The organism is Thermomonospora cellulosilytica, assembly GCF_014138835.1.
Classification (GTDB): domain Bacteria; phylum Actinomycetota; class Actinomycetes; order Streptosporangiales; family Streptosporangiaceae; genus Thermomonospora; species Thermomonospora amylolytica.
The window spans coordinates 6,676,641-6,788,665 of sequence record NZ_JACJII010000001.1 but is presented as its reverse complement, the minus strand read 5'-3'; the positions used below and the strand labels follow the sequence as shown (position 1 = coordinate 6,788,665).

Sequence of the window (112,025 nt, the reverse complement as noted above, 5' to 3'; positions counted from 1 at the left end):
CACCATCAGGGTCAGCCCGACGCCCGGCAGCATCATCCCGCGCCGCCAGATGTTGACCAGGAACAGCACGGCGCAGATCACCGCGATGACCGCCAGGATCGTCTTGGCCGGCAGCACCGCGTTGACGTCGGTGTAGCCGGCGCCGCTGACCACCCCGCGTTCGGAGTTGGCCAGCCCGTACCGGTCGAACCAGTACGCCACCGCCTTGAGCAGCAGGAACAGCCCGACCAGCACCGACAGGTGGACCTTGGCGGGCGGGCTGGCCTTGTCGCCCGGGCCCTGCAGCCGCAGCCCCCCGTACAGGTAGTGCACGACCAGCGCCACCAGCAGCGACAGGATGATCGTGGCGAACAGGAAGCCCAGCACCAGCCGCACGAACGGGTAGGTGAAGACGTAGAACGAGATGTCCTTGTCGAACTGCGGGTCGGTCTGGCCGAACTTCGTGCGGTTCAGGAACGCCAGCCACACCGGCCACTGCCCGGACATCGACGAGCCGGTCATCAGCGCCAGCACCGTCACGACGGCGATGCCGATCAGCCGCCGGTGCGGGTGCACCGCGGTCCGGTAGCGGTCCAGGCCCTGCTGCTCGACCGACGGCAGCCGGTACGGCGGGCGCAGCCGGTAGGCGATCACCATGTTGGCGCCCACGACCAGCGCCATCAGCAGGCCCGAGCCCACGAACAGCCCGATCCGCGCCCACAGTTGCGTGGTGAAGACCGAGGAGAAGCCGACCGACCGGTACCACAGCACGTCGGTCCATATCGCGGTGAACAACAGGTAGGCCACGACCAGCGCGGCCAGCGCCACCAGCACGGGCAGCAGCAGCCGGGTCCGGCCGGTGCCCAGCCGCCGGCTGAATCCGGGAGTCCGGAAGGTCACGGGTCCCTCCGCTTCGTCGCTCGGCCCGGCGGCACGGCGCGCGACGCGCCCGCCTGACCACCGGTGTTTCTATGCAACTTATCGAGGAGCCCATGGGTTCCCGTTCCCGAACGCGGTCGAAAACGGGAAGGATGGGCGACGTGACACGCTTGGAAGAAGTCGTCCTCGATCTGGAGCGGCACGCCGTGCAGGCCGGGTGGGACGCCCCGCCCCGACTGTACGCGCTGGTGGAGAGTGCCGAGTTGCGCCGCCGCGAACCGGCCCTGGCCGAGCGGCTCGGGCTGGCCGGGGACCGGGACACCATCGCGGCGCTGGAGCAGGGCGAGCTGCCCGACGCGGGGTCCATCGAGGAGACCCTGGCCCGGATCGCCTGGCCGGAGTCGGTGGCCGGCTGCGCCCTGGTGATCGAACGGGTGGTGCTGCCGCCCGGCGCCGAGGAGGAGATGCCCGAGGACGAGGCCGCCGCGCTGGAGTGGGCCGCCTCCCATCCGCAGCGCGAGGACGTGCGCATGGTGGTGGGGGTGCTGCGGGACGGCGAGCGGCACTCGGCGCTGCGGCTGCGCCGCCACGACGCCGACGACGAGGTGCTGTCCGGCCCGGACCTGGTGCCCGCCCTCGCCGACGCGCTGGCCGCCACCCTCGAACCCGACCTCCCGGACGTACCCGACACCGGGCCGCGCGGGTAGCCTTCCCGGCGTGGACGTCATCCGGCTGGTCGGGATCCGGGAAACCCCCCTGTCCGTGGACGAGGTGTTCGGCGCCGTCGGCGATGCGGGCGCCGGGGGCACCGCCCTGTTCGTCGGCACGGTCCGCGACCACGATCACCAGCGCCCCGTCACCCGCCTGTCCTACAGCGCCCACCCCACCGCCGAGCGCGAGCTGCGCACGGTGATGGAGAAGGTCGCCACCGAGTTCCCGGTCCGCGCCATGGCCGCCGTGCACCGCGTCGGCGACCTGGAGATCGGCGACCTGGCGGTGGTGGTGGCGGTGTCCTGCCCGCACCGCGCCGAGGCGTTCGCCGCCTGCCGCCGCCTGATCGACGACCTCAAGTCCCAGGTCCCCATCTGGAAGCACCAGCTCTTCGCCGACGGCACCGACGAGTGGGTCGGGGCGTGTTGATGGCCGCGGCAGAGCCGCGGCGGCTCGCGGACGTGTTCATGGCCGCGGCGGAGCCGCGGCGGCGAGCGGGCCTGGGGACGCGTGGTCGTTCGTCGTCGCGGGTCAAGATCGCTCGTTCCTCGCGATCTTGAACCGCTCCTCCTCACGACCACGCGGGCCCGCTCGCGGTGGCCTTCAGGACCTTCGGGTGCAGGGGCTTCGGGGAGTGGGGTGGGTCGGGGTCTTTGGGGTGTTGGGGGCTTGTGCGGTTCTTGGGGCAAGCGGGGTCAGACGGGCATGCCGGGTGCCGGGTCCCGGATAGCCTGAGCGTTATGTCTCGCCGTGCAGCGACGTTGGTCGTCGCGAGCTTCCTGATCTTCGTGCTGGGCGTCGCCGGGGTGCTGATGCCGGTGCCGTACGTGGCGCTGATGCCGGGGCCGACGTACAACACGCTGGACAGGAGCCGGGACGGCAAGCCGCTGGTCAGCATCGAGGGGCGGCGGGTGTACGAGGACGGGGGGCACCTGAACTTCACGACGGTGGCCTACCGGGGCGGTCCGGGGAACCGGATCGACCTGCTGACGGCGCTGCGCGGCTGGCTGGACGGGGACACCGCGATCGTTCCGGAGGAGACCGTCTTCCCCGAGGACGAGACGGTGGAGGAGGTCGAGCAGGAGAACACCCGGCAGATGGCCGACTCCCAGGAGAAGGCCGTGGTGGCCGCGCTCCGGGAACTGAACATCGCGGTCGGGGTGCGGGTGCTGGTCGACTCGGTGCAGAAGGGGATGCCCGCGGAGGGGCTGCTGCGACCCGACGACGAGATCGTCGCGGTGGACGGGGCCCGGGTGTCGGGGGTGACCGCCGTCACCGAGAAGATGAGCGCCCGCAGGCCGGGGGACCGGGTGACGCTGCGGGTGCTGCGCGGCGGCAGGGAGCAGGACGTCACGCTGACCACCGTCGCCTCCCCGGACGGGAGCCGGCCGCTGGTCGGCGTCGTGCTGGGGGAGACCTACCGGTTCCCGTTCAAGGTGACGATCACGGTGGGCGACGTCGGCGGGCCGAGCGCGGGGCTGATGTTCTCCCTGGCCATCGTGGACAAGCTCACCCCGGGGCCGCTGACCGGCGGGAAGTTCGTGGCCGGCACCGGCACCATCGACACCGACGGCACGGTCGGCCCGATCGGCGGCATCCAGCAGAAGATGATCGCCGCCCGGGAGGCCGGCGCCACCGTCTTCCTCACCCCGGCCGACAACTGCATCGACGCGGTGGCCGCCGCCCCGGACGGCCTGCGGCTGGTCCGCATTGAGAACCTGGACGGCGCCATCTCCGCGTTGAACGCCCTGAGCACCGGCAAGGGCGAGGCGCCCTCCTGCACCACGGGCTGAGCCGGCGAAACGATTTGGCGGCGGACCCCTGGTGCCTCTACAGTGAACGTGCACCCGACGCGGGGTGGAGCAGTTCGGTAGCTCGCTGGGCTCATAACCCAGAGGTCGCAGGTTCAAATCCTGCCCCCGCTACCAGTCCAAGGGCCGGTTCCCCAGGAACCGGCCCTTGTCGCTGTCCGGCGCGAGGAGGGCGTGATGGCCGCTGTGCCCAGGTCGGTGACGTGGGGCCTGCTGGCCGCGTGGGCGGTGCACGACCTTGAGGAGCTGCTCACCATGCCCGCCGCCTCCCGCCGCGCCGCGGCCGGTCTCCGCGCCCGCCATCCCCGGATCCCCGAACGGGTCCTGCGCGCCGTCGAGATCTCTCCCGCCCACGCCGCCGTCGCCATCGGCATGATGGGCGGTGTGATGGCCGCGGCGTCGTTCGCGGGCGCTCGCAGCGGTGGCCGTTCGGCGTTCTACCAGACGGCGCTGGCCGGGTTCGGCTGGCACACCGTCACGCACCTGGCGCAGTCCGCCGTGCTCCGCACCTACACCCCGGGCGCCGTGACGGCCCCGCTGGTCGCCGCCCCGTTCGCGATCTGGGCGCAGCGGAGGCTGAAGGCGGCGGGCGTGCCGCTCCGCACGAACGACTCCCCCGGCCCGGCCCTGTGGCTGTTCCCCGCGACGGCCGCCGCCTGCCACCTGACCGGGCATCTCGTCACCCGCCGTCTCCGCGCCTCCCGGCAGACCGCCGGACGGTCGTGACCGTGCCCGCGCAGGGGCGCGGACACGGCGGCGTGACGCGTCAGGGGCCGTTCAATCGGTTTGCGCAAGGGATGGCGGCCCCATAGAGTTGGGGACATCGCCGCGGGGTGGAGCAGTTCGGTAGCTCGCTGGGCTCATAACCCAGAGGTCGCAGGTTCAAATCCTGCCCCCGCTACGGAGCTGGACCCGGCTGGTCGCAGGCTTTGCCTGCTTCCCGCCGGGTCCTTCGCTATTCCGCCCGGGGGGCGACCCCCGGAACCCCCGATGTGGGGGCTCCGCCCCCACACCCCCGGGGAGACTGCAGGGTCCTTGGTATCGAGAAGGCCGGGGGGTTATCGAAAAGGCCGGGGGCTTTGGAGGGGGCGATCGGCTGGGGCCTCGCTCGGGGGTTGAGAGACCATAGGGGCGATGGGGCGGGGGCTCTTGGGGGTGGCCGGGGGTTTCCGGGGGTTTCCGGGGGTGTGGATAGCCTCGGGGCATGCGTGTTTGGGTTGCCGGGTTGCTGGACGTCGTCGGGGTGGTCGTGTTCGTGGCGATCGGGCGGGCCAGTCATGACGAGTCCGGGACCCTGGCCGGGATCGCCTCGACGGCGTGGCCGTTCCTGGTGGGGCTGGCGGCCGGGTGGGCGGTCGTGCGGGCGTGGCGGAGGCCGCAGGCGCTGTTCCCGGCCGGTGCCGGGGTCTGGGCGGTGACCGTGGCGGGCGGGATGGCGCTGCGGGCGGTGTCCGGGCAGGGGACGGCGCTCGCCTTCGTGATCGTGGCGACCCTGTTCCTGGCGCTGGTGCTGCTCGGATGGCGGCTGGTGGCGCGGCTGGTCGTACGGCCTGCGGCGGCCTGACCGGCCGCCGGGGCGCATTGGTGGATCTTGGTGGATCGGCACGGGACGGGCGGGTGCTCGCTGTGGGTTCGTCCGGTTGACGGGCGGCGTCGGCGCTGGTGAAGTTACCCCGGAGTCACCCGGGTGCGGGGTTTCGGGAAGGGGCGGGATGAGCTCAGCGCTGCGCGAATGGCTGGACAAGCCGCAGGCCGACCGTGGTGTCCATCTGGCCGCCGAGGACGGCGGCTGGGAGTACCGCGACTACCCGGCGCTGGCGTCCGCCGCCAAGCGGACCGCGGCGGCGCTGATCGAGGCGGGGGTGCGGCCCGGCGACGTGGTGTGCGTGGTGCTGCCCACCGACTTCACCTGCATGGAGACGTTCTTCGGGGTGTGGGCGGCGGGTGCGACGGTGTGCCTGATCACGCCGCCGCTGTTCCAGGACGGCGACGACTACGTGGCGCACGTGGCGGCCATCCTGCGGCAGGCGCGGCCGGCGCTGACGATCGCGTCCGCGGACCTGGCCGGGCTGATCGGCCGGGCGCTGGAGGCGGCCGGGATCGGCGGGGAGCCCTGGGAGCCCCGGCAGGCCGACCACGAGGCCGACCTGCGGCCCACCGGGGAGCTGGCGCTGCTGCAGTTCACCTCCGGGTCCAGCGGCGAGCCGCGCGGGGTGATGGTCACCTGGGACAACCTGGAGGCCAACCGCGAGCTGATCGTCCGCACCGCCGACTTCCAGGACGGGGACGAGATCGCCTCCTGGCTGCCGCTCTACCACGACATGGGGCTGATCGGCTGTTTCATCACCCCGATCACCCGGCAGGGGCCGCTGCGGCTGATGCGGCCCGACCAGTTCATCCGCGACCCGGCCCGCTGGGTGCGGTGCTTCGCGACCGCCGCGCACACCGCCGCGCCGCCGTTCGCGTACGCCTACGCCGCGCGCCGGATCAAGCCGGAGCAGCTCGAGGGGGTGGACCTGTCGGGCTGGCGGACCGCGATCATCGGGGCCGAGCCGATCGACCCGCACGCGCTGGAGGCCTTCGCCCAGCTGGTCGGGCCGTTCGGGTTCTCCCGGCACTCGTTCAAGCCGGCGTACGGGATGGCCGAGGCGACCCTGCTGGTCACCGCGGACAACGTCGCCCGCGACCCGCTGGCGGTGCGCCCGGACCCGCAGACGCTGGCGTTCGGCGAGCCGGTGACCGTCCTGGAGCGGCGTCCGCTGGGCCCGGAGTCGCTGGGCGCCAAGTCCGGCTGGGTGGTCGGCACCGGGACTCCGGAGCAGGACGTGCCGGTCGTCATCGTCGACGACGAGGGCCGGGAGCTGCCGCCCGGGCATCTGGGCGAGATCGTGGTCGGCGGGGCGTCGGCCTGCCCGGGCTACTACGCCGGGGCGGAGGGCAAGTCGACCAGGTTCGCCGGCGGCCGGGTCTACACCGGTGACGCCGGGTTCTTCCACGACGGGCAGCTGTTCGTGCTGGGCCGGATGGGCGACAGCATCAAGGTCCGCGGGCGCAGCGTGTACGTGGAGGACCTGGAGGCCCGGGTCGCCGAGATCACCAGGCTGGGCAAGGGCCGGATCGTGATGGCCGGGGTGCCGGGGGCGGGCACCACCGGGGTCGCGCTGTTCGCCGAGACCGGCGCGGCCGAGTGGGAGCCGGAGGTGCGCGAGTTCCTGCGGCGGCGGCTGGGCGGCGACGTGCGGGTGACCATCGTGATCGGGTCGGGGCTGATCCAGCGGACCTCCAGCGGCAAGCCGCGCCGCCGGTACATGTGGGAGCGCCTGCAGGCCGGCCGGGTGGAGGGCGCCCGGGTGCTGGAGTGAACCCCGGGGACAGGGTGGTAAGTAATTCCTTGCCTACCTATGGACTCCGGTCCGCCCGCGCGATAGAACGAAGCTACAGAAATCGCACTTCTGTTCCTCGCGGGAGGACCGCATGCCCAGCATTCTCGCCCCCCCACCCGAGGGCAGCGACCTCAAGCCGGTCCTCGGCGACCCGGGCGTCCCGCTGATCGGCCACACCCTGCAGACCATGCGCGACCCGTTCGGGATCGCGCGCAACCGGTACCTGCGGTTCGGGCCGGTCTCCTGGGGCTGGCTGCTGGGCCGCCGCACGGTCACCGTGCAGGGCCCCGAGGCCGCCGAGACCGTCCTGGTCAACAAGGACAAGGCGTTCGCCAACGGCCCCGCGTGGACGTACTACATCGGCCCGTTCTTCACCCGCGGCATCATGCTGCTGGACTTCGAGGAGCACCTGCACCACCGGCGCATCATGCAGCAGGCGTTCACCCGGCCCAAGCTGCGGGCCTACATGGAGGCGATGGGCCCGGGCATCGAACGCGGCGTCGGCTCCTGGACCCCCGGCGACGGCTGGAGGTTCTACGACCACATCAAGCAGCTCACCCTGGACCTGGCCACCGACGTGTTCATGGGCGTGGAGCTGGACCGGTCCGAGGCCGACCGGATCAACGGGGCGTTCATCGACGCCGTCCGGGCGGGCACGGCGTACGTCCGCTTCCCGGTGCCCGGCCTGCGCTGGCACAAGGGCCTGCGGGCCCGCAGGGTGCTGGAGGAGTTCTTCCGCGGGCACCTGCCCGCCAAGCGGAGCCGGGGCGGTGACGACCTGTTCGCCGCGCTGTGCCAGGCCGAGACCGACGACGGGCACCGCTTCACCGACGACGACGTGGTCAACCACATGATCTTCGCGTTGATGGCGGCGCACGACACCTCCACCATCACGATGACCACGATGGCCTACTACCTGGCCAGGCACCCCGAATGGCAGGACCGGGTGCGCGAGGAGTCCCGCGCCCTCGGCAGGCGCGTGCCGGAGTTCGCCGACCTGGACGCGCTGGCCTCCCTGGACCTGGTGATGAAGGAGGCCATGCGGCTGGTGTCGCCGGTCCCGGCGCTGCCCCGCCGCGCCGTCAAGGACACCTCCGTCCTCGGCCACCACATCCCCGCGGGCTCGACCGTGGTGGTCCCGACGCTGACCAACCACCGGATGCCGGAGGTCTGGAAGGACCCCGAGCGCTTCGACCCGGAACGGTTCGCCGAGCACCGCCGCGAGGACAAGGTCCACAAGTACGCCTGGGCCCCGTTCGGCGGCGGCGCGCACAAGTGCATCGGCATGCACTTCGCCGGGATGCAGATCAAGGCGGTCTTCCACCAGATCCTGCTGACCCACCGGTGGAGCGTCCCCGACGGCTACGAGTGGCCGCTGGACACCACCTCCCTGCCCTCGCCCGCAGACGGGCTGCCCGTACGACTGGAAAGGCTGTCATGACCGCACCGGCACGCCGCGGCGTCTCCTGGGTGGCCCGGCGGCACCTCGACGCGAACGGAGAGCGCCCATGAGCAGGGTCATCGCCATCACCGGGGCGGCGCGCGGGATCGGCTTCGCCACCGCCGGGGCGCTCGCGGCCAGGGGCGCCAAGGTCGCGATCGGCGACGTTGACGAGACCGCCGCCAAGGAGGCCGGGGAGCGGCTCGGCGTCCTCGCCCTGCGGGTGGACGTCACCGACCGGGCCTCGTTCGAGGCGTTCCTGGAGGACGTGGAGGACGGGCTCGGTGCCCTCGACGTGCTGGTCAACAACGCCGGCATCATGCCGATCGGCCCGGTGACCGGGGAGTCCGAGGCCGACGCCCGCCGCTGCCTGGACGTCAACGTGCACGGCGTGATGACCGGCACCAGGCTGGCGCTGGAGCGGATGCTGCCGCGCGGCCGGGGCCAGATCGTCAACATCGCCTCGCTGGCCGGGGTGCTGCCCACGCCGGGCCTGGCGCTCTACAACGCCAGCAAGGCCGCGGTCGTGGCGTTCACCGAGGCGACCCGGCTGGAGGTGCGGGACCGGGGCGTGCACGTGGGGGCGATCCTGCCGTCGTTCACCAACACCGAGCTGATCGCCGGGACCCGCAGCCCCCGGGGGATGCGCAACTGCGAGCCGGAGGACGTGGCCGCCGCGGTGGTGCAGATGATCGCCAGGCCGCGGCCGCAGATCGTCGTGCCGCGGATGCTCACCGGCCAGATCCGGATGATGGGCCTGATCCCCGACGGTGTGAAGCGGTTCATGGCCCGCCGGTACGGGCTGGACACCATCTTCCTCGACTTCGACCGCGAGGCCCGCAAGGGCTACGACGCGCGCATCCGCGGCTGATGGAGAGGCTGCTGAGCCGGCCGGACGCCGGGCGGGAGCCGCCCGACGCGCTGCAGGCGCGGATCCTGGACGCCGCGCTGGCGGAGTTCGAGGAGCACGGGCTGCGCCGGGTGAGCATGGAGGACGTCGCCCGGCGGGCCCGGGTCGCGCGCACCACCATCTACCGGCGGTTCGGCACCAAGGAGCAGCTCGTGCAGGCGGTGATCCTGCGCGAGTGCCGGCGGTTCCTGTCCGGGATCGCCGCCGCCACCGAGGGGCTGTCCGCCGAGGAGGCGCTGGTGGAGGGGTTCGTGGCCGGGCTGCGCGAGGCCCGGTCCAACCCGCTGCTGGCCCGGGTCGCCGTCAGCGAGCCGGAGGCGTTCCTGCCCCAGCTCAGCATGAACGGCGGCGCGGTGATGCTGGCCGCCCGCGACATCCTGGTCGAACGGCTGGGCCGCGACCGGCCGGGCGCGGACCTGGACGGGGTGTGCGAGGTGCTGCTGCGGGTGGCGCTGTCGCTGCTGCTGGTCCCCGGCGGCGGGCTGGCGGTGCACGACGACGACAGCGCCCGCGCGTTCGCCCGCCGCCACCTGCTGCGGCTGCTGCCCCCTCCGGGCTGACCGTCAGTCCGCCAGGACCTGGGCGGCGACGTGCTCGGCGATCGCCAGGGACGAGGTCGCGGCGGGGGAGGGGGCGTTGCGGACGGTGACGACCGGGCCGAGCCGCCCGATCCGGAAGTCGTCCACCAGCGACCCGTCCGGGTCCACCGCCTGCGCCCGTACTCCCGCCGGTGCGGGCACCAGGTCGGCGACCCGCAGTTCCGGGACGAACGACCGGGCCTCGGCGGCGAACGCCCGCTTGACCGCCGACCCGTACATCTCCCTCAGCCCGGTGCGCCAGTGCCGCCGCGCCAGCCGCCGGAACCCCGGCCAGCGCAGCGTCTCCCACACGTCGGCCGGGTGCAGGTCGCGCCGCCGGTAGCCCTCCCGGGCCAGCGCCAGCACGGCGTTCGGCCCCACGTCCACGCCGCCGTCCACCCGCCGGGTGAAGTGCACGCCCAGGAACGGGTACCGCGGGTCGGGCACCGGATAGATCAGTCCCCGCACCAGGTCCGTGCGGTGCGGCGCCAGCCGGTAGTACTCCCCGCGGAACGGCACGATCGCCGGGGCCGGGTCGTCGCCCGCCAGCCGCGCCACCCGGTCGGACTGCAGCCCCGCGCACACCACCAGCCGGTCGAACGCCAGCTCCTCGTTCACCACGACCCGGCCGCCGGACCTGCGGATCCGCGTCACCTCGAACCCGAGCCGCACCGTCCCGCCCGCCTCGGTCACGTCCTCGGCGAACGCCCGCGCCACGGCGGGGAAGTCCACGATCGCGGTGTGCGGGGAGTGCAGCGCCGCCACCCCGGCCGCGTGCGGCTCGACCTCGCGGAGCCCGGCGGCGTCCAGCCAGCGCAGCCCCGGCACCCCGTTGGCGGTGGCGCGCCGCCGGATCTCCCGCAGCCGGGACACCTCCCCGGCGTGCCGCGCCACGACCACCTTGCCGCACTCGACGTAGGGCAGCCCGCGTTCGGCGCAGTACTCCTTGAGCAGCCCGATCCCGCGGCGGCACAGGGTGGCCTTGAGCGAGCCGGGCGCGTAGTACAGCCCCGCGTGGGCGACGCCGCTGTTGTGCCCGGTCTGGTGCGCGGCGAGCCGGTCCTCCTTCTCCAGCACGGTCACCCGCGTGCCGGAGGCCGCCAGCCGCCGCGCCGTCGCCAGCCCGATGATCCCGCCGCCCACCACGCCGATCGAAGTCACGGCAGGACGTTAGCGCGGGTCAGCTCCCCAGCCGCTTGCGGGCCTGGCCGCGCAGCCGGCGGCGCTGGGAGGGGTCCAGCATCAGGTACGCCGCCACGGGCAGCGCGATGATCCCCAGCACGATGAGCGTCGCGAGCAGCGGGCCCAGAATCTTCAGCGCGAGGAACGTCACGGCGATCCCGCCGATGACGTACACGGCCTTGCCTGCCATCTGACACCTCCGAAACCCGGTACTCGGGCAACGGCCGTGCCCCGCCCGTGGTTCCGCGCACGGCCGCAGAACCACGATATGTCGCGTTCGGCCGGCGGGCTAGCCGCCGAGCGTCCGCAGCACCTCGTCGTGCAGCAGGCCGTTGGTGCACACCACGCTGCCGCCGTCCGGTCCCGGCGCGCCCGCCAGGTTGGTGAACGTCCCGCCCGCCTCCTCGACGATGACCTGCAGCGCCGCCAGGTCCCACAGCGACACCTCCGGCTCGGCGGAGATGTCCACCGCGCCCTCGGCCACCATCATGTGCGACCAGAAGTCCCCGAACGCCCGGGTCCGCCACACCGTCCGGGTCAGGTCCAGGAAGTTGTCCAGCCGCCCCCGCTCCTCCCAGCCGCTGAGGCTGGAGAACGACAGCGAGGCGTCCGACAGCTTGGCCACCGACGACACCTGCAGCCGGGCGGCCTGCGACAGACTCCGGCCGGTCCACGCGCCGCCGCCGCGCGCCGCCCACCAGCGCCGGTTCAGCGCGGGCGCCGACACCAGCCCGACCACCACCTCGTCGTGCTCCATCAGCGCGATCAGCGTCGCCCACACCGGGACGCCGCGCACGAAGTTCTTGGTGCCGTCGATGGGGTCGATCACCCAGCGGCGCGCGCCGTGCCCGGTGCTGCCGTACTCCTCGCCCACCACCGCGTCGCGCGGACGGGCCCGCTTGAGGGTGCCGCGCACCTGTTCCTCGACGGACCGGTCGGCGTCGCTGACCGGCGTCAGGTCCGGTTTGGTGTCGATGCGCAGATCGAGCGCACGGAACCGCTTGGTCGTGATGTCGTCCGCCGCGTCCGCCAGCACGTGCGCCAGACGCAGGTCGTCGGTGTAGCCCGCCATGCCTGGCAACGCTACCGCGATCACGGCTCGCACCGGGATGCTCACGCCCGCGTGACGGCGTCCCGGTTCCGCCGGGGGTGGGTTGTCTTTTCCAACCCACAGGGGCATAGTGGGTTGGAGAATCCAACTCACTGGGAGGCTCCCATGCGGGACGCGGTGATCGTCGAGGCCGTGCGCACCCCGATCGGCAGGGGCAGGCCGGGCGGGCTGCTGCACGCCGAGCACCCCGCCGACCTGCTGGCGCGCACCCTGGCCGAACTCGTCCGGCGGGCCGGCATCGACCCCGCCCAGGTCGACGACGTCGTCGGCGGGACCGTCACCCAGGTCGGCGACCAGGCGGTCAACATCACCCGCAGCGCCGTGCTGGCGGCCGGGTTCCCCGAGAGCGTGCCCGCCACCACCGTCGACCGGCAGTGCGGCTCCTCCCAGCAGGCCGCGCACTTCGCCGCCCAGGGCGTGCTCAGCGGCGCCTACGACATCGCCATCGCCTGCGGCGTGGAGTCGATGTCCCGGGTGCCGATGGGCTCGGCCGTCCTGCCCGGCTCCGACCCGTTCGGCCCCGCGCTGACCGCCCGCTACCCCGACGGCCTGGTCGGGCAGGGCGTCAGCGCCGAGCTGATCGCCGCCCGCTGGAAGATCTCCCGTGAGGAGATGGACGAGTTCGCGCTGACCTCCCACCGCCGCGCCGCCGACGCATGGGAACGCGGCGAGTTCGACCGCGAGGTCGCCTGGACGGGGCAGCGCGACGAGTCGATCCGCCCCGGCACCTCCCTGGAGGCGCTGGCCGGCCTGAAGCCCGCCTACTACGACCCGGCGATCGCCGAACGCTTCCCCGAGATCGGGTGGAACATCACCGCCGGCAACGCCTCGCCCATCAACGACGGCGCCGCCGCCCTGCTCATCATGGGCTCCGACGTGGCCGCCCGGCTGGGGCTGCGCCCCCGCGCCCGGTTCCACTCGTTCGCCGTCGCCGGGGACGACCCGCTCCTCATGCTCACCGCGATCGTCCCGGCCACCCAGAAGATCCTGGCCCGCGCCGGGCTGGAGCCGTCCGACATCGACCTGTACGAGGTCAACGAGGCGTTCGCCCCCGTCGTGCTGGCCTGGCGGCACGAGATCGGCGTCGACCTGGACCGCGTCAACGTCCGCGGCGGCGCCATCGCCCTCGGCCACCCGCTCGGCGCCAGCGGCGCCCGCATCATGACCACGCTGCTGCACGCCATGGAGGACCGGGGCGCCCGGCTCGGCCTGCAGACCATGTGCGAGGCAGGCGGCCAGGCCAACGCGACCATCCTGGAGCTGCTGTGAACGCCCCCGGGCTGCCTAGGCTGTAGGCATGCCCAAGGATGCCCGGCCACGCCCCTGCTCCATCGCCGACGCCCTCGAGGTGGTCGGGGAACGCTGGACGCTGCTGGTCATCCGGGAACTGTTCCACGGCGTGCGCCGCTTCGACCGGATCGCCCGCAACACCGGGGCCTCCCGCGACATCCTCACCGCCCGGCTGCGCAAGCTGGAGGCCGCCGGCATCATCACCCGCCGTCCGTACTCCGAGCACCCGCCGCGGCACGAGTACCACCTGACCGCGGCGGGCCGGGAACTGGGCGACGTGCTGCTCATGCTGGGCAGGTGGGGGGACCGCCACCTCAACCCCGACGACCCCCCGGTGCGCTGGCACCACTCCTGCGGGGAACTGCTGGACCCCGTCGTGGTCTGCGCCTGCTGCGGCGGGCCCGCCCGCGAGGGCGCGCACACCCCGGTCGGCCGCGGCGTGCTGTGAACGGCCCCGGCACCCGCCGGGAGGTGGCAGCATGAGGCGCATGCCGCACGACCTTCCCGCATGGGTGGCGGAGCTGACCGACCCCCGCCGCGCCCGGACCCTGGACGAGCTGGCCGACCGGCTGGTGCCGCTGGCCGAGCACGCCATCGACGTGTCCCGGCGGCTGCAGGGCCTGCTCGGCGAGCTGAACGGCCCGTTCGGCCGGGAGGCCCTCTACGAGCTGGTGGAACGGCTCAAGGCCCGGGTCGACGAGGCGTACGGGGAGATCTCCGCCGAGATCGCCGCCTCCGGCCGGGAACGGGCCGAGCGCATCGACGCCGCCTGCACCCGGCACGTCGCCGGGCCGCCCGGCCCCGACCCCGCCCCGCCGGAGGCCGAGGTGCTGGCCGCCCGGCTGCGCGAGCGGGTGGCCGAGGAGGTCGGCCCGCTGATCGACCGGCAGCGGCAGGCCGCCGCCGAGCAGGTCGGCGCCCGCGCCCGCCAGGCCCTCGACCAGGCCGTCCAGATCATGCTGGGCCGGGTCGAGGAACTGGCCCGCTGCACCACCGACCTGGTGCACGAGGTGCTGCCGCTGGCCCGCGAGGGACTGGAGCTGGCCGGGCGGATCACCGAGCTGTCCGGCCGGGCCCGCCGGGCGGGTCTCGGTCCCATCACGCCCGACCTCGGCGCGGAGGCCGCCCGGACGGTCGCCGCGTTCGAGGAGGCGGTCGGGCGGCTGGAGCTGGAGTGGTCGGGGCTGGGCGCGCGCACCGCCACCGTCAAGGCCGCTCTGCGCGGTGCCGAGGAGGCCGCGTTCAGCCAGGTCAGCGCCGCGATGACCCGGTGCGTCGAGGAGCTGGCCCCGGCCCACGCGCAGGCGCTGAACGAGGCCGAGGCGCGCGCCATGACCCTGCTGCGGGAGCTGTCGGCCCGTCCCTAGGTAACGGCCGGGCGACAGGATGTGGGCGCACTTGCCATAACGGGGCTGACCTGGTCTTCTCGGAAGCATCCATCCGCTTCGACGAGGAGGCGACGATGATGGAGGAAGCGCAGTACTTCGCGCCCGTCAACCAGGACGAGCACGGTGAGGTCACCGTCGAACTGGCCAAAAGCCACCCTGGTTTCGCGGACCCCATCTATCGCAAGAGGCGCAACGACATCGCGCGCCTGGCCCTGAACCACCGGCGCGGCGACCCCGTCCCGGTGGCCGAGTACACCCCCGAGGAGCACGAGGTCTGGCGTCTGGTCAGCCGGGAGCTGGCGGCCAAGCACCGCCGGTACGCGATCCGGGAGTTCCTGGACGCCAAGGAACGGCTGGCGCTGCCGGAGGACCGGATCCCGCAGCTCCAGGAGGTCTCCGACCGGCTGGAGTCGCTGACCGGGTTCCGCTACCTGCCGGCCGCCGGGCTGGTGCCGCTGCGGGAGTTCTACGGGTCGCTGGCCGACTCCTACTTCCACTCCACGCAGTACATCCGCCACCACACCGTCCCGTTCTACACACCCGAGCCGGACGTGATCCACGAAGTCCTCGGGCACGGCAACACGCTGGCCTCGGACCGGTTCGCCGAGCTGTACCGGGTGGCGGGACGCGCGGCCCGCCGGGTGGAGAGCCAGGAGGCGCTGGAGTTCGTGTCCAAGGTCTTCTGGTTCACCCTGGAGTTCGGGGTGATGACCGAGGGCGACGAGCTGAAGGCCTACGGCGCGGGGATCCTGTCCTCCTACGGGGAGATCGAGGAGTTCCGCAAGATGGACATCCGGCCGCTGGACCTGGCCGCGATGGGCACCACCCAGTACGACATCACCAAGTACCAGGTGGTGCTGTTCAGGGCCGAGTCCATGGACCACCTGGAGGACGTGGCCGGCACGTTCTGGGACACCTGCGACGACGAGTCCATCGCCCGGATCACCCGATCGACTGTGGGAACCTGAACAGCCCCTCCGGGTCGTAGGCCCGCTTGACCCGGGCCAGGCGCTCGTAGTTGCCGCCGTAGTACGCGCGCCGCCAGCCCCGCAGCTCGGGGTCGACGTAGTTGACGTACGCGGCGCCGCCCGCGTACGGCTCCATCGCGGCGTGCAGGTCGCGCAGCCATCGCCGGTCACCGGTGTCGGCGATGTACTGCACGGTGAACAGCGCCCGGCGGTGCGGGAAGGCGGTGTCGCCCGGACGGACCCGCCCGACCGCGCCGCCGAGCGCGTCCAGCAGCACGCTGCGGCCCGCCACGTCGTTGCCCTCGGTGAACGCGCCGACCAGCGCGTCGATCGCCGGGCCGGGCAGCGGGCGGGCCGCCACGTGCGACTTGGCCGTGTACTCGGTGCGCGGATACCGGCCGTCCGGGCGGGTCCCCGGCAGGGTGCCCGCCCGGTGGCAGGCGTCGCCCGAGCACCCGCCCATCTGGCGCATGGCGTCCAGGTAGGGCTTGCGGTCGGCGCCGCGCGAGGACGGGTCGGCGCGCACCGCGGCGGCCAGCCGGTCGAGCTGCGGGCCGGGATCGCCGAACGACACCCCGATCACGTCGAGGGCCGGGGTTCCGGTGGACGGCTCGGTGTTGAGCTGCAGCCCCGACCACAGCTCGTCGGGCGCGGCCGGCGCCCACGACTGCCAGGCGGCGATCACCCGGCCGGCGTTCCGCCACGGCCACCGCAGCGCGAACGTGGACACCTCGTCGGCCGGATACGCGCGGAACGTGAACGAGGTCGCGACGCCGAAGTTGCCCCCTCCGCCGCCCCGGCACGCCCAGAACAGGTCCGGCTCGCGCCGCGCGTCGCAGTCCAGGATCCGGCCGTCGGCGGTCACCACCTGGACGGCCTCCATCACGTCGCAGGTCAGCCCGTACCGGCGGGCCGTCACGCCCAGCCCGCCGCCCAGGGCCAGCCCGGCGATCCCCACCGTGGGGCACGTCCCCGCCGGCACCGCCACCCCCTCCTTGGCGAGCCCTTCGTACAGGCCGATCAGCCTGGTCCCGGCACCGACCATGGCGCGCCCGCCCTCGACCCGTACGTTGTCCATCGCCGACACGTCGATGACCAGCCCGCTCCCGGTGGACCAGCCCGCGTAGCCATGCCCGCCGCAGCGCACCGCGACCGGCAGCCGCCGCCTGCGGGCGAACGCGAGGCACTCGCGCACGTCCTCCGGCCCCGCGCAGTAGGCGATGCCCGCCGGGCGGATCCGGTCGAAACGCGGGATGTAGAGCCTGCGGGCCTCGTCGTAGGCGTCGTCGCCGGGCCTGATCAGCCGCCCGGCCAGCCCTTCTTCGAGCGCCCGCCAGTCCGCGGGGCCGGTCACCGCGGGGGAGGCGGCCCGGGTCCGGGTCGGGGCGGTCCTGGGGGGTGCGCCGCCGTCGCAGCCCGCGGCCAGCGCCGCGAGCCCGGCGGCGGCGAGGAAGCCACGCCGTTCCATACGGGTTCTGATCCCCGCTCAGGCGGCCTTGAACGACCGCAGGAACATCTCGAAGTGGGGAACGCTCTCCGCCCACACCGACTGGAACGCGATCATCGTGATCATGTAGAACTCGCCGTTGAACCGGAACACCCGGACCCGGGCATGGCCCGCGGTGCCGTTCTCGGTGAAGGTGAACTCCACTTCGGCGGCCTGTTCACCCAGGTAGTCGATGCCCTCCCGGAACGAGATCTGCCGGTAGTCCTGGTACTCGGTCTTGAGGCCTTCGGTGGCCGTGCCCAGATTCTGCGCGGCGGTGCCGAGCCCGCTGCCCAGCGGAATCACCGAGATGCCCCGCCTGCGGCCCTCGGTCCTGTCGAGGAACGACCAGTCGCGCCCGTCCTGCTCCCGCTGCCAGCCCCGTGGCACCAGGGCGGTGAACGCCCCGCCGTCATGGCTCACGTAACCGTCCGGCGGCACGGTGCCCGACCGGTCACCGGACGTGGCGCCGTGCGTCGGTGTGCCGGGCGGGGACGAGGGAGGGCCGTCGCGGTCGACGAGGACCACGGCGGTGATCGCGCCCGCCAGGAGCACGACGGCGACGATCACGGCGGCCACCAGGATCGCGTGGTTGGGCGTGGACGGCGTGCCCTGCGGCGGCACGGTGGGGCCGGAACCGGGACCGGGAGCGAGGGTGGGACCGAGCGGGCCGACACTGGCGTTCCTGCCGCCCGCGCCGGGCGGCATTCCCGCCAGGACCGGCGCCACCGGCTCCCCGCCGGCGACCGCGCCGAGCAGCCGTTCCGCATCCTCGGCCGTCATGCGGTGCGCCGGATCCTTGCGCAGCAGCCCGTCCAGCACCGGGAGCAGCGGCCCGGCGTTCACCGGCGGATCGTACGGCGCGTCGGAGCCGATCGCGGCGATCATCGACCACATGTCGGGGCGCCGGAACGGCGGGCGGCCCTCCACCGCCGCGTACAGCGTGGCCCCCAGCGACCACAGGTCCGCCGGCGGCCCCACCTCCAGGCCCCGCGCCTGCTCCGGCGACAGGTAGGAGGGCGAGCCGACCAGCCCGCCGGTCCGGGTCAGCGTCTCCTCACCGGCCAGCACCGCGATCCCGAAGTCGGTGAGCACCGCCCGGTCCCCGTCCAGCAGCACGTTCGCGGGCTTGACGTCGCGGTGCACCACCCCGGCCGCGTGCGCCGCGCGCAGCGCGACCGCCAGGTCCCGCCCGATCGCCGCGGCCTGGTGCGGCGGCAGCGGACCCCGCTCGCGCAGCACCTGTTCCAGGGAACGGCCGCGCACCAGCCGCATCACGATCCAGGGCCGCTCGTCCTCCTCCACGACGTTGTGCACGGTGACGATCCCCGGATGGTCCAGCCGCGCCGCGGCCCTGGCCTCCCGGTCCACCCGCGCGTACAGCAGGGCGCGCCGCCCGTCGTCCAGCCCCGGCGGCAGCACGACCTCCTTGACCGCCACCTCACGGCCCAGCCGCAGGTCCCGGGCCCGCCAGACCGCGCCCATCCCGCCCTGTCCGATCCGCTCGATCAGCTCGTACTGACCCGCGATCACCCGGCCCATGAACGGGACCTTACCGAGCGGGCGCCCCTCAGGCCCGGTCGGCGTGCTCGCTCAGCGGCCCGCCGGCCGCCGCCAGGCTGCCCAGCAGCCGCAGCGCCGCCTCGGCCTCCGAACCCGCGGGGGCGGTGTAGGTCACCAGGACCTGGTCGGGCTCCCCGATGGGACGCAGCGACTCGTAGTCCAGCGCCAGCTCCCCGGCCTGCGGATGCCGGATCGCCTTGCGGCCGTGCGTCTTCTCCTTGACGTTGTGGTCGGCCCACCAGCGGCGGAAGTCCTCGCTCTTCACCGACAGCTCGCCGACCAGCGCGGCCAGCTCCCGGTCGTCGGGGTGGGCGCCGGCCTGCAGCCGCAGGAACGCCACCGTCTCCCGCGCCTTGACCGTCCAGTCCACGAAGAGCCGCTGCACCTCGCCGTTCAGGAAGATCAGCCGGGCCCAGTTCCGCTCGGCCGGCGGCAGCGCGGCGAAGTCGACGAACACCGTGGCGGCCAGCCGGTTCCACGCCAGCACGTCGCCGCGCCGCCCCAGCACGTACGCCGGAACGCCCTCGGCCATGTCCAGCAGCCGCTGCAATCCGGGACGCACCCGCTCGGCCCGCGCCGCCGGGCGCCGCGCGCGCCGCACCGGCCGGGCCAGGTTGCGCAGGTGCGTGTACTCGGTCTCGTCCAGCCGCAGCGCCTGCGCGACCGCGGCCAGCACCTCCTCGGAGACGTTCTGCGTACGGCCCTGCTCCAGCCGCACGTAGTAGTCCACGCTCACCCCGGCGAGCTGGGCCAGCTCCTCCCGGCGCAGCCCCGGCACCCGGCGGCGCGCACCGCCGAACGGCCGCAGCCCCACGTCCTCGGGTCGCAGCCGGGCCCGGCGGGTGCGCAGGAACTCCGCCAGCTCCGCGCGTTTGTCCATGCCGTCCAGTATCGGCGCCCGCGACCCGATGAGGGTGGTCCTGGCAGACCCAGGAAACCCGTGCCCCGGTGGACCAGTGCGCTGGGTGACCGCCTCCGCCCCGCCGAGCATGGGGGACGTCGAGCCAACGACCAGCGAGGAGAAACACGGCATGACCTCCACCACCGTGGAAACCACCGCCGCCGCGCGGCCGCTCACCGGCCGGACCGCCGTCGTCACCGGCGCCTCCAGCGGCATCGGCGCCGCCGCCGCCCGCGTGCTGGCCGACCGGGGCGCCCGGGTGGCGCTGCTGGCCCGCCGGGCCGACCGGCTGGAGGGGCTGGCCGCCGACCTGGGCGACGCGGCGCTGCCCGTCGTCTTCGACGCCACCGACCCGGCCTCCCTCGACCGCGCCCGCGCCCGCATCGCCGGCGAGTTCGGCCGGGTGGACCTGGTGCTCAACAACGCGGGCGTGATGCTGGCGGCCCCGTTCGCCGACGGCCGGACCGGCGAGTGGCAGCGGATGATCGACACCAACGTGACCGGCGCGATCCGGGTGGCGCACGCCTTCGTGGACGACCTGGTGGCGGCCGCCGCCGAGGGCCGGCCCGCCGACCTGATCGACATCTCGTCGGTCGCCGCCGTCATGGCGTTCCCCGGCTACGCCGTCTACTGCGCCACCAAGGCCGCCGTCACCCACCTGTCCCGCAACCTGCGGACCGAGCTGGGGCCCCGGCGGGTCCGGGTCACCAACATCCAGCCCGGCCTGGTCGCCACCGAACTGCAGGGGCACGTCGACCACCCCGAGGCGGTCGCCATGCTCGAGGACTGGCGCACGGCGCTCACCTGGCTGACCGACCAGGACGTCGCCGAACTCGTCGCCTACGTCGCCGCGCAGCCCTGGCACGTCAACCTGCCCGAGATCACCATCATGCCCACCGAGCAGGTCTGACCCGGGCCGGTCATCGGGGGTCTGGGGGGCGTCCCCCGGACGGACGTGTCAGTCGGTGTCGGTGTCCGCGCGGTTGGCCAGCAGCCGGCGCATGGAGTCCAGGCGGTGCGGGTCGGCGTGCCCCTCGGCCGCCCAGGCGTCCAGGGCGCAGTCGGGCTGCAGGTGGTCGCAGCCGCGCGGGCACCGGGTCGCGCCCTCGGCCAGGTCGGGGAACGCGGCGACGACGTCCTCGGGCTTGACGTGGGCCAGGCCGAAGCTGCGCACGCCCGGGGTGTCGATGATCCAGCCGCCCTCCGGCAGCTCGAACGCGATCGCCGACGACGAGGTGTGCCGGCCCCGGCCGGTCACCGCGTTGACGTGGCTGACCGCCCGCCGGGCCTCCGGCACCAGCGCGTTGACCAGGGTGGACTTGCCGACGCCGGAGTGCCCGACCAGCACGCTGGTGCGGCCGGTCAGGTGCTCGCGCAGCTCGTCCAGCTCGGTGGCGTGGTGCGTCACCACGTACGGCACGCCCAGCGGCGCGTAGATCGCCAGCAGCTCGTCGGGGGACGCCAGGTCCGACTTGGTCAGGCACAGCAGCGGGTCCAGCCCGGCGTCGTGCGCCGCCACCAGGCAGCGGTCGATCATCCGGGGCCGCGGCGGCGGGTCGGCCAGCGCCGTCACGATCACCAGCCGGTCGGCGTTGGCGACGATGATCCGCTCGAACGGCTCGGTGTCGTCGGCGGTGCGCCGCAGCGCCGAGGAGCGCGGGTGCACCCGCACGATCCGGGCCAGCGCGTCAGGGTCGCCGGACACGTCGCCGACCAGCGCCACCCGGTCGCCCACCACGACGCCCTTGCGGCCCAGCTCGCGGGCCCGCATCGCGGTGACCATCCGGTCGCCGAGCAGGCACCGGTAGCGGCCCCGGTCGACCGCCGTGACGAAGCCGGTCACCGCGTCCTCGTGCGCGGGCCGGCGGCGGGTGCGCGGGCGCGAGCCGCGCCGGCCCGGCCGCACCCGGACGTCGTCCTCGTCGAAGTCCCTCAGTCGTCGTGCCAGCGTCAAACCCCCAGCATGCGGGTCCAGCGTTCGGTGAAGTCGGGGAGCGTCTTGCCCACCGTGCCCACGTTCTGTATCTCCACACCCTCGACCGCCAGGCCCAGCACCGCGGCGGCCATCACCATCCGGTGGTCGTCGTAGGTGCGCCACAGCCCGCCGTGCAGCGGGCGGGGCCGGATCTCCAGCCCGTCCGGCAGCTCCCGGGCGTCCCCGCCCAGCGCGTTGATCTCCCGCGCCAGGGCGGCCAGCCGGTCGGTCTCGTGCCCGCGCAGGTGCGCGATCCCGGTCAGCCGGGACGGGCCCGCCGCCAGCGCCGCCAGCGCCGCGATCACCGGGGTCAGCTCGCCCACGTCGCGCAGGTCGGCGTCCAGGCCCCGCAGCGTGCCGGTGCCCCGTACGGTCAGCCCGTCCGGGCCGAGCGACACCTCGCCGCCCATCGCGGCCAGCAGCCCGCGCAGCGCGTCGCCCGGCTGGGTGGTCTCGGCGGGCCAGCCCGGAACGGTCACCCGCCCGCCGGTCACCAGCGCCGCCCCCAGGAACTGGGCCGCGTTCGACAGGTCGGGCTCGATCACCTGCTCGCCGCCGCGCAGCGCGCCGGGCGCCACCCGCCACACGTCCTCGCCGGTCTCCACGGTCGCGCCCGCGTCCCGCAGCATCCGCACCGTCATCTCCAGGTGCGGGGCGGACGGAACGGGCGGGCCCTCGTGCCGGACCTCCACGCCCTTGGCGTACCGGGGGGCGGCCAGCAGCAGCCCGGAGACCAGCTGCGACGAACCGGAGGCGTCGATGGTGACCGCGCCGCCCGCCAGCCCGCCCCGGCCGCGCACGGTGAACGGCAGCGCGCCGCGCCCGCCGTCGTCGATCTCCGCGCCGAGGGCCCGCAGCGCCTCGATGATCGGCCGCATCGGCCGTTCCCGGGCCCGCGGGTCGCCGTCGATCGTCACCTCGCCGTCGGCCAGCGCCGCCACCGGCGGCAGGAACCGCATCACCGTCCCGGCCAGGCCCACGTCGACCTGGACCGGCCCGTCCAGCGGCCCGCGCCCACCGGGCTCGACCAGCCAGTCGTCGCCGTCGTCGGCGATCGGCACGCCCAGCGCGCGCAGCGCCCGCGCCATCAGCAGGGTGTCGCGGCTGCGCAGCGGGCGGACGACGCGCACCGGCCCGTCGGCCAGCGCCGCCAGGATCAGCGCCCGGTTGGTCATCGACTTGGAGCCGGGCAGCTCCACGGTGGCGTCGACCGGCCCGGCGGCCACCGGCGCGACCCAGTTGGAGGAGGACATACCGCAAGGTTAGCGAGCCCGTGGCGCACGGCCCTTTCCTCGCGGTCCCGGACGCCGCTCACTCAGGGCCGCGCGGCCCGCTCGCGGTGCTCTGCGGCCGGTCCTGGCCGCTCGGGCGCTGATCCGCGCCGGGATCGTCGCGCAGGGCGCGCAGGGCGTCCGCCGCGCCGGTGAGCCTGCGCAGCTCGGCCGCGCAGGCGGGGCAGCCGGCCAGGTGCTCCTCGAAGGCGCGGCGGTCGGCGTCCTCCAGCAGGCCCAGGGCATAGGCGCCGACATCGGTGTGCTCGACCGGATCCGGCATGCCGACACCCCCTTTCCCGCCGGTGGCCGCCACCCTATGACGGGCGGCCGGTTCCGGTCACCGCTTGATCTTGACCGGGATCCTGGCCGGGATCTTGGCCGGGGCCTTGGCCGAGCGGAGCGCCTCGCGGCGCGCCCGGCGCACTTGGCGGGCCGCCTCCCGGCGGGCCTGGCGCATCTCGGCCTGCGCCTGCCGGCGCATCGCGCGGGTCTCCACGGCGGCCCGGGTGCGGGCGTCGTGCGCCTGCCGCCGCAGCGCCGCCAGGTTCCGGTACCGGCGCGGCTCGGTGGCGAGCATCAGCAGCGCCGCCGCCAGCCCGCCCTTGAGCAGCAGCAGCGAACGCTCCGTCTCGCGGCGTTCGGGATCGTCCTCGGCCCAGTACTGGTGCTCGGCCACCAGGGTGGGCAGCAGCGAGGCCGCCAGCAGCAGCGCCGACAGCCGGGGGAACCTGCCGAGCGCCAGCAGCGTCCCGGCGCCCACCCCGATCGCTCCCTGCACCCGTACCAGCATCTCGGGGTCCTTGCCGGCGAGCCAGTCCACCCGGTCGGCGATCGGCTTGATGGAGGGGGCCAGCTCCTCGGCGCGCGACCGGGGATCACGCAGCCTCTCCATCCCGGACACGATGAAGGAAGTGGCCACCAACGGTCGGGCCACGGCTCTGATGGGTTGCATGCCCGCTCTATGCCCGCGCCGCGCGCGTTTATTTGTCGAACGCCCCGCGGGCGGGCGGTTTGTCACCGGGAAGGGGCACGATGGGCACATGTGCGGCAGATACGCGTCGGCACGGGCGCGACAGGAATTGATCGAAGAGTTCCAGGTGCAGCTGGACGCCACCGAGGACGCCATCCGGCCCGACTACAACGTCGCGCCGACCAAGAAGGTGCCCGCGGTGCTCACCCGGCCGCCCGGGGACGACGAGGAGGAGGCCGTCCGGCAGCTGCGGGCGCTGCGGTGGGGGCTGGTGCCCTCGTGGGCCAAGGACATCAAGATCGGCAATCGGCTGATCAACGCGCGGGCCGAGACGGTGCACGAGAAGCCGTCGTTCCGCCGGGCGTTCGCCAAACGGCGCTGCCTGCTGCCGGCCGACGGCTTCTTCGAGTGGTACACCGCCCAGGCCGAGGAGGGGCGCAAGCCGAGCAAGCAGCCGTTCTTCATCCGCCCGCGGGACGGCGCGGTGATGGCGATGGCCGGGCTGTACGAGCTGTGGCGTTCCCCCGAGGACGAGTGGCTGTGGACCTGCACCGTGATCACCACCCAGGCCACCGACGACGTGGGCCGGATCCACGACCGGATGCCGATGGTGGTGCGGCCCGAGCACTGGGACGACTGGCTGGACCCGGGGCTGACCGCCGTCGAGGAGGTCCGTGAACTGCTGGTGCCCGCGATGAACGGGACGATGGAGGCCTATCCGGTCTCCAAGGCCGTCAACAACGTGAAAAACAACGGGCCGGAACTTATACGTCCGGCAACGGACGGGCATATACCGGGAGACCACTCCGAATCGAGCTCCCTGTTCTGACGGCCCGTTCCGGCGGGCCGCCGGGCGGGGCGCGCACGAGGCCGGGCACGGGGGACCGGGATTGGAGCGCCGACCACCGTGGACCCCGCCGCCGCCCGTGCCCGCCTGGAGGCCATGCTGGCCGATCTGGACCGGTCCATCGCCCTGCTGACCGGCGAGTCCGGGTACGAGGTGCATCCGGCCGACGCCGGGTCCGACCTGTCGGACGCCCAGCGCGTGGCGGCCTCGCTGGAGGCCATGCGACGGCAGCGCAACGCGGTGCTGGCAGCGCTGCAGCGGATCGCCGCCGGCACCTACGGGCGCTGCGTCAGCTGCCGCCGCCCGGTGGCCGAGGGCCGGCTGGAGGCCCGCCCCGACGCGGCCCGCTGCGTCACCTGCCAGGCCGCCTACGACCGCGCCCGCCGCTAGGTCGTGTCCGGCAGATCTCGGGGCGCTCTTCGCGGGCGCGGCCCGGGCCCGCCCGGGCCGGGCTCAGCGGCGTTCGGAGCGGATCGCGCTGGCCACCAGGTGGATGCCCACCGACTCGTCGGTGACCAGGGCGGTCAGCTCGGTGCGCACCAGACGGCCGAGCGCGTGCTCGTCGGCGGTCAGCACGTGCTCCACCGTGGACGGCGACAGCACCGTGCGCGGCCGGATCCACTCCACCTCGAGCCCGGCCTCGGTGAGCAGCTCGCGCAGCTGGTCGGACCAGAAGCAGCGGGTGATCGTGCCGTCCGGCCAGGGCACCAGCACCACCTCGGCGCGCGGCACGTCCGACAGGTGCGCCCAGTAGTTCTGCTCGGCCAGGATCGCCATCCCCAGCATCAGCGAGTCCACGCTGAGCAGCATCCGGCCGCCCGGCCGCAGCACCCGGGCCAGCTCCCCGACGGTGGTCTCGGCGGCCAGGTGCCGCGACAGCATCCGGTCCTCGGCGATCACCGCGTCCATGCAGGCGTCGGCCAGGAACCCCAGCGACGAGGGGTCGCCGATCACCCGGTGCACCGTGCCGGCCCGACCGGCGCGCTCCCGGCCGGTGCGGTACGGCCGGCCCGGCGGCCGCGGCGCCGCCGCCCGCCGTGCGCCGCCGCCCGGTCCGGGGGCGGCGGCCAGCACCTCGACCACGGTGTGCCCGGCCGCCGCGGCCCGGGCGGCGGTCATCGTCCGCCCGCCGGACACGTCCAGCACCCGGGCCCGCCGCTTGGGCAGCCACCGCTGCAGCTGGGCCGCCGCCACGGCGTGGTAGAAGTTCCAGTACAGCCCCAGGTCGTCGCCCGTGCCCGGATCGTTGCGCAGGCTGCTGATCGGGCGTTCGGGGGGCGTGGCCGGCAGCGGCAGCAAGGTTGCTCCTGTTCTCGCCATGTACGTGACTTGTTCCCCCCTCGATGCTCGGCCTCACCCCCGGTCGAGATTGTGATGAAACGGCTCGTCGGGCAAAGTCCGGACGTTGTCCCGGCTCCGCCGGCCGGCCGGGAATCCCACGGCGGGACTACGCGTTGCACACGCCTGTAACAGTCGCGACCGCACGCCGCCGGGAGGATGATCCCGGCCGGTTCACCGGGGAAGATTGGACACCGATGGCGTCGACGCCCGCAGCAGTTGCCGACCCTCTGGGGGTCGCTGTCGTGCCACGGCAGCGCCGCCCTATATCTTCTGAGACGTACGGTGGCGAACGTGTCGCCGGCATCGAGGGGGTGGGTCAGGTCCCGGGCACCACGGAGACCGTGGAGCAGCGCCAGGAGCGTTTCCAGCGCGACGTGCTCCCGTTCTTGGACCAGCTGTACTCGGCGGCGTTGCGGATGACCCGCAACCCGGCCGACGCGGAGGATCTCGTCCAGGAGACCTTCGCCAAGGCCTTCGCGTCCTTCCATCAGTTCAAAGAGGGCACCAACCTCAAGGCCTGGCTGTACCGCATCCTGACGAACACCTTCATCAACAACTACCGCAAGCGGCAGCGGCAGCCGCAGCAGTCGGCGACCGAGGAGATCGAGGACTGGCAGCTGGCCAGGGCCGAGTCGCACACCTCCACCGGGCTGAAGTCGGCCGAGGCCGAGGCCCTGGAGCACCTGCCGGACTCCGACGTCAAGACGGCGCTGCAGGAGCTGCCCGAGGAGTTCCGCATCGCGGTCTACCTGGCCGACGTGGAGGGGTTCGCCTACAAGGAGATCGCGGACATCATGGGCACCCCGATCGGCACCGTCATGTCCCGGCTGCACCGCGGCCGGCGGCAGCTCCGATCGATGCTGGAGGACTACGCCCGCGAACGCGGCCTGACCCGTACGGGGGAGGGGTCGTGAGCAGGGCACGGGCGCGCCGGGGCGCGCACGGTACGGCGGGCCTTCGGCATGACGAGGTGAATGAGCGATGAGCTGCGGAAAACCCCACGAGACGCCCTGCACCGAGGTGCTCGCCCACGTCTACTCCTATCTGGACGGCGAGCTCGACGACCACGGCTGCGCGCAGATCCGCAAGCACCTCGACGAGTGCGGCCCCTGCCTGCGCGAGTACGGCCTGGAGGAGGCGGTCAAGAAGCTGGTGAGCAAGTCCTGCGGGTGCGAGCCGGTGCCCGGGGACCTGCGCGCCAAGGTGCTGGGCCGCATCGAGCAGCTGTGCGCGGAGGTCGGCGGCCCGCAGGCGCCCGCCGAGGCGGTGGACACGATGGTGGACACCGAACGCGCCTGAGGCACGCCCAGGCCTCACGAAGGGGCAGGCCGGGCGGCCCCGCCCGGCAGGGCTCCGCTGCGGCCGCCTGACCGGTTTCGTCTGGGGGCCGACCCCCAGGCCCCCGAAAAGCCCTGGTCAGGCGATCCTCGCTCCGCAGAGCTCCGCTGCGGTCGCCTGACCAGGGCGCGCTATCGTGCTCGGGTGCTCGTTCTCGTCACCGGCGCGGCCGGCTTCATCGGATCCCACCTGGTCGATCGGCTGCTGGCCGACGGCCACGAGGTGATCGGCGTCGACGATCTGTCCTCGGGCCGCAACGTGCCGGCCGGCGCCGACTTCCACCGGCTGGACGTGTGCGACCCGGGGCTGGTCGAGCTGGCCGCCCGGCGCCGCCCCGAGGTGGTCTGCCATCTGGCCGCCCAGGTCAGCGTGCGCTCCAGCGTGGCCGACCCGCGGCACGACGCGCGGGTCAACGTGCTGGGCACGGTGAACGTGCTGGAGGCGGCCCGCGTCGCCGGGTCCCGCAAGGTGGTCTTCGCCTCCAGTTGCGCCGTCTACGGGGTGCCGGACAAGCTGCCGGTCCCGCCCGACGCCGAGTTGCGGCCCGCCTCGCCGTACGCCTCCTCCAAGGTGGCCGGCGAGATCTACCTGCAGACCTACAGGGCGCTGCACGGACTGGACTTCACCACCCTGGTGCTGGCCAACGTCTACGGCCCCCGCCAGGTCCCCGAGGGGGAGGCCGGGGTGGTCTCGATCTTCACCGACGGCCTGCTGCACGGCACCCCCACCAAGGTGTACGGCGACGGCGGCAACACCCGCGACTATGTCTACGTCCTCGACGTGGTGGAGGCGTTCGCGCTGGCCTGCGGGGAACGCGGCGGCGGGTGCCGGCTGAACGTGGGCACCGGCGTGCAGACCACCGACCGGGAGCTGCACACCCTGGTCGCCGAGGCGGCGGGCGCCCCCGACCGGCCGGGCGCCGCCCCGGCCCGGCTCGGCGACCTGCGGGCCATGGCGGTCGATCCCGTTCCCACCGCGGAGGTCCTGGACTGGCGGCCGCGCACCGCGCTGCGCGAGGGGCTGGCCGCGACGGTGGAGTGGGCGCGCGGGCGGTGACCGCGGGGTCCGGGTCGCCTGTGGTGACGAATGGCTCACGCCTTGCTCACGATTTGGCGGTTGCCCCTGTGACGCGGGTCGCAGCCGTCTAGGCTTGGCCGCGTTGGCGGCGGGCGCCTCCCGGCCTGCAGGGGTGGCGGGGGAGCCGGACACGCCGGAACGCGACAGGACTCGGGCGACCGCAGCGGAGCTCTGCGGAGCGAGGCCCGCCCGAGCCCGCCCTTCGGGGGTCCGGGGGTCGCCCCCCAGACGAACGGCGTCCGGCACGGGCCACCGGCCCAGACGAGGGCGGCCCGCTCGATCGTCGACTCCCGAGGGGGCGGCAATGCGGGGACTACCTCCCGCAGCCTGGGCGTATGTGAGCGTGGTGGTCGCGCTGGCCGCGGCGGCCATCGGCACCGCGCCGCTGGCGGACCTGGACCTGCGGGCGCTGGCCGTGCTGGCGGCGCTGTTCCTGATCTGCGACTCGGCGCCGGCCAAGCTGAACGTCGAGCGCGCCCGCGTGTCGCTCGGCTACGCCGCCGGCCTGGCCTCGGTGGTCTGGCTGGGGGCGGGCGGCGCCGCGCTGGTCGGGGCCACCGCGATCGTCACCGGGCAGCGGTTCTTCGCGCCGGTCAAACGGCTGTTCAACGGCGCCCAGTTCGCGCTGAGCGGGTACGCGGCCGGGATGGTGTTCGCGGCGCTCGGCGGCGACCGGTACCCGCCCGGCCACGAGCAGTGGGTGGAGCAGGTGATCGGGCCGTTCCTGGGCGCGCTGGTCACCTTCGTCACCGTGAACCTGCTGCTGATGGCCGGGATCCTGCTGATCAGCCGGCAGGCCACCGGCCAGGAGCTGCTGCACGAGAGCGGCGAGCTGGCGGTGGGCTGCCTGGGCTACGGCATGTTCGGGCTGCTGATCGCCGGGCTGTGGGGCGCGGTCGGGCCGTTCTCGGCGGTGCTGGTGCTGCTGCCGCTGTTCATCGCGCGCTGGGCGCTGGCCCAGACGCACGCCCAGCAGCAGGCGCACGCCGCGACGCTGGCCGCGCTGTGCCAGGCGGTGGAGACCAAGGACTACTACACCCGCGGGCACAGCGAACGGGTCTCCCGCGGGTCGGTGATGATCGCCCAGGAGATCGGCATGCGGCCGGACCGGGTGGAGGCCATCCGCTACGCCGGGATGCTGCACGACGTCGGCAAGCTCGGGGTGCCCACCAAGGTGCTGCAGAAGGACGGGCCACTGACCGAGGAGGAGTTCGCCGCGATCCAGCTGCACCCGATGCGCGGGCTGGAGATCGTCCGGGAGATCGGGTTCCTGGACGAGGCGCTGGCCGGGATCATGCACCACCACGAGCGGATGAACGGCCGCGGCTACCCGATGGGGCTGGCCGGGGACGAGATCCCCGAGTTCGCCCGGGTGATCTCGGTGGCCGACGCGTTCGACTCGATGACCTCCAACCGCTCCTACCGGGCCGCCCGCTCCAAGGAGGAGGCGATCGAGGAGCTGCGCCGGGGCGCCGGGGACCACTTCGACCCGGTGATGGTGGAGGCGTTCCTGCGCGCGCTGGAACGGCACGGCTGGGAGCCGCCGGAGCCGGTGGTGCCGCCGGAGGACGACGTCGTGGAGACCACCCAGCAGGACCACGACGACCCCAGCATGCCGATCAAGATCGCGAAGTCATGAGCGCCGCCGCAACGGCCGGCCCCCGCCGGCGGTCCGCCCGGCCGCGGCCCGACACCGGCCGGGTCGTCGTGGTCGCCGTCGCCGGGCTGCTGGTGGCCGGGTCGGTGGCGGCCGTGGCCGCGCGCGGGCTGGTGCAGCCCGAGGTCGCGGTGATCTTCGGCCTGCTGGTGGCGCTCGGCGAGCTGTTCCGCATGGTGATGCCCGGCAACCGGGAGGTGGCGCCGGTCGCCAGCGCCGGCGGGCTCGGCTACGCGCTGCTCACCACCGTCGGTCCCGGCGTGCCCGCCGACCACTCGGCGCTGCAGGTCGTCGCGGTGGCCGCGGGCGCGATGTGCGTCGGCTCGCTGCCGCACATCGCGGTGGGCCGGATGCCCCGCCCGGACGCGATGGCCCGCCGGCTGCTGACCATCGCGATGGTGGCGCTGTGTTTCCGGCCGCTGGCGTCGCTGGACCTGGGCTGGGCCCCCACGCTGTGCCTGATGGTCGCCATCGTGGGGGGATCCTGCTTCATCGAGGTCTGCATCGCCGCGCTGATCCGCGCCGAGTCGGTGCGCGCCCGGTTCGGGATCGCGGTGCGCGACGAGATCCGCGCCAAGATGGCGCTGTGCATGGCCACCGCGGCGACCGGCATGCTGATCGCGGTGGCCACCGCGGTGATGGGCCGCGCCGCGCTGCTGGTGTTCACCGCCCCGATCCTGGTCACCCAGTTCGCGTTCCGCCGGTACGCCGGGATCCGCGCCACCTACCTGCAGACCGTCCGCGCCCTGTCCCGGGTCACCGAGGTCGGCGGGTACGTGGAGACCGGCCACTCCCGCCGGGTGTCCCGGCTGGCCGTGGCGATGGGCCGGGAGCTGGGGATGTCGGAGGAGGAGCTACTGGAGCTGGAGTACGCGGCGCTGATGCACGACATCGGGCAGCTGTCGCTGGGCGACCCGATCCCCGGCGGCGCGACCGTGCTGGCCTCCCCGAACGAGCAGCGCCGCATCGCCGAGCTGGGCGCCGCCGTCATCAAGGAGACCGGCGTGCTGGACCGGGTCGCCTACATCGTCCGCCGCCAGGCCGACCCGTACCGCGCCGCCGTCCCCTCCGGCCCGCCGGACGCCGACGCCGGGCCGGCCCCCGCCGCGCCGCTCCCGCCGCCGCCCCTGGCCAGCCGCATCATCAAGGTCGCCAACGCCTACGACGACCTGGTCGGGGAGTCCACCGACCGGGACCGCAGCGCCGCGGTGCTGGAACGGCTCCGGCTGGACTCCGCGGTCGAGTACGACCCGACCGTGGTGGAGGCGCTGGCCCGGGTGGTCGAGCGCCGCCCCCGCTGACCGGCGCGGCCGGAAGCGCGATACCGTCCAAAGCCGCGCGGTCCAGATTTGTCGCCGTCGCGACCGCCCCTCGCGCCGCCGCGGGACTATCGTCACCGGGGTCGGATGCGAGAGGGGGAGCGGTGTTCGAGTCCGTTCTGGTGGCCAACCGCGGCGAGATCGCCAGCCGGGTCATCCACACGGTGCGCGCGATGGGGCTCAAGGCGATCGCCGTGTACTCCGAGGCCGACGCCGACCTGCCGTTCGTGGCCGAGGCCGACGAGGCGGTGCTCATCGGCCCGCCACCGCCCGCCAAGAGCTACCTGGACATCGACCGGGTGCTGGAGGCCGCCCGCCGCACCAACGCGCAGGCGGTGCACCCCGGCTACGGGTTCCTGTCGGAGAACGCCGAGTTCGCCGAGCGGGTGACCGCGCAGGGACTGGTGTGGATCGGCCCGCCGCCGCTGGCCATCGCCCGGATGGGCGACAAGATCAACGCGCGCAACCTGATGATCGAGGCGGGCGTGCCGGTGTCCCCGGGGGTGTGGGAGCCGGTGCCGGACGCCGCCACCGCGGTCGCCGAGGCCGAGCGGATCGGCTACCCGGTGATGGTCAAGGCCGCCGGCGGGGGCGGCGGCATCGGGATGGGCGCCGCCCGCGACGAGGCCGAGCTGGTGAAGGTGTACCAGACCGCCCGCACCCGCGCCGAGCGGTTCTTCAGCAACCCCGACATCCTGCTGGAGCGGTACATCGAGCGGGCCCGGCACGTCGAGGTGCAGATCCTCGGGCTGGCCGACGGCACCGTGCTGGCCCTGGGCGAGCGGGACTGCTCGGTGCAGCGCCGGCACCAGAAGATCGTCGAGGAGACCCCCTCGCCGGGGGTGTCGCCGGAGCTGCGGGCCCGGATGCTGGCCGCCGCGGTCCGCGCCGGGGAGGCGGTCGGCTACCGCGGCGCCGGGACGGTGGAGTTCCTGGTCGACCCGGCCGCGCAGGAGTTCGTGTTCCTGGAGATGAACACCCGGCTGCAGGTCGAGCACCCGATCACCGAGCTGGTCACCGGGATCGACCTGGTGGAGCAGCAACTGCTGATCGCGGCCGGCGAGCCGCCCTCGTTCACCTCCACCGAGCCGCACGGGCACGCCATCGAGTTCCGGGTGTACGCCGAGGACCCGCAGCGCTTCCTGCCCAGCCCGGGGGAGATCAAGATCTGGGAGGAGCCGGTCGGCGAGGGCGTGCGGATCGACGCCGGCTACGCCGAGGGCAACACCGTGACCCCGTTCTACGACCCGCTGCTGGCCAAGCTGTGCGTGCACGGCACCGACCGGCCGGCCGCGCTGCGCCGCGCCGGGCAGGCGGTGGCGGCGTTCCAGATCGAGGGGCTGAAGACCAACCTGCCGTTCTTCACCGAACTGCTCGGCGACGCGGAGTTCGTCGCCGGGACCTACGACACCGGGCTGGTGGACCGGATGCGCCGCCGCTAGGCGGGGCGCCGGCCGCCGGATCCGGGACACGACCGTGACGAGGAAAGGAGCCCGGGGTGGCGGAAGTGCGCGCGGAGATGGTCGCTAACGTGTGGAAGGTGGTCGTCGCCGAGGGCGACCAGGTCGTCGACGGCGACGAACTGGTCATCCTGGAGTCGATGAAGATGGAGATCCCCGTGGTGGCCGACGCCGACGGGACGATCACCGCGCTCAAGGTGGCCGAGGGCGACGTCGTCCAGGAAGGCGACCTGATCGCCGTCATCGAGTAGCAGTGAAGGGGCCGGGCCGTGGAGACCTACTGTGACCGGTGCGGGAAGCCGTCGGCGGACGGCGGGCACGAGCAGTGCCGCCAGGCGCGCGCGCTGGAGCCGCCGCGTTACTGCGGGCGGTGCGCGCGCCGCATGGTCGTGCAGGTGACGCCGACGGGCTGGACCGCCCGCTGCGTCGAGCACGGGATCCTCACCTCGGCCTGACCCGTTCTTCCGGGGGGCGACCCCCAGACCCCCCGAAGATCGGGTCAGACGATCCCCGCTTCGCTGCGGTCGTCCGACCCGGCGTCACGGTCCGGTGACGTCCGCGCAGCCGTCCTCTCCCGGCAGCAGCGGACGCCAGCGGACCGTATAGGCACGCCCCCCGTCGCCCCATGCGGTACGCCCGTCGGTGTCCTCGGCGATCCGCAGGGCGCGTGCCGCGTCTCGTCCCTGGAGGACCAGGCACGGCCGCTCCTGCGTGCCGGGCGGCGTGAACGGCCACCGCCTGACGTTCCCGGGGTCGTCGGCCTGCGGGTGGAACAGCGCCGCCAGCCGTTCGACGCGGTAGGGGCCCGGCGGCGCGGCCAGGTCCTGCCGGGGCCAGCGTTCCGGCGCCAGCCGCCGTTCGGCGAACCGGACGGCCGGATCGTCGTCGCCGGGATGCTCGATCGTCGTCACCGCCGACCCGAACCTGACGGTCAGCGTGAACGCGTCGGCCACGTTCTCGCGGCGCACCCTGCGGGGCTCGGCGAGCCCGGCGGCGAAGGCGTCGTCGATCAGCCGCCGCAACGCCCGCGGGGTGAGCCGGTACTCCTGGAGCCGCGGCAGCGGCTCGTGGCGCGCCCCGTCCTCGCGGACGGCGATCACCCGGCCGTCCCCGTACACCGACAGGTCCGGCACCGAGCCGTGCAGGCCGATCCCCCCGATGCCGCCCGACAGGTGCCGCCGCAGCACCAGCGCGTCGGGCGCGGGCGAGGCGGGGACCGGGTCCGGCGCGTCCGGCGACCCCGCGCAGCCCGCCATCGCGCAGACGGCCAGCACCGCCGCCACTGCGCCGCTGGTCCTGCCCGGTGCCGCGCGCATGCGCGTTGGACGTTCCGCCCTCCGGCCGGGTTCCGTAGTCCGCAACGGTACAAATCTCCCCGCCGAACGCTGTGGGATTCAGTCGAAGTCCTGATCGCGGCACCGCGCTAACCTGCCGGTCGTGAGCGTTCTCATGGTGACCGGGACGTGTACCGGCGTCGGCAAGACCATCGTCACCGCCGCGCTGGCCACCGTGGCCCGGGCGCGCGGTTCCTCGGTGGCGGTGGTCAAGCCCGGCCAGACCGGCGTGGCCCCGGGCGAGCCCGGCGACCTGGACGAGGTGGCGCGCCTGGCCGGGGTGGACGACCTGCACGAGTTCGCCCGTTTCCCCGACCCGCTGTCGCCCGCCGCGGCCGCCCGCCGGGCCGGGCTGCCGCCGCTGCGGCTGGCCGACGTCGCCGGGCAGATCAGCAAGCTGGCCGACAGCCGTTCGCTGGTGCTGGTGGAGGGCGCCGGGGGGCTGCTGGTCCGCTACGACGCCGAGGGCACCACCCTCGCCGACCTGGCCCGCTGGCTGAACGCCGCGGTCGTCGTGGTGGCCCGGCCCGACCTGGGGACCCTCAACCACACGGCGCTGACCCTGGAGGCCATGGCGCACCGCGGGGTGCAGCTGGCCGGGGTGGTGATCGGGTCGTGGCCCGCCGAGCCGGACCTGGCCATGCGCAGCAACATCACCGATCTGGAGACCATCGCCGCCCGCCCGCTGGCGGGGGTGCTGCCGGCCGGGGCCGGTGCGCTGGACCCGGCGGAGTTCCTGCTGACGGCGCGCGCGGGCCTGGCCCCGGCGCTGGGCGGCACGTTCGACGCTGCTACGTTCCGAAACACCTACGCCCTCGACTGAAGGAGACGCTTGTGACCGACATCATCGAGGTGGCCCGCCGCCAGGTGCTGGAGGAGGGCAAGGGACTGACCGCCGAGCAGGCCCACGAGTGCCTGACCCTCCCCGACGAGCGGCTCGAGGACCTGCTGGCGCTGGCCCACGAGGTACGGATGCGCTGGTGCGGCCCGGAGGTCGAGGTCGAGGGCATCGTGTCGCTGAAGACCGGCGGCTGCCCCGAGGACTGTCACTTCTGCTCCCAGTCCGGCAAGTTCGAGTCCCCGGTGCGCTCGGTGTGGCTGAACATCCCCGAGCTGGTGGAGGCCGCCAAGGAGACCGCCAAGACCGGCGCCACCGAGTTCTGCATCGTGGCCGCCGTGCGCGGCCCGGACCGGCGGCTGATGGAGCAGGTCCGCGAGGGGATCAAGGCCATCAACGAGGCCGTCGAGATCAACATCGCCTGCTCGCTGGGCATGCTCACCCAGGAGCAGGTCGACGAGCTGGTGGCGATGGGCGTGCACCGCTACAACCACAACCTGGAGACCGCCCGCTCGCACTTCCCCAACGTGGTCACCACCCACTCCTGGGAGGAGCGCTGGGAGACCTGCCTCATGGTCAAGGAGGCGGGCATGGAGCTGTGCTGCGGCGGCATCATCGGCATGGGCGAGACCGTCGAGCAGCGCGCCGAGTTCGCCGGCCAGCTCGCCGAGCTGGAGCCCGACGAGGTCCCGCTCAACTTCCTGACCCCCCGTCCCGGCACCCCGTTCGAGCGGTACGGCCTGGTCGAGGGCACCGAGGCGCTCAAGACCATCGGGACGTTCCGGCTCGCCCTGCCGCGCACCATCCTGCGCTACGCCGGCGGCCGCGAGCTCACCCTCGGCGACCTGGGCACCCGCTCGGGCATGCTGGGCGGCATCAACGCCATCATCGTCGGCAACTACCTCACCACCCTGGGCCGCCCCGCCGAGCAGGACCTCGACCTGCTCACCGAGCTCCAGATGCCCATCAAGGCCCTCTCGCGCACCCTTTAGCCGCGGCTCCGCCGCGGCGGCTCGCGCGCCTGAGGACGCGTGGCCGTTCGTCGTCGCGGACAAGATCGCTCGTTCCTCGCGATCTTGTCCGCTCCTCCTCACGGTCACGCGGGCGCGCCCGCTGTGGTCTTCAGGACCTTCGGGTGCGAGGGCGCGGGAACGAGGTGCTGGAGGCTCCTGTCAGCGGGGTGTGGGGGCTCCCGTCCATGTCGTCAGCGGCGGCGCAGGCGGGTGATGAACTTGTAGCGGTCACCGCGGTAGAGGGACTGGGCCCACTCGACGGGCTGGCCCTCGGTGTCGAAGGCGTGCCGGGACAGCAGCAGCATGGGCAGGCCGACGTCGACGCCGAGGAGCTGGGCGTCGTGGGGGGTGGCCAGGACGGTCTCGATGACCTCCTCGGCCTCGGCCAGGTGGACGTCGTAGGCGGTGCTCAGCGTCTCGTACAGGGAACGGTGCCGGGGCAGCTCGCGGCGCAGGCCGGGGAAGCGGCGGGCGGGCAGGTGCGAGGTGTCGATCGACATGGGCTCGCCGTCGGCCAGCCGGAGCCGGTGGATGCGCAGCACCCGGCCGCCGGGGCGGATGCCCAGCAGCCGGGCCAGCCGCTCGTCGGCGCTGGCGTAGCCGATGTCGAGGATCTTGGTCTCCGGGTGCAGCCCGTGGTGCCGCATCTCCTCGGTGTAGCTGGTGAGCTGGAGCTCCTGGGCGACCTTGGGCTTGGCCACGAACGTGCCCTTGCCCTGGATCCGCTGCAGCCGGCCCTCCACCACCAGCTCCGCCAGCGCCTGCCGCACGGTGGTGCGGGAGGTCTCGTACTTCTCGGCCAGCGTGCGCTCCGGCGGCAGCGGGCTCCCCGGCGGCAGCGACTGGATCAGCTCGACCAGCAGTTCCTTGAGCTTGTAGTACTTGGGGATGCGGGGCCCCGGGTACCCGAGATCGCCCAGCGGGGCCCGTTCCGTGCCCATGCGTGCCCTCCGCTCACCTCCGGTGCGCCCGGCGGCACCGGCCTCGTTCACCGCGAGTTCACTGTCCGCCCCCCGGTGCGCGCCGACGCGCCGCACGCCCTTCTCGGTCCGGCCGGCGCCGCGCGCCTGCGGCTCATGCCTGCCCACCCGTTCGCTCAGTGTCATGGGGTGGCTCCGCTCGCAGGGGCGGCACACTCGGGCCGCACGCCGTCACTGTCTTCTCGGGTTCACCGTGGGTTGGCCCCGATGTTACGCATGAAGATTACGGCCCTGTTTCGGCCCGTACCTTCTGCAGCGCCCCTTCGAGGACTGTGAGTTCCGCCTCTGTGAGGGAGGCCCGGGCTGTGAGCCGCAGACAGGCGCGGCCCGGCGGCACCGACGGCGGGCGGAAGCAGCCGACCCGTGCGCCGTGCTCGAAGCAGATGTCGGCGGCCCGTACCGCGGCGTGCGGATCGCCCAGCACCACCGGCACCACCGCGGCGTCGGGGCTGCCGGGAGTGGTCGCAAGGCCCAGCCCGGCGGCCATGTCGCGGATCCGGCGGGCCTGCCGGCGGGCGCGGGCGGGCAGTTCCGGTTCGGCGGCCAGCACGTCGAGCGCGGCCAGCGCGGCCCCCGCCGCCGCGGGCGCCAGCCCGGTGTCGAAGATGAACGACCGGCCCACGTCGACCAGCGTCTCGATCACCTCGGGGGCGCCGAGCACCGCGCCGCCCTGGGAGGCCAGCGACTTGGACAGGGTGAGGGTGAGCACCACGTCGGGCTCCCCGGCCAGCCCGGCGGCGTGCGCCGCGCCCTGGCCGTACTCGCCGACCACACCGAGCGCGTGCGCCTCGTCGACCACCAGCAGCGCCCCGTGCCGGCGGGCGGCCGCGTGCAGCTCGCGCAGCGGGGCCAGGTCGCCGTCCACGGAGAACACCGCGTCGGTCACCACCAGCGCGTGCTCCTCCTCGCGGCGGGCCAGCGCCTCCTCCACCGCCGCCACGTCCCGGTGCGGCGAGATCACCACCCTGGCGCGCGACAGCCGGCAGGCGTCCACGATCGAGGCGTGGTTGACCTGGTCGGACACCACCAGCGTGCCGGGCCCGGCCAGGGCCGTCACCGCTCCCAGGTTGGCCAGGAACCCCGAGGAGAACACCAGCCCGGCGGGCGTCCCGGTGAACGCGGCCAGCCGCCGGTCCAGCTCCTCGTGCAGTTCGGTGGTGCCGGTGACCAGCCGGGAGCCGGTCGAGCCGGTGCCCCACTCGCGGGCCGCCCGTACCGCCCCCTCCACCAGCCGGGGGTCCCGGGACAGCCCGAGATAGTCGTTGGACGCCAGGTCGATGAGACCGTCGAAGTCCGGCCCGCGCGGGCGCAGCCGGCGACGCAGCCCGGCCTCCTCGCGCCGCAGGGTCGCCCGGCGCAGCCGCGCCAGTGGATCGCTCACCTGTCCTCCTCTCGCCCGGAGGCCGCATTCTGCCAGTACCGGTGGCCTGGGATGATGGTCGGGTGCCGACGTTGAGCGATCTAGTGCGGACCCGGACAGATCTGCAGCCCGCCGATTTGGAGTGGCTGCACGCGCTGGTCTCGGACTGGCAGTTGCTGGCCGACCTGTCGTTCGCCGACCTGGTGCTGTGGGTACCCGAACGCGGCGCGGTGCCCGGCGGGGACGTCCCCGGCTGGATCTGCCTGGCCCAGATGCGCCCCACCACCGGCCCCACCGCGTACCCGGAGGACCTGGTCGGCAAGGTCGTGCGCAGCGGCCGGCGCGGGCTGATCGACGTGGCCTGGCGGGAGCAGCGCATCGTCCGGGAGGGCGACCCGGAGTGGGGGAGCGGCATCCCGGTCCGCGAGGAGTCCATCCCGGTCCGCCGCGCCGGCAAGATCCTCGGCGTCATCCAGCGCAGCACCAACCTCAGCTCGGCCCGCACCCCGAGCCGGCTGGAGCTGACCTACCTGCAGAGCGCCAGCGACCTGGCCCAGATGATCTCCGAGGGCCGGTTCCCGATCGTCGACACCGAGCCCAACCTGGTCCGTTCCCCGCGGGTCGGGGACGGGCTGCTGCGGCTGGACAAGGCCGGCCGGGTCACCTACGCCAGCCCGAACGCCCAGTCCGCCTACCGCCGTCTGGGCATGGCCACCGACCTGGTCGGCGAGCACCTCGGCGAGGTCACCCGGCGGCTGGTGGACACCGGCGAGCCGACGGAGGAGTCGCTGGTCCGGGTGCTGGGCGGGGCCGCCGCCCGGGAGGCCGAGGTCGAGGCGCAGGGCTCCGTCGTACAGCTGCGCACCATCCCGCTGGTGGTCTCCGGCGCCCGGATCGGCGCGATCGTGCTGGTCCGCGACGTCACCGAGCTGCGCTGGCGGGACCGCGAGCTGATGACCAAGGACGCCACCATCCGGGAGATCCACCACCGGGTCAAGAACAACCTGCAGACCGTCGCCGCCCTGCTCCGCCTGCAGGCCCGCCGGCTGCGGGTCCCCGAGGGCCGCGCCGCCCTCGACGAGGCGGTCCGCCGGGTCGGCTCCATCGCGATCGTCCACGAGACCCTCTCGCACACCCCCGACGAGCTGATCGACTTCGACGACATCGCCGACCGGGTGATGACCATGGCCGGCGAGGTCTCCGCCCCCGAGACCCAGGTCGTCCCCAAGCGCACCGGCGCCTTCGGCGTGCTCCCCGCCCAGATCGCCACCCCCCTGGCGATGGTCCTCACCGAACTGCTGCAGAACGCCCTCCAGCACGGCCTGGGCGACCGCTACGGCGAGCTGGAGGTCCGCGCCGAGCGCACCCCCGGCGACCCCCCGCACCTGCGGGTCGTCGTCTCCGACAACGGCGTGGGCCTGCCCCCGGACTTCGACGTCGAGGGCACCACCAGCCTCGGCCTCCAGATCGTCCGCACCCTCATCGTCGGCGAACTCGGCGGCCACCTGGCCTTCGCCGCCCGCCCCGGCGGCGGCACCGAGGTCACCATCGACATCCCCCTGACCCACACCCCCGCCCGCCCCCGCTGACCCCGGACCACGCATCCACCGGAACGGCGCCTCCCCGCGCACTGGACGTGCGCCCGCCGGGACGGGGATGTCGCCGAACGCACGTCTCCACCGGAACGCGTGTCCGCCTGACGTTCCCGCCGCCGGGCATGCGTCTCCGCCGGAACGTGAGGCCCCGAAAACGCGACTTCCGCCGGAAAAGACAAAGTCCCTTCCCCGGAAAGGAAGACCTGGGTGTCATGTCACCCGGAGGGCCTTGCACAGGAAAGGGACTCGAGACCGCCGCGAGCGGGCCCGCGCGGTCCGGACTGAGCAGCCGTTCAAGATCGCGAGAAACGAGCGATCTTGAACGGCGACGAAGGAAGACCGCGCGTCGAAAGGCCCGCGAGCCGCCGCGCCGGAGGCGCGGCCACAAGCACGCGGGCGATCAGGACGTGCGGGCCGCCGCGCCGGAGGCGCGACCGAGAACCCGCGCCCGGCGCCGCTTGAGGGCGCGGCGCTCGTCCTCGCTCATGCCGCCCCACACGCCGGCGTCCTGGCCCGATTCCAGCGCCCAGCGCAGGCAGGCCTCGGTGACCTCACAGCGGCGACATACCTGCTTGGCCTCTTCGATCTGCAGCAGGGCCGGCCCGGTGTTCCCGATCGGGAAGAACAGCTCGGGGTCCACGTCACGGCAGGCGGCGAGGTGGCGCCAGTCCATGCGGTCCACTCCTTCGTAAGTGTGGAGGCGACTCCACTTGTGAACTGATTCACATGTCGCGACGGCCCGGGTCCGCATTCGTGGTCCCGGGGAGGTGTGTACAGCGCGCCGGCTCATCGATGGGGCCGCCTGAGCTGGCCTGATGTCGGGTGCGCACTTTGAGCGTGTCAGGGGGCCGCAGACCGCGCAAGACCTTTGAGAAACGTTTCTCAAAGTATGGGCTGTCGTATGTGTCACATCCGCGGGTCGGGGGTGTGACTTTCCTGTTAACGGCCGTTCGAGGGAAGCCGTCAGATGACGATGCGTATCGCCCTGGGCACGGAACGGAACTGGACCTCGGTGCGTTCCCCGAGGTAGTCGCCGTCCAGATGGAACGCGATCGGCCGGTCGGCGCGCAGCGTGAGCCGGCTCGCATCGTGCACGTTCACCACGTCCCGGCCGCGCACCGGCCGGTCGCCGGGCAGCAGCATCCCGGCCAGGGCGGCGAGCACCGGACGGACCGCCATGGAGCGCATGGCGAACACGTCCAGTCCCCTCGAGAAGTGCGCACGCGGAAAGGGATCCACCGGATGGCGGCCGAGATAAGTCCACGGCGCGGTATTGGCCACGAAGGAAAGGAACAGGCCCGTCACCGGCGGATGCCCGGGCCGTTCCAGGGTGAGCGCCGGGTGCACCCGGTCGGTGCGGGTGAAGAACTCCCGCAGCGCCACCCGGACGTAAAGGGTGGGGTCGGGACGGCGCCCGGTGTCGCGCCGCCGCTCCACCACCCGGATCACCTCCGCGTCGAGCCCCAGGCCCGCGCAGAACGTGAAGTAGCGGTCGTCGGCCATGCCCAGCCCGATCCAGCGGTGCCGGCCCGCCCGCAGCGCGTCCAGCACCAGCCGGGTGGCCCCGATCGGCTCGGCGGGCAGGCCCAGCGCCCGCGCGAACACGTTGGTGCTGCCGATCGGCAGCACCGCCAGCGCCGGTACGTCGGCGGACGGCCCGGCCGCCAGCAGCCCGTTGACGGTCTCGTTCACGGTGCCGTCGCCGCCGAGGGCGAGCACCACGTCGTACTTGCCCGCGGCCGCCTCGCGGGCCAGCTCCACCGCGTGCCCGCGGTGGGCGGTCTCGGCGAACTCCAGGTCCAGATCGCCGGAGAAGGCGCGGAAGAGCAGGTCGCGGACCCGCCGGGAGGTCGACGTCGCCTTGGGGTTGGCGATGAGCATGGCGCGCACGGCGCAAGGCTATCCGCCGCGGGAGCGGCGTCCCGACACGGCGACCGGGGAGAACCCCGCGGCCGGACGGCGGTAGGGTTACCGCTTGTGTCCGAACGTCGCCCCCTGACCGTGACCGCCGCCGCCGCGCTGGAGGCCGCCGAGGGCGTCGCCGCGCTCGGCTTCGGCGCGTTCGTGGCCTGGGAGACCGTGGTGGGCGAGCCGCTGGACCCGGTGACCGCCTGGGCGGTGACCGGGATGGCCCTGCTCGGCGGCTTCTGCATGCTGGCGGTCGCCCGCGGGCTGCTGACCGCCGAACGCTGGAGCCGGGCGCCCACGGTGCTGACCCAGCTGTTCGTGCTGCCGGTGGCGTGGTCGCTGCTGCAGAGCGACCAGTACGCCTACGGCGTTCCGCTGATGATCGTGGCCGTGCTGACGCTGGTGCTGGCCCTCAGCGGTCCCACCACCCGCTTCCTGCTGGCGGCCGAAGCGGGCGATGACGACGAGGACGAGGGCCCGGACGCGCAGACCGGGACCGGCGCCACCGGCAAGGGCGGCCCCGGGTCCCGGTCCTAGGTTCTGGGGCGACGCGTCCGCGCCGTCGTCACCCGTCGGTCACTCGTCGGCGGTCAGGCCCTCGCGCAGCTGCGCCAGCGTACGGGCCAGCAGCCGCGACACGTGCATCTGGGAGATGCCCAGCTCCGCGGCGATCTGCGACTGCGTCATGTTGCCGAAGAACCGCAGCAGCAGGATCCGCTTCTCGCGGGCGGGCAGCTTCTCCAGCAGCGGCTTGAGCGACTCGCGGTACTCCACGCCCTCCAGGGAGTCGTCCACCATGCCGAGCGAGTCGGCCACGGCGGGCGCGTCCTCGTCCCCGGAGTCGGGGGCGTCCAGCGAGACGGTGGAGTAGGCGTTGGCGGACTCCAGGCCCTCCAGCACCTCCTCCTCGCTCATCTGCAGGTGCTCGGCCAGCTCGCTGACCGTGGGGGCGCGGCCCTCGCGCTGCGCCAGGTCGCTGATCGCCTTGGTCAGCGACAGCTTCAGCTCCTGCAGCCGGCGGGGCACCCGCACCGCCCAGCCCTTGTCGCGGAAGTGCCGCTTGATCTCGCCCACGATGGTGGGCGTGGCGTAGGTGGAGAACTCCACCCCGCGGTCCAGGTCGAACCGGTCGATCGACTTGATCAGCCCGATGGTCGCCACCTGGATCAGGTCGTCCAGCCACTCGCCCCGGTTGCGGAACCGGCGGGCCAGGTACTCCACCAGCGGCAGGTGCAGCTCCACCAGCTGGTCGCGGACCCGCTGGCGCTCCGGGTCGCCCTCGGGCAGCTCGTGCAGCCGCTCGAACAGCGCCCGGGCGCGGGCGCGGTCCGGTACGCCGGCGTCCGGCCGCTCGTCGGCCTGGCCGGGTGCGCCGCTCTCCGGCAGCGTCGTCTTCTCGGTCATGGCGCCACCTCGCCCGGCGGCGGTCCTGCCGGTCGCCTCGTCCGCCGCATCGCCCTGGTCACTTCGCCCCCGTCGCCCCGCGACGCTTCTGCAGCATCACGATCACCCGGTCGTCGGCGCCCACCGTGGAGTCCACGTCGCCGGCCAGCGCGGACAGCACCGTCCAGGCGAACGTCTCACGGCTGGGCACCAACCCGTCCACGGTCAGCACCGACACCGCGATCCGCATCGCCTCCCCGGTCAGCTCGAACTGGCACTCCAGATCGGTGCCGGGGACGGCCTGCGGGAGCAGCATCGCGCAGGCCTCGTCCACCGCGATCCGCAGGTCCTCGATCTCGTCCAGCGTGAAGTCGAGCCGGGCCGCGAGCCCGGCGGTGGCCGTGCGCAGCACCGACAGGTAGGCGCTGTCGGCGGGCAGCTTCACCGTGACCACGTCCCGGACGGCCGGGTGGACGTCGGCCGGCATCTCGGCTGGCATGGCAGTGGTTTCCTCGGTCACATTTCTCCCTCGGCTGGGGCGCGCCTCCTTCGAAACTACCGCCTGTCACGGGTGCGGTGATGCTCCGGCGCGCACCGGTTTCCGCCCTGCCCGGGTCTTGACACGCCGTTTCGCATTCCGAACCTCCGCGGGCAGCGGGATACATCACATCGGCCCTGCGCCGGGCCGTCCGCGACCCGATGGACGGGACCGGCGGGTGCGGGCACAGGTCGGATCCGTCCCGGAAGCATGCGGACCCAGTGTAGTCGATCGTTCACTCGAGGCCCGGAACGGCGGTTTCCGTGGGGAGTCGCCGCCCCGGCGGCGGCCCTCAGCGACGGCCCAGCTCGGCCAGCGCCTCGCCGGTGAGCCGGTAGACCGTCCACTCGTCCTGCGGCGTGGCGCCCAGCGCCTTGTAGAAGCCGATGGCGGGCTCGTTCCAGTCCAGCACGGACCACTCGACCCGCTGGTAGCCGCGGTCGACGGCGATCCGCGCCAGCTCGGTCAGCAGCGCCCGGCCGTGCCCGCCGCCGCGCGCCTCGGGCCGGACGTACAGGTCCTCCAGGTAGATCCCGTGGGTGCCCGTCCAGGTCGAGAACGTCAGGAACCACAGCGCGAACCCGACCACCCTGCCGTCCTGCTCGGCCACGTGGGCGAACGCCTTCGGCTCGGGTCCGAACAGGGCCCGCCGCAGGTCCTCCTCGGTGGCCCGCACCTCGTGCAGGGACTTCTCGTAGTCCGCCAGCTCGCGGATCAGCTCCAGGATCGTGGGCACGTCGTCGATGACAGCGGGTCGAATCACGGGCAGAGGCTACCGGCCCGTTCTCATCCTCAGGACCCCCGCACCAACGTTCTGAAGACCACCGCGAACGGGCCCGCGTGGTCGTGAGGGAGGAGCGGGGCAAGATCGCTCGTTCCTCGCGATCTTGCCCCGCGACGACCGAACGGCCGCGCGTTCACAGGCCCGTTCGCCGTCGCGCCGGAGGCGCGACCATGGGCACGCTCAGCTCTGCTTGGTCTCCCAGAAGATCTTGTCGATCTCGGCGATCTTGGCCAGCAGGTCGTCGGCGACCTTCGGGTCCATGGTGCCCTTGGCCCCGGCGGCGCCGGCGAGCTTGGTGGCCTCGTTGAACAGCTGGTGCAGCTGCGGGTACTTCTCGAAGTGCGGCGGCTTGAAGTAGTCGGTCCACAGCACCCACAGGTGCTCCTTGACCAGCTGGGCGCGCTGCTCCTTGATGAGGACCGCCCGAGTGCGGAACGTGGGGTCCTCGTTGGCGTGGTACTTCTCGATGATGGCCTTGACCGACTCGGCCTCGATGCGCGCCTGCGCCGGGTCGTAGACGCCGCACGGCAGGTCGCAGTGCGCGGAGACCGTGGTCTTCGGACGCAGTAGCTTTGCCAGCACCTGTTCGTCCCTTCCTCTAGCGGATCATGCTCAGGCCACCGACATTACTCTGGTGCCGCGCGCCGTGCGCGCGCAGGGCGGTGACCCGCGGCGGTACGGGGCTCCCCGTCGTGCGTTCCTATCCGGAGAGGGGCGAGGTATTCCGTGTGGCGGGCCGTGGCGGTGACCGGGGAGTCGATGCTGCCGGTGCTGCGGCCGGGGGACTTCCTGCTGGTGCGGCGCGGCGGCCGGGCGGTGCGGGCCGGTGACGTGGTGGTCGCCCGGCATCCCCGCGACGGCGGGCCGCTGATCGTCAAGCGGGCGGTGCGCCGCGACGCGGACGGCTGGTGGCTGGAGAGCGACAACCAGCGCGCCCCGGGCCGGCAGGACAGCTGGGACTTCGGCGCGGTGCCGGACGCGCTGGTGCTGGGCCGGGTGGTGGCCCGGTACTGGCCGCCCTCGCGGATCGCGCTGTCGCCGGCGGCGTTCTCGCCGGGACGAGACCGGGACCCGGACCGCTAGGGGATCCCGTTGGAACGGCCCGCGCACTGCGGCGAGCAGTGCCGGCGGGAGCGGTCCACGGTGGTGTCGAAGAAGACGTTCCCGCAGCCCTCGGCCGCGCAGACGCCCAGCCGGTCGACGCCCCGGTCGCTGATCAGCACCGCCAGCCCCATCGCCGCGCCGGCCGCGTACCGGTCGGGCACCGAGCCGCTCTCGGTCAGGTGCAGGTGCCAGCACTGGCCGTCGTGGCCGGACAGCTGGGGCTGCACCGGATGCTGGATGAGCAGCGTGTTCAGCCGGTCCACGGCGTCGGCGTGGTCGCCGCGGGCGGCGGCGGTGAACACCGCGCGCAGCGAGTCCCGCAGCTCGCGCATCGCGTCCAGGTCGCGGCGGGTCACCCGGCCGCCCAGATGCGGCCGGATCCGCAGCAGCCGCTGCAGGGAGTCCAGGTCGCGCAGCGAGTCCTCGGCCGGGTCGGAGGAGTTGACCAGCTCGATCGCCAGCTCCGCGTAAGAGGCGAGGTCCACCGGCGCTCCCTACGGCCGACGGGCGGCGTGACGGTCCGTATCTGCCTCGAGTATGACACGCCCCGGACCTGCCGTTGACCGGGGCATATCAAATATGTGCACCTCAGGACGGGGATCCGCCCGCCCGGAACCGCCGTGCGCCGCGTTCCCGGCACGGCCCGGTCGCGGGCCGTGCCGGAGCCGGGTCAGATCCGGTTGACGCCCTCGCGGCGCGCCTGCTCGGCGACCGCGGCGATGACCGCCGGGGCCACCCGCTCGTCGAACGGGCTGGGGATCACGTAGTCCGGGCTCAGGTCGTCGCCCACCACGTCGGCCAGCGCCTGTGCGGCGGCCAGCTTCATGCCCTCGGTGATCGTGTGCGCCCGCACGTCCAGCGCGCCCCGGAAGATGCCGGGGAAGGCCAGCACGTTGTTGATCTGGTTGGGGAAGTCGCTGCGCCCGGTGGCGACCACCCTGGCGTGCCGCCGCGCCACGTCCGGATGCACCTCGGGCGTGGGGTTGGACAGCGCGAACACGATCGCGTCGTCGGCCATGGTGGCGATGCACTCCTCGCGGACGGTGCTGCCGGACAGGCCGATGAACACGTCGGCCCCGTTCAGCGCCTCCTCGGTGGAGCCCTTCAGACCCAGCTTGTTGGTGTCCCGGGCGAGCGCGGCCTTGACCGGGTTCAGCCCGTCACGGCCCTGGTAGATCATGCCCTTGCTGTCGGACACCGCGATGTCGCCGATCCCGGCGTTCAGCAGGATCCGGGTGACCGCGACGCCGGACGCGCCGGCCCCGGCCACGACCGCGCGCAGCGCGGACAGCGGCTTGCCGATCAGCCGGGCGGCGCCCTGCAGCGCGGCCAGCGCCACGATGGCGGTGCCGTGCTGGTCGTCGTGGAACACCGGGATGTCCAGCGCCTCGCGCAGCCGGTCCTCGATCTCGAAGCACCGCGGCGCGCTGATGTCCTCCAGGTTGATGCCGCCGAAGCTGGGTGCGAGCCGGATCACGGTCTCGATGATCTCTTCGGTGTCGGTGGTGTTCAGCGCGATCGGCACGGAGTCCACGTCGGCGAACTGCTTGAACAGCAGCGCCTTGCCCTCCATGACCGGCATGGACGCGGCCGGGCCGATGTCGCCCAGGCCGAGCACCGCGGTCCCGTCGGTGACGACGGCGACCACCTTGGACGTCCAGGTGTAGTCGTGGGCCAGTTCCGGATTGTCGGCGATGGCGGTGCAGACGCGCGCCACGCCGGGCGTGTAGGCGAGGGAGAGATCGTCCTTGTCGCGCACCGGGACGGTGGAACGGACCTCCAGCTTGCCCCCGCGGTGCAGAGTGAACGCCGGATCGTCGGAATAGTCGGTGGTGGATTCAGGCTCGGTAGCCACAGCGACCCCTGTCTTGATGAACGGCTTCGGGCAGATGCCACCGCTGCCGGGCGGTCTAGGTGGCCGTCTCCTGGGTGGTCATCTCTCGACGTACGGGGGTCACCCGTTGTCTGATTGTGCCACACCCCCCGGAAGCGGCCGGCGGCCGGGAGGGGTGGCCTCCGCCACGTCCCGCGGTGCCTCCGGGAGGTCACGGAGGGTGCCCGGTTTTTAGCCCTTCATCCCGTTCCTGGCGTACCCTGCGGAGTACTTGGAACGGTCCTGACCGGCCCGTGCACAGCGACCCACCCGGGTGACCTGTTGTGCGATCGTGTCGTGGCCTTAATCCAGACAGTGTCCGCTCTGAGTGAAGATGTCCTGCAAACCTTCCGATCGGCGAAGGTGCTACGAACGAGTCGAAGGGGGACCTGTGATCACCGGTTCTCTGCGCCGCCGCGCCGTCGCGGCGGCCGCTGTCATGTTGTCGGGCGCCCTCGCCCTGTCGGCCTGCGGGGACGACTCCGAGGACACCGGGGCGACCTCCCAGACCTCCGCCGACGCCTCGCTGGCGGCGATGGTCCCCGACGCGATCAAGAGCGACGGTGTGATCAAGGTGGGCACGGACGCGTCGTACCCGCCCAACGAGACGGTGGACCCGGCCACCCAGAAGATCGTCGGCTGGGACGTCGAGCTGTTCACCGCGGTGGCCGCCAAGCTGGGGCTGAAGGCCGAGTTCGAGAACGCCGGATTCGACACCATCGTCCCGGGCGTGCAGTCCGGCAAGTACGAGGTCGGCGTGTCCTCGCTGACCGACAACAAGGAACGCGAGCAGGTCGTCGACTTCGTCACCTACTACTCCGCCGGCACCGCCTGGGCCGTTCCCAAGGGCAACCCCAAGAAGGTCGACCCCAACAACGCCTGCGGTCTGAGCATCGGCGTGCAGCAGGGCACCGTGCAGGTCGAGGACCTGACCGCCAAGAGCAAGGCGTGCACCGACGCCGGCAAACCCGCCATCAAGCAGGTGGTCCGCAAGCAGCAGACCGAGGTCAACAACGACCTGGTGGCCGGGAAGATCGACGCCATGGCCGCCGACTCGCCGATCGTGGGCGGCGTGGTGAAGCAGACCGGCAAGCTGGAGATCATCGGCCAGGTGTACGACACCGCCCCGTACGGCTACGCCGTCAGCAAGAACTCCGGCAAGTTCAAGGACGCCCTGCAGGCGGCCCTCAAGGCGCTGATCGCCGACGGCACCTACAAGCAGATCCTGACCAAGGCCGGCGTGGAGTCCGGAGCGATCACGGAGCCGGTGATCAACGGGGCGCAGAGCTGACCCGATGACCGTTGACCAAGACGTGCAGAAGGGACGGCCCGAGGCGATCCGGGCCGTCCCGGTCCGGCATCCCGGACGCTGGGCCGGCGCCGCCGTGGTGCTCGTCCTGGCGGCGATGTTCGTCCACTTCCTGCTCTACAACCCGGCGTTCAACTGGAGCGAGCAGTGGAAGTACATCTTCTCCGACGCGGTCCTGCGGGCGGTCCGTAACACCATCTGGCTGACCGTCGTGGCGATGGTGGGCGGCGTCGCGCTCGGCGTCGTGCTGGCGCTGATGCGGATGTCGCCCAACCCCCTGATGCGGGGGGCGGCCTTCCTGTACCTGTGGTTCTTCCGCGGCACCCCGCTGTACACCCAGCTGCTGATCTGGGGCGCCATCGGCGCGCTGATCCCCACGGTGGGCATCGGCATCCCGTTCGGCCCGGAGTTCCAGACCTGGCAGACCCAGAAGCTGATCAACGTGGCGCTGGCCGCCGCGCTGGGCCTGCTGCTCAACGAGGCCGCCTACATGGCCGAGATCGTCCGGGCCGGCATCCTGTCGGTGGACCCGGGCCAGCAGGAGGCCGCCAGCGCGCTGGGCATGTCGCGGATGCAGACCATGCGCCGCATCGTGCTGCCGCAGGCGATGCGGGTGATCGTGCCGCCGACCGGCAACGAGACCATCTCGATGCTGAAGAACACCTCGCTGGTGGCGGCGGTGCCGTACGCGGAGCTGACCTGGACGGCGCAGACCATCTACGCCAACACCTACCAGATCATCCCGATGCTGATCATGGCGTGCCTGTGGTACCTGTTCCTGTCCTCGCTGCTGATGATCGGCCAGTACTACCTGGAACGGCACTTCAGCCGGGGCGTCGGGACCAACGGCGGCGGGAACCGGGGACGGGGACGGCTGCGGGCGCTGCGCGGGGGAGGACGCCGGTGAAGACGGACGAGACGGCCCGGCGCCCGATGGTCAGGGCCGAGCAGGTGCACAAGAGCTTCGGCCACGTCGAGGTGCTCAAGGGCATCGACCTGGAGGTGCAGCCGGGCGAGGTCATGTGCGTGATCGGGCCGTCCGGCTCGGGCAAGTCCACGTTCCTGCGCTGCATCAACCACCTGGAGAAGATCGACGCCGGGCGGCTGTGGGTGGACGGCCACCTGGTCGGCTACCGGGAGAAGGGCGGCAAGCTCCACGAGCTGCGCGACCGCGAGGTGGCCGAGCAGCGCCGCGACATCGGCATGGTGTTCCAGCGGTTCAACCTGTTCCCGCACATGACGGCGCTGGAGAACGTCATGGAGGCGCCGGTGCGGGTCAAGAAGGAGCCCAAGGCCGAGGTCCGCCAGCGCGCCGTGGCGCTGCTGGAACGGGTCGGCCTGGGGGACAAGATCGCCAGCTATCCCGCCCAGCTGTCCGGCGGGCAGCAGCAGCGGGTGGCGATCGCCCGGGCGCTGGCCATGCAGCCCAAGCTGATGCTGTTCGACGAGCCCACCTCGGCGCTGGACCCCGAGCTGGTGGGGGACGTGCTGGACGTGATGAAGCAGCTCGCCGAGGACGGCATGACCATGGTGGTGGTCACCCACGAGATGGGCTTCGCCCGCGAGGTCGGCGACTCGCTGGTCTTCATGGACGGCGGCGTGGTCGTGGAGTCGGGGGCGCCGCGCGAGGTGCTCACCAACCCGCAGCACCCGCGCACCCAGGACTTCCTGTCCAAGGTCCTGTAAGGAGCGTGGCCCGCGACGGCCCGCACCCCGAGCCGGGGGTGCGGGCCGCCGGCGTCTAAGGTGGGCGCATGTTCGCTGTGAGCGCTGTGCGATTCGATGCCGACGACCCCCTGAACGGGCTGGAGCTGGGCGAGCGGCCCGAGCCCGAGGTGCCGGAGGGGTGGACGACCGTCACGGTGAAGGCGGCCTCGCTCAACCACCACGACCTGTGGTCGCTGCGGGGGGTGGGGCTGCGCACCGAGCAGCTGCCGATGATCCTCGGATGCGACGCGGCCGGGGTGGACGAGGACGGCAACGAGGTCATCGTGCACGCGGTGATCGGCGATCCGGACCGGGGCGGGGGCGACGAGACCCTGGACCCCAAGCGGTCGCTGCTGTCGGAACGGCACCCGGGGACGTTCGCCGAGAAGGTCGCGGTGCCGCGGCGCAACCTGGTGCCCAAGCCGAAGGAGCTGTCGTTCGAGGAGGCGGCCTGCCTGCCGACCGCGTGGCTGACGGCGTACCGGATGCTGTTCGACAAGTCGGGGCTGCAGCCCGGCTCGACGATCCTGGTGCAGGGCGCCGGGGGCGGGGTGGCGACCGCGCTGATCGCGCTGGGGGCGGCGGCCGGCTACCGGGTCTGGGCGACCAGCCGCAGCGAGGCCAAGCGCAAGCGGGCGCTGGAACTGGGCGCCGACGCGGTGTTCGAGAGCGGGGCCCGGCTGCCCGAACGGGTCGACGGGGTGATGGAGACGGTCGGGCAGGCCACCTGGGCGCACTCGGTGAAGTCGCTGCGCCCCGGCGGGCGCATCGTGACCTGCGGCGCCACCACCGGGCAGCAGCCGGGCGCGGAGCTGAACCGGGTGTTCTTCACCCAGCTGTCGGTGGTCGGCTCCACCATGGGCACCCGTGACCAGCTCGTGCGGCTGGCGCGCTTCCTGGCGGTCACCGGCACCCGCCCGCCGATCGACCGGGTGCTGCCGCTGTCCGAGGCGCGCCAGGGGCTGGCCGCGATGGCGGCCGGCGACCTGTTCGGCAAGATCGTGCTGACCGTCTGACCCGTTCCGTGGAGGACCCCGGACCGGGCGGGTTCAGTCCTCGCGGCGGTCGAGGATCTCGGTGCGGATCCGGGCGGCGGTCTCGTCCAGCACGGACTGGATCGCCGCCAGGCCCTCCTCGGTCAGCCCGGTGGCCCCGGCGTTCGCGCGGACGTCCTCGACGAACTTGCGCAGGGCGCGTTCCAGCTTGACGCGGGCGATGTCGTCGGCGGTGCCGGTGGCGGTGCGCCAGGCGTCCTCCCAGTTCTGCCGCCACTCCCGCGCCCAGGCGTCGCGCTGCTCGCGCCAGTACTCCCTCTGCCGCCGCCACTCCTCCCTCTGCCGCTCCTTGGTCTCCCGCCACGCCTCCTTGGAGGTGGCGCGGTCCCGGCGGCGCATCTCCCGGGCCGCCTGGGTCAGCTCCTCGCGCAGCGAACGGACGGTGTCGCGGACGTCCTCCTGCACCTGGCGGGCGAACTGCTGGGCCGAGGCGGAGATCTCCTCCTCCAGGTCGGCCAGCTCGTCCATCCGGCGCTCCAGCTCGGCCCGGCCCTTGTCGGTGAGGGAGTAGACCTTCTTGCCCTTGACCACCTCGTGGGTGACCAGCCCGTCGGCCTCCAGCCGGGCCAGCCGCGGGTAGATGGTGCCGGGGGAGGGCGAGTAGACGCCCAGGAAGCGGTCCTGCAGCAGCCGGATCACCTCGTAGCCGTGCCGGGGGCTCTCCTCCAGCAGCTTGAGCAGGTACAGCCGAAGGCGGCCATGGCCGAACACGGGGCTCACGCATCCTCCACGGGGGCGTCGGTCAGGTCCTGGTCCTCATCGGGGTCGGGCCTGCTGAGCAGGGTGACGCTGCCGGACACGGTGTTGACGGTCAGATGGCCGTCCCCGGTTCCCAGCGTGCCGGTGACGTTGCGGGCCACCGCCCGGTCGTGGCGCCGCAGCCCCGGGAACGAGGTGTCGATCCGGCCGGCCGCCGAGCTGAGGTGCACCTCGGCGGAGGTGGACTCCGGCAGCCGCAGCGCCACCTCCCCGGACACCGTGCTCACCGTCAGCGTACGGTCCGCCACCAGCGCCACGTCGGCGGCGATCCGGCCGCTGACGGTGCGGGCGCCGAGCCTGCGGATCGATCCGCCGGCCAGCGTCAGGTCCCCGGCCACCGAGGTGAACGACACCGCGCCGTCCAGCCCCTGCGCCTCGATCCGCCCGGAGACGGTGCCCGCGTCGACGTGCCCGCCGACGCCGTCCAGGACGACGTCGCCGGTGGCGCTGCGCACGGAGGTGCGGGCCGACAGCCCGGTCACCACCGCGTCCGCGGAGATCAGGTTGAGCTGCACCGGGCAGTCCGGCGGGACGGTCACCGTGACGGCGGCGCGGGCCTGCTGGTTGCGCAGCCAGCCCAGCACGCCCTCCAGCATCCGCTCGTGGCCGATGGTGAGCATCCCGGCCTCGTGGTCGATCTGCAGCGGCGGCCCGGCGACGTCCTCCACCACGACCGTCGGCCGGTCCGCGGTGGCCAGCACGTTGACCGAGCCGCCGACCAGGGTGGCCTTCAGCGCCACCACGCCGTCCAGTTCCAGCGTCGCGGACTCCTCGATCGTCCAGCGCGACATGGCCACCGCCTTCCGGGAAGTGCGCCTGCGATATTCACGATATGTCGCGTCTGGCCCGAGTCAAGGACCGGTCAGTCCTCCGCGTCGTCCTCGAGCCGGGCCAGCCAGGTGGCCAGCCGCTCGATCGGCGTCTCGAACTCCGGGTTCAGGTCGATGAACTCGCGCAGCCGCTCGGCCACCCAGTCCAGCGTGACCTCCTCGGTCCCGCGGCGCTCGGCGAGCTCCTCGATCCCCCGGTCGGTGAAGTACACCGTTCCTCCTCACAGATGTCGCTACGGTCCCGGAACAGGCCGAGGGCCCCGGGGGTGCCGGGGCCCTCGGTACGAGCACGTGACCCGTCGCCCGGGGGCGGCCCCGGACGGGAACGGGATCAGCCGGGGAAGACCTGCTGCAGCAGGGCCTCCTGCTCCACGGCGTGCATCTTGGCCGAGCCCACCGCGGGGGAGGAGCTGGCCGGACGGGAGATCCGGCGCAGCGTCCGGCCGTCCAGGTGCGGCGGCAGCGCCAGCGCCAGGTACGGCCAGGCGCCCTGGTTGGCCGGCTCGTCCTGCACCAGCACCAGCTCGGCGTCGGCCGGGTACTTGGCCAGCTCCGCCTTCAGCTCCTCGACCGGCAGCGGGTACAGCCGCTCCAGCCGGACCACCGCGGTGTCGGTCGCGCCCTTCTTGTCGCGCGCCGCCATCACGTCGTAGTAGATCTTCCCGGTGGTGATCAGCACCCGCCGCACGCCCGCCGGGTCGACGTTCCCCTGCTCGGGGATCACCGGCAGGAACGCGCCCTCGGTGATCTCCGCGATCCGGGAGGCCGCGCCCTTGTGCCGCAGCAGCGACTTGGGCGTGAACACCACCAGCGGCTTGCGCCGGCCCGACTTGACCTGCCAGCGCAGCAGGTGGAAGTAGTTGGCGGTGGTGGTCGGGTACACCACCGTCATGTTGTCCTGGGCGCACAGCTGCAGGAACCGCTCGATCCGGGCCGAGGAGTGGTCCGGGCCCTGACCCTCGTAGCCGTGCGGCAGCAGCAGCACCAGCGACGAGCGCTGGCCCCACTTCTGCTCACCGGACACCACGAACTCGTCGATGATCGACTGGGCGCCGTTGACGAAGTCGCCGAACTGGGCCTCCCAGCACACCAGCGCGTCCGGCCGGGTCAGCGAGTAGCCGTACTCGAAGCCCATCGCGGCGAACTCGCTGAGCAGCGAGTCGTGCACGTAGAACTTCGACACGCCCTGCCCGAACTGCTTGAGCGGGGTGTACTCCTCGCCGGTCCTGCGGTCCACCAGCACCGCGTGCCGCTGGCCGAAGGTGCCGCGCCGGGAGTCCTGGCCGACCAGCCGGACCGGGTGCCCGTCGATCAGCAGCGACCCGAACGCCAGCAGCTCGCCGGTCGCCCAGTCCACCGCGTCGTCCTCCACCGCCTGCGCCCGGCGCTGCAGGATCGGCTGCAGCCGCGGGTGCACGGTGAAGCCGTCGGGCAGGTTGACCTGGGTCTCCAGCAGCCGCTTGACGGTCTCCAGCGGAATCGCGGTGCCCGCCGAGCGGTGGTCGATCGGGATCGGCGCCTCCTCGCCCGGCTTGACCACCGAGCCCGGCTCCGGCGGCCTGGTCAGCGCCTCCCGGGTCTCGGTGAAGGCCCGCTCGAGCTGCTCCTGGTAGTCCCGCAGCGCCGACTCGGCCTCCTCCACCGTGATGTCGCCCCGGCCGATCAGCGCCTCGGTGTACAGCTTGCGCACCGAGCGCTTGGCGTCGATCAGGTCGTACATCAGCGGCTGGGTGAACGAGGGGTTGTCGGACTCGTTGTGGCCCCGCCGCCGGTAGCAGATCATGTCGATGACGACGTCCTTCTTGAACGCCTGGCGGTACTCGAACGCCAGCCGCGCCACCCGGGCGCACGCCTCGGGGTCGTCGCCGTTCACGTGGAAGATCGGGGCCTGGATCATCCGGGCCACGTCGGTGGCGTACACGCTGGAGCGCGAGTACTCCGGCGCGGTGGTGAAGCCGACCTGGTTGTTGACCACGATGTGCACGGTGCCGCCGGTGCGGTAGCCGCGCAGCTGCGACAGGTTCAGGGTCTCGGCGACCACGCCCTGCCCGGCGAACGCGGCGTCGCCGTGGATCAGCACCGGCAGCACGGTGAAGCCGGCCTCGCCGACGTCCAGGATGTCCTGCTTGGCGCGGACCACGCCCTCCAGCACCGGGTTGACCGCCTCCAGGTGGGAGGGGTTGGCCACCAGCGAGGTGCGGATCTTGGAGCCGTCGGCGGCCACGAAGTCGCCCTCGGCGCCGAGGTGGTACTTGACGTCACCGGAGCCCTGCGCGCTGCGCGGGTCCAGGTTGCCCTCGAACTCGCCGAAGATCTGCGCGTAGGACTTGCCGACGATGTTGGCCAGCACGTTGAGCCGGCCGCGGTGCGCCATGCCGATGACGACCTCGTCCAGGTGGGAGCGGGCCGCCGCGCTGATCACCGAGTCCAGCAGCGGGATCAGCGACTCGCCGCCCTCCAGCGAGAACCGCTTCTGCCCGACGAACTTGGTCTGCAGGAAGGTCTCGAACGCCTCGGCGCTGTTGAGCCGCCGCAGGATGTGCAGCTGCTCCTCGCGGGTCGGCTTGTCGTGCGGGACCTCCACCCGCTCCTGGATCCAGGCGCGCTCCTCGGGGTCCTGGATGTGCATGTACTCGATGCCGACCGTGCGGCAGTACGAGTTGCGCAGCACGCCCAGGATCTCGCGCAGCTTCATGGTCGGCTTGCCGCCGAAGCCGCCGGTGGCGAACTCGCGCTCCAGGTCCCACAGGGTCAGGCCGTGCTGCAGGATGTCCAGGTCGGGGTGGCGGCGCTGCTTGTACTCCAGCGGGTCGGTGTCGGCCATCAGGTGGCCGCGCACCCGGTAGGCGTGGATCAGCTCGTGCACCCGGGCGACCTTGGCGACGTCGTCCTCGTGGGTGGCCGAGATGTCCTGCACCCAGCGCACCGGCTCGTACGGGATGCGCAGCGCCTCGAAGATCTCGTCGTAGAAGCCGTTCTCGCCCAGCAGCAGCTGGTGGATCCGGCGCAGGAAGTCGCCGGACTGCGCGCCCTGGATGATCCGGTGGTCGTAGGTGGAGGTCAGCGTCATGATCTTGCTGATCCCCATCCGGGCCAGCGTCTCCTCCGACGCCCCGGCGAACTCGGCCGGGTACTCCATCGCGCCGACGCCGATGATGGTGCCCTGGCCGGGCATCAGCCGCGGCACCGAGTGCACGGTGCCGATGGTGCCCGGGTTGGTCAGGCTGATCGTGGTGCCCTGGAAGTCCTCCAGGGTGAGCTTGCCGCCCCGGGCCTTGCGGACGATCTCCTCGTAGGCGGCCCAGAACTGGCGGAAGTCCAGCGTCTCGGCGGCCTTGATGGACGGCACCACCAGCTGGCGCTGGCCGTCCTCCTTCTTGATGTCGATGGCCAGGCCCAGATTGACGTGCTCCGGCTTGACCAGCACGGGCTTGCCGTCGGCCTCGGCGTAGGAGTAGTTCATCTCCGGCATCGCCTGCAGCGCGCGCACGATGGCGAAGCCGATCAGGTGCGTGAACGAGACCTTGCCGCCGCGGCCGCGCTTGAGGTGGTTGTTGATGACGATGCGGTTGTCGATGAGCAGCTTGGCGGGCACCGCGCGCACGCTGGTGGCGGTCGGCACCTGCAGGCTGGACTCCATGTTGGCGACCGTGCGGGCGGCCACGCCCTTCAGCCGTACCTCCTCGGCCCCCGCGGGCGGCGGCGCGCTCGGCCTGGGCTTCTCCACCTTGGGCTTTTCCGCGGCCGGCGCCGGGGCGGGCGGGGCCGGGGCCTTGGCCGCGGGGGCGGCCTGGCCGTCGCCGGCCTCGGGCCGCGCCGGGGCCGGGGCGGCCGGGGCGGCGGCCGAGCCGTTGGCGGCCGGTGCGGACTGGCCCTGCGGCGTGGCCGGCCGGGAGCCCGGCTGGTAATCGGCGAAGAAGTTCCACCAGGCCTGGTCCACCGAGTTCGGGTCCTCGAGGTACTTTTGGTACAGCTCGTCGACCAGCCACTCGTTGGCGCCGAAGTCTGTGGTCCTTGGGTCGGCACTGGTACGCGCTGACTCTGTCGACACGGCGGGGATCGCCCCTCTTCCGCAGCTCGCAGGTGTTGTCTGAATCGAGTCAAGGCTACTCGCCTCGAGCCCGCGCGGCGGTAGCCGGGACGGCATACCGGCCGGTAGAGCCCGATTATCGGCGATGTCGCCCGCCGGGAGCGGGATGTTCCGGCAAGATCACAACATCGGCGGGGCTGCGGGCATTCCCGCCGCCCCGCCGTACCGGGGGCTCAGTGGGTGTGCTGCGGGACCGTGGGACCCTCGCTGGCCTGCACCAGCACGAAGCCCTGGCCCTGGAACGCCAGCTGCAGCGCCTCGCCGCTGCCCCGGCCGATCAGCGCGCCCGCCTTGAAGGTCTTGTTGACCCCGACGTGCAGCCCGCCGCTCCAGCAGACCGCCGACTGACCGTCGACGAACGTCGGGGCGCGGCCCGGGTCCAGCAGCACCGGGGTGCCGTGCGCGGTGATCGCCACCCAGCCGGTGCCGGTCAGCGTGGTGTTGAACAGCCCGCCGGCCATGACGCCCGCGCCCTGCACCCGCTGGATGTCGGAGTGCAGGTGCGGGTCCCAGGCCAGGATGTTGGCCCCGTTCACGGTCAGCGTCTCGTTCTCCAGGTAGAACAGGTGGATGTCGTCGGCGTTGTGGGCCAGGAACAGCAGGCCCTGCCCGCGCACCCGCATGGTCGGCACGCCCTCGCCGGTGATGGCCTTCTTCAGGAAGCGCCCGACGCCGCCGGACCCCTCGTAGTCGAAGTCCATCTGGCCCTGGAACGCCACCATCGAGCCCTGCCGGGCCAGCACGTCACCGTTCAGGTGGACGCGCAGCATCTTGGAGTTCTGCAGGGCGAAGTGCCCCGGGAGCTGGGCCTGCTCCATGTTCCCGAAGAAAGGCGAACGCACGTGTTACTCCTGCCTCGCTCCGCTCGGCGGCTCGCGCGCCTGGGGACGCGCGGCCGTTCGTCGTCGCGTTTCAAGATCGCTCGTTCCTCGCGATCTTGAAACGCTCCTCCTCACGACCGCGCGGGCGCGCTCGCGGTGGCCTTCGGTGCCGAGGAAGCTCGAAAGTCTTGATTACTGATCACTGGACGAAGCGTCAGCATAACGACGTTCGGGATCTACGGCGGGAAGTTGGGGCAGGTCAGTCGAGGCGGTCGCGGGTGTGGGGTTCGGTCCAGTCGAGGATCGGGCCCTTGGGGACGATCCTGGTCGGATTGATGTGGGGGTGGGTCATGTAGTAGTGGCGCTTGATGTGGTCGAAGTCCGTGGTCTCGTGGAAGGCGGGGAGGGAGTAGAGGTCACGGGTGTAGGCCCACAGGTTGGGGTAGTCGACCAGGCGGCGCAGGTTGCACTTGAAGTGGCCGTGGTAGACGGAGTCGAAGCGGACCAGGGTGGGGTAGAGCCGGACGTCGGCCTCGGTGAGCCGCCCGCCCATCAGGTAGCGGCGGGTCGACAGGCGTTCCTCCAGCATGTCGAGGGTGGCGAACAGCGCGTCCACCGCCTCCTCGTAGGCGTCCTGGGCCTGGGCGAAGCCGGCCTTGTAGACGCCGTTGTTGACGGTGTCGTAGATCAGGGCGTTCAGCTCGTCGATCTCCGGCCGCAGCTCCACCGGGTACAGGTCGGGGGCGCCCTCGCGGTGGTGGGCGGTGAACTCGGTCTCCAGCATCGTGGTGATGTGGGGGAAGTCGTTGGTCACCAGGCGCCCGGTGACGGTGTCCCAGATGCACGGCACCGTGTAGCGGCCCTCGAACGACGGGTCGGTGGCCAGGTACAGCTCCGACAGGAACTCGGCGCCGGTGACCGGGTCGCCGCCGGGCACGCGCCAGCCCCTCTCGTCGCGGATCGGGTCGACCACGGTGACGCCGATGACGTCCTGCAGCCCCAGCAGGTGCCGCACGATCAGCGTGCGGTGCGCCCAGGGGCAGGCGTAGGAGACGTACAACCGGTAACGGCCGGGCTCGGCGGGGAACCCGCCGGCGCCGTCGGCGGTGATCCGGTCGGTGAAGCGGTTGGCCTGGCGGACGAAGCGCCCGCCGACCGGGGTGGTGATGTCCACGATGATCGTTCCCCCGGGGAGTGTCAGGTCCTGCGGTGCCGTGTGGAGGCGCGGCCGGTGATCACCGGCAGGTCCAGGTAGGTGCGGACGCCGGGCTCGGCCTCGCAGACCGCGGGCACCGCGTTCACGGCGTGCGCGGCGGCGGCCGAGATGCCGCTGGACACCCAGTCCTCGTCGGTGGTCAGCGTGATCGAGGGCTTGCCCTGCACGCGGACCGCGTAACCCGGGTCGCCCCAGACGCCCATCCGGGAGGCGTCGGCCTTGTAGATGGCCTCGGCCATGACGAACGGGTTGCCGTCCACCAGCCCGCTGAACGTCCAGCGGGTCGCCGCGACGGTGCCCTTGGGGATGCGGCCGGCCAGGATCTCCAGGTCCTCGGGCGCCAGCCGGTACGACACGTCGCAGTCCACCTCGTCCAGCTCCACCCCCAGCGCGGTGGACACCATGTGCAGGCTCTCGGTGAACCCCGCCCGCATCACCCGGCGGGCGATCTTCAGGCTGCGGGCGTAGGCCTCCTCGGTCATCCCGAAGCCGACCTGCTGGTGCACCATCCGCCAGGACGGGTGCGCGGAGAAGTCCGAGCACTCCCGGGCGTACACGTGCGCGATCTGCCGGGACAGGCCGGACAGCAGCATCGGCATCAGGTCGGCCATGAAGCCGGGGTTGACGCCGCTGCCGTGCACCGAGGAGCCGCCGGCCTTGCACGCCCGTTCCAGCTCGGCCACCAGGTCGGGGCCGTACGCCTGCGGGTAGACCAGCCCGGTCAGGCAGATCACGTTCTTGCCCGAGGCCAGCAGCGCGCAGACGGTCTCCAGGTCGTAGGGGAGGTTCCCGCGGAACAGGCGCTTCTCGGGGGCGTACAGCACGCAGTCGGCGTCCAGCGCGAGGATCTCGGCGGTGTCGTCGGTGGCGCGCACCCCGATGGGCGGCTTGCCGGCGATGGCGGCCGCGTCGGCGCCGACCTTGGCCGGGTCGTAGACCCGTGCGCCGACCAGCTCCATGTCCGGGCGCTCCAGGACGGCTCTGATCGCGCTGCGTCCGAGCGCACCCGTCGCCCACTGCACGACGCGGTACGGCCGCATACGACCTCCGTGGGGTGTCCGGAGAGAGGGGAAAACCGGGAGCTAAGGAGACTACCTGCCGCAGAACGGAGAATCCGCGGTATTGACGCAACCCTGTCGTTTCGTGGAACCGGGCATGCACGGCGCTGGGCGGGGGGTGAATCCGAGCGGGATTCGGTCGGATGGTACCACTGAGTAATCCGAGGGTGATTACCTGAGGGGCGGGGGGTCCTCTCCCCGGACCAGTCGCTGCGACATGAGGAGATCGGATGTCGGAACTGCGCTTCGACGGACGGGTGGCGGTCGTCACCGGTGCGGGGCACGGCCTCGGCCGGCGGCACGCGCTGGAACTGGCCGCGCGCGGGGCCAAGGTCGTGGTGAACGACCTGGGCGGTGACCGCTCCGGCGCCGGGGCGTCGGCCGGCCCGGCCCAGCAGGTCGTCGACGAGATCGTCAAGAACGGCGGGGAGGCGGTGGCCAACCCCGACAACGTGGCCACCCCGGAGGGCGCGCAGGCGATCGTGCGGACCGCGCTGGACTCCTTCGGCAAGATCGACATCGTCGTCAACAACGCCGGCATCCTGCGCGACAAGTCGTTCAAGAACATGACCGTGGAGGAGTGGGACGCGGTCATCGCGGTGCACCTGCGCGGCTCGTTCCTGGTCACCAGCGCGGCGTGGCCGCACCTGCGCGAGCAGGGGTACGGCCGGATCGTCAACACCTCCTCCCCGGCCGGGCTGTTCGGCAACTTCGGCCAGGCCAACTACTCCACCGCCAAGATGGGCCTGGTCGGGTTCACCAGGACGCTCGCCCAGGAGGGCGCCAAGTACGGCATCAAGGCCAACGCCATCGCCCCGGTGGCCTGGACCCGGATGACCGAGGACCTGCTGCCCGCCGACTTCGCCGAGGTGCTCGGCGTGGACAGGGTGACCCCGCTGGTCGCCTACCTGGTGCACGAGAGCAACGAGGCCAGCGGCGAGGTCTACACCGTCGGCGGCGGCCGGATCGCGAAGGTCTTCGTGGCCGAGGGGCCGGGCTGGATGGACAAGGACGGCTTCACCGTCGAGGACGTGGCCGCCAACTGGGAGCAGATCAACGCGCAGGAGCCGTACATCGTCCCGCGCAACGTGGGCGACCAGATGGCCCCGCTGATCGCGGGCCTGCAGTAGGCCGGGCGCCATGACGGGCGACGTGACGGACGGCGCGACGGGTGACGAGGACGGGCCGCTGCTGCTGGACCGGCGGGACGGGGTCCTGGTCGTCACCCTGAACCGGCCGGACCGGCTGAACGCGGTCACCGCCGAGGTCAGCGAGCTGATGCTGGACGTCCTGAACGGGCTGATGCGCGACCCGGAGATCCAGGTGGTGGTGCTCACCGGGGCCGGGCGCGGGTTCTGCTCGGGGATGGACATCCAGGGCGACGACGCCATCGCGCCCGGCGCGGACGTCGAGGGCCGGGCGCAGCGGATCTACCGGGGCATCGCGATGGGCGGCGAGGTCACCGCCCGGCTGCGGGAGATCCCGCAGCCGGTGATCGGCGCGCTGCACGGGGCGGTCGCCGGGATGGGCGCCGCCTGGGCGCTGGCCTGCGACCTGCGGGTGGCCGACCCCACCACCAAGTTCGTGCTGCCGTTCACCAACCTGGGCCTGTCCGGCGGGGACTGCGGGCTGTCGTGGCTGCTGCCCCGCCTGGTGGGCGCGGCGAAGGCGGCCGACATCCTGTACCGGGCCAAGCGGCTGTCCGCCGAGGAGGCCCGCGAGCTGGGGCTGATCACCGAGCCGGCCGAGGCGGGCGGGCACCTGGCCGCCGCCCTCGACCTGGCCGGTGAGCTGCTGCAGCGTTCGGCGTACGGGCTGCGGCGCACCAAGGAACTGCTCAACGCGTCCCTGGACGCCCCCGGGCTGCGGCAGCAGCTCGTCGCCGAGACCGGGATCCAGACGCTGGCGTTCTTCACCGAGGACCTGGTCGAGGGGATGACCGCGACCATGGAGAAGCGTCCGCCGCGTTTCCGGAACCGCTGACCTGTTTCTTCCGGGGTCGTCCCAGACCCCCTGACAAGACCGCCGGACGCGCACCCGTGGCGCGTCCGGCGGTCGTTCTCGTGAGGAGAATCCCTGGTGGAACGGGAGATCGCGCTGGAGGGCTGCGTCAACTTCCGGGACGTCGGCGGCTACCGGGCCGACGGCGGGCACGTGCGGTGGCGGCGGCTGTTCCGCAGCGACGCGCTGCACGAGCTGACCCCCGCCGACGACGTGCTCGACCGCCTGCGCGCCGCCCTCGTGACCTCCTGAACGAGCCCTCCCCGTCCCCGCCCGGGGAGGCGTCCGCGCGACTTTGTTCTCTCAGTGGAGAAAGTCTGGGCGATCTGAGGGAAAGGTCTTCTCAAGCCGGGCAAAAGTAGGTACGTTCACGCCATCGGCCCCCAGCGGCCGAGTCTCAGGAGGGAACGGCGTGATGCGGATGACGGCGCGGCCCGAGAACCGGCACCAGGCACGGCTGCTGCGCCTGCTCCGCGACGAGGGCCCCCGGTCCCGCGCCGAACTCGGGGACGTCGTCCGGCTCTCCCGCTCCAAGCTGGCCACCGAGCTCGACCGGCTGGTCGAGCTGCGGCTGGTGGAGCCCGCCGGGCTGGCCGCCTCCCGGGGCGGGCGGCGCTCCTCGGTGGTGCGGCTGTCGCCGCGGCTGCGGTTCGTGGCGTTCGACATCGGCGCCACCTCGATCGACGTCGCGGTCACCAACGGCGAACTGGAGATCCTCGGGCACGTCTCGGAGCCCTGCGACGTGCGGCTCGGCGCCACCGCCGTGCTGGACCGGGCGCTGGACCTGCTCGGCAAGCTGCGCGACGAGGGGCTGCTGCCGGAGGTGCACGGGGCGGGGATCGGGGTGCCCGGCCCGGTCAGCTTCCGCGAGGGCGTCCCGGTGGTGCCGCCGATCATGCCGGGCTGGGACCGGTTCCCCGTCCGCGACGTCATCGCCCAGGAACTGGGCTGCCCGGTGCTGGTGGACAACGACGTCAACATCATGGCGCTGGGCGAGCTGCACGGCGGTGTGGCCCGTTCGGTGGGCGACTTCCTGCTGGTCAAGATCGGCACCGGCATCGGCTGCGGCATCGTCGTGGACGGCGCCATCTACCGCGGGGTCTCGGGCGGCGCCGGCGACATCGGGCACATCCGGGTCGACGACGACGGCCCGCTGTGCGCCTGCGGCAACACCGGCTGCCTGGAGGCGTACTTCGGCGGCGCGGCGCTGGCCCGGGACGCGCTGGCGGCGGCGCGCGCCGGGCGGTCGGCGTTCCTGGCCCAGCGGCTGGCCGAGACCGGGACCGTCACCGCCGCCGACGTGGCCGACGCGGCCGCGGCCGGCGACCCGGTGGCGGTCGGGATGATCCGCACCGGCGGCCGCCGGGTCGGCCAGGTGCTGGCCGGGCTGGTCAGCTTCTTCAACCCGGGGCTGATCATCATCGCCGGCGGGGTGGCCCGGCTGGGCCACGCGCTGCTGGCGGAGGTGCGCAGCGTCGTCTACCGCCGGTCGCCGCCGCTGGCGACCGGCAACCTGCCCATCGTGCTGTCGGAACTCGGGGAGACCGCCGGGGTCATCGGGGCGACCCGGCTCATCAGCGACCACGTCTTCTCACCCGCCTAGGACCCGTCACCTCTGGGGCGACCCCGGTCGTCCGAGATCCGCTCCTCCGCCCGGCCCGTCCGGGCGGCACCCCAGGAGGCCCCATGAGTCCACCCGGTTCGTCCCCGCTGCTGCGCATGCGCGGGATCGTCAAGCAGTTCCCGGGCGTGCGCGCCCTGGACGGCGTCGACCTGGAGGTGCGCCGCGGCGAGGTGCACTGCCTGCTCGGCCAGAACGGCGCCGGCAAGTCCACCCTGATCAAGGTGCTGTCCGGCGCGCACCAGCCGGACGCCGGCGAGGTCCTCATCGACGGCGAGCCCGTCCGGCTGGCCACGCCCACCGCGGCGATGAAGGCCGGGATCGCCACCATCTACCAGGAACTGGACCTGGTGGACGGGCTGTCGGTCGCCGAGAACCTGTTCCTGGGGCACGAGCGGTCCCGCTACGGCTTCGTCCGGCGCGGCGAGGCCAACAAGGCCGCCCGCGAACTGCTGGCCCGGCTCGGCCATCCGGAGATCCCGCCGACCCGCGAGGTCGGGCGGCTGTCCCCGGCGGCGCAGCAGGTGGTCAGCATGGCCCGCGCGCTCACCCACGACGCCCGGGTGCTGGTGATGGACGAGCCGTCCGCCGCGCTCGCCCACGACGAGGTGGACAACCTGTTCCGGATCATCCGGGAGATGACCGCCACGGGGGTCGCGGTCATCTACATCTCGCACCGGCTGGAGGAGATCCGCCAGATCGGCGACCGGGTCACCGTCCTGAAGGACGGCCGCACGGTGGCGGTCGGGCTGCCCGCCGACACCACCCCGACCGAGCAGATCATCTCCCTGATGACCGGCCGGAACGTCGAGTACGTCTTCCCGCCCCGGCCCGCGGGGCCCGCGACCGGCCCCGAGGTGCTGCGGGTGGAGAACCTGACCCTGCCGGGCCGGTTCGCCGACGTGTCGTTCGGCGTCCGGGCCGGGGAGATCGTCGGGCTGGCCGGGCTGGTCGGGGCGGGCCGCTCGGAGATCCTGGAGACGATCTACGGAAAGCGCCGTCCCGCGTCCGGGCGGGTGCTGCTGGACGGGCGCCCGATCCGGCCCGGCAGCACCGAGGCCGCGGTACGGCGCGGGATGGGCCTGGCCCCCGAGGAGCGCAAGAGCCAGGCGCTGCTGCTGGACCAGTCCGTCACCGCCAACATCACCATGGCCGCCCTGACCCGGTACGCCTCGGCGGGCTGGCTGGACCGCCGCCGCGAGCGGGCCGACGCCCGGGCGCAGATCGACGCCCTCGACATCCGCCCCGCCGACCCCGAGCGCCCGGTCCGCACCCTGTCCGGCGGCAACCAGCAGAAGGTGGTGCTGGCCCGCTGGCTGGTGCAGGGCCGCCGGCTGCTGCTGCTGGACGAGCCCACCCGCGGCGTGGACGTGGGGGCGCGCGCCGAACTGTACGCGCTGATCCGGCGGCTGGCCGACGACGGCATCGCGGTGCTGCTGGTGTCCAGCGAGGTCCCCGAGGTGCTCGGGCTGGCCGACCGGGTGCTGGTGATCCGCGAGGGCCGGCTGGTCCACCAGGCCCCGGCCGCCGAACTCGACGAGCACCGCGTGCTGAACCTGATCATGGAAGGGAGCGCCGCGTGAAGGACGTGAGCGAGCGGCCGGTCAAGGACGGCGGGTCCCCGGCCCCGGCCGGGACGTCCCGGCTGCCCCGGCTGCCGGGCGCGCTGTCCGGCGACGGCGCGGCCGGGCGGCACGCCGGGCTGGTGGCGGCCCTGCTGCTGCTGGTGCTGGTGGGGCTGATCACCAAGCCGGACAACTTCGCCACCTCGAGCAACATCGTGTCGATCCTGTCGCTGGCCGCCACCATCGGCGTGATCACGGTCGGCATGACGTTCGTGATCATCGGCGGCGGGATCGACCTGTCGGTGGGCGCGGTGATGGCGCTGGCCTCGGTGTGGGCGACCACGGTGGCCACCCAGTCGTACGGGCCGGTGATGATGGCGGTCTGCGCCATCCTGGTCGGCACCGGCGCGGGCCTGGTCAACGGGCTGCTGATCGCCTACGGCCGGATGGTGCCGTTCATCGCCACCCTGGCCATGCTGGTCGCCGCGCGCGGGCTGGCGCAGCGCATCTCCGACCGCCGCACCCAGCTCGTCCGCCCGGAGAACGACGCCATCGAGGCGCTGTCCACCACCCGGGTGCTGGGGCTGCCGCTGCTGGTCTACCTGTTCGCGGCGGTGGTGGTGATCGGCTGGCTGGTGCTCAACCGCACCACGTTCGGCCGGCGCACGTTCGCGGTCGGCGGCAACCCCGAGGCCGCCCGGCTGGCCGGGATCGACGTGCGGCGGCACACCCTGCTGCTGTACGCGCTGTCCGGGCTGTGCTGCGGGATCGCCGCGATCATCATCATGGCCCGCACCACCACCGGCTCCTCCACCCACGGCGACCTGTACGAACTCGACGCCATCGCGGCGGTGATCATCGGCGGCACGCTGCTGGCCGGCGGGCGCGGCACGCTGGCCGGCTCCATCCTGGGCCTGCTGATCTTCACCGTGATCACCAACCTGTTCATCCTCAACGGCCTGGACACCAGCGACCAGCTCATCGCCAAGGGAGTGATCATCGTCATCGCCGTGCTGCTGCAGCGGCGCGGCCTGCGCGCCTCCACCGCCACCTAGCACCCCAAGTCCACCCCCCGGGGCGGCGCACCCGCGCCGTTCCCTCTGCTCAGTACGCCCTGGAACACCCCCGAAGCAGGGAGAACGACATGACCGACACCAGCAGGCGAGGATTCCTGTTCGCCGGATCGATCGCCGGGGCGGGCCTGCTCGCCGCCGCATGCACCAGCAACACCGAGGAGGGCGGCGGCACCGGCGGGCAGAACGTCTCCACCGGCGGCGACAACGACAAGCCCGGCAAGCAGGTCACCATCGGCTTCTCCGCCCCGGCCGCCGACCACGGCTGGATCGCCGCCATCGCCAAGAACGCCGAGGCCCAGGCCAAGCAGTACTCCGACGTGAAGCTGCAGGCCGTGCAGCCCACCAACGACATCAACCAGCAGATCTCCGCGGTCGAGTCGCTGATCGCGGCGAAGGTGAACGCGCTGGTCATCCTGCCCAACGACGGCGAGCAGCTGAACCAGGTGGCGCGCAAGGCGATGGACGCCGGGATCCCGGTGGTCAACCTGGACCGGGTCTTCCCCGACAAGCTGTCGTACCGGACCTGGATCGGCGGCGACAACTACGGCATGGGCGTGGCGGCCGGGCACTACATCGGCGGCAGGCTCAAGGAGAAGGGCGTCAGCAACCCGGTGATCGTGGAGATCCAGGGCATCGCGACGCTGCCGCTGACCCAGGAGCGCAGCAAGGGCTTCGCCGACGCCCTGCGCACCTACGGCTTCCGGGTCACCGCCCAGCAGGACGCCAAGTTCACCGTGGAGAGCGGCAACCAGGTCGCGGGCAACCTGCTGCAGGCGCACAAGAAGATCGACGCGATCTGGAACCACGACGACGACCAGGGCGTCGGCGTGCTGGCCGCCATCAAGCAGGCCGGCCGCAACGAGTTCTTCATGGTCGGCGGGGCGGGCTCGGCCAACGCCATGCGGGAGATCAAGGCGGGCGGCGTGCTGGAGGCCACCGTCACCTACAGCCCCACCATGGCGTCCTCCGCCATCAAGATCGCCCGGTTGATAGCCCAGGGGAAGGGCATGGCCGACCTCGTGGAGAAGCAGGTGCCGCAGTCCATCACGCTGGCGTCGGAGACCATCACCCGGCAGAACGTCGACCAGTACCTGCCGCTGGGGTTCGAGTCTTGAGCGGCGGGGAAAGGCCCGCGCTCGGCGTCGGCATGGTCGGGCACGCGTTCATGGGCCGCGTGCACTCCCAGGCGTGGCGCAGCGTGCACGCCTTCTTCGACGTGCCGTACGTCCCGGTCATGGTCGCGGTGGCGGGCCGGTCCAGGGACCGGGTCCGCGCCGCCGCCGACCGGCTCGGCTGGGCGTCGGCGGAGACCGACTGGAAGGCGCTGCTGCGGCGCGACGACATCGACCTGATCGACATCTGCACCCCCGGCGACACGCACGCCGAGATCGCCATCGCCGCCCTCGACGCCGGCAAGCACGTCCTGTGCGAGAAGCCGCTGGCCAACACGGTCGCCGAGGCCGAGGCGATGACGGCGGCGGCCGAGCGGGCGGCCGAACGCGGGGTGCGCGCCATGGTCGCGTTCAACTACCGGCGGGTCCCGGCGATCGCGCTGGCCCGCAGGCTGGTCGCCGACGGCCGGCTGGGCGCGATCCGGCACGTCCGCGCCCAGTACCTGCAGGACTGGCTGACCGACCCCGAGCAGCCCCTCACCTGGCGGCTGCAGCGGGACAAGGCCGGCTCCGGGGCGCTCGGCGACATCGGCGCGCACATCATCGACGCCGCCCAGTTCATCACCGGCGAACGGATCACCGGGGTGACCGCGCTGACGGAGACGTTCGTGCGCGAACGCCCCGTCGGCGCGGGCGGCGGCGAGCGCGGGCCGGTGACGGTGGACGACGCGGCGCTGTTCCTGGCCCGCACCACGGGCGGGGCGGTCGCCGCGTTCGAGGCCACCCGGTTCGCCACGGGCCGCAAGAACGCGCTGCGCATCGAGATCAACGGCTCGAAGGGCAGCCTGGCGTTCGACTTCGAGGCCATGAACGAGCTGTGGTTCCACGACGCCGCGCTCGGCGACGCCGAGGGCGGCTTCCGCCGGATCCTGGTCACCGAGGCCGACCACCCGTACGCGGGCGCCTGGTGGCCGCCCGGTCACCTGCTCGGGTACGAGCACACGTTCACCCACGAGATCGCCGACCTGCTGTCGGCCATCGCCGCGGGGACCGACCCGTCCCCGTCGTTCGCCGACGGCCTCCAGGTCCAGCGGGTCCTGGCGGCCGTCGAGGCCAGCGCCGCCGCGGGCGGCGGCTGGACTCCCGTCCCGTGACCAGACGAAGAGGACGCCGGTGAACGGACCCGCGATCGACCGTCGTCCGCTGCCCGTCGCCGCCGCGGCGGGCGGCGGACGGGTCGTTCGCCGGCCCGGGCACCGTGCGCATCCCCCGCCGCCGACCGAACCATCCCACCCACCACGAGGAGCGTCATGGCGCGACCGATCACCTTGTTCACCGGCCAGTGGGCGGACCTGCCGTTCGAGGAGGTCTGCCGGCTGGCGTCCGAGTGGGGCTACGACGGCCTGGAGATCGCCTGCTGGGGCGACCACTTCGAGGTCGACAAGGCGCTGGCGGACGAGTCCTACGTCGCCCGCAAGCGCGCCACCCTGGACAAGTACAACCTCAAGGTCTGGACCATCTCCAACCACCTCGTCGGCCAGGCGGTCTGCGACCACCCCATCGACGAACGGCACCGGGCCATCCTCCCGGACCGGGTCTGGGGCGACGGCGAGCCGGAGGGGGTGCGGCGGCGGGCCGCCGAGGAGATGAAGGACACCGCCCGCGCCGCCGCCAGGCTGGGCGTGGACACCGTCGTCGGCTTCACCGGCTCGTCGATCTGGCACACCGTGGCGATGTTCCCGCCGACCCCGCCCGCCATGATCGACCGCGGGTACGCCGACTTCGCCGAACGGTGGAACCCGATCCTGGACGTCTTCGACGAGGTCGGGGTCCGCTTCGCGCTGGAGGTGCACCCCAGCGAGATCGCCTACGACTACCACACGACGGTGCGGACCCTGGAGGCCATCGGGCACCGTCCCGCCTTCGGTCTCAACTGGGACCCCAGCCACATGGTCTGGCAGCAGATCGACCCGGTCGGCTTCCTGCTGGACTTCGCCGACCGGATCTACCACGTGGACTGCAAGGACACCAAGGTCCGCTGCGGCGACGGCCGCCGCGGCCGGCTGTCGTCCCACCTGCCCTGGGCCGACCTGCGCCGCGGCTGGGACTTCGTCTCCACCGGCCACGGCGACGTCCCCTGGGAGGACTGCTTCCGGGCCCTGAACGCCATCGGCTACGGCGGCCCCATCTCCATCGAGTGGGAGGACGCCGGGATGGACCGGCTCATCGGAGCCCCCGAGGCGCTCCAGTTCGTCCGCCGCCTGGCCGCCATCGAACCCCCCGACGCCGCGTTCGACGCCGCGTTCAACTCCTGAACCCCCGAGGACCGCCGGCCGGAGCCGCCCCTGTGCGGCTCCGGCTCGCGGCGCGCCCGCTCAGCGGGCCTGCTGCTCCGCGAAGGACTTCTCCAGGGCCTCCACGTAGCGCAGGGCGATGAGCTGGGCCAGGACCGGGTGGTCGGCCAGGGGGGCGGCGATGCCGGCGCCGGTCTCGGCGGCGAGCTTGGACAACGCGGCCAGGTGGGCGGGGTCGGCCTCGGGGCCGATCACGCAGGGGGCGTAGGCGACGTGGGTGGCGCCGGCGGCGCGCAGGCGGGCGGCGGCCTCGGCGGGGCCCACCGAGCCGGGGGCGTCGTCGAGGGCGGCGGCGGTGGCCGGGACGGCCAGCCGGGAGGCCAGCAGGACGGCGCTGACCTCGGCGTCCTGGACGGCGGCCGGGCCGCCGGGGACGGCGATCACCACGCCGCCGGCCATCGTGACCATGGTCATCATCCGGATCCGGTCGGCGCGCGCCAGCCCGGCCTCGGCGAGCCGCTCGTGCAGCGCCTGGGCGATCAGCGGGTGCGGTCCCAGCGGCTCGGCGACCAGCGCGGGCACCCCGGAGGCGGCCACCGTCTCGTGCAGCGCGCGCTGGATCCGCGGGTCGGGACCGGGCAGCAGCGGCACCACCACGGCCGGGGGCATGTCCGGGGCCCGCTCGGCGGTCGCGGCGACCGCCAGGGCGTCGCGCAGCGCGTACTGCGGGCCCTCCAGGTACCCGAGCACCACCGGGCGCTCGGTGTGGGCGTGCTCGGTCAGCAGGGCGAGCGCGCCCGCCACCCCGGCCGACCCGGTGGCGTCCGGGGCGTACGCGCCCGGCACCGCCAGGATGAGCGGGGGAGCGTCCGGGGGCAGTGCGAAGGACTCGGCACCGCGATGCCGTCCACCGCGGCGCGTCCGGCGCCGCCGGGCCGGGAGGCCCTCGGGGCCTGTGTTGTCGAGAGGCGCTTCGCTGTCAGGGGTCACGGCCGGAATCGTAACGGTGCGAGGATGCCTCATTCCCTGCTTGTGGGTGATATGTGGCGAATAATCCGATTTTGTGACCCTTGTTACGGTCATGTGACGTGCGGCCGGGAGCGCCGACTGTAACGCCCTGACAACATTGCCCACCTGGTCACCGAGGATGATCCGTGACATCGGGCGCGGACGTAGTAAGCTCCCGGAACCCCCGTACCGACACCAATCGGGAGGGTCCCCGTCATGATGGGTCACGAGGCGTGATGGCCTCCGACACCACGCCGGCCAGAACCCAGTCGATCCGTACCAAGATCGTCGTGCTCCTGGTCGTCCCGCTGGCCGCCCTGGCGAGCCTGTGGGCGGGCGTGACCGTGGCCGCGTACGGCCAGGCGCGGGAGCTGTACGACGCCCGCGAGTTCAGCACCAAGGCGGCGGTTCCCGCGATGGCGCTGCTGAGCGCGCTGCAGCACGAGCGCCGCATGTCGATCGCCCTGCTCGGCGACCGGACGTTGGACCGCTCCGGGCTGGACGCGCAGCGGGTCAAGACCGACGCGGCCCGGCGGGCGTTCCGGGCCGCCGGCGCCGACGGGGGACTGCGCGACGGCATGGACCCCGACGCGCTGCGCCGGCTGGACGCGATGATCGGCCGGATGGCCGAGGTGGACGCGCTGCGCCGGCTGGTCGACCAGCGCGGGGTGTCCCGGGCACAGGTGCTGGAGGACTACTCGGCGCTGATCGACGGCGTCACCGACATCTTCAAGGGGCTGAGCGTCTCCGACGGGCACATCGGCGAGGACCTGCAGAACGTGCTGCGGCTCGGCCGGATCCGCGAGCTGTATACCCGCCAGGACGCGCTGATCACCGGGGTGCTGTCGGCGGGCCGGTGGTCCGCCGAGGAGCTGGACGCCTTCGAGCGGCTGAACGGCGCCAAGGAGTTCATGATCGCCGACGTCCTGCCCAGCCTGGACGAGGAGGCCCGCGGCCACTACGAGGAGTTCCTGGCCGGGCCGGACTACGCCCGGGTGCAGCGGCTGGAGCAGCAGCTGCTGACCGCCGACGAGGCCGACCGCCGCCCGCCGATCGACCTGGGCACCTGGCACACCGCCTCGGAGATCGTGATCACCAGGTTGGCGGACCTGGAGGCGCACGTGGTGGAGCACACCAACGACCGGGCCGAGGCGATCGAGCTGCGCATCTACGGGCAGCTGGCCGCCGCGGCCGGGCTGGGCCTGATCGCCATGATCGCCGCCACCGCGCTGGCCTGGCGGATCGGCCGCCGGGTGATCGGCGAGAGCCGCCGGGTCTCCCGTTCGGTGGCCGCCTTCACCGACGAGTACCTGCCCGCGCTGACCGGGCGGGTGCAGCGCGGCGAGCCGATCGACCCCGACGTCCGGCTGCCCCGCCAGAACCTGCAGGTCACCGAGATCGCCCGGATCAACGAGGCGTTCCTGGCCGCCGCCCGGGCGGTGGTGGAGGCCGTCGCCCGGGAGAGCCGGACCCGGCAGGCCGTCAACGAGGTGTTCGTGACGCTGGCCCGCCGCAACCAGGCGCTGGTGCACCGCCAGCTCAGCCTGCTGGACACGATGGAACGGCGCACCGAGGACCCCGACGAGCTGGCGGACCTGTTCCGGCTGGACCACCTGGCCACCCGCATGCGGCGGCACGCCGAGGGCCTGGTCATCCTGGCCGGCAAGACCGCCGGGCGGACTTGGCGGTCCCCGGTGCCGCTGGTGGACGTGGTGCGCGGCGCGGTCGCCGAGGTCGAGGACTACCCCCGGGTCAGCGTGCTGTCCATGCCGGCCGCCGCGCTGGCCGGCAACGCGGTCGCCGACACCATCCACCTGCTGGCCGAGCTGATCGAGAACGCCACCCTGTTCTCCCCGCCCGGCTCCCCGGTGCGGATCACCGGCCAGCTGGTGCCGAACGGGTTCGTGGTGGAGATCGAGGACCGCGGCCTCGGGCTCAAGGCCGAGACGCTGGAGGAGCTGAACCGCCGGCTGGCCGACCCGCCCGAGTTCGACCTGTCGGACCTGGGCCGGCTCGGCCTGTTCGTGGTGGCCCGGCTGGCCGAGCGGCACGACATCAAGGTGTCGCTGCGGCCCTCGCCGTACGGCGGCACCACCGCCATCGTGCTGGTGCCCGCCGACCTGATCGTGGAGTCGCCGTCCGGCGGCCTGCCGCCCGCCGAGCTGCGCGCCCAGCTGCCCGGCCCCACCCCGGCCCGGGTGCCGGCCGCCGCCGAGGGACCGTCGGCGGCCACCGGCCCGCAGCGGGCGGTGCAGACGGTGACGCCGGTGCGCGCCGTCGCCGACCCGGAGGAGCCGTCGCGCCCGCGCGCGGACGACGACCGGCGGGCCGACCTGCCGGACGAGCTGCCGCGACGGCGGCGCTCCGGCCGGGGCCGCACGGCGCCCGAGCGGAGCGAGGACGCCGCTGCGCCCTCCTCGGGGGGTGTGGGGGGTCGTCTCCCCACGGGCGGCAGGGCGCCCGAGCGGAGCGAGGACGCCGCTGCGCCCTCCTCGGGGGGTGTGGGGGGTCGTCTCCCCACGGGCGGCAGGGCGCCCGAGCGGAGCGAGGACGCCGCTGCGAACGGTGCGGACGGTTCTGCGGAGGCGGCGGACCGGGCCGGGGCCGCCGAGCCGACGCGGGCCGGTGCGCATCGCGCGCCGGTGGAGATGACGCCCGACGGGTTGCCCCGTCGGCGCCGACAGGAGAACCTGGCGCCCAGACTGCGCGACGAGACCGGGCCTCAGCCGGTGGTCTCGGGGGGCGCGCGGCGGGCGGTCGGTCCCGACGAGGACGGGCTCGCGGCCGTACGCGCCAGGATGGCCGCCATGCAGCGGGGCTGGCAGCGTGGACGGGCCGAAGCCGAAGAGGGCCAGGGGACACAGGAGGATGGTCAATGACGGACGTCGCGAACTCCGGCGGTGAGCTGAACTGGCTGCTGGACAATCTCGTCGACAGCGTGGCCCAGGTGCGCAACGCGGTGGTGCTGTCCAACGACGGGCTGCGGATCGCCTCCTCACGCGGACTGGACCGGGAGGACGCCGAGCGGCTGGCCGCGGTGGCCGCCAGCTTCCAGAGCCTGTCCCGGGGCGCCGGCCAGGAGTTCGGCGGCGGCGCCCCCCGGCAGACCATCGTGGAGATGGAGTCGGCGTTCCTGTTCGTGACCGCGGCGGGGCAGGGCGCCGCACTGGCCGTGCTGGCCGAGGCGGACGCCGACGTCGGCGTCATCGCCTACGAGATGGCCATGCTGGTGACCCGGGTGGGCAGGCACCTGTCGGCCAACCCGCGGGCGGCACTGGCGGAGCACCATGCCTGACGACGCCGAGCCGCCGCACCGCCACGCCGCCGGGCGCGACACCGAATGGCTCGACCACGAGTCGGGCCCGGTGGTGCGCCCGTACGCGCTGACCGGCGGCCGCACCAGGCCCGCGGGCAGCGACTTCGACCTGATCGCCATCGTCGAGACCGTCGACGAGCCCGGCCCCGCCGGGGACGGGCACGGCGAGCGCCTGCCGCGTTCGCCCGAACACCTCACCATCTGTGAACTGTGCCGTACGCCGCTGTCGGTGGCGGAGGTGGCCTCCGAGCTGGACCTCGCCCTCGGCGTGGTCCGGGTGCTGCTCGGCGACCTGCTCGATCACGGCCTGATCCGGGTACGCCGCCCGGCTCCGGTCGCACAGTTCCCCAACGAGCGCGTACTCAAGGAAGTGATCGATGGACTCCATGCGCTCTGACCCCGCGGGCCCCGTGCCGGGCACGGCGGGCGATCCGCGCGAGTCGTCCCTGGCGGTCAAGATCCTGGTCGCCGGGGGGTTCGGTGTCGGCAAGACCACCCTGGTGGGCGCGGTCAGCGAGATCCGGCCGCTGCGCACCGAGGCGATGCTCACCGAGAAGAGCATCGGGGTCGACGACACGGCCATGGTGTCGGGCAAGACCACGACCACGGTCGCCATGGACTTCGGCCGCATCACCCTGCCCACCGGCCTGGTGCTGTACCTGTTCGGCACCCCGGGCCAGGACCGGTTCTGGTTCATGTGGGACGAGCTGGCGCAGGGCGCGCTGGGCGCGGTGGTGCTGGTCGACACCCGCCGGCTGGCCGACTGCTTCGCCTCGGTGGACTACTTCGAACGCCGCGGCCTGCCGTTCATCGTGGCGGTCAACCACTTCGAGGGCGCCAAGCTGTACGCCCCCGAGCAGATCCGCGCCGCCCTCGACCTGGACGACGACGTGCCGGTGATCACCACCGACGTGCGCACCCGGGAGTCGGCCAAGCAGGTCCTGATCACCCTGGTCGAGCACGTGCTGATGGCGACCGCCCGCCGGGGCTGACCGCGATCCGGGCGGGCCGCCGCGCGGGCGGCCCGCCCGATGCGCCGGACGGGGATCCCCGGGCTCAGGCGCGGAAGTCGGCGAAGTCGAAGCCCGGGGAGACGACGCAGCTGACCAGGGTGCCGCGGGGGCCGTCCGGGCGGGCGGCCTGCCAGGTGCCGGCCGGGACCAGGGCCTGCGGGCGCTGGCCGCCGGTCACGTCCGGGCCCAGCAGGACCGGCTCGGCGGGGCCGGGACGCTCGCCGGTGCCGCCCAGATCCAGCACCAGCGGGTCGCCGTGGTGGTGGAACCACACCTCGTCCGAGCGGACCACGTGCCACATGGACTCCTCGCCGGGCGGCAGGAAGAAGTAGATCCCGGTGGCGGAGGCCCGCTCGCCCGGGTAGCCCGGCGGGCGGAACGTCACCGCGGTCCGCCAGGTCTCCCGGAACCAGCCGCCCTCCGGATGCGGCAGCAGGTCCAGCGCCTCGGCGACCGGCGGGCGTTCCAGCAGCGCGACGTACCGGCCGTCGGGGGCGCGGCGGGCGTACCGGACGGCGGCGACGTGCCGCAGGTCGACCGCCCGGGGCGGGTGCGGCCCGGCCGGCGCGGGATCCAGGGTCAGGGCGACGACCTGGGCGTCGCCGAGGACGTCGCGGGCCTGCTCCAGCACCGCCAGCGCGTCGTCGTCGGAGCCGCCGGGCACCCAGACCAGCTCGTCGCCGGGGGCCAGTACCTCTTCACCGCGCGCGGCCCAGGCGCGCAGCGTCGTCAGCGCGATCACGGGGCCGAGCGTAGTGAACCGTGCGCGGCCGGTGGAGCCGGGGCACCGGGTGCCAAATCAAGATCGTTCATTTTCCGGACCTGCGGGCGGCGGGGGGCGGGGCTGCGCCACGATGGTGTGCGCGCGGAGGTCCGGGCGACCGTGAACGCCGGCCGTCCGTCCCGGTGACCGGCGCACGTTCTCCGTAGGAGGGGGAGCAAGGTGACGGCTACTTCGGAGGACAGCCCGACCGAGCCGTTCCCGCGGGTGGAGGCCGCCGAGCCCGCGGGGTCCGCCGAGCCTGCGGGGTCCGCGGAGCCGCGGCGGAACGCGGGCCGACGGGCCCGTCCGGGCGGGGCGCAGGAGGAGACCGGCCCCGCGCGCGGCGCTCCCGGCGCCTCGCCCTGGCAGCGTTCGCACGCCGTGTGGCACCGGGCGGGGGTGGACTGGGTGCACACCGTCGCGACCGCCCCGCCGCCCGAGCCCGCCGTCCACCCGCAGGTCCCGCAGAGCACGGAGAGCACGGGGAGCACGGAGGTCCTTCCGCGCGAGCAGGCCGTTCCCGGATCCGCACCGGCGGTTCCGGCGGCGCCCCGGCCTCCCGTCGTCAGGTCGCCCAGGATCGGGGCGCTGCCGCCGCCCCGGCGTGGCCGCACCTGGCCCCGTCTCGTGCTGCCGGCCGCGGCGGTGGCCGTCGTGGTGGCGGGCGGGACGGTGGGCTTCGCGGTGCTCGGCGGAGAGGACGAGCCCGCGCCGCGCCCGCCGCAGCGGGCCGAGGCCGTCCTGGCGGACCGGTGGTTCGCCGTGGACCCGGCCGCGGCCGACGGGCTGGACCAGCGCCTCACCGCGGTGGCCGGGGAGGGCGGGACGGTGATCGCGGTCGGCGGCGAGACCGGAGGCCCGGACCGGGGCCGGTTCCTGGTGTCCGCCGACGCCGGGCGCACCTGGCGGACCGCGCGGGTCCGGGACGCCGGCGGGGCCGAGCCGCCGCCGGGGGAGATCCCGCACCGGCTGGCCGGAGGCGCGGGCCGGTGGGCGGCCGTCGGAGGGCCGGTCGCCCCGCAGCCGGAGGGCGCCGCCCAGACCGTCGTGTGGACCAGCCCGGACGGCCTGACCTGGACCCGGCGCGGCGGCCTGTTCGCCCCCGGGGACCAGGTGCTGGGGCTGGCCCGTACCGCCACCGGGTTCGTGGCCGTGGGCACCACCGGCACCGGCGAGGGGACCCGGGGCGTGCTGTGGACCAGCGCGGACGGGGCCTCCTGGCAGCGGGTCGACCGGCCCGCCCTGGGCGAGGAGGTCCGCCGCCTCGACGGCGTCACCGCGTTCGGCGCGATCACGGCGGTGCACGGCACGGTCCGCGTCAAGGTCACCGGGACCGAACGCCGGGGCGGCCGGGAGCGGCGCACGACCCGGACCGTCGAGGAGACCGGCCACTGGGTCTCCGGCGACGGCGGCCGTACCTGGAGCCCGGTGCGCCCGCCGCAGGCCCAGGGGTCCTCCGGCGGTCTGACCGGCCTGGCCGGCGGTCCTCGCGGGCTGTTCGCCGCCCGTGAGGCCAAGCGCACCACCGGGCCGCGGAACCGCCGCACCACCGAGCGGTACGCGGTGGTCTGGCACTCGCCGGACGGGCGGCGCTGGACCCCGGTCGGGCAGGTGCGCACCGGCGGCTACGGGCGGTTGGAGCGGCTGGCCGGATCGCCCGGGGGACTGGCCGCGCTCGTCGATGTCGGGCGCGGCCGGAAGGCCGTGCTGACCAGCCCGGACGGCCGGGCCTGGCGGCGTGCCGTCGAGGTGGACGGGACCGAGGTCGCCGGGCTGGCGGCGCTCGGCGGCGGCGCGGTCCTGGCGGGGCGGCGCGGCCCCGACCCGTACCTGGCGACGTCCGGCGGGGAGATCCGCCTGGCGGCGGTGCCCGGGGCGATCCGTCCGGAACGGGCGGTCCACGCGCTGGCCGCCGGTCCCCGGCTGCTGGCGGTCGGCAGCACCAACGGCCAGGCCGCCGCATGGTCGTCCCCGGACGGCCGGAGCTGGACCCGGGTCTCGGGGCTGGAGGCCGACCCGCGGGCACGACGTTGGCTGACGGACGCGGTGCACGGGCCCGCAGGATGGCTGGCGGTGGGCCGCAGCGGCGACGGCCAGCTGGTCTTCACCTCCGGCGACGGCATGGCGTGGACGAAGGGCGCGGCGCTGCCGGGCAAGGGCTCCCCCCTGGCGGCCGCGCACGGGCCGGGCGGTTATGTGGCGGTGGGCCGCGATGACCGGTGGGCCGCCGCCTGGCACTCCACCGACCTGAAGACCTGGACGCGCGGCACCGACACCGGTGAGGGCCGCATGCACGACGTGACGGCCGTGCCCGGCGGGTACGTCGCGGTGGGGGCGCGTTCCGTTCCCGACAGGCCCGCCGCCTGGACCTCGGCGGACGGCAGGAAGTGGAGCCATCTGGAGGTGCCGTTGCCGCCCGGCCTCACCTCGGGATCGCTCGGCCGGGTCGCCGCCCGGGCGGGCCTGGTGGTGGCGACCGGGACGGGCTCGGTGAACGGCGGGGTGCCGCAGCCCTTCGTGGCGGTGTCCGCGGACGGCGGCCGGACCTGGCAGGCCGGGTGGCTGCCCGACGTGGGGGCGGGCGCGTCGCTGACCGCCGTGACCGCGACCTCGCGGGGGCTCGTCGTCGCCGGGAGCGCCGGGAGGCCGGGAGCGCGCGACGTGCTGGTGTGGGCGACCTCGGACGGCCGTTCCTGGCGGCGGGTCCCGGCGGGCGGCACCGGCCTGAGCGGGGCGGGCGACCAGTGGCTGACCGCGCTGGCCCCGGCCTCCGGCGAGCTGCTGGCCGTGGGCGTGACCGGTGACCACCGGGGGGAGACCCCCACGTTCTGGCGGAGGCCGCTGCCGTGATCGAGACCCTGGAGTCGTTCCCGCGCGTCCGGCTGGGGCATCTGCCGACCCCGCTGGAACGCTGCGACCGCCTGTCCGAGGCGCTCGGCGGGCCGCGCATCTGGATCAAGCGCGACGACTGCACCGGCCTGGCCGCCGGCGGCAACAAGACCCGCAAGCTGGAGTACCTGCTCGGCCGTGCGGTCGCCGAGGGGCACCGGACGGTCGTGACCTACGGGGCGGTGCAGTCCAACCACGCCCGGCAGACCGCCGCGGCCTGCGCCCGGCTGGGGCTGCGCTGCGAGCTGCTGCTGACCCGTTCGGTGCCGCGTTCCGACGAGCTGTACGAGACCTCCGGGAACGTGCTGCTGGACGGGCTGCTGGGCGCCCGGGTGCGGATCGTGGACGACGCCGACGAGATCGCCGGGGCGCTGGCGGAGATCGGCCCCGCCTACGAGATCCCGCCCGGCGGCTCCAACGAGATCGGCACGCTCGGCTACGTGAACGCCGCCGTCGAGCTCGCCGCCCAGGCCGAACGCGTTCCCGTGCGCTTCGATCGGATCGTGGTGGCGGCCAGCACCGCCGGGACGACCGCCGGGCTGTGCGTCGGAGCGGCACTGGCCGGCCTGGACGCCCGGGTGGAGGCGATCGCCGTGTACGAGCCGGCCGACCGCACCCGGGCGCGGGTCGACGAACTGGTCGCCGCCACCTCGCGGCTGCTGGGCGTGGACCCGCCCGAGGGCGGCCGCGAGGTGCACGGCGACTGGCTGGGACCTGGCTACGGGATCGCGACCGACGAGATGGCCGAGGCCGTACGGCTGCTGGCGCGGACCGAGGGAATCCTGCTGGACCCGGTCTACACGGGCAAGGCCGCCGCGGGCCTGCTCGGCCTCGTCCGTTCCGGCCGTCTGCCCGTGGACGGGGACGTGCTGTTCTGGCACACCGGCGGCATGCCGGGGCTGTTCGTCCACCCGGACGCGTTCACCGGGTGACCGGACCGGTCTACAGCGACCGGAGGATGCCCCGGGCGACGGTGAACGCGGTGCGGATGATCGCCAGGATTCCGCCGGTGGAGGTGCAGCCGCAGTTGTCGGGGCAGTCGGGGGTGCCGATCATGCTGGGACTCCTTCCGGTACCGATTCCGGTACGCACCGTATGCCCGGCCTGTCCGCCCCGGCCATTCCCCCGCCGGGTACACGGCGCTGTCCGCGGGGTGAGCCGGACGAGGAGAGGCCCCGCCCTGGCGGGGAGGGGCGGGGCCTCTGGTGGGGATCCGGGGTCGCCCCCGGAAGCACAGGCTCAGACCGTCGGGCGGGGAGTGGACGGTCTGAGCCGGTCTCGGGTTCCCCAGGGGGTGCGGGTCAGTCGCCGTCGATGTGGAGGTCCACACCGAGCAGGACCAGGAACCACAGCAGGATCGCCAGCAGGGCGCTGCCCACGCGGCGCAGCAGTTCCAGGTCGATGTAGCCGCGGTCCCAGGCGACGAACACGCCGATGATCAGATAGATGAGCCCGAACAGGCTGATGCCCGGCCGATACCGGTACGCCATGGGGCCCTCCTCCCGGTCGTCTTGACGACCGGCGGATGCCCGGAGACGACGGGGGAAAACGACGCCCCGATTCAGGGTCCCCCAGAAATCCGGTTGCCGGAGGACCGGAATGGGTCAATCCGGGTGCGCCCGGATCCGAGCCGTCGGCGGTGGCGCGGATGCGCGGGACGTTCGGATCGGCCCGCGTGCGCCCGGATCCAGGGGCCCGGCTCGGACCGTCGCGGCCCGGAGGACCGGTCAGTCCGGGCGCAGCCGGACCAGGGCGGGATCGTGGTCGCCGACCCGCCCGGCGTACTCGGCGTTCATGTGGACGATCTCGACCTCGTGCGGGCGGCGGGCCAGCGCCGGGCTGACCAGGATGTGGTCGGTGGCCTGGGCGTTCCCGTTCGTGATCGTCGTGTAACGGCGGTCCTCGGGCAACTCGGCCACCAGGTTGCGCAGACCGGCGTCCTTGGTCAGGGTGCGCAGCGCGGGGGAGCGGTCGCCGGAGTTCAGGTCCCCGGCCACGATCACCCGGGCGTCCGGCTGCACCGCCCGCAGCGACTTGACGAAACCGGCCACGACGCGGGCCTGCGCGGCGTGGGCGGGCTCGCTGGGCCGCAGCGGCGGGCGGCGGCGCACATAACCGGCGTCGTCGGCGCCGCGCGCCGTCCAGTGGTTGCCGACGACCAGCAGCCGCCGTCCCCGCCAGACGAACTCGCCCGCCAGCGGCTTGCGCACCGCCCGCCAGGCCGGGTTCAGCGGGTCCACCCGGCCGGGACTGGACGACAGCCCCGCCTCCCCGGCGCCGACCCGTACCGGCGCGGTGGGCGTCGTGGCGGTGCCGCCGGGCCGGTCCACGAACGCCAGCCCCCGGTCGGTGCGGAACAGGAACCCGATCCGGCCGTTCCCCCCGGCCTCGCCGCCGTCCGCCCCGTCCTGCGGGTCGATGGACCGCCAGTCGTACGCGGGGCCGCCCGCCGCCGAGATCGCCGCCACCAACTGGGCGACGGTCTGGTCGGCGGCCACCGTCCCGTCGGCGTCCGGGCCGCTGTTGTCCTGCAGCCCGGTCACCACGAGCAGGTCGGGCGCGGCCAGCCCGGTCACGATCTGGTGGGCGATGGCGGTGAACCGTTCCTCGGGGTCGCCGGGGTCCAGGTCGCGCAGCGCGTACGTGGCCACGGCGACCTCACCGGGCTGTTGCGGGCGGGCCCGGCCGGGAGCCCGGGACTCGTCGCCGACCCGCGGCACCGAGGTCGCCAGCAGCTTGTAGTCGCCGAAGCTGTAGTCCAGCACCCCCAGCGTGCGGCCCGGCAGCCGGTCGCCGGCGTCCATGGCGGGCAGCGGCAGCAGGGTGTCGTCGAGGACGACGCGTTCGGGGTTGGCGTCGTCGGGCCGCGCCAGGATGCCGCCGCGGTAGGTGCGCGGCCCCGCCCCCTCGCCGCCGGCGGGCAGCACGGGGATCTCGCCGTAGTCGGAACGGGGCCCGGTGGCGACCGCGTCGTCCACGGCCACCAGCATGCCCTCCAGCGACTCGTAGAAGTCCAGCCCGTCCCGGCCGGGCTCGTACCTGCCGGAGGTCTCCACGTCGCCGCGCACGTCGTCGTCGATCACCTCGCCGGGCGCGCGGCGTCCCCTGGGCCCGAGCACGGTGGGGGCGGGCAGCGGCGCCCCGCGCCGGACCAGCGTCGTCGCGGTGGCCTCGATCTCGGTGCGCGACAGGTTGGGCGAGTCCGGCCCGCCGGGACGGAACTCGCCCACCACCCCGTCCACCCGCACCTCGTCGCCCGCCGCGACGACGGGCCGGGTGCGGGTGAACACGTAGACGCCCTCGGAGGTGGCGGGGTCGCGGTCCGGCCGGGTGCCCTGCATCCAGAAGCCGTTCTCGGTGGTCGCGGTCACCACGCCGGGCACCCCGGTCACCCGCTCGCCCAGCAGCGGCGAGACGTGCGCCGCCCCCTGGATGTCGTGCACCTGCCGGACGGGCGCGGGCGCGGCGGCCGCCGCGGGAGCGGTCACCGCGCCCGCGGCGCACACCGCCGCCACGGCGAACGGCACGCCGGTGAGAACACGCAGGAACGTCACCGATGACCCCAAGACCCAGTCGTCGAATTCCGACTCTCCACGGAGAATGGTGACATGAGGTGATGGGGGGCCGGTAGTGATCTCCCGGTCGGGCGCCCCGTCCTTCGGGGGCCGGGCGAACGGGCTCAGTCGAAGAGGACGACCTGGCGGATCGCCTCGCCGCGCTCCAGCGTGGCGATGGCGTCGTTCAGCTCCTCGAACCTGATCCGCCGGGTGATCAGCCGCTCGATGTCCAGCCGCCCGGCCCGCCACAGGTTCACGAAGCGCGGGACGTCCCGGACCAGGTCGCACTCCCCGTACAGCGAGCCCTTGACCGTCTTGCCGTCGAACACCAGCTGGAACGGGTTGAGCGTGACCTTCTCCGAGCCGGGGGCCACGCCCACCACGATCACCTCGCCGCCGCGCCCGGCCAGGCCGTAGGCGGTCTCGATCGCCGCCGCCCGGCCCACCACCTCGAAGACGTGGTCGAAGCCGCGGGGGGCCAGCTCGGCCTTCACGTCCGCCAGGTCGTCCAGGGTGGCGGTGTGGGTGGCGCCGAAGTCCAGGGCGGTCGGGTGCTTGGCGGTGTTGGGGTCGACGGCCAGGATGGTCGAGGCCCCGGCGATCCGGGCCCCCTGGATCACCGACAGCCCGACGCCCCCGGCGCCCACCACCGCGACCGTGGCGCCGGGCCGCAGCGCGGCGGTGTTGAAGACCGCGCCGAGCCCGGTGGGCAGCCCGCAGCCGAGCAGCGCCGCGTACTCGAACGGCACGTCGTCGGCGATCTTGATGACGCCCAGCCGGGGCACGGTGATCTCCTCGGCGAAGGTGCCGCACCCGGCCATCGCGTAGACGCCGGGGTCGGCGTCGCCCTGCCGGAACTTCGCGTCGCGGAACGCCCGCCCGACGAACACCGTGCACAGGTACGGCCGGCCGCTGTCGCAGTAGCCGCACACCCCGCAGTTGGGCGTCCAGTTGATCACGACGTGGTCGCCCGGCCTGATCCCGGTCACCCGGTCGCCCACCGCGACGACCTCGCCCGCCCCTTCGTGGCCCAGCACGGCCGGCAGCGTGGCCGGCAGCACCCCGGTCATCACCGACAGGTCCGAGTGGCACACGCCGGTGGCGCGGATCCGCACTCGCACGTCGTCCGGTCCGGGGTCGATCGGCGTGATGTCGTCCCGCAGGTCGAGGGTCTTGTCGCCGACCGCGTGCAGTACCGCAGCACGAGCCATGGGGTCCTCCGCTCAAGGGGGGCGTCGAGGTGCCCGGGAAGGGGAAGTGGGTACGGAAGGTTACTCGTCCAGCGTGAGCGCGGCCTTGGGGCAGGACCGCACCGCGTGCCGCACCCGGTCCACCTGGTCGGCGGAGGGAACCGGTTGCAGGATGTGCAGCCGGTCGTCGTCGTCCAGGTCGAACACCTCGGGGGCCAGCCCGACGCAGACGCCGTTGGCCTCGCAGACCAGGGGGTCGACTTTCACTCGCATGGTGCTGCTCCTCGATCTGGTTCCCGGCGGGCCGCCGACGGATCCGGGGAACGTGCTCGGCGTCACGATACAGAACGACGTTCGGTCACCCCGGGCCGGTACCCGTTCTCGTCCGACGAGTCAAAATAGAACACGTTCTACTAAACGGCGCAAGAAGACCGCCCGCCACGAGTGTGATCAATCTGACATCCGCCCCCCGGGCGGAGTCCGCCGCGGACGGCGAACGTCTCACCGAGGACGAACCCTGCCGAGTCCCGCCGAGTCCCGCCGGGCCCGGCCGGACCCGCCCGGACCCGGCCACCACGCAGCGGGCTACAGTGCCCGCCGGAGGAGAAGATGACTGAGACGGCAACGGACGGCGTCACCGCCTCCGGGACCACCGGACACCCGCCCATGCCGGCGGACCTGCTGCGCGCCGCCCAGTCGGCCAAGGGCTTCATGCCCCCCGACGAGGGCCGCGCGCTCTACGAGACCGCCCTGGACTACGGCGCCAAGGGCCCGATGCTGGAGATCGGCTCCTACTGCGGCAAGTCGGCGATCTACTTCGGCGCCGCCGCCCGCCGGGTCGGCACCGTGCTGGTGACCGTCGACCACCACCACGGCTCCGAGGAGAACCAGGCCGGCTGGGAGTACCACGATCCCACCCTGGTCGACCCGCGCACCGGCCGGATGGACACCCTCCCCACCTTCCGCCGCACCATCGGCGCCGCCGGCCTGGAGGACGAGGTCATCGCCGTCGTCGGCACCTCCGCCGCCGTCGCGAAGCTCTGGCGCACCCCGCTGTCCCTGCTGTTCATCGACGGCGGTCACGCCGAGGACCTCGCCCAGGCCGACTACGAGAACTGGTCCCCCTGGGTCATGGTCGGCGGAGCCCTGTGCATCCACGACGTCTTCCCCGACCCCAAGGACGGCGGCCAGGCCCCCTACCACGTCTACCAGCGCGCCCTGGCCTCCGGCGCCTTCACCGAACGCCGGGTCCAGGGCTCCCTGAGAGTCCTGGAACGCATCAACGACAAGAACCCCGTCGCCTGAATGAAACCCCGAACGGGCCGGACGCTGAGGCATCCGGCCCGTTCCACGTTCCGCGACCCCGCCGAGAACCTCGCACCCGGCCCCTCCACTTTCGGCGACCTTGCACCGAAGCCGCCAAGGGCCTCGCGCCCGAAGGTCCTGAAGGCCGCCGCGAGCGGGCCCGCGTGGTCGTGAGGAGGAGCGGTTCAAGATCGCGAGGAACGAGCGATCTTGAACCGCGACGACGAACGACCACGCGTCCCCAGGCCCGCTCGCCGCCGCGGCTCCGCCGCGGCAATCAGATACGCGTGCGGATGGGGTTGGCTGTACGGGTCGGGGTGGCCGGGACGCAGCCGCAGGCGGCCGGGTCGGAGGGCTCCGACGGCCCGAGGGGGCGGCCGGCGATCTCCTTGAAGAGGCGGGAGCCGGGGGTCCGGCCGCAGAGGGCGTCGGCGGCCAGGATGACGGCGGCGGCGGTGTAGGTGGAGCGGTCCCCGGGGAAGTGCCGCCGGTTCTCGAACTGCCAGCCGGTCCAGTACGAGCCGTCCTCGTGCCGCAGGTGCTGGATCGTGGCGAACAGCTCCAGGGCGCGGTCGCGGTCCCCGGCGGCGTCCAGGGCCAGCACCAGCTCGCAGCTCTCGGCGGCGGTCACCCACGGCTGGTCGCTGACGCAGCGGCAGCCCAGGCCCTCCACCACGAAGACGTCCCAGCCCTCGGCCAGCCGGCGGGCGGCGTCCGCGCCGCGCACCGGGCCGGCCAGCACCGGGTAGTACCAGTCCATCGACCAGCGGCTCTTGTCGGCGAACGCCTCCGGATGCCGGGCCACCACATGGCCGAGCTGGTCGGCGGCCAGCTCCCAGTCCGGCTGCGGGTCGCCCAGCCGTTCGCCCAGCGCCACCGCGCAGCGCAGCGACTGGTAGATCGACGAGCAGCCGGTCAGCAGGGCGTGGTCGGCGGCGGCGCCGTCCGGATGGCGGATCCACAGGATCTCGCCGCGGGTGGTCTGCAGGCCCAGGGTGAACTCGATCGCCCGGCGGACGGTCGGCCACATCCGCCGGGCGAAGTCCTCGTCCCCGGTCATCAGCAGCTCGTGCCACACCCCGACCGCCACGTAGGCGGCGTGGTTGGACTCGCCGCCCGGCTCGGTGACCTCGCCCAGCACCCACTTGGCGGGCCAGGACCCGTCCGGCCGCTGCACCGAGGCCAGCCACTCGTACGCCCTGCGCGCGGGCCCGTTCAGCCCGGCGGTGGTGAGCGCCATGGCGGCCTCGACGTGGTTCCAGGCGTCCACGTGGCCGGGGACCCCGTTCGTGGGGGCGAACCAGGGGATGGCGCCGGACGGCTCCTGCTGGGCGACGATGCTGCGGGCGGTGGCCACCATGTCCTCGGCGGTCACCACCCCGGGCACTGAGGGGGGTTCGTGGACCGGGGCCTCAGACCGCATCCGCCGTCTCCCTGCCGGCGACGTCCTCGGGACGGCCGGGCGTGGAGGGCTTGGTGAAGTAGACCACCACGCTCTTGCCCAGCACCGGGTTGAGCACCGCCTCGGCCAGCCGGGTCGGCAGCGGGCGCTTCATGATGTCCCACACCAGCAGCTGGTGGTAGGCCTTGGCCAGCGGGTTGCCGTCGTTGTTCACCCCGACCGCGCACTTGATCCACCAGTACGGGGTGTGCAGCCCGTGCGCGTGGTGGTGGCCGTCGACCCGGAAGCCCAGCGACTTGAGCTTGGCCTCCAGCTCGGCCCGGGTGTAGATCCGCACGTGCCCGCCGGGGGCGGTGTGGTACTCCTCCGACAGCGCCCAGCAGATCCGCTCCGGCAGCCAGCTCGGCACCGTCACGGCCAGCCGCCCCCCGGGCTTGAGCACCCGCAGCAGCTCCCGCATCGCGCTCATGTCGTCGGGGATGTGCTCCAGCACCTCGGAGGCGATGATCTTGTCGAAGCTGTCGTCGGGGAACGGCAGGTCCCGGGCGTCGCCCTGGACGGTGCGGGCGGTGGCCCCCTCGGGGACCTCGCCCTCCAGCCGCATCGCGCCGAACATCTTCTCCACGCCGTCCAGCTCGCCCTGGTCGATGTCGAACGCGACGACGTGCGCTCCCCGCCGGTACAGCTCGAAGGCGTGCCGTCCGGCGCCGCAGCCCATGTCCAGCACGTGCTCCCCGGGGATGACGGGGAACCGCTGGAAATCCACGGTCAGCAGGGTGGTGCTCCTTCCTAGCGGGACGCTCGCGCGGCCCTGTGGCGAACGGCCTTGGGCGAGCGGAGGTCCGCGCCTGCCCGGGCCGCCCCTGCGGCCAACCGCAGGTAGTTCTGGCGGGCGATGGCCGCCCGGTAGTGCTCGACGGTCGCCCGCGCCACCGCGGGCCAGGCGTACCGCTCGGCGACGCGGGCCAGTCCCGCCTCGCTGAGCCGGGCCCGCTCCGCGGGGGAGTCGTGCAGCCGGCGCAGCGTGGCGGCCAGTTCCTCGGCGTCGCCCGGTTCGACCAGCACCGCCGCGTCCCCGACCACCTCCGGCAGCGCGCCGGCGCGGCTGGCGACCAGCGGGGTGCCGGAGGCCATGTGCTCCACGGCGGGCAGCGAGAAGCCCTCGTAGCGGGACGGGACCACGGCGATCTCGGCGGAGGCCAGCAGCCCGCCCAGCTCCTCGTCGGAGACCCCGGACACGAACCGCACCCGCTCGCCCAGCGCCAGCTCGCGCACCAGCCGCTCGGTGGGGCCGTTCTTCTGCGGCTTGCTGACCACGACCAGGTGCACGTCGCGTTCGGTGGCCAGCTTGGCGACCGCGCGCAGCAGCACGTCCACGCCCTTGAGCGGGGAGTCGGCGCTGGCCATCGCCACGATCCGGCCGGGTTCGCGGTCGCCGCGCGGATGGAAGATCCGGGTGTCGACGCCCAGCGGCAGGATCTCGATGTCGCGCGGGTCGACCTTGAAGTCCTTGACGATGTCGATCTTGGAGGACTCCGACACCGTGAGGATGGTGCCGACCCGCCGGGCCACCTGCGCCTGCATCGTCACGAACCCGTACCAGCGGCGCTTGCCCAGCCGCTGCCGCAGGCCCTTGGCGGCCTCCAGCTCGATCCGCCGGTCCACGCTGATCGGGTGGTGGATGCTGGTCACCAGCGGCAGCCCCAGCCGGGGGATGCCGAGGTTGCCCAGCCCGAGCACCTGGTTGTCGTGCGCCACGTCGAAGTCGTGCCGGCGGCGGCGCAGCTCGCGCAGCACCCGCAGGCTGAACGTCAGCGGCTCGGGGAACCCGCCCGTCTTCATGTGGGCGAACTCCAGCACGTCGATCCAGTCCCGGTACTCGCCCAGCGCCGGGGTGCGGAACGGGTCCGGCTCCCGGTACAGGTCCAGGCTCGGGATCTTGGTCAGCGTGATGTCGTCGCGGTCCAGCTCCGGATAGGGCTGGCCGGACCAGATCTCCACCCGGTGGCCGAGGGCGGCCAGTTCCCGGCTCAGGTGCCGCAGGTACACGCCCTGGCCGCCGCAGTGCGGCTTGCTCCGGTACGAGAGCAGGGCCACGCGCAAAGGCTCGTCCACATCCCCGCTCACGCACCACCCCTGTTCTGTCCTGGCCCGCTGCGGGCCGCAAGGCGCCGGATCAGGACCGCGGGGCGACCCGGACCGGCATCTCCTTGACACCGTTGATGAAGTACGACCTTAGTCGGCGAACGTTACCGGTGAGTTCCATGTTAGGCATGGTGTCCAAAAGTGTCTGCAACAGGGCGCGCAGCTCAAGCCGGGCGAGATGGACGCCCAGGCAGTAGTGCGGCCCGCCGCCCCCGAACCCCACGTGCGGGTTGGGGTCCCGGCCCACGTCGAACGCGAACGGGTCGGTGAAGACCCGCTCGTCCCGGTTGGCCGAGGCGTAGAAGACGACGACCTTGTCGCCCTCCCTGATCCGCCGCCCGCCCAGCTCGGTGTCCCGTACGGCGGTCCGGCGGAACAGGTTCACCGGTGTCACCCAGCGTACGATCTCGTCGGCGGCGGTCCGGACCAGCGCGGGGTCGGCCTTGAGCCGTTCCCACTGCCCGGGATGCTCCAGCAGGGCCAGCATCCCGCCGGAGGCGGCGTTGCGGGTGGTCTCGTTGCCGGCCACCGACAGCAGCAGCACGAACAGCTCGAACTCGTCGCCGTCCAGCACCTGTCCGTCCGGGCCGGGCCGCAGCAGCCTGGTGACGATGTCGTCGCGCGGCTCGGCCCGCCGCCGCGCGGCCAGTTCGTTGGCGTACGCGTACAGCGCCATCGCCGCCTCGTTGCCCGCCTCCACGGCGCGCCGCGGATCGGAGCCCGCGCCCTCGCGGAAGTCGGGGTCGTCGGCCCCGATCAGCGTGTTGGACCAGTGGAAGATCTTGTCCCGGTCCTCGACCGGCGCCCCCAGCAGCTCGCAGATCACCTGGAGCGGCAGCGGGGCGGCCAGGTCGCGGACGAAGTCGGCCTCCGGTCCCCGTTCCAGCACCCCCGCCGCCAGTTCCCGGCAGATCTCGAGGACGTGCCCGGTCAGCGCCTCGATGGCGCGCGGGGTGAAGCCCCGGTTGACGATGCCCCGCCGCCGGGTGTGCTCGGGCGGGTCCTGGTTGAGCATCATCAGCCGGTTCTGCGCCACCCGTTCCTCGTCCATCTCGTCGAACAGCGCCAGCCGCCGGTACGAGGAGAACAGCTCCGGATGCCGGGAGACGTGCACCACGTCGGCGTGCCGGGTGACCGCCCAGAAGGCCGGCCACCCCCGCTCGGGATCGCCGTCGTGCCGGAACACCGGTTCGTGCTCCCGCAGCCAGGCCAGCTGCTCGTGGGGAACGCCGTCGCGCTCGTAGACGGCCGGGTCCACCAGGTTGATCTCGGGGGCGCCGAGCAGGGGTGCCATGCCGAACCTCCTCGTTCGGGGATGGGGCGGTCAGCTCACATCGAGCCGTCCCGGCGGGGTGAGGGGGTGAACTCCACCCGCAGCTCCTTGATGCCGTTGACGAAGTTGGAACGCAGCCTGCGGGGCTCGCCGGCGGGGCGGATGTCGGGCATCCGGTCCAGGACGGCCTCGAACAGCACCCGCAGCTCCAGCCGGGCCAGGTGGGTGCCCAGGCAGTAGTGCGGGCCGCCGCCGCCGAACCCGACGTGCGGGTTGGGGTCGCGGCCGATGTCGAAGGTGAACGGGTCGGTGAAGACCCGCTCGTCCCGGTTGGCCGACGGGTAGAACATCACGACCTTGTCGCCGGCCCTGATCCGCTTGCCGCCCAGCTCGGTGTCCTGCAGGGCGGTGCGGCGGAACAGGTTGAGCGGGCTGGTCCACCGGACGATCTCGTCGGGGGCGGTGCGCAGCAGGCTCCGGTCGTTCTTCAGCCGCTCCCACTGGTCGGGGTGCTCGAAGAACGCCTGGATGCCGTTGACCGAGCCGGTCCGGGTGGTCTCGTGCCCGGCGATCACCAGCATCAGCACGAACAGCTGGAACTCCTCGTCGGACAGCACGTTGCCGTCCTCGTCGGGCTGCAGCAGCCTGGTGGCGATGTCGTCGCGCGGCTCGGCCCGGCGCTCGGCGGCCAGCCGGGAGGCGTAGGCCATCAGCTCGGCCGACAGCTTGGCGGCCTCCTCCTGGGCCCCGGCCAGCTCCGGGTCGTTGAAGCCGATGATCTTGTTGGACCAGTCGCAGATCATCTCCCGGTCCGACTGCGGGGCGCCGAGCAGTTCGCAGATCACGTACGCCGGCAGCGGGGCGGCGATGTCCTCGGCGAAGTCGGCCCGGCCGTGCGGGGAGACGTTGTCGATCAGTTCGTGGCAGATGTCCCGGACATGCTCCTCGAGCTGCCTGATCATCCGCGGGGTGAAGCCCCGGTTGACCTTGAGCCGGTTGCGGGTGTGGTCCGGCGGGTCCTGGAACAGCATCATCATCCCGAACAGGGCCACGTCGTCGTCGGACCACTCCTCGAACAGCGAGCCCCGCACGTGGCTGGAGAACAGCTCGGGGTGCCGGGAGACGTGCACCACGTCGGCGTGCCGGGTGACCGCCCAGAAACCGGGGACGTTCTCGTTCGGGTCGGGGTGCCAGTGCACCGGGTCGTTGTCGCGCAGCCAGGCGAACTGGTCGTGCGGCACGCCGCCTCGCTCGTAGACGCTCGGGTCGATGATGTCGATCTCAGGGCGCATCAGCGGTCCTTTTCGTCCGGTGCGATCGGGGGGTGGGAGGGGGCGCGCATGGCCCGTCGGTCCTGCTACTGAGCGCTTGCTTGGTCGGGCATTACTGGAACCGGTTCTAGCATGAGACTCCAGTCTCAACAAGGGTCCATCCCATTGATCGACAAATCTCGGAGACCCGGTGTGATCAGCGCCGATGCGGGGTAAAGAGAACGGCCCGCACCCCCTGGTCAGGGGTACGGGCCGTACGTGGCGCGGGTGGGGCGGGCGACCGCGACGGAACGGCAGTCGCCGGGTCCTCTTCGGGATCCCGGGGATCGGCCTCGGTCGAAAGGGGACGTCAGGCGAGCACGAACCGCAGCGGATCGCCGTCCAGGAGGCGCACCGTGCCGCGGCGCTCCAGGGTCCGCAGGTGGGCTGCCGCCTCCCCGGCGGCCATCCGGCGGGCCGTCACCGGCATCTGCGCCCACGGGTGCCGCCACTGCATCCCGGCGGTCACCTCCCACAGGGTGACCGGCCGGTCCGACAGCAGCGCCACGATCTCCGCCATGCGCTCCTCGTGGTGGTCGATGATCGACCGGGCGCGGTCCGACAGCCCCTCGAAGCGGTACTGGTGGGCGGGCAGCACCTCGCCGACCGTCATCTCCGCCACCCGCTCCAGCGAGCTCAGGAAGTCCCCCAGCGGGTCCACGTCCGGCAGGTCGTACGGGTAGAGCCCGATGTGCGGGGTGATCCGCGGCAGCACGTGGTCGCCGGTGAAGATCCGGTCCCCGTCCTCCAGGTGCAGGCAGATGTGGCCGGGGGAGTGCCCCGGCGTCCAGATCGCGCGCAGCTTGCGGCCCGGCAGGTCCACCAGCTCCCCGTCGGCCAGCTCGCGGTCCGGCACGGCGGGCGGCTGGATCCGGCCCTCGCCCTGCTCGGGATAGCCGGCCAGGTCGGCCTCCTGCGCCCCGGCCCGGCGCAGCGTGTCCATCTCCCACCGGCGGTCGCCGATCTCGGCCGCCCTGGTGTGGAACCGCCGGACCACCTCGGCGTCCTCGTGGTGCATGGCGATCCACGCCCCGGAGGTCTCCCGGACCCGCCCGGCCAGCCCGGCGTGGTCGGGGTGGAAGTGGGTCACCACCACCCCGTACACGTCCTCCACGGCCAGCCCGAGGGAGCCGAGGCCGTCGCGCAGCGCCGTCCAGGCGTCCGGATGGTTCCAGCCGGCGTCCACGAGCACCGGTCCGCGCTCGCTCTCCACCGCGTACACCAGGGTGTAGGCCAGGGGATTGCCGGGGATGGGGACGGGAACGGTCCAAACGCCCCCGCCGAGGGATTCCGGTGCAGGTGTGACGGCCACGCGCGCTCTTCTCTGGCTCTTGTCCGATGCCGGGATGAGGGGTCAGCAGCGTTCGAGGACGGTGGCTGTGGACAGCGCCCCGCCCGCGCACATGGTAACCAGCGCCGTCGCCCCGTCCCTGCGCTCCAGTTCGTGCAGCGCGGTGGTGATCAGGCGGGCCCCGGTGGCCCCCACGGGGTGGCCGAGGGCGATCGCGCCGCCGTTGACGTTCACCCGGTCCATGTCCGGTTCGTGCACCTTCGCCCACGACAGCACGATCGCCGCGAAAGCCTCGTTGACCTCGAAGATGTCCGGATCGGAGATGGTCATCCCGGCCTTGGTGAGGACCCGTTCGGTGGCCTGCACGGGGCCGTCGAGATGGTAGTAGGGCTCGCCCCCGACGAGGGCCTGCGCGCGGATCCGGGCACGGGGTCGCAGGCCCAGCGCGGCGGCCTTCCGCTGTGACATAAGCAACACCGCGGCGGCCCCGTCGGAGATCTGCGAGGAGGTCCCGGCGGTGTGCAGGCCCCCCTCGCCGAGCACCGGCCTGAGCCGGGCCAGGCCCTCGGCGGTGGTCTCGCGCAGCCCCTCGTCGCGGGTCACGGTCCGCGTCTCGCCGGTCGGGTTCCCCTCGGCGTCCAGCACCGGCGTCTCGATCGGCGCGACCTCCCGGTCGAACCGGCCGTCCGCCCACGCCTTGGCGGCCAGCGCCTGCGAACGGACCCCGAACGCGTCCAGGTCCCCGCGGGTCAGCCCGCGCCGCCCGGCGATCCGCTCGGCGGCGGTGAACTGGTCGGGCATGTCCAGCGACCAGTCGTCGGGCCGGGGGTTGTCGGGGTACACGTTGCGGCCCAGCGGCACCCGGCTCATCACCTCCACGCCGCAGGCCACCGCCACGTCCACCGTGCCCGAGGCGATCATCGCGGCGGCCAGGTGCACGGCCTGCTGGCTGGAGCCGCACTGGGCGTCGATCGTGGTGACTCCGGCCGGCCAGGGCAGCCCGGCGTACAGCCAGGCGTAGCGGGCCACGTGCCCGCCCTGCTCGCCGGCCTGGGTGACGCAGCCGGAGAAGACCTGCTCGATCTCGGCCGGGTCGATCCCCGAGCGCCGCACCAGCGCGGTCAGCGCGTGGGCCAGCACCGCCATGGGCTTGAGCCCGGCGAGCCGGCCCCCGCGCCTGCCGATCGGGGTCCGGACGGCCTCCACGATCACCGGGTCCGCCATGCGGCCTCCTCTAGAACGAAATTCAGTTTCTCCATCGAACTGTAACCCGTTCTAGTTTTGGGCGCCAGGCCGGGCCGCTAGTCGAACAGCACCACCTGGCGGATCACCTCGCCCTTGCGCAGCGCGGCGATCCCGTCGTTGAGCTCCTCGAACGGGATCCGGCGGGTGATCAGCCCTGCCAGGTCCAGCCGGCCGGCGCGCCACAGGTCCGTCCAGCGGCGCGCGTCGCGCTCCACGTCGGAGGTCCCGTACAGCGAGCTGAGCACGTTCTTGCCCAGGAACAGCAGCGAGAACATGTCCACCTGCCAGGTGTCGTCGGCCGCGCCCGCGCCCACCAGGATCACGTCGCCGCCGCGCCGGGCGGCGTCCCAGGCCGCCCGCATGGTGGCCGACCGGCCGACCGCCTCGAAGGCGTGGTCGAACCCGCGCCCGGCGGTCAGCGCGTTCTGCAGCTCGGCCAGCCCGTCCGGGGCGGTGGCGTGGGTGGCGCCGAACCGCAGCGCGGTCTCGTGCTTGGCCTCCAGCGGGTCCACCGCCACGATCACCGCCGCCCCGGCGAGCCTGGCGCCCTGGATGACCGACAGCCCGACGCCGCCCGCCCCGATCACCACGACGCTGTCGCCGGGCCGGATCCGGGCGGTGTTCAGCGCCGCGCCCGCGCCGGTGGTGACGCCGCAGCTCATCATGGCGGCCAGGTCGAACGGGACGTCCGGGTCGACCGGGACGGCGGCGGCGGCCGGCACCACCGTCTCCTCCGCCCACGAGCCGCACCCGGCCATCCGGTAGACGTCGGTGCCGCCGTGCCGGAACGGGGCCTTGCCGAACGCGTCGGCGATCCCGGACATGCACAGGTACGGCTGCCCGGCCAGGCACTCGGGGCAGCGCCGGCAGGCCGGGGTGAAGCTGATGATGACGTGGTCGCCCACGGCGGGCGCGGTGACGCCCGGCCCGACCTCGACGACCTCGCCGGCCGCCTCGTGCCCCAGCACCGCGGGCAGGGTGGTGGGCAGCACGCCGCTCATCGCCGACAGGTCCGAGTGGCAGATCCCGGTCGCCCGGATGCGCACCCGGACCTCGCCGGCCTCCGGGGGGTTCAGGGTGACGTCGTCGCGCAGGTCCATCTCGGTGTCCCCGGCGGCGTGCAGGATGGCGGCTCGCATGACAGGTCCCTGCCCTTCCCTCGCTGCTGCGCCAAGCGCTTGCCAGGCGATTTCTGAAACACGTTCTATTCGACCGGCCGGAAGGCGGTCAACCCTCGGCGCGCACCCGCAGCGCGGAGTAGGCGGGCACCAGCACCCGGCGGGCCGGGCGGCGGGCGACGATCCGGTACGGCCCCGCCGCCGTCACCGTCTCCAGCATCCGGGTGATCTGCGTGCGTGCCACCGCCGCCCCCAGGCACAGATGCCGCCCCGCCCCGAACCACAACTGCCGGGTCTCGGGCACGTACTCGCGCCGCACGTCGAACGGCCCCACCGCGTTGTCCGCCAGGTAGGTCATCAGTAGAACGCGTTCTCCCGCCCGGAGCAGCCGCCCGCCCACCTCGGCGTCCGTCATGACCGCCCGGCCGATCACCGGGGCCGGGGTGGTGACCCGCAGGCCCTCCCGGACCGCGCCGGGCATCAGGCCCGGGTCCGCCAGCAGCGCCGCCTGCTGCCCGGTGTCGTGCAGCAGCGCCACCGTGCGGGCGGTGCCGGAGGCGCCGGTCTCGGTGCCCGCGATGGCCAGCAGCGTCGCCAGGCCCCGGGTCAGCGGCAGGCCCAGCCCCATCTCCCGGCAGCGGCCCAGGATCGTGTCCGGCCCGGCGGTCCGGTAGCCCTCCTCGACGCCCCGGGTGATGTCGCCGACGATGGCGCGGGCCCGGCGGATCCGCTCGGCGGGCAGCACGGTCGAGGCGGTGGTGCCCATCGCCAGCCCGGCCAGCCGTTCCCCGGCGGCGAAGATCCCCCGGTAGGCGTCGTCAGTGGGGGAGTCCAGCCGCATGCCCAGCAGGTCGGCGACCAGCCGCCCGGCCAGCACCCGGGTGGCGTCGGCCACGTCGACCGTCTCCCCGTCCGCCAGCCGCCCGGCCAGCATCCGGTAGTGCCCGCCCTGGGCCCGTTCGACCAGCGTCCGCGCGCCCTCCTCGGTGAACAGGTCACGGGCACGGGCGCGCAGTTCGGCGTGCCTGGCCCCGCCGAACAGGGCGCCCATCTCCGGGCCGAACAACTGGGCCCACAGATGGCCCACCCCGCCCTCCCCGGACATGCCGAAGCCCGCCGCGTCGTTCAGCACCCGGCGGGCCAGTACCGGATCGGTCACCACCCAGCCGATCCGGGGGAACCGCTGGATCGGGGCGGTGTGCCGGGCCGCCTGCAGCAGCGCGTACAGCCCCGGATTGCCCGCCCACAGCAGCCGCGCCTCATGCCGCGCCGCGGCCCTCGCCCCGTACCTCACCCGCACCCCCGTGTTTTGACCCGGGCCGCCCCGAGTAGGGGAACTCATGGTGTTCGATGCCCGGTTCTGTACCTTTGCGCAGGTGAATCTATGGGTGACCGTCCCCGCCTACAACGAGGAACGTCTCATCGGGGGCACGTTGCGCCGCCTGGCCGAGCAGACCGACCGCGACTTCCGTCTCGTCGTGGTGGACAACGGCAGCACCGACGCCACCGCGAAGATCGTCCGGGAGTTCGCCGACCGGCATCCCGGGCTCGCCCTGCGGCTGGTCACCGAGCCGCGCAAAGGCACCGGGGCCGCCGCCGACACAGGGATGCGGTACGCCATCGAACAGGGGGCGACCCATCTGGCCCGCACCGACGCCGACTGCCTGCCCCACCCCGGCTGGGTCGCCGCCGTCAAGCGGGCGTTCGCCGAGGGGCTGCAGATGGTCAGCGGGCCGCTGCGGCCCCGCACCGACGAATTCCGGCTCAAACTGTGGGAACGGCGGATCCTGCCCGCCGTGCTGGAGACGGCGGCGTTCGTCGGGCGCCTGCGGCCCGGCAACCAGGACCCCGCCTACCTGGGGCCGTACCTGATGATGCCGGGCTGCAACCTGGCGATCGACGCCACCCTGTACGAGCGCGCCGGCGGCTTCCCGCGCACCGCCATCGAGGAGGTCCACGAGGACCGCGCCCTGGTCAACCGCGTGCGCAGGATCACCACCGCGTACGGGCTGCGCAAGGACGTGGTCGTGTACGGCTCGGTACGGCGGCTGCGGGCCTACGGCCTGCTCGGCACCATCGCCTGGTACGCCGACCACCGCTACACCCCCGGCGTGGTGGACGTCAGATGAACCCCGGCTCCTGGGAACGGCGGCTCTACCTGGCCGCCCATCCGTTCGCCTACCCCCTGCTGAGGGGCCTGGCCCGGTGCGGCCCGGCCGTGCGGGTGCCGGGCGTGGGAGTCGTGGTGAACGACGCGGCCCTGGCCCGGCGGGTGCTCCTGGACGGAGAGACGTTCCGCAAGGACGGCCCCGGCTCTCCCGGCGAGCTGTGGACCCCCGTGCTCGGGCCGTCCGTGCTGCTCAACATGGAGGGCGAGGCCCACCGGGCGCTGCGCCGCAAGCTCACCGACCTGTTCACCCCCGGCTACGCCGAACGGCTGTGCGCCGAGATCCTCGCCGAGCCGCTGGAACGGCTCGCCGCCCGGTTGGCGCGGGGCGAGGAGGTCGACCTCGTGGACACGATGCGGGTGATGGCCGGGGCGGTCATCGGGGACGTCATCGGCCTGGCGGGACGGACGACCGCGACGAGCCCCCGCGATCGAGGGGCGCGGGAGGTCGTCCCCCCACAGGGCATAGGCGATGAGGACGGGTACCGGCATCTGTTCGAGCAGGGCGAGCGGATCGTGTCGATGGTCTCGCTGCGGACCCGCCGCCTTTCCCCGGCGCAGATCGAACGCGCCCGTGCCGTGCTGGGCCCGCTGGGGGACATCGCCGCCGAGGCGTACGCCGCCGGGGACGAGAACACGGTGATGGGCCGGATGCGGCTGCTCGGCCTGTCGGAGGACGAGGCGCGCGGGGCGGCGGGCGCGTTCTTCCTCACCGGCACCGAGACGGTCGCCACCTACGTGCCGCGCCTGATCGCCCTGCTGCACGACTCCGGCGAACTCGACCGGGTGGCCGCCGACCGGTCGCTGCTGGGCGCGGCCCTCGACGAGGCGATGCGGTACATCACCCCGACCCCGGTGATGCTCCGCAGCGTCCACGCCCCGGCGCGGATCGGCGGCGCGCGGGTGCGGCCGGGGGACCGGGTGCTGATCATCACGCACAACTGCTGCCGCGCGTACGGGCCGTTCGACCTGGACCGGCCGCACCCGCCGGAGCTGCGGCGGCTGTGGTTCGGGGCGGGGCCGCACTTCTGCATCGGCTACCCGATCGCCATGGCCGAGGTCCGCGCGGTCGCCTCGACGGTGCTGGACGCCGCGCCGCTGACGGTCGTCCGCCGCCGCGCCGCCCGTGGCGTGCTGATCCCGACCTACCGGGAGTTCGTCGTCCGCAGGAGGGGTGCGCCGTGAGGATCGCCGTGACCGGGGCGTCCGGGTTCGTGGGGGGCGCGGTGTGCCGGGCGCTCGCCGAACAGGGCGTCGAGACGTTCGCCTACGGCCGCCGCCCCCGGGTGGATCCCTCGCACGTCGGCGGCGCCCCGTACCGGTCGTGGGACATCACCGCCGGGCCGCTGGCCGACGCGCCCGACGTGGACGCGGTCGTGCACTGCGCGGGCAGCGTCACCGACTGGGGGCCGGTCGGCGAGTTCTTCCGCACCAACCTCGGCGGCACCCGCAACGTCCTGGCGTCGTTCCCCGAGGCGCGGTTCGTCCACGTCAGCACCGCCAGCGTGTACGACCCGTACCGCCCGACCGTCGCCGCCCGCGAGGACGAGGCCCCGGTCGCCCGCTACCTGAACGGCTACGGCGCGTCCAAGGCCGCCGCCGAACGCGCCGTCCTGGCCGCCATGCGCGAACGTCCCGCGATCATCCTGCGCCCGCACGCCGTCTACGGCCCCGGCGACACCACCCTGCTGCCGCGCGTGCTGGGGGCGGTGCGCGGCCCGCTGCTGCCCGCCGTGGGGGACGGCCGGCAGCTCATCAGCCTCACCTCGATCGGCAACCTGGTGCGGGCCTGCGCGCTGGCCGCCACCGGCCCGGTGGAGCACGGCGTCTTCAACGTCACCGACGCCGCCCCCGTCACCCTCGACGACGCGCTCCGCGCCGTCCTCGCCGAACGCGGCATCGCCGCCCGCCCGGTCTACCTGCCGCTCGCGGCGGTGTGGCCGCTGGCCACCGCCGTCGAGGGCGTGTTCCTGGCCGCGCGCCGCCCCCGGCCGCCCCGCCTGACCCGTTACGCGATCGGTCACCTGGCGGTGGAACGCACCCTGGACATCACCGCCGCCCGCGACGTCCTCGGCTACGACCCGGCCCCCACCGACCTCACCGGCGCGGCGGACTGGTGACCCGCGCTCAGCGCAGGAACAGCCCGTACTCCCTGAGCTCGGGCACCAGGTGCGGCGGCAGGTTCGCCACCACCGCCAGATCCTCCGCCGAGCTGAACCCGCCGGTCTCCGCCCGCAGCCGCACGATCCGCTCCGCGTCCTGCATGCTGAGCCCGAACCGGGTCAGCTCCTGGGCCGGGACCACGTTCACGTCGATCAGCCCGCCGTCGTCGTACGGCCGCCGGTCCGGCGGCATGTCCGTCCGCCCGATCATCAGCTCCCGCGCCGTCAGCGGATCCTGCATCGCCAGCGTCCGCGCCTCCTGCCGCCGCCGGATCCGCGCGTGCGCCTGCTCCAGCGCCATCCGGTTCTTCTGCTCCGGCGTCATCGGCGCCCCCGGCACCGGCGGCAGCGGAGCCCCCGGCTGCTTCACCGCCATCACGATCGCGTGGATGATCCAGATCGGCGCCCAGGCCCCGCACGACAGCACCGTCAGGATCAGGTGGAACAGATGGATGCTGCTGTTGTCCCGCACCACCACGGCCCCCGGCGGCACCCCGTGATGGTGAAGGTGCACGTTCACCGCAGGCGGCGGCTGCGCCTCGGGCCCCGGCGGCAGTTTGGGCGGATACGGCTGATGTGGCTGATGCGGCTGCTCGGTCATCGATTCCCCTCGCCACTCCCAACCCTGGCCCAACCATTGGAACGCAGAATCCCCGAGATCGGTTCCCCCTTCAGGGGGATCGGCGAGGTTCGCCCGAGGTCAGTCCTTCCAGGGCGCCCAGCCGGTGGTGTCGATCTCGAGCCCGAAGTGCTCGAGCGTCACGGTGTCGCCGAACTCCCAGGCATCGGAGTGCAGGTAGGCCCCGGCGGCCGGATCCGGGACCGAGTACAGCGTGATGAGCGGACCCTTGGGGTCGCGGTCCACCAGCAGGTAGTAGGGGATCTCCGCCCTGGCGTACCCGGTCCACTTGGTCGCCGGGCTCTTGCTCCTGGCCTTCGGGGCCTTGACGGGCTCCCGGTCGATGGCGGCATTGGAAGGCGAGGTGATCTCCACCACCATCTCGACATGGTCGGGCAGGAAGTGGCGATCGTCGCCCCGCTCGATCATCTCGGCCACCTCGGCGCGCATCACCATGAGATCGGGACAGTACCCCTGACCGGTCGAGACCAGGTTGAGGTCGAAATTGGTCTCGAAGTCCCAGGGGAACTCCGGATCGGCGGCCTGGGCATTGACCAGAGCGCGGATCAGGCTCTTGATGACGCCGGCGTGCCCTCCGCGGGGGGCTGGTGACACGACGATCTTCCCTTCGATGATCTCGACCTTGGAGTGGTCGTGCGGGAGGTGCAGAAAGTCGCGCAGTTCGCCCCGTTCCCACATGGCGTGGGCGGTGTCGGGCAGCTTGACGGGATGTTCGCTGATGGTGGTGATGCTCACGATGTGCGACCTCTCCATCACGATCGGCTCCGAGCATCGTAGGGACCGCGTGGTGCCAGCGTACGCAGAACGGTGAATTCTCCGTCTTGATCCACTCTCTGCCGTTGAGTCGTGAAACATGCCCATTTTCGGGCGGGGGTTTTGGAGATCGTGCGGTCGGCGGCGGGCGGCCGGGGCGGAAGACTGGGGGGATGGAGTTCCTGCGGGCACTGAGCTGGGAGGAGGCGCTCGCCCTGAAGGGGGAGCGGCCCGACGCGGTGCCGATCCAGGGCGGCACCGACGTCATGGTGGAGATCAACTTCGACGTGCGGCGGCCGGGGGCGCTGCTGGACCTGAACCCGGTGGCGGAGCTGACGTCGTGGGAGACGGCGGACGGGCGGCTGCGGATCGGGGCCGGGGTGCCGTACGCGCGGCTGATCGCCGAGCTGGGCGATCGGGCGCCGGGGCTGGCGCAGGCGGCGCGGACGGTCGGGTCGCCGCAGATCCGCAACCGGGGGACCGTGGGCGGCAACCTGGGGGCGGCCTCGCCCGCGGGGGACTGCCATCCGCCGCTGCTGGCCGCCGGCGCGCAGGTCGAGGTGGAGTCGGCGGCGGACGGGGTGCGGATGATCCCCGCCGAGGAGTTCTACGTCGGGGTGAAGCGGAACGCGCTGCGCGAGGACGAGCTGATCCGGGCGGTGTGGGTCGAGCCGGCGCCGGGACCGCAGCAGTTCTCCAAGATCGGGACGCGGAACGCGATGGTGATCGCGGTGTGCTCGTTCGCGCTGGCGCTGGATCCGGCCCGCGGGCGGGTGGGGACCGGGATCGGGTCGGCCGCGCCCACGCCGATCCGGGCCACGGAGGCCGAGGAGTTCCTGGCCGGGGAACTGGACTGGGACGCCCCGCTGGACGGGGCGGTCGCCGCGCGGTTCGGGGAGCTGGTGGGGCGGGCCGCCGCGCCGATCGACGACGTGCGCGGCACCGCCGCCTATCGCCGCCACGCGCTGTCGGTGATGGCGCGGCGCACGCTGACCTGGGCGTGGAACGATCATCTGGCGGAAGGGGGAACGGCGCGATGAGGGTGACGTTCACCGTCAACGGGTCGGCCGAGACGGTCGACGACGTGTGGGAGGGCGAGAGCCTGCTGTACGTGCTGCGCGAGCGGCTCGGGCTGCCGGGCTCCAAGAACGCCTGCGAGCAGGGCGAGTGCGGATCCTGCACGGTCTACCTGGACGGCGTCACGGTGTGCTCCTGCCTGGTGGCCGCCGGGCAGGTCCAGGGCCGCCAGGTCCGCACCATCGAGGGCCTGGCCGACGGGGAACGGCTGGACCCGGTGCAGGAGGCGTTCGTGGAGTGCGGGGCGGTGCAGTGCGGGTTCTGCACCCCCGGGCTCATCGTGCAGACCCACGACCTGCTGAAACGCGCCCCACAGCCGTCCGACGCGGAGATCCGCGAGGCGCTGGCCGGGAACCTGTGCCGCTGCACCGGCTACGAGAAGATCCTGGAGGCCGTGCGGCTCGCCGCCTCCCGCAAGGCGGCGGCCCGATGAGGATCGCGATCGAGAACGCCCACGTCGTCACCGTCGCCGGGCCCGAACACCCCGGCGGGCACGTCGTCGTCGAGGACGGGCGCATCGCCGCGGTCGGCCCCGGCCCCGCGCCCGGCGACGCCGACGAGCGGATCGACGGCACCGGCTGCCTGGCCACGCCCGGCCTGGTCAACACCCACCACCACCTCTACCAGTGGGCGAGCCAGGGCCTGGCCAAGGACAGCACCCTGTTCGAATGGCTGGTGACGCTGTACCGGCCCTGGTCGAAGATGGACGCCGAGGTCGTGCACGGGGCCGCGTCGGCGGGGCTGGGCTGGCTGGCGCTGTCGGGCTGCACCACCAGCACCGACCACCACTACCTGTTCCCCTCCGGCCGCGGCGACCTGTTCGCCGCCGAGGTGGAGGCCGCCGCCGAGCTGCACATCCGCTTCCACCCCTGCCGCGGGTCGATGGACAAGGGGCGGTCGCAGGGCGGGCTGCCGCCGGACGAGGTGGTCGAGGACCTCGACACGATCCTGGCGGAGACCGAGGCCGTCATCGACCGCCACCACGACGCCTCGCCCGGCTCGATGCTGCGGGTGGCGGTCGCGCCGTGCTCGCCGTTCTCGGTCAGCAAGGACCTGCTCGTCCAGTCCGCCGACCTGGCCCGCGCCAAGGGCGTCCGGCTGCACACCCACCTGAGCGAGACGCTGGACGAGGAGGAGTACTGCCTCGCCCAGTTCGGCATGACGCCCGTCCAGTACATGGAGACGCTGGGCTGGCTCGGGCCGGACGTGTGGTACGCGCACGCCGTTCACCTGCACGACGCCGACATCGCCGCGATGGCCGGGACCGGCACCGGCATGGCCCACTGCCCCAGCTCCAACGCCCGTCTCGGGGCCGGCATCGCCCGCGTCGCCGACGCCCTGGCCGCGGGCGTCCCGGTCGGCCTGGGCGTGGACGGCGCGGCCTCCGCCGAGATGGTGCCGCTGGCCGGGGAGATCCGCCAGGCCATGTACCTGCAGCGCGCCCGGTACGGCCCCACCGCGCTCACCGCCCGGCAGGCCCTGGAGATGGCCACCCTCGGCGGCGCCCGCTGCCTGGGCCGCGACGACGAGATCGGCACGCTGGAGCCCGGCAAGCTCGCCGACATCGCGCTGTGGCGGGTCGACGGGTTCCACGCCGCGCTGGACGACCCGGTGGTGGCGCTCGCCTACGGCCAGACCCCGCCGCTGGCCCGCCTGCTGGTCGGCGGCCGGACGGTGGTCTCGGACGGCGAGCTGGCGACCGTTGCGCAGGACGAGGTCGCGCGCCGCGGCGCCGACGCCCACCGCAGGCTGATGCGCCTGGCCGCCGACGTGCTGTAGACCGGGACCATGCGCGCGTCGCGGCTGGTGTCGCTGCTGTTGCTGTTGCAGGCGCGGGGGACGATGACGGCCGCCGAGCTGGCCCGCGAGCTGGAGGTCTCCGAGCGGACCGTCTACCGGGACGTGCTGGCGCTGTCGGCCGCGGGCATCCCGGTGTACGCCGAGCAGGGGCGGCGCGGCGGCTACCGGCTGGTGGACGGCTACCGGACCCGGCTGACCGGGCTGAGCCGGGCGGAGGCCGAGGCGCTGTTCCTGGCGGGGCTGACCGGGCCCGCCGAGGACATGGGGCTGGCCGACGCGGTGGCGGCGGCCCGGCTGAAGGTGCTGGCGGCGCTGCCGTCGTCGTTGCAGGACGCGCCGGTGCGGACGGGCCAGCGGTTCCATCTGGACGTCGCCGGATGGTTCGACGACACCGGGCCACCGCCGATGCTGGCGGCGCTGGCGCGGGCGGTGTGGCAGGACGAGACGGTGGTGCTGCGCTACCGGCGGGACCGCGAGGTGACGCGGACCGTCGACCCGTACGGGCTCGTCCTCAAGGGCGGCACCTGGTACCTGGTCGGCCGGGTGGGCGGCGACCACCGCACCTACCGCGTCGACCGGGTGAGCGCCGTCGAGCCCGCAGGCCGGACGTTCGACCGCGACGAGTCGTTCGACCTGCGGGCCTTCTGGGCGGAGCGGGCGGCGCAGTTCGTGGAGACCCTGCTGCACGAGACGGTGGGGATCCGGCTCACCCCGGCGGGCGTGCGCCTGCTGCGGTACGCCGTCGAGCCGCCCGCCTCCCGCCGCGCCCTGCAGACCGCCGGGGAACCCGACGAGCAGGGCCGGGTCACCACCCGCCTGCCCGTCGAGTCCCTCGACGTCGCCTACACCCAGCTCATGCGGCTCGGCCCCGAGGTCGAGGTCCTCGACCCCCCGGAACTACGGGACCGCATGGCCGAGGCCGCCACCCGCCTCGCCGCCCTCTATCACCGGTAGCCGGTGGCGTCGGCGGGCTTGCCGGGAACGTCCTGGACCTCGACGATGTAGCGCCAGGCGTCGGGGCGGCTGCCGTCCACGTCGGTGAACCCGTACACCTTGGCCAGGTCGCCGCTGGAGGTGACCTTGCCGTTCCACCGCGCCACGTCCGGGTCGGCCGCCAGCGCCGCGACGGCCCGGCCGATGAACGCCGGGGTCTCGGAGATGATGAAGTGCGGGTTCTCCTTGCAGGCGTCCCGCCAGTTGGCCTCGGTGACGCCGTAGGTGTCGAGCATGAACTCCGAGCGCAGCCAGCCCGGCGTCACCGCCACCGCCGTCGCCTTGTGCTCGGCCAGCTCCTTGCCCAGCGCGAACGCCATCCGGTTCACCGAGATCTTGGCCAGGTCGTAGAAGAACGAGATCCGGTAGTGGTCCCGGTTGTACTCGTCGGTCCCGTCGGTGACCTCCACGACCAGTCCGCCCGGGTTGCGGATCAGCAGCGGGATCGCGTAGTGGCTGGTGATGATGTGGGTGTCGACGGCCAGCCGGAGCAGCCGCAGGCCCTTGTCCAGGTCGTGCTCCCACACCTTGTCGGTCCAGCTCGCCAGGTGGTCGCCGCCCCAGATGTCGTTGACCAGCACGTCGAGCCGGCCCTGCTCGCGGTCGATCCGCTCGACCAGCGCGCGGACCTGCTCGCGGTCCAGGTGGTCGCAGGGCACCGCGATGCCCTCGCCGCCCGCGGCGGTGACCAGCTCGGCGGTCTCCTCGATGGTCTCCGGCCGGTCCATCTCCGAGCGCCGTTCCCGGGTGGTGCGCCCGGTCACGTAGACGGTGGCGCCGGCCGCGCCCAGCTCGACGGCGATGCCCCGGCCCGCGCCCCGGGTCGCCCCCGCGACCAGCGCGATCTTTCCTTTGAGTGCGTCGTTCATGGGGTCCACGCTCGCACCGAAACCTGACAACGCCTGTCCAGTTTTCTCGTGGAACACTGCGGGGATGGCCGAAGGTGATTTCGCCGCGCTGCCGGATCTGGCGGTGCGCCCGCTGGGCGGGTCGGTGGTGGCCGCCAGCGACGAGTCGTTCGCGGTGAAGGAGAACCTGATCAACCCGTGGGCGCCCGCGTTCCGCCCGGAGACGTTCGGGCCGCGCGGCCAGGAGTACGACGGGTGGGAGACCCGGCGGCGGCGCCCCGACGCGCGCGGTGAGCTGGGCCACGACTGGGCGGTCGTCCGCCTCGGCGTGCCGGGCGTGATCCGCGGGGTGGTGATCGACACCGCCTGGTTCAAGGGCAACTTCCCGCCGGTGGCGTCGGTGGAGGCGTGCGCCGCCGAGGGGTACGCCGCGCCGGACGAGCTGACCGGCTGGGTGGAGATCGTCCCGCGCAGCCCGCTGGGCGGCGACCGGGCGCACGCGTTCCCCGTCGAGGTGGAACGCCGCTTCACCCACGTCCGCCTCAACATCCACCCCGACGGCGGGGTGGCGCGGCTGCGGGTGCACGGCGAGCCGGTGCCCGACCCGGCGTTGCTGGACGGTCTCACCGTGGACCTGGCCGCGCTGGAGAACGGGGCCCGGGTGACGGCCTGCTCGGACGAGTTCTACTCCTCGCCCGCCGGCATGCTGATGCCCGGCCTGGCCCGCACCCAGGCCGAGGGCTGGGAGACCGCCCGCCGCCGCGGCGGCGGCAACGACTGGGCGGTGATCGCCCTGGCCGCCGCCGGGACGGTCCGGCTGGCCGAGATCGACACCTCCAACCTGCGCTTCAACGCCCCCGGCTGGGCCGCCCTGTCCGGCATGAACGCCCACGCCGACCCGGACGCCTGGTTCCCGCTGCTGGAACGCACCCGGCTGCAGCCCGACCTGCGGCACCGCTTCCGCCTCGCGGACGCCCCCGAGACCACCCACGTCCGGCTCGACATCTACCCCGACGGCGGCCTGGCCCGCCTGCGGCTCCTGGGCGACCTGTCCCCGGCCGGGGAACGGGCGCTCCGCGACCGCTGGACCCGGCTGACCGGCTGAACGCCAACCCCGGCGCACCGGGCGGCGTCCACAATGAGCGGAAGATCCGCCGATCACGGAGAGCGCCGGTGACCACTGAGGGAACGAGTGCCACGCCCCTGCGGCCCGGGGATCCGCCCAGGCTGGGGGAGTACGAGCTGGTCGGGCGGCTGGGGGAGGGCGGCCAGGGCACGGTCTTCCTCGGGCGGGACGCCCAGGGCCGGCGGGCGGCGGTCAAGCTGCTGCACGCGCGGCTGAGCGGGGACGCCAGGGCGCGCGGCCGGTTCATCCGTGAGCTGGAGGTGGCGCGGCGGGTGTCGGGGTTCTGCACCGCGCAGGTGCTGGACGCCGACATCGCCGGGGACACGCCCTACTTCGTCAGCGAGTACGTTCCCGGGCCGTCGCTCAAGGAGCAGGTGGCGGCCGGCGGCCCGCTGGACGCGCAGTCGCTCGTCCGGCTGGCCATCGGGACCGCGACCGCGCTGGCGGCCGTCCACCGCGCCGGGATCGTGCACCGTGACTTCAAGCCGGGCAACGTGCTGATGGGGCCGGACGGTCCCCGGGTGATCGACTTCGGCATCGCGCGGGCGCTGGACTCCGGGGCGGTCACGATGACCAGCCAGGTCGTGGGGACGCCCGCGTTCATGGCGCCCGAGCAGGTGGCGGGCGGGGCGATCGGCCCGCAGGCGGACCTGTTCGCGTGGGCGGCGACGATGCTGTTCGCGGCGACCGGGCGGGCGCCGTTCGGCGACGACTCCATCCCGGCGGTGATGCACCGGATCCTGTACGCCGAGCCCGACCTGTCGGCGCTGCCGCCCGCGCTGACCGGGATCGTGGCCGGATGCCTGGCCAAGGACCCGGCGCGGCGGCCCGGTAGCGACGCCGTCCTGATGGGGCTGCTCGGGCAGGTGGGGGCGGCCCCCCGCACGGGCGGACCCGATCTGCTCGCCCGGGCGGCGACCCTGGCCACCGGCACGCTCCCGCCGGTCGCGCCGCCGCCCGGTCCCCTGCCCTGGCCGGTCAAGCCGGCGGCGCGCCCGCCGATGCGGTGGCGGGTCGTGCTGCCGCTGCTGGCCGGGGCGATGACGGCCGTGGTGGCCGCGGGCGTCACGGCGTTCGTGGTGCTGAACGACCGGGCCGGGAAGGGCGGGTCGAACGCCCCGGCCTCGGTGCAGGTGGCCTTCCTCGGAGCCACCACCGGCGGGTTCAAGGCGCTCGGCGGGCACATGCGCGACGGTGCGGAGGTCGCCGTCGACCAGTACAACGCCGGCCGGCCCGCCACCCGGATCGAACTGGTCGACTACGACACCGCCGGGGAGGCCGGCACGGCCCTGGCCAGGGCACGGCAACTGGCGGCCGACGACAGGGTGGTCGGGGTGATCGGGCCGCTGTTCAGCGCGGACGCGTCGCTGGCCGGGCCCTATCTGGAGGCCAACCGGGTGCCGATGGTCTCGCCGGGCGCCACCGGTCAGGAGCCGGCCGGGGGACAGGGGTATCTCCGTCTGGTGGTGCCCCCGATCAAGGTCTCCCTGACCGGGCTGGCCCAGACGATGGTGCGCGAGGAACGGCCCCGGCACGTCGTCGTGGTCGGCGACGACCAGGGCTGGACCCGCCCGTTCGCCGACCACGTGGCCCTCGCCCTGCAGGGGCGCGGGGTGCGGGTCACCCGCGACATCGTCATCGGCTGGACCGACCGGGACCTGCGCGCCGAGGTCGAGCGGATCAAGGACGCCGACCCGGACGCGGTCTTCTATCCCGGACTGTTCGACGCGGCGGCCCGGCTGATCGAGCAGGCCCGGGCCGCCGGGGTGCGCGCGCCGTTCTACCTTAGTGACGCGTCGCTGACCGAGCAGTTCGTCACCGACGCCGGCCGGGAGCAGGCGGAGGGCACCGTGCTGTTCTGCTCGTGCACCGATCCGGCCGCCCACACCACCGGGCCCGTGCGGTCGTTCCGGGACCTGTTCCGATCCGCGTTCGGCAGGGAGGCGGGTCTCTACACGGTCGAGGGGTACGACGCGGCGCTGGCGCTGGTCTCGGCGGTCAAGGCCGGGCACACCACGCGCGAGGCGATCCACCGCCACCTGGGGACGATGAACGCGGCGGGGCTCGGGCAGCGGCTGCGGTTCCGGCCGGACGGGCACCTGGAGAGGGCGGTGGTCCACGTGTTCCAGGTCAGGGGCGGTGAGATCGTCCAGATCGGCACGTCGGAGACCGCGCGGCCCTAGAAGTCGATCAGCCGGGCGGCCACGATCTCCAGCCGTTCGGTGATCTCCTCGACGGTGCCGCGGCCGTGCAGCAGCTCGATCATCTCGATGGTCCACAGCCCGGCCAGCGCCCGCAGCAGCACCCGCCGCGGGTCGCCGGCGGGGATCTCGGCGTCCGGCCCGGCCGCGGCGCGCGCCAGCAGGTTGGTCATCCGGTCGCCGAACCCGGTGCGCACGTCCGACAGCAGCAGCGCCCGGATCAGCGCCTCGGCCAGCTCCGGTTCGCGGATCAGCCCCCGGGTGGCGCGGGCCAGCACGTCCACGGCCCGCTCGGCGGGGGCGGCGCCGTGCGGGGGGCGCTTGTCGATGCCGGCCTCCAGCACGTCCAGCTCCTCGCCGACCACCGCGACGACCAGGTCCATCTTGGACGGGAAGTAGCGGTAGAGGGTGCCCAGCGCCACCCCGGCGCGCTCGGCCACGGTGCGCATCTGCATCGCCTCGACGCCGCCCCGGGAGGCCAGCGCCGCCGCCGCCTTGATGATCTTCTTGCGGCGTTCGTGCTGGCTGCGGGAGCGGGCCGGCTGCGGTTCGGCCCTGGTCGGTTCCGGGGCTGGGGTCGGCGCTGCGGTCACTGTGCTGGGCCCTTCCTTGGCGGGGTCCCCCGTGGGGCGGGGTGCGAGGAACGAGCGGATCGTGCGGCACCAGCCTACAGGCACTACGAGAACGCGTTATCTGTTCGGTCGTGCCCAGGGGCCGGTATGGGAAACTCCACAAGCGGGTCCAACCCTGACAGTGCATGGCCAAACGCATGATCGCGGGTAGTGCGGGGCGGACTCTGGACAGTAAATAGAATCTGTTCTAGTTTGGCGCTCTGTCCGGCCGTTCCGACAAGGGGGGCGCCCCGTGGACTTCGACCTCGACCCCACCCAGCGGGAGCTGCGCGAGCTGGCCGCCGGCCTGCTGGCCCGGGAGGCGGCGACCGAGCGGCTGGACGCCCACGACCGGTCCGGGGCGCCGTACGAGGCGGGCGTCTGGAAGGCCCTCGGGCAGGCCGGGCTGCTGGGCGCGTGCCTGCCGGAGGAGGCGGGCGGCGCCGGGCTCGGCCCGATCGAGCTGGCGGTGATCCTGCGGGAGGTCGGCGCCCATGTCGCGCCCGTCCCCGCCTACGCCTCGCTGGCGCTGGCCGCCGTACCCGTCGCCGAGCACGGCACCCCCGGGCAGCGGGCGCTGCTGGCCGGGCTGGCCGAGGGCGAGAAGGTGCTCACCGGGGCCTACCGCGAACCGGGCCTGGCGGGCGAGGTCGGCACGACGGCCCGCAGGAACGGCCGCGGCTACGTCCTCGACGGCGTCAAGACGTTCGTCCCCTACGCCGAGCAGGCCGCCTGCATCCTGGTCCCGGCCCGGGTGGAGGGCGTCGGGGTCGGGGTCTTCCTGGTGGACCGGGACGCGGTGCGGCTCGACCCGCATCCGGCCGCCACCGGGGAGCCGATGTCCCGCATCGCCCTGGACGGCGTCCGCGTGGCCCCCGACCGGCTGCTCGGCGGCGCGGCGGACGGCGCGGCCTGGCGCACGCTGCGCCGCTCGGCCGTCGCCGGGGCGGTCGCCCAGGTGTCCGGGGTCATCGAGGGCGCCCTGAAGATCACCACCGGGTACGTCAAGGAACGCGAGCAGTTCGACCGGAAGCTGGCCCAGTTCCAGGCCGTCACCATGCAGGTCGGCGACGTCTACATCGCCAAGCGGGCGCTGGACGTGGCGATGTGGGCGGGCGTGTGGCGGCTGGCCGGGCAGGCCCCCGACACCGACGAGGTCCTGGCGATCGCCGCGTTCAACGCCTGCGGGCCGGTGCTGGAGGCCCTCTACACCTGCCAGCACCTGCACGGCGGGATCGGCCTGGACGTCACCTACCCGCTGCACCGGTACTTCGCGTGGGGCAAGCACTACGCCCACCTCCTCGGCGGGGCCGAGACACAGCTGGACGCCATCGGCGACGCGTTCGCCGTCATCGACTGACCGGATCGACTAGGAGCCGCCGGTGTTCATCGATCTGACCGCCGAGCAGCGCAGGCTGCGCGACGAGCTGCGCGGGTACTTCGCCGGATGCCTGACCGCGGAGCAGCGCGCCGAGATCGCCGCCGACCCGTTCGGGCCCGCCTACATGGCGCACTGCCGGCGGCTCGGCGCGGACGGGATGCTCGGGGTGGCGTGGCCGAAGGAGTACGGCGGGCGCGGCTACGGGCCGATCGAGCAGCAGATCTTCGCCAACGAGATCGCCCGCGCCGAGGTCCCGTACCCGCTGATCACCCTGAACTCGGTGGCCCCCACGATCCTGCAGTACGGCTCGCCGGAGCAGAAGGAGTTCTTCCTGCCGCGGATCCTGCGCGGCGAGTGCCACTTCGCCATCGGCTACAGCGAGCCCGGCGCGGGCACCGACCTGGCGGCGCTGCGCACCACCGCCGTGCGGGACGGCGACCACTACGTGGTGAACGGGCAGAAGGTCTTCACCTCCGGGGCGCAGCACGCCGACTACGTGTGGCTGGCCGCCCGCACCGACCCGCGGGCCCGGCGGCACAAGGGCATCTCCGTGCTCATCGTGGACTGCCGCGACCCCGGGTTCTCCTGGACGCCGATCATCACGATGGACGGCCTGCACCACACCAACGCGACCTACTACCAGGACGTGAAGGTGCCGGCGGGGATGCTGGTCGGCGAGGAGAACAAGGGCTGGGACCTGATCGTCAACCAGCTCAACCACGAACGGGTCACCCTCGGCCCCGCCGGGAACCTCGGCCACCTGTACGACAAGTTCGCGCACTGGGCCCGCACCGCCGTCACGGCCGACGGCAGGCCGCTGGTCGAGCTGCCCGAGGTGCGCCGCGCCCTCGCCCGGGTCCGCGCCTACCTGCGCGTCAACGAGTTCCTCAACTGGCAGGTCGCCGCCGGCCTCGACCTGGGCTGGCTGGGCGCCCCCGACGCCTCGGCCACCAAGATCTACGCCTCGGAACGGATGCTGGAGGTCGGCCGCATCGTCGGCGACGTGCTGGCCCGCCACGGCGACCCCGGCGACCCGGCCACCCGGACGTTCGTCGAGCGCCTGGACCGCACCGCCAAGGGCTCCCTGGTGCTGACCTTCGGCGGCGGCGTCAACGAGATCCAGCGCGAGCTCATCGCCATGATCGGCCTCGGCCTGCCCCGGGCCCCGCGCTGAGCTCCGGACGTTCCGGGGGACGGGCACGGCGGCACGGCGTCCGCGCTGGGACCGAGACCGCCGGCGGACGCGGCGCGTGGCCCGCTAGCCCTCCTGGGACGGCTGCGGCGACGGGTTGGAGGTCGGGTCCGGGACGTCCACGGGCGGGTCGACCGGCGTCTCGACCGGCGTGGACGGCGCGGGGGGCTCCGTGACCGGCGGGTC

General features: G+C 73.3%; 110 protein-coding genes and 2 tRNA genes (2 of these 112 cut by a window edge). 62 read left to right on the top strand and 50 right to left on the bottom strand.

Features of this window, described 5'->3' with window-relative positions; translation table 11 throughout:
* Positions 1-879, bottom strand: the 5' portion of a protein-coding gene (locus HNR21_RS31895; protein ID WP_182708058.1) for a UPF0182 family membrane protein. Its footprint begins 2,052 nt before the window's first position; the window shows 879 of its 2,931 coding nt (coding positions 1-879); the start codon lies at positions 877-879; its stop codon lies off the left edge, out of view.
* Positions 880-1,010: 131 nt separating this feature from the next.
* Between HNR21_RS31895 and HNR21_RS31890 the strand changes: the two genes are divergently transcribed.
* From HNR21_RS31890 to HNR21_RS31840, 11 genes are all read left to right on the top strand, one after another.
* On the top strand, positions 1,011-1,565 hold the full coding sequence (locus HNR21_RS31890) for a PPA1309 family protein (RefSeq protein WP_182708057.1): 555 nt from the start codon (positions 1,011-1,013) through the stop codon (positions 1,563-1,565).
* A gap of 10 nt (positions 1,566-1,575) precedes the next feature.
* Positions 1,576-1,998, top strand: a complete 423-nt coding sequence (locus HNR21_RS31885) for a molybdenum cofactor biosynthesis protein MoaE (RefSeq protein WP_182708056.1) — start codon at positions 1,576-1,578, stop codon at positions 1,996-1,998.
* Between the two features lie 311 nt (positions 1,999-2,309).
* Positions 2,310-3,362: a YlbL family protein gene (locus HNR21_RS31880; RefSeq protein WP_182708055.1), complete on the top strand. Its 1,053-nt coding sequence runs from the start codon at positions 2,310-2,312 to the stop codon at positions 3,360-3,362.
* A gap of 58 nt (positions 3,363-3,420) precedes the next feature.
* A tRNA-Met gene (locus tag HNR21_RS31875) sits at positions 3,421-3,497 on the top strand.
* Between the two features lie 60 nt (positions 3,498-3,557).
* The gene (locus HNR21_RS31870; protein WP_182708054.1) at positions 3,558-4,106 is read left to right on the top strand and encodes an HXXEE domain-containing protein; all 549 of its coding nucleotides are present in this window, start codon (positions 3,558-3,560) and stop codon (positions 4,104-4,106) included.
* 101 nt (positions 4,107-4,207) lie between these two features.
* Positions 4,208-4,281 (top strand) — tRNA-Met (locus tag HNR21_RS31865).
* Positions 4,282-4,584: 303 nt separating this feature from the next.
* Positions 4,585-4,944 carry a DUF3054 domain-containing protein gene (locus HNR21_RS31860; protein ID WP_119729024.1) on the top strand — a complete coding sequence of 120 codons (360 nt, stop codon included), beginning with the start codon at positions 4,585-4,587 and terminating at the stop codon, positions 4,942-4,944.
* Positions 4,945-5,092: 148 nt separating this feature from the next.
* Positions 5,093-6,742 (top strand): AMP-binding protein, encoded by a 1,650-nt coding sequence (locus tag HNR21_RS31855; protein ID WP_182708053.1) that lies wholly within the window; start codon positions 5,093-5,095, stop codon positions 6,740-6,742.
* A gap of 112 nt (positions 6,743-6,854) precedes the next feature.
* A complete protein-coding gene (locus HNR21_RS31850) occupies positions 6,855-8,204 on the top strand; it encodes a cytochrome P450 (protein ID WP_119729026.1) in 1,350 nt (449 codons plus the stop codon).
* 67 nt (positions 8,205-8,271) lie between these two features.
* Positions 8,272-9,075 carry an SDR family oxidoreductase gene (locus HNR21_RS31845; protein WP_182708052.1) on the top strand — a complete coding sequence of 268 codons (804 nt, stop codon included), beginning with the start codon at positions 8,272-8,274 and terminating at the stop codon, positions 9,073-9,075.
* Entirely contained in the window at positions 9,075-9,674 is a 600-nt protein-coding gene (locus HNR21_RS31840; RefSeq protein WP_119729028.1) for a TetR/AcrR family transcriptional regulator, read from the top strand. The genes HNR21_RS31845 and HNR21_RS31840 overlap by 1 nt, the downstream gene beginning before the upstream one ends.
* A 3-nt stretch (positions 9,675-9,677) precedes the next feature.
* Here HNR21_RS31840 and lhgD read toward each other — a convergent pair whose 3' ends face one another.
* From lhgD to hisN, 3 genes are all read right to left on the bottom strand, one after another.
* A complete protein-coding gene (lhgD, locus tag HNR21_RS31835; RefSeq protein ID WP_233358557.1) occupies positions 9,678-10,853 on the bottom strand; it encodes an L-2-hydroxyglutarate dehydrogenase in 1,176 nt (391 codons plus the stop codon).
* Positions 10,854-10,872: 19 nt separating this feature from the next.
* Positions 10,873-11,064, bottom strand: a complete 192-nt coding sequence (locus HNR21_RS31830; RefSeq protein WP_119729029.1) for a tail-anchor membrane protein — start codon at positions 11,062-11,064, stop codon at positions 10,873-10,875.
* Between the two features lie 99 nt (positions 11,065-11,163).
* Complete coding sequence (hisN, locus tag HNR21_RS31825; RefSeq protein ID WP_119729030.1) at positions 11,164-11,946, bottom strand: histidinol-phosphatase; 783 nt, start codon at positions 11,944-11,946, stop codon at positions 11,164-11,166.
* A 144-nt stretch (positions 11,947-12,090) separates the two neighbouring features.
* Here hisN and HNR21_RS31820 point away from each other — a divergent pair, with 144 nt between their 5' ends.
* From HNR21_RS31820 to HNR21_RS31805, 4 genes are all read left to right on the top strand, one after another.
* On the top strand, positions 12,091-13,254 hold the full coding sequence (locus tag HNR21_RS31820; protein ID WP_182708051.1) for a thiolase family protein: 1,164 nt from the start codon (positions 12,091-12,093) through the stop codon (positions 13,252-13,254).
* A gap of 28 nt (positions 13,255-13,282) precedes the next feature.
* Entirely contained in the window at positions 13,283-13,723 is a 441-nt protein-coding gene (locus tag HNR21_RS31815) for a winged helix-turn-helix transcriptional regulator (RefSeq protein WP_119729032.1), read from the top strand.
* Between the two features lie 31 nt (positions 13,724-13,754).
* Positions 13,755-14,642: a coiled-coil domain-containing protein gene (locus tag HNR21_RS31810; RefSeq protein WP_182708050.1), complete on the top strand. Its 888-nt coding sequence runs from the start codon at positions 13,755-13,757 to the stop codon at positions 14,640-14,642.
* Between the two features lie 95 nt (positions 14,643-14,737).
* Complete coding sequence (locus tag HNR21_RS31805) at positions 14,738-15,631, top strand: phenylalanine 4-monooxygenase (RefSeq protein ID WP_119729034.1); 894 nt, start codon at positions 14,738-14,740, stop codon at positions 15,629-15,631.
* On the opposite strand, the gene HNR21_RS31800 is transcribed toward HNR21_RS31805, so the two are convergent.
* From HNR21_RS31800 to HNR21_RS31790, 3 genes are read right to left on the bottom strand one after another with little or no spacing between them, the layout of a single operon-like run.
* Entirely contained in the window at positions 15,606-17,099 is a 1,494-nt protein-coding gene (locus HNR21_RS31800) for an FAD-binding oxidoreductase (protein ID WP_182708049.1), read from the bottom strand. The two genes, HNR21_RS31805 and HNR21_RS31800, sit on opposite strands and share 26 nt — an antisense overlap.
* Before the next feature lie 18 nt (positions 17,100-17,117).
* Entirely contained in the window at positions 17,118-18,659 is a 1,542-nt protein-coding gene (locus HNR21_RS31795; RefSeq protein ID WP_182708048.1) for a serine/threonine-protein kinase, read from the bottom strand.
* A 28-nt stretch (positions 18,660-18,687) separates the two neighbouring features.
* Entirely contained in the window at positions 18,688-19,560 is an 873-nt protein-coding gene (locus HNR21_RS31790; protein WP_220500377.1) for a helix-turn-helix domain-containing protein, read from the bottom strand.
* Positions 19,561-19,711: 151 nt separating this feature from the next.
* Here HNR21_RS31790 and HNR21_RS31785 point away from each other — a divergent pair, with 151 nt between their 5' ends.
* Entirely contained in the window at positions 19,712-20,491 is a 780-nt protein-coding gene (locus tag HNR21_RS31785; protein WP_182708047.1) for an SDR family oxidoreductase, read from the top strand.
* 48 nt (positions 20,492-20,539) lie between these two features.
* Here the strand turns inward: HNR21_RS31785 and rsgA are convergent, their stop codons facing one another.
* Genes rsgA through HNR21_RS31765 form a run of 4 tightly spaced genes read right to left on the bottom strand, consistent with a single transcriptional unit; the run spans position 20,540 to position 23,782 of the window.
* Positions 20,540-21,535 (bottom strand): ribosome small subunit-dependent GTPase A, encoded by a 996-nt coding sequence (rsgA, locus tag HNR21_RS31780; protein WP_376766612.1) that lies wholly within the window; start codon positions 21,533-21,535, stop codon positions 20,540-20,542.
* Positions 21,532-22,809, bottom strand: a complete 1,278-nt coding sequence (gene aroA, locus HNR21_RS31775) for a 3-phosphoshikimate 1-carboxyvinyltransferase (protein ID WP_182708046.1) — start codon at positions 22,807-22,809, stop codon at positions 21,532-21,534. The genes rsgA and aroA overlap by 4 nt, the downstream gene beginning before the upstream one ends.
* Before the next feature lie 58 nt (positions 22,810-22,867).
* Positions 22,868-23,110 (bottom strand): zf-HC2 domain-containing protein, encoded by a 243-nt coding sequence (locus HNR21_RS36225; protein ID WP_182708045.1) that lies wholly within the window; start codon positions 23,108-23,110, stop codon positions 22,868-22,870.
* Between the two features lie 57 nt (positions 23,111-23,167).
* Entirely contained in the window at positions 23,168-23,782 is a 615-nt protein-coding gene (locus HNR21_RS31765; protein WP_182708044.1) for a DoxX family membrane protein, read from the bottom strand.
* An 88-nt stretch (positions 23,783-23,870) separates the two neighbouring features.
* Between HNR21_RS31765 and HNR21_RS31760 the strand changes: the two genes are divergently transcribed.
* Positions 23,871-24,629 carry an SOS response-associated peptidase gene (locus HNR21_RS31760; protein WP_182708043.1) on the top strand — a complete coding sequence of 253 codons (759 nt, stop codon included), beginning with the start codon at positions 23,871-23,873 and terminating at the stop codon, positions 24,627-24,629.
* Between the two features lie 78 nt (positions 24,630-24,707).
* Positions 24,708-25,037: a TraR/DksA family transcriptional regulator gene (locus tag HNR21_RS31755; RefSeq protein ID WP_182708042.1), complete on the top strand. Its 330-nt coding sequence runs from the start codon at positions 24,708-24,710 to the stop codon at positions 25,035-25,037.
* Positions 25,038-25,100: 63 nt separating this feature from the next.
* On the opposite strand, the gene HNR21_RS31750 is transcribed toward HNR21_RS31755, so the two are convergent.
* Positions 25,101-25,946, bottom strand: coding sequence for a methyltransferase domain-containing protein (locus HNR21_RS31750; protein ID WP_246442392.1), 846 nt, complete (start codon positions 25,944-25,946; stop codon positions 25,101-25,103).
* Between the two features lie 353 nt (positions 25,947-26,299).
* Between HNR21_RS31750 and HNR21_RS31745 the strand changes: the two genes are divergently transcribed.
* The 8 genes from HNR21_RS31745 to bsaP all read left to right on the top strand — a co-directional run bounded on the left by HNR21_RS31745 (position 26,300) and on the right by bsaP (position 33,294).
* Complete coding sequence (locus HNR21_RS31745; RefSeq protein ID WP_198679115.1) at positions 26,300-26,902, top strand: sigma-70 family RNA polymerase sigma factor; 603 nt, start codon at positions 26,300-26,302, stop codon at positions 26,900-26,902.
* A gap of 67 nt (positions 26,903-26,969) precedes the next feature.
* Positions 26,970-27,287 (top strand): mycothiol system anti-sigma-R factor, encoded by a 318-nt coding sequence (gene rsrA / locus HNR21_RS31740; RefSeq protein WP_182708040.1) that lies wholly within the window; start codon positions 26,970-26,972, stop codon positions 27,285-27,287.
* Between the two features lie 183 nt (positions 27,288-27,470).
* On the top strand, positions 27,471-28,382 hold the full coding sequence (locus HNR21_RS31735; protein WP_182708039.1) for an NAD-dependent epimerase/dehydratase family protein: 912 nt from the start codon (positions 27,471-27,473) through the stop codon (positions 28,380-28,382).
* Positions 28,383-28,707: 325 nt separating this feature from the next.
* Complete coding sequence (locus HNR21_RS31730; protein ID WP_182708038.1) at positions 28,708-30,042, top strand: HD-GYP domain-containing protein; 1,335 nt, start codon at positions 28,708-28,710, stop codon at positions 30,040-30,042.
* The gene (locus HNR21_RS31725) at positions 30,039-31,361 is read left to right on the top strand and encodes an HD-GYP domain-containing protein (RefSeq protein WP_182708037.1); all 1,323 of its coding nucleotides are present in this window, start codon (positions 30,039-30,041) and stop codon (positions 31,359-31,361) included. Before HNR21_RS31730 ends, HNR21_RS31725 begins: the two co-directional genes overlap by 4 nt.
* Before the next feature lie 122 nt (positions 31,362-31,483).
* Complete coding sequence (locus HNR21_RS31720; protein WP_182708036.1) at positions 31,484-32,821, top strand: acetyl-CoA carboxylase biotin carboxylase subunit; 1,338 nt, start codon at positions 31,484-31,486, stop codon at positions 32,819-32,821.
* Positions 32,822-32,877: 56 nt separating this feature from the next.
* Positions 32,878-33,090, top strand: a complete 213-nt coding sequence (locus tag HNR21_RS31715) for a biotin/lipoyl-binding carrier protein (protein WP_182708035.1) — start codon at positions 32,878-32,880, stop codon at positions 33,088-33,090.
* 18 nt (positions 33,091-33,108) lie between these two features.
* On the top strand, positions 33,109-33,294 hold the full coding sequence (bsaP, locus tag HNR21_RS31710) for a biotin synthase auxiliary protein BsaP (RefSeq protein WP_119729051.1): 186 nt from the start codon (positions 33,109-33,111) through the stop codon (positions 33,292-33,294).
* Between the two features lie 84 nt (positions 33,295-33,378).
* Here the strand turns inward: bsaP and HNR21_RS31705 are convergent, their stop codons facing one another.
* On the bottom strand, positions 33,379-34,155 hold the full coding sequence (locus HNR21_RS31705) for a hypothetical protein (protein ID WP_182708034.1): 777 nt from the start codon (positions 34,153-34,155) through the stop codon (positions 33,379-33,381).
* A 121-nt stretch (positions 34,156-34,276) separates the two neighbouring features.
* Between HNR21_RS31705 and bioD the strand changes: the two genes are divergently transcribed.
* Both bioD and bioB read left to right on the top strand, forming a co-directional pair.
* Positions 34,277-34,996, top strand: a complete 720-nt coding sequence (bioD, locus tag HNR21_RS31700) for a dethiobiotin synthase (RefSeq protein ID WP_182708033.1) — start codon at positions 34,277-34,279, stop codon at positions 34,994-34,996.
* Positions 34,997-35,007: 11 nt separating this feature from the next.
* Complete coding sequence (bioB, locus tag HNR21_RS31695) at positions 35,008-36,003, top strand: biotin synthase BioB (RefSeq protein WP_182708032.1); 996 nt, start codon at positions 35,008-35,010, stop codon at positions 36,001-36,003.
* A gap of 212 nt (positions 36,004-36,215) precedes the next feature.
* Here bioB and HNR21_RS31690 read toward each other — a convergent pair whose 3' ends face one another.
* The gene (locus HNR21_RS31690; protein WP_119731889.1) at positions 36,216-36,965 is read right to left on the bottom strand and encodes a GntR family transcriptional regulator; all 750 of its coding nucleotides are present in this window, start codon (positions 36,963-36,965) and stop codon (positions 36,216-36,218) included.
* Between the two features lie 262 nt (positions 36,966-37,227).
* Positions 37,228-38,385: an 8-amino-7-oxononanoate synthase gene (locus HNR21_RS31685; protein ID WP_182708031.1), complete on the bottom strand. Its 1,158-nt coding sequence runs from the start codon at positions 38,383-38,385 to the stop codon at positions 37,228-37,230.
* Positions 38,386-38,447: 62 nt separating this feature from the next.
* On the opposite strand from HNR21_RS31685, the gene HNR21_RS31680 reads away from it, so the two are divergent.
* Entirely contained in the window at positions 38,448-39,953 is a 1,506-nt protein-coding gene (locus tag HNR21_RS31680) for a PAS domain-containing sensor histidine kinase (RefSeq protein WP_119729055.1), read from the top strand.
* Between the two features lie 406 nt (positions 39,954-40,359).
* Here the strand turns inward: HNR21_RS31680 and HNR21_RS31675 are convergent, their stop codons facing one another.
* The gene (locus HNR21_RS31675) at positions 40,360-40,632 is read right to left on the bottom strand and encodes a WhiB family transcriptional regulator (protein ID WP_119729056.1); all 273 of its coding nucleotides are present in this window, start codon (positions 40,630-40,632) and stop codon (positions 40,360-40,362) included.
* A 290-nt stretch (positions 40,633-40,922) separates the two neighbouring features.
* On the bottom strand, positions 40,923-41,840 hold the full coding sequence (locus tag HNR21_RS31670) for a diacylglycerol/lipid kinase family protein (RefSeq protein WP_220501223.1): 918 nt from the start codon (positions 41,838-41,840) through the stop codon (positions 40,923-40,925).
* 96 nt (positions 41,841-41,936) lie between these two features.
* Between HNR21_RS31670 and HNR21_RS31665 the strand changes: the two genes are divergently transcribed.
* Complete coding sequence (locus HNR21_RS31665; RefSeq protein ID WP_182708029.1) at positions 41,937-42,404, top strand: hypothetical protein; 468 nt, start codon at positions 41,937-41,939, stop codon at positions 42,402-42,404.
* A gap of 39 nt (positions 42,405-42,443) precedes the next feature.
* Here the strand turns inward: HNR21_RS31665 and HNR21_RS31660 are convergent, their stop codons facing one another.
* The 4 genes from HNR21_RS31660 to sodN form a co-directional block, all read right to left on the bottom strand.
* Complete coding sequence (locus HNR21_RS31660; RefSeq protein WP_182708028.1) at positions 42,444-43,271, bottom strand: RNA polymerase sigma factor SigF; 828 nt, start codon at positions 43,269-43,271, stop codon at positions 42,444-42,446.
* A gap of 58 nt (positions 43,272-43,329) precedes the next feature.
* Positions 43,330-43,770, bottom strand: a complete 441-nt coding sequence (locus tag HNR21_RS31655) for an ATP-binding protein (RefSeq protein ID WP_376766611.1) — start codon at positions 43,768-43,770, stop codon at positions 43,330-43,332.
* Between the two features lie 310 nt (positions 43,771-44,080).
* A complete protein-coding gene (locus HNR21_RS31650) occupies positions 44,081-44,551 on the bottom strand; it encodes a GNAT family N-acetyltransferase (protein ID WP_119729059.1) in 471 nt (156 codons plus the stop codon).
* Positions 44,552-44,752: 201 nt separating this feature from the next.
* A complete protein-coding gene (gene sodN / locus HNR21_RS31645) occupies positions 44,753-45,154 on the bottom strand; it encodes a superoxide dismutase, Ni (RefSeq protein WP_119729060.1) in 402 nt (133 codons plus the stop codon).
* Positions 45,155-45,298: 144 nt separating this feature from the next.
* Here sodN and sodX point away from each other — a divergent pair, with 144 nt between their 5' ends.
* On the top strand, positions 45,299-45,655 hold the full coding sequence (gene sodX / locus HNR21_RS31640) for a nickel-type superoxide dismutase maturation protease (protein ID WP_182708026.1): 357 nt from the start codon (positions 45,299-45,301) through the stop codon (positions 45,653-45,655).
* On the opposite strand, the gene HNR21_RS31635 is transcribed toward sodX, so the two are convergent.
* Together HNR21_RS31635 and HNR21_RS31630 are read right to left on the bottom strand one after the other, a co-directional pair.
* Positions 45,652-46,161 carry a CGNR zinc finger domain-containing protein gene (locus HNR21_RS31635; protein WP_119729062.1) on the bottom strand — a complete coding sequence of 170 codons (510 nt, stop codon included), beginning with the start codon at positions 46,159-46,161 and terminating at the stop codon, positions 45,652-45,654. The two genes, sodX and HNR21_RS31635, sit on opposite strands and share 4 nt — an antisense overlap.
* A gap of 185 nt (positions 46,162-46,346) precedes the next feature.
* Positions 46,347-47,531 carry an NAD(P)-dependent malic enzyme gene (locus HNR21_RS31630; protein WP_182708025.1) on the bottom strand — a complete coding sequence of 395 codons (1,185 nt, stop codon included), beginning with the start codon at positions 47,529-47,531 and terminating at the stop codon, positions 46,347-46,349.
* A gap of 409 nt (positions 47,532-47,940) precedes the next feature.
* Here HNR21_RS31630 and HNR21_RS31625 point away from each other — a divergent pair, with 409 nt between their 5' ends.
* From HNR21_RS31625 to HNR21_RS31610, 4 genes are all read left to right on the top strand, one after another.
* The gene (locus HNR21_RS31625) at positions 47,941-48,840 is read left to right on the top strand and encodes an ABC transporter substrate-binding protein (RefSeq protein WP_119729064.1); all 900 of its coding nucleotides are present in this window, start codon (positions 47,941-47,943) and stop codon (positions 48,838-48,840) included.
* Between the two features lie 4 nt (positions 48,841-48,844).
* Entirely contained in the window at positions 48,845-49,765 is a 921-nt protein-coding gene (locus tag HNR21_RS31620) for an amino acid ABC transporter permease (RefSeq protein WP_119729065.1), read from the top strand.
* Positions 49,766-49,791: 26 nt separating this feature from the next.
* The gene (locus HNR21_RS31615; protein WP_182708939.1) at positions 49,792-50,544 is read left to right on the top strand and encodes an amino acid ABC transporter ATP-binding protein; all 753 of its coding nucleotides are present in this window, start codon (positions 49,792-49,794) and stop codon (positions 50,542-50,544) included.
* A gap of 68 nt (positions 50,545-50,612) precedes the next feature.
* Positions 50,613-51,581, top strand: a complete 969-nt coding sequence (locus tag HNR21_RS31610; RefSeq protein ID WP_182708024.1) for a zinc-binding dehydrogenase — start codon at positions 50,613-50,615, stop codon at positions 51,579-51,581.
* A gap of 33 nt (positions 51,582-51,614) precedes the next feature.
* Here the strand turns inward: HNR21_RS31610 and HNR21_RS31605 are convergent, their stop codons facing one another.
* The 7 genes from HNR21_RS31605 to HNR21_RS31575 all read right to left on the bottom strand — a co-directional run bounded on the left by HNR21_RS31605 (position 51,615) and on the right by HNR21_RS31575 (position 60,376).
* Positions 51,615-52,340 (bottom strand): PadR family transcriptional regulator, encoded by a 726-nt coding sequence (locus tag HNR21_RS31605; RefSeq protein ID WP_182708023.1) that lies wholly within the window; start codon positions 52,338-52,340, stop codon positions 51,615-51,617.
* Positions 52,337-53,170 carry a DUF4097 family beta strand repeat-containing protein gene (locus HNR21_RS31600; RefSeq protein ID WP_182708022.1) on the bottom strand — a complete coding sequence of 278 codons (834 nt, stop codon included), beginning with the start codon at positions 53,168-53,170 and terminating at the stop codon, positions 52,337-52,339. Before HNR21_RS31600 ends, HNR21_RS31605 begins: the two co-directional genes overlap by 4 nt.
* A gap of 71 nt (positions 53,171-53,241) precedes the next feature.
* Positions 53,242-53,421 carry a DUF6104 family protein gene (locus HNR21_RS31595; protein ID WP_119729068.1) on the bottom strand — a complete coding sequence of 60 codons (180 nt, stop codon included), beginning with the start codon at positions 53,419-53,421 and terminating at the stop codon, positions 53,242-53,244.
* 119 nt (positions 53,422-53,540) lie between these two features.
* Entirely contained in the window at positions 53,541-57,260 is a 3,720-nt protein-coding gene (locus tag HNR21_RS31590; protein WP_312881463.1) for a multifunctional oxoglutarate decarboxylase/oxoglutarate dehydrogenase thiamine pyrophosphate-binding subunit/dihydrolipoyllysine-residue succinyltransferase subunit, read from the bottom strand.
* A 212-nt stretch (positions 57,261-57,472) separates the two neighbouring features.
* Positions 57,473-58,141, bottom strand: coding sequence for an AIM24 family protein (locus tag HNR21_RS31585; RefSeq protein ID WP_119729070.1), 669 nt, complete (start codon positions 58,139-58,141; stop codon positions 57,473-57,475).
* Positions 58,142-58,379: 238 nt separating this feature from the next.
* Positions 58,380-59,294: a glutathione S-transferase family protein gene (locus tag HNR21_RS31580; RefSeq protein WP_312881462.1), complete on the bottom strand. Its 915-nt coding sequence runs from the start codon at positions 59,292-59,294 to the stop codon at positions 58,380-58,382.
* A 23-nt stretch (positions 59,295-59,317) separates the two neighbouring features.
* Positions 59,318-60,376: an NAD(P)H-dependent amine dehydrogenase family protein gene (locus tag HNR21_RS31575; protein WP_182708020.1), complete on the bottom strand. Its 1,059-nt coding sequence runs from the start codon at positions 60,374-60,376 to the stop codon at positions 59,318-59,320.
* 248 nt (positions 60,377-60,624) lie between these two features.
* Here HNR21_RS31575 and HNR21_RS31570 point away from each other — a divergent pair, with 248 nt between their 5' ends.
* The 9 genes from HNR21_RS31570 to HNR21_RS31530 all read left to right on the top strand — a co-directional run bounded on the left by HNR21_RS31570 (position 60,625) and on the right by HNR21_RS31530 (position 70,084).
* Positions 60,625-61,524: an SDR family oxidoreductase gene (locus tag HNR21_RS31570; RefSeq protein WP_182708019.1), complete on the top strand. Its 900-nt coding sequence runs from the start codon at positions 60,625-60,627 to the stop codon at positions 61,522-61,524.
* 10 nt (positions 61,525-61,534) lie between these two features.
* A complete protein-coding gene (locus tag HNR21_RS31565; RefSeq protein WP_182708018.1) occupies positions 61,535-62,377 on the top strand; it encodes an enoyl-CoA hydratase/isomerase family protein in 843 nt (280 codons plus the stop codon).
* A gap of 96 nt (positions 62,378-62,473) precedes the next feature.
* Complete coding sequence (locus tag HNR21_RS31560; protein ID WP_312881461.1) at positions 62,474-62,647, top strand: tyrosine-protein phosphatase; 174 nt, start codon at positions 62,474-62,476, stop codon at positions 62,645-62,647.
* Between the two features lie 163 nt (positions 62,648-62,810).
* Complete coding sequence (locus HNR21_RS31555; RefSeq protein ID WP_182708017.1) at positions 62,811-63,998, top strand: ROK family transcriptional regulator; 1,188 nt, start codon at positions 62,811-62,813, stop codon at positions 63,996-63,998.
* A gap of 83 nt (positions 63,999-64,081) precedes the next feature.
* Complete coding sequence (locus HNR21_RS31550; protein ID WP_198679117.1) at positions 64,082-65,599, top strand: sugar ABC transporter ATP-binding protein; 1,518 nt, start codon at positions 64,082-64,084, stop codon at positions 65,597-65,599.
* Positions 65,596-66,636, top strand: coding sequence for an ABC transporter permease (locus tag HNR21_RS31545; protein ID WP_312881460.1), 1,041 nt, complete (start codon positions 65,596-65,598; stop codon positions 66,634-66,636). The genes HNR21_RS31550 and HNR21_RS31545 overlap by 4 nt, the downstream gene beginning before the upstream one ends.
* Positions 66,637-66,725: 89 nt before the next feature.
* The gene (locus HNR21_RS31540; protein WP_182708016.1) at positions 66,726-67,772 is read left to right on the top strand and encodes an ABC transporter substrate-binding protein; all 1,047 of its coding nucleotides are present in this window, start codon (positions 66,726-66,728) and stop codon (positions 67,770-67,772) included.
* Positions 67,769-68,923 (top strand): Gfo/Idh/MocA family protein, encoded by a 1,155-nt coding sequence (locus tag HNR21_RS31535; RefSeq protein WP_246442390.1) that lies wholly within the window; start codon positions 67,769-67,771, stop codon positions 68,921-68,923. Before HNR21_RS31540 ends, HNR21_RS31535 begins: the two co-directional genes overlap by 4 nt.
* A 156-nt stretch (positions 68,924-69,079) precedes the next feature.
* On the top strand, positions 69,080-70,084 hold the full coding sequence (locus tag HNR21_RS31530; RefSeq protein ID WP_119729077.1) for a sugar phosphate isomerase/epimerase family protein: 1,005 nt from the start codon (positions 69,080-69,082) through the stop codon (positions 70,082-70,084).
* Positions 70,085-70,144: 60 nt separating this feature from the next.
* Here HNR21_RS31530 and HNR21_RS31525 read toward each other — a convergent pair whose 3' ends face one another.
* On the bottom strand, positions 70,145-71,053 hold the full coding sequence (locus tag HNR21_RS31525; RefSeq protein ID WP_157995948.1) for a sirohydrochlorin chelatase: 909 nt from the start codon (positions 71,051-71,053) through the stop codon (positions 70,145-70,147).
* Positions 71,054-71,307: 254 nt separating this feature from the next.
* Between HNR21_RS31525 and HNR21_RS31520 the strand changes: the two genes are divergently transcribed.
* Genes HNR21_RS31520 through HNR21_RS31505 form a run of 4 tightly spaced genes read left to right on the top strand, consistent with a single transcriptional unit; the run spans position 71,308 to position 75,379 of the window.
* Positions 71,308-73,950, top strand: a complete 2,643-nt coding sequence (locus tag HNR21_RS31520; RefSeq protein WP_182708015.1) for a sensor histidine kinase — start codon at positions 71,308-71,310, stop codon at positions 73,948-73,950.
* Complete coding sequence (locus HNR21_RS31515) at positions 73,947-74,366, top strand: roadblock/LC7 domain-containing protein (protein ID WP_119729080.1); 420 nt, start codon at positions 73,947-73,949, stop codon at positions 74,364-74,366. The genes HNR21_RS31520 and HNR21_RS31515 overlap by 4 nt, the downstream gene beginning before the upstream one ends.
* On the top strand, positions 74,359-74,784 hold the full coding sequence (locus tag HNR21_RS31510) for a DUF742 domain-containing protein (RefSeq protein ID WP_182708014.1): 426 nt from the start codon (positions 74,359-74,361) through the stop codon (positions 74,782-74,784). Before HNR21_RS31515 ends, HNR21_RS31510 begins: the two co-directional genes overlap by 8 nt.
* A complete protein-coding gene (locus HNR21_RS31505) occupies positions 74,765-75,379 on the top strand; it encodes a GTP-binding protein (RefSeq protein ID WP_182708013.1) in 615 nt (204 codons plus the stop codon). Before HNR21_RS31510 ends, HNR21_RS31505 begins: the two co-directional genes overlap by 20 nt.
* A 64-nt stretch (positions 75,380-75,443) precedes the next feature.
* On the opposite strand, the gene HNR21_RS31500 is transcribed toward HNR21_RS31505, so the two are convergent.
* Entirely contained in the window at positions 75,444-76,142 is a 699-nt protein-coding gene (locus tag HNR21_RS31500) for a cupin domain-containing protein (protein ID WP_312881458.1), read from the bottom strand.
* Between the two features lie 201 nt (positions 76,143-76,343).
* Here HNR21_RS31500 and HNR21_RS31495 point away from each other — a divergent pair, with 201 nt between their 5' ends.
* Together HNR21_RS31495 and HNR21_RS31490 are read left to right on the top strand one after the other, a co-directional pair.
* The gene (locus tag HNR21_RS31495) at positions 76,344-79,013 is read left to right on the top strand and encodes a hypothetical protein (RefSeq protein WP_182708012.1); all 2,670 of its coding nucleotides are present in this window, start codon (positions 76,344-76,346) and stop codon (positions 79,011-79,013) included.
* A complete protein-coding gene (locus HNR21_RS31490) occupies positions 79,010-79,984 on the top strand; it encodes a D-cysteine desulfhydrase family protein (RefSeq protein WP_312881455.1) in 975 nt (324 codons plus the stop codon). Before HNR21_RS31495 ends, HNR21_RS31490 begins: the two co-directional genes overlap by 4 nt.
* Before the next feature lie 369 nt (positions 79,985-80,353).
* On the opposite strand, the gene HNR21_RS31485 is transcribed toward HNR21_RS31490, so the two are convergent.
* The 4 genes from HNR21_RS31485 to HNR21_RS31470 all read right to left on the bottom strand — a co-directional run bounded on the left by HNR21_RS31485 (position 80,354) and on the right by HNR21_RS31470 (position 84,072).
* Positions 80,354-80,542 (bottom strand): hypothetical protein, encoded by a 189-nt coding sequence (locus tag HNR21_RS31485; protein WP_119729083.1) that lies wholly within the window; start codon positions 80,540-80,542, stop codon positions 80,354-80,356.
* Positions 80,543-80,779: 237 nt separating this feature from the next.
* A complete protein-coding gene (locus HNR21_RS31480) occupies positions 80,780-82,606 on the bottom strand; it encodes a DUF8508 domain-containing protein (protein ID WP_312881453.1) in 1,827 nt (608 codons plus the stop codon).
* A gap of 125 nt (positions 82,607-82,731) precedes the next feature.
* Complete coding sequence (locus tag HNR21_RS31475; RefSeq protein ID WP_182708011.1) at positions 82,732-83,820, bottom strand: Zn-dependent alcohol dehydrogenase; 1,089 nt, start codon at positions 83,818-83,820, stop codon at positions 82,732-82,734.
* Between the two features lie 60 nt (positions 83,821-83,880).
* Positions 83,881-84,072: a ferredoxin gene (locus tag HNR21_RS31470; RefSeq protein WP_119729085.1), complete on the bottom strand. Its 192-nt coding sequence runs from the start codon at positions 84,070-84,072 to the stop codon at positions 83,881-83,883.
* A gap of 336 nt (positions 84,073-84,408) precedes the next feature.
* Here HNR21_RS31470 and HNR21_RS31465 point away from each other — a divergent pair, with 336 nt between their 5' ends.
* Positions 84,409-85,104 (top strand): class I SAM-dependent methyltransferase, encoded by a 696-nt coding sequence (locus HNR21_RS31465; RefSeq protein WP_182708010.1) that lies wholly within the window; start codon positions 84,409-84,411, stop codon positions 85,102-85,104.
* A 277-nt stretch (positions 85,105-85,381) separates the two neighbouring features.
* Here HNR21_RS31465 and HNR21_RS31460 read toward each other — a convergent pair whose 3' ends face one another.
* From HNR21_RS31460 to HNR21_RS31420, 9 genes are all read right to left on the bottom strand, one after another.
* Positions 85,382-86,527: a prenyltransferase/squalene oxidase repeat-containing protein gene (locus HNR21_RS31460; protein WP_182708009.1), complete on the bottom strand. Its 1,146-nt coding sequence runs from the start codon at positions 86,525-86,527 to the stop codon at positions 85,382-85,384.
* Positions 86,517-87,281, bottom strand: a complete 765-nt coding sequence (locus HNR21_RS31455) for a class I SAM-dependent methyltransferase (protein ID WP_182708931.1) — start codon at positions 87,279-87,281, stop codon at positions 86,517-86,519. Before HNR21_RS31455 ends, HNR21_RS31460 begins: the two co-directional genes overlap by 11 nt.
* A gap of 14 nt (positions 87,282-87,295) precedes the next feature.
* Positions 87,296-88,603 (bottom strand): glycosyltransferase family 4 protein, encoded by a 1,308-nt coding sequence (locus tag HNR21_RS31450; RefSeq protein WP_312881452.1) that lies wholly within the window; start codon positions 88,601-88,603, stop codon positions 87,296-87,298.
* A gap of 79 nt (positions 88,604-88,682) precedes the next feature.
* Positions 88,683-89,945 (bottom strand): cytochrome P450, encoded by a 1,263-nt coding sequence (locus tag HNR21_RS31445; RefSeq protein WP_182708007.1) that lies wholly within the window; start codon positions 89,943-89,945, stop codon positions 88,683-88,685.
* Between the two features lie 35 nt (positions 89,946-89,980).
* Positions 89,981-91,216 (bottom strand): cytochrome P450, encoded by a 1,236-nt coding sequence (locus tag HNR21_RS31440; RefSeq protein ID WP_182708006.1) that lies wholly within the window; start codon positions 91,214-91,216, stop codon positions 89,981-89,983.
* 328 nt (positions 91,217-91,544) lie between these two features.
* Positions 91,545-92,546 carry an MBL fold metallo-hydrolase gene (locus HNR21_RS31435; RefSeq protein ID WP_182708005.1) on the bottom strand — a complete coding sequence of 334 codons (1,002 nt, stop codon included), beginning with the start codon at positions 92,544-92,546 and terminating at the stop codon, positions 91,545-91,547.
* A 42-nt stretch (positions 92,547-92,588) separates the two neighbouring features.
* The gene (locus HNR21_RS31430) at positions 92,589-93,749 is read right to left on the bottom strand and encodes a steroid 3-ketoacyl-CoA thiolase (RefSeq protein WP_182708004.1); all 1,161 of its coding nucleotides are present in this window, start codon (positions 93,747-93,749) and stop codon (positions 92,589-92,591) included.
* Between the two features lie 77 nt (positions 93,750-93,826).
* Positions 93,827-94,909, bottom strand: a complete 1,083-nt coding sequence (locus tag HNR21_RS31425; protein WP_119729093.1) for an alcohol dehydrogenase catalytic domain-containing protein — start codon at positions 94,907-94,909, stop codon at positions 93,827-93,829.
* Between the two features lie 88 nt (positions 94,910-94,997).
* The gene (locus tag HNR21_RS31420) at positions 94,998-96,182 is read right to left on the bottom strand and encodes a cytochrome P450 (protein ID WP_312881450.1); all 1,185 of its coding nucleotides are present in this window, start codon (positions 96,180-96,182) and stop codon (positions 94,998-95,000) included.
* An 82-nt stretch (positions 96,183-96,264) separates the two neighbouring features.
* On the opposite strand from HNR21_RS31420, the gene HNR21_RS31415 reads away from it, so the two are divergent.
* Genes HNR21_RS31415 through HNR21_RS31405 form a run of 3 tightly spaced genes read left to right on the top strand, consistent with a single transcriptional unit; the run spans position 96,265 to position 99,175 of the window.
* Positions 96,265-97,017 carry a glycosyltransferase family 2 protein gene (locus HNR21_RS31415; RefSeq protein ID WP_312881449.1) on the top strand — a complete coding sequence of 251 codons (753 nt, stop codon included), beginning with the start codon at positions 96,265-96,267 and terminating at the stop codon, positions 97,015-97,017.
* Positions 97,014-98,240 carry a cytochrome P450 gene (locus HNR21_RS31410; RefSeq protein ID WP_182708001.1) on the top strand — a complete coding sequence of 409 codons (1,227 nt, stop codon included), beginning with the start codon at positions 97,014-97,016 and terminating at the stop codon, positions 98,238-98,240. The genes HNR21_RS31415 and HNR21_RS31410 overlap by 4 nt, the downstream gene beginning before the upstream one ends.
* Positions 98,237-99,175: an NAD-dependent epimerase/dehydratase family protein gene (locus HNR21_RS31405; protein ID WP_182708000.1), complete on the top strand. Its 939-nt coding sequence runs from the start codon at positions 98,237-98,239 to the stop codon at positions 99,173-99,175. The genes HNR21_RS31410 and HNR21_RS31405 overlap by 4 nt, the downstream gene beginning before the upstream one ends.
* Positions 99,176-99,182: 7 nt before the next feature.
* On the opposite strand, the gene HNR21_RS31400 is transcribed toward HNR21_RS31405, so the two are convergent.
* Both HNR21_RS31400 and HNR21_RS31395 read right to left on the bottom strand, forming a co-directional pair.
* A complete protein-coding gene (locus HNR21_RS31400) occupies positions 99,183-99,818 on the bottom strand; it encodes a ComEA family DNA-binding protein (protein ID WP_182707999.1) in 636 nt (211 codons plus the stop codon).
* Positions 99,819-99,917: 99 nt separating this feature from the next.
* Complete coding sequence (locus HNR21_RS31395) at positions 99,918-100,592, bottom strand: Uma2 family endonuclease (protein ID WP_182707998.1); 675 nt, start codon at positions 100,590-100,592, stop codon at positions 99,918-99,920.
* A gap of 191 nt (positions 100,593-100,783) precedes the next feature.
* Here HNR21_RS31395 and HNR21_RS31390 point away from each other — a divergent pair, with 191 nt between their 5' ends.
* Genes HNR21_RS31390 through HNR21_RS31375 form a run of 4 tightly spaced genes read left to right on the top strand, consistent with a single transcriptional unit; the run spans position 100,784 to position 104,441 of the window.
* Positions 100,784-101,650, top strand: coding sequence for an FAD binding domain-containing protein (locus tag HNR21_RS31390; RefSeq protein ID WP_182707997.1), 867 nt, complete (start codon positions 100,784-100,786; stop codon positions 101,648-101,650).
* Positions 101,647-102,120, top strand: a complete 474-nt coding sequence (locus tag HNR21_RS31385; protein WP_182707996.1) for a (2Fe-2S)-binding protein — start codon at positions 101,647-101,649, stop codon at positions 102,118-102,120. Before HNR21_RS31390 ends, HNR21_RS31385 begins: the two co-directional genes overlap by 4 nt.
* Positions 102,117-103,466 (top strand): 8-oxoguanine deaminase, encoded by a 1,350-nt coding sequence (locus tag HNR21_RS31380; RefSeq protein WP_119729102.1) that lies wholly within the window; start codon positions 102,117-102,119, stop codon positions 103,464-103,466. Before HNR21_RS31385 ends, HNR21_RS31380 begins: the two co-directional genes overlap by 4 nt.
* 9 nt (positions 103,467-103,475) lie before the next feature.
* Positions 103,476-104,441, top strand: coding sequence for a helix-turn-helix transcriptional regulator (locus HNR21_RS31375; protein ID WP_182707995.1), 966 nt, complete (start codon positions 103,476-103,478; stop codon positions 104,439-104,441).
* Here the strand turns inward: HNR21_RS31375 and HNR21_RS31370 are convergent.
* Entirely contained in the window at positions 104,432-105,349 is a 918-nt protein-coding gene (locus HNR21_RS31370; RefSeq protein ID WP_182707994.1) for an SDR family oxidoreductase, read from the bottom strand. The two genes, HNR21_RS31375 and HNR21_RS31370, sit on opposite strands and share 10 nt — an antisense overlap.
* 64 nt (positions 105,350-105,413) lie before the next feature.
* Here HNR21_RS31370 and alc point away from each other — a divergent pair, with 64 nt between their 5' ends.
* On the top strand, positions 105,414-106,433 hold the full coding sequence (gene alc, locus HNR21_RS31365; RefSeq protein WP_182707993.1) for an allantoicase: 1,020 nt from the start codon (positions 105,414-105,416) through the stop codon (positions 106,431-106,433).
* A gap of 68 nt (positions 106,434-106,501) precedes the next feature.
* Complete coding sequence (locus HNR21_RS31360; RefSeq protein ID WP_312881446.1) at positions 106,502-108,637, top strand: bifunctional serine/threonine-protein kinase/ABC transporter substrate-binding protein; 2,136 nt, start codon at positions 106,502-106,504, stop codon at positions 108,635-108,637.
* On the opposite strand, the gene HNR21_RS31355 is transcribed toward HNR21_RS31360, so the two are convergent.
* Positions 108,634-109,248, bottom strand: coding sequence for a TetR family transcriptional regulator (locus HNR21_RS31355; RefSeq protein WP_119729107.1), 615 nt, complete (start codon positions 109,246-109,248; stop codon positions 108,634-108,636). The two genes, HNR21_RS31360 and HNR21_RS31355, sit on opposite strands and share 4 nt — an antisense overlap.
* Before the next feature lie 271 nt (positions 109,249-109,519).
* On the opposite strand from HNR21_RS31355, the gene HNR21_RS31350 reads away from it, so the two are divergent.
* Both HNR21_RS31350 and HNR21_RS31345 read left to right on the top strand, forming a co-directional pair.
* Complete coding sequence (locus tag HNR21_RS31350; protein ID WP_182707992.1) at positions 109,520-110,626, top strand: acyl-CoA dehydrogenase family protein; 1,107 nt, start codon at positions 109,520-109,522, stop codon at positions 110,624-110,626.
* Between the two features lie 22 nt (positions 110,627-110,648).
* Positions 110,649-111,821 (top strand): acyl-CoA dehydrogenase family protein, encoded by a 1,173-nt coding sequence (locus tag HNR21_RS31345; protein ID WP_182707991.1) that lies wholly within the window; start codon positions 110,649-110,651, stop codon positions 111,819-111,821.
* 84 nt (positions 111,822-111,905) lie between these two features.
* Here HNR21_RS31345 and HNR21_RS31340 read toward each other — a convergent pair whose 3' ends face one another.
* A protein-coding gene (locus tag HNR21_RS31340) for an RNA polymerase sigma factor (protein WP_182707990.1) crosses the window boundary here: on the bottom strand, positions 111,906-112,025 show its end. Its footprint extends 1,101 nt past the window's final position; only the last 120 of its 1,221 coding nucleotides appear in the window; its start codon lies beyond the right edge, outside the window — the gene reads right to left on this strand; its stop codon occupies positions 111,906-111,908.

What these genes read in the sequence shown, in the direction of transcription:
- HNR21_RS31675 (WP_119729056.1), bottom strand. Translation starts at nt 40,632, where the DNA reads ATGGACTGGCGCCACCTCGCCGCCTGCCGTGACGTGGACCCCGAGCTG.
- HNR21_RS31790 (WP_220500377.1), bottom strand. Translation starts at nt 19,560, where the DNA reads ATGGACAAACGCGCGGAGCTGGCGGAGTTCCTGCGCACCCGCCGGGCC.
- HNR21_RS31460 (WP_182708009.1), bottom strand. Translation starts at nt 86,527, where the DNA reads ATGCGGTCTGAGGCCCCGGTCCACGAACCCCCCTCAGTGCCCGGGGTG.
- HNR21_RS31440 (WP_182708006.1), bottom strand. Translation starts at nt 91,216, where the DNA reads ATGCGCCCTGAGATCGACATCATCGACCCGAGCGTCTACGAGCGAGGC.
- HNR21_RS31845 (WP_182708052.1), top strand. Translation starts at nt 8,272, where the DNA reads ATGAGCAGGGTCATCGCCATCACCGGGGCGGCGCGCGGGATCGGCTTC.
- HNR21_RS31840 (WP_119729028.1), top strand. Translation starts at nt 9,075, where the DNA reads ATGGAGAGGCTGCTGAGCCGGCCGGACGCCGGGCGGGAGCCGCCCGAC.
- alc (WP_182707993.1), top strand. Translation starts at nt 105,414, where the DNA reads ATGGCCGAAGGTGATTTCGCCGCGCTGCCGGATCTGGCGGTGCGCCCG.
- HNR21_RS31765 (WP_182708044.1), bottom strand. Translation starts at nt 23,782, where the DNA reads ATGCAACCCATCAGAGCCGTGGCCCGACCGTTGGTGGCCACTTCCTTC.
- HNR21_RS31390 (WP_182707997.1), top strand. Translation starts at nt 100,784, where the DNA reads ATGGAGTTCCTGCGGGCACTGAGCTGGGAGGAGGCGCTCGCCCTGAAG.
- HNR21_RS31760 (WP_182708043.1), top strand. Translation starts at nt 23,871, where the DNA reads ATGTGCGGCAGATACGCGTCGGCACGGGCGCGACAGGAATTGATCGAA.
- HNR21_RS31470 (WP_119729085.1), bottom strand. Translation starts at nt 84,072, where the DNA reads ATGCGAGTGAAAGTCGACCCCCTGGTCTGCGAGGCCAACGGCGTCTGC.
- HNR21_RS31820 (WP_182708051.1), top strand. Translation starts at nt 12,091, where the DNA reads ATGCGGGACGCGGTGATCGTCGAGGCCGTGCGCACCCCGATCGGCAGG.
- HNR21_RS31380 (WP_119729102.1), top strand. Translation starts at nt 102,117, where the DNA reads ATGAGGATCGCGATCGAGAACGCCCACGTCGTCACCGTCGCCGGGCCC.
- HNR21_RS31445 (WP_182708007.1), bottom strand. Translation starts at nt 89,945, where the DNA reads ATGGCACCCCTGCTCGGCGCCCCCGAGATCAACCTGGTGGACCCGGCC.
- HNR21_RS31550 (WP_198679117.1), top strand. Translation starts at nt 64,082, where the DNA reads ATGAGTCCACCCGGTTCGTCCCCGCTGCTGCGCATGCGCGGGATCGTC.
- HNR21_RS31785 (WP_182708047.1), top strand. Translation starts at nt 19,712, where the DNA reads ATGACCTCCACCACCGTGGAAACCACCGCCGCCGCGCGGCCGCTCACC.
- HNR21_RS31400 (WP_182707999.1), bottom strand. Translation starts at nt 99,818, where the DNA reads ATGACCGAGCAGCCGCATCAGCCACATCAGCCGTATCCGCCCAAACTG.
- HNR21_RS31485 (WP_119729083.1), bottom strand. Translation starts at nt 80,542, where the DNA reads ATGGCGTACCGGTATCGGCCGGGCATCAGCCTGTTCGGGCTCATCTAT.
- HNR21_RS31620 (WP_119729065.1), top strand. Translation starts at nt 48,845, where the DNA reads ATGACCGTTGACCAAGACGTGCAGAAGGGACGGCCCGAGGCGATCCGG.
- HNR21_RS31565 (WP_182708018.1), top strand. Translation starts at nt 61,535, where the DNA reads ATGACGGGCGACGTGACGGACGGCGCGACGGGTGACGAGGACGGGCCG.
- HNR21_RS31385 (WP_182707996.1), top strand. Translation starts at nt 101,647, where the DNA reads ATGAGGGTGACGTTCACCGTCAACGGGTCGGCCGAGACGGTCGACGAC.
- HNR21_RS31505 (WP_182708013.1), top strand. Translation starts at nt 74,765, where the DNA reads ATGGACTCCATGCGCTCTGACCCCGCGGGCCCCGTGCCGGGCACGGCG.
- HNR21_RS31515 (WP_119729080.1), top strand. Translation starts at nt 73,947, where the DNA reads ATGACGGACGTCGCGAACTCCGGCGGTGAGCTGAACTGGCTGCTGGAC.
- HNR21_RS31815 (WP_119729032.1), top strand. Translation starts at nt 13,283, where the DNA reads ATGCCCAAGGATGCCCGGCCACGCCCCTGCTCCATCGCCGACGCCCTC.
- HNR21_RS31375 (WP_182707995.1), top strand. Translation starts at nt 103,476, where the DNA reads ATGCGCGCGTCGCGGCTGGTGTCGCTGCTGTTGCTGTTGCAGGCGCGG.
- HNR21_RS31855 (WP_182708053.1), top strand. Translation starts at nt 5,093, where the DNA reads ATGAGCTCAGCGCTGCGCGAATGGCTGGACAAGCCGCAGGCCGACCGT.
- HNR21_RS31370 (WP_182707994.1), bottom strand. Translation starts at nt 105,349, where the DNA reads ATGAACGACGCACTCAAAGGAAAGATCGCGCTGGTCGCGGGGGCGACC.
- HNR21_RS31850 (WP_119729026.1), top strand. Translation starts at nt 6,855, where the DNA reads ATGCCCAGCATTCTCGCCCCCCCACCCGAGGGCAGCGACCTCAAGCCG.
- HNR21_RS31670 (WP_220501223.1), bottom strand. Translation starts at nt 41,840, where the DNA reads ATGCTCATCGCCAACCCCAAGGCGACGTCGACCTCCCGGCGGGTCCGC.
- HNR21_RS36225 (WP_182708045.1), bottom strand. Translation starts at nt 23,110, where the DNA reads ATGCCGGATCCGGTCGAGCACACCGATGTCGGCGCCTATGCCCTGGGC.
- HNR21_RS31520 (WP_182708015.1), top strand. Translation starts at nt 71,308, where the DNA reads ATGGCCTCCGACACCACGCCGGCCAGAACCCAGTCGATCCGTACCAAG.
- HNR21_RS31575 (WP_182708020.1), bottom strand. Translation starts at nt 60,376, where the DNA reads ATGCGGCCGTACCGCGTCGTGCAGTGGGCGACGGGTGCGCTCGGACGC.
- HNR21_RS31725 (WP_182708037.1), top strand. Translation starts at nt 30,039, where the DNA reads ATGAGCGCCGCCGCAACGGCCGGCCCCCGCCGGCGGTCCGCCCGGCCG.
- HNR21_RS31425 (WP_119729093.1), bottom strand. Translation starts at nt 94,909, where the DNA reads ATGCGAGCCGCCATCCTGCACGCCGCCGGGGACACCGAGATGGACCTG.
- HNR21_RS31880 (WP_182708055.1), top strand. Translation starts at nt 2,310, where the DNA reads ATGTCTCGCCGTGCAGCGACGTTGGTCGTCGCGAGCTTCCTGATCTTC.
- HNR21_RS31830 (WP_119729029.1), bottom strand. Translation starts at nt 11,064, where the DNA reads ATGGCAGGCAAGGCCGTGTACGTCATCGGCGGGATCGCCGTGACGTTC.
- HNR21_RS31475 (WP_182708011.1), bottom strand. Translation starts at nt 83,820, where the DNA reads ATGGCTCGTGCTGCGGTACTGCACGCGGTCGGCGACAAGACCCTCGAC.
- HNR21_RS31600 (WP_182708022.1), bottom strand. Translation starts at nt 53,170, where the DNA reads ATGTCGCGCTGGACGATCGAGGAGTCCGCGACGCTGGAACTGGACGGC.
- HNR21_RS31805 (WP_119729034.1), top strand. Translation starts at nt 14,738, where the DNA reads ATGATGGAGGAAGCGCAGTACTTCGCGCCCGTCAACCAGGACGAGCAC.
- HNR21_RS31705 (WP_182708034.1), bottom strand. Translation starts at nt 34,155, where the DNA reads ATGCGCGCGGCACCGGGCAGGACCAGCGGCGCAGTGGCGGCGGTGCTG.
- HNR21_RS31410 (WP_182708001.1), top strand. Translation starts at nt 97,014, where the DNA reads ATGAACCCCGGCTCCTGGGAACGGCGGCTCTACCTGGCCGCCCATCCG.
- hisN (WP_119729030.1), bottom strand. Translation starts at nt 11,946, where the DNA reads ATGGCGGGCTACACCGACGACCTGCGTCTGGCGCACGTGCTGGCGGAC.
- HNR21_RS31465 (WP_182708010.1), top strand. Translation starts at nt 84,409, where the DNA reads ATGACTGAGACGGCAACGGACGGCGTCACCGCCTCCGGGACCACCGGA.
- HNR21_RS31540 (WP_182708016.1), top strand. Translation starts at nt 66,726, where the DNA reads ATGACCGACACCAGCAGGCGAGGATTCCTGTTCGCCGGATCGATCGCC.
- HNR21_RS31810 (WP_182708050.1), top strand. Translation starts at nt 13,755, where the DNA reads ATGAGGCGCATGCCGCACGACCTTCCCGCATGGGTGGCGGAGCTGACC.
- HNR21_RS31510 (WP_182708014.1), top strand. Translation starts at nt 74,359, where the DNA reads ATGCCTGACGACGCCGAGCCGCCGCACCGCCACGCCGCCGGGCGCGAC.
- HNR21_RS31570 (WP_182708019.1), top strand. Translation starts at nt 60,625, where the DNA reads ATGTCGGAACTGCGCTTCGACGGACGGGTGGCGGTCGTCACCGGTGCG.
- HNR21_RS31430 (WP_182708004.1), bottom strand. Translation starts at nt 93,749, where the DNA reads ATGGCGGACCCGGTGATCGTGGAGGCCGTCCGGACCCCGATCGGCAGG.
- HNR21_RS31610 (WP_182708024.1), top strand. Translation starts at nt 50,613, where the DNA reads ATGTTCGCTGTGAGCGCTGTGCGATTCGATGCCGACGACCCCCTGAAC.
- HNR21_RS31890 (WP_182708057.1), top strand. Translation starts at nt 1,011, where the DNA reads ATGGGCGACGTGACACGCTTGGAAGAAGTCGTCCTCGATCTGGAGCGG.
- HNR21_RS31660 (WP_182708028.1), bottom strand. Translation starts at nt 43,271, where the DNA reads ATGACCGAGAAGACGACGCTGCCGGAGAGCGGCGCACCCGGCCAGGCC.
- HNR21_RS31730 (WP_182708038.1), top strand. Translation starts at nt 28,708, where the DNA reads ATGCGGGGACTACCTCCCGCAGCCTGGGCGTATGTGAGCGTGGTGGTC.
- HNR21_RS31615 (WP_182708939.1), top strand. Translation starts at nt 49,792, where the DNA reads ATGGTCAGGGCCGAGCAGGTGCACAAGAGCTTCGGCCACGTCGAGGTG.
- HNR21_RS31870 (WP_182708054.1), top strand. Translation starts at nt 3,558, where the DNA reads ATGGCCGCTGTGCCCAGGTCGGTGACGTGGGGCCTGCTGGCCGCGTGG.
- aroA (WP_182708046.1), bottom strand. Translation starts at nt 22,809, where the DNA reads ATGTCCTCCTCCAACTGGGTCGCGCCGGTGGCCGCCGGGCCGGTCGAC.
- HNR21_RS31795 (WP_182708048.1), bottom strand. Translation starts at nt 18,659, where the DNA reads ATGGGCCGGGTGATCGCGGGTCAGTACGAGCTGATCGAGCGGATCGGA.
- HNR21_RS31860 (WP_119729024.1), top strand. Translation starts at nt 4,585, where the DNA reads ATGCGTGTTTGGGTTGCCGGGTTGCTGGACGTCGTCGGGGTGGTCGTG.
- HNR21_RS31555 (WP_182708017.1), top strand. Translation starts at nt 62,811, where the DNA reads ATGCGGATGACGGCGCGGCCCGAGAACCGGCACCAGGCACGGCTGCTG.
- HNR21_RS31530 (WP_119729077.1), top strand. Translation starts at nt 69,080, where the DNA reads ATGGCGCGACCGATCACCTTGTTCACCGGCCAGTGGGCGGACCTGCCG.
- HNR21_RS31690 (WP_119731889.1), bottom strand. Translation starts at nt 36,965, where the DNA reads ATGGGCACGGAACGGGCCCCGCTGGGCGATCTCGGGTACCCGGGGCCC.
- rsrA (WP_182708040.1), top strand. Translation starts at nt 26,970, where the DNA reads ATGAGCTGCGGAAAACCCCACGAGACGCCCTGCACCGAGGTGCTCGCC.
- HNR21_RS31800 (WP_182708049.1), bottom strand. Translation starts at nt 17,099, where the DNA reads ATGGAACGGCGTGGCTTCCTCGCCGCCGCCGGGCTCGCGGCGCTGGCC.